The sequence below is a fragment of the Bacteroidales bacterium genome, assembly GCA_031276035.1.
Classification (GTDB): Bacteria; Bacteroidota; Bacteroidia; order Bacteroidales; family BM520; genus RGIG7150.
In genome coordinates this window covers 1-87,623 of sequence record JAISNV010000024.1, presented here as the reverse complement: position 1 = coordinate 87,623, position 87,623 = coordinate 1, and the positions used below count along the sequence as shown (strand labels likewise).

Below are 87,623 nucleotides of genomic sequence, written 5' to 3'. Positions count from 1 at the left end.
GCCGGCGGAGCTATTGATGTTACTAAATATAATTTGTATATAGAAAATAACGGCAATGTAGGATTAGGCACACTTTCACCTACCAAGAAATTAGATGTAAACGGAGATATTAAAGGAAGTCAACTTACATTAAGCGGATTAAGTTCGAATTCGGGTAGAATAATAAAAATAGGTACAGGAGGATTACTAACATCTTCGAGTATTTCCGAGACTTCGGAAGGTAATATTAAAATTGCTGGAGCAAACAATGAATCTAAAAATTTGGAAGTTACCGGAGATATTAGTAGTAATAATATAACAATCAGTTCTCTAAATTTAAATAAAAGCCAAGTATTAAAAGTAGGAAATGATAATAAAATAACTACAGCTGTTATTTATGAATATGGAGGCAATGTTGGTATAGGACAATATGCCACAGACCCTCAAGAGAAACTCCAGATTGGAGATGAATGGACATTCCATGATGGGACTGGTGATAAAACAATAGGTAGAAATGTTAGATATGCTCCCATGAACCCAAATTCTTGTTATAGAATTAAGGATGGCTTTGTATCAAGAATTAATTTTACAGTTATGGGTGGAATTTTACTTCAAGTTGGGGATAATAATAGTGCCGGCACATCTGTTAATCAGTGGCATGGGATTTCTTTGGTAAATAACGGCTATGTAGGTGTTGCTACCGCCGATCCGCAGGAACAGTTTCAGATTGGAGACGAATGGACATTTCATAATGGTGACACAAAATACATAGGCAGAAATATAAGAAACAACGGAACAGACGATGTAAAAATAAAACAAGGAGTATCAAATACACTAAATTTTTCCTCAACAGGCATAAGTTTATATACTTATGATGAAGGTGCAGCCGGTTCCATTGTAAACCGAACCGGAAATATTACACTTCTAAATAATGGTAATGTAGGCATAGGTTTTATAAGCCCGACAAAGAAATTGCAAGTAAATGGGGATATTTATTCATCCAGAGATATTTGGGGAGAAAAGATTTTTGCAAACGATGGAATAGGTATAAATACCTCAACATTACCTTCCGGTTATAAATTGGCAGTTAACGGCAAGATTATCTGCACCGAAATGAAGGTGAAACCTTTTGCTAACTGGTCTGATTATGTATTTGAAGATAATTATAAGTTGAAAACTCTTAAAGAAGTTGAAGCTTTTATAAGTGAGAACAAACATTTACCCGATGTGCCTTCTGCAAAAGAAGTAAAGGAAAATGGAATTGATATAGGCGAAATGCAGAAAATTCTTTTACAAAAAATAGAAGAGCTCACTCTATATACCATAGAACAGCAAAAACAAATAATGGAATTAAATGAACAGATAAAAATATTACAACAACTTAATAACAAAAAAGGAGGTGAATAATGAAAGGAAGAATTATATTTATAGTTTTGACCCTTATATTGAACGTGTCAAATGTGTTTGCACAGAAAATAGAAATAGACGGTATTTACTACTATTTGGATTATCAGGAAGAAACTGCGGAAGTAACTCATTACACTTTCCCCAATCATTATTCCGGCGTCATTGTTATTCCTAATTTAATAAATCATTATGAAAATGAATATATGGTTACAATTATAGGAGAGCAAGCTTTTGATGAGTGTCCTATAACTTCTATAATCATTCCTAATACTGTTACTTATATTAAGCAATCAGCTTTTTATGGGTGTGAAATACTAAATTCTATTTTGATACCTAACGGTGTGTTTTATATAGAAAGACGTGCTTTTGGCAATTGTGAAGCCCTAACTTCAATAATAATTCCAAATGGAGTTTCAAACATTGAAGAAAAAACTTTTTATGGTTGTACAGGTCTTAAATCAATTATTCTTCCAAGCAGTGTCAAGTATATTGGTCAAGAGGTATTTATGCTATGTCAAAAACTTAATGCCATTACCAATCTCAATCCTGTACCTGTTGATATTTCTTCTTCTACAGATATTTTCTTCGAGGTTAATATTACAGAATGTACTTTAACTGTTCCCACCAGCGCTGTAACTGTTTATCAAAATACTGCAGTCTGGCAGGATTTTAATATTGTCGGCGGCGGAATTTTAGTTAATCCTACCGTCAATAATAATTTATGGGGTTATACAGACGGAAATGCATTATACTCATCAGGCGAAACAGCAACAGTCACAGCTTATGCACGCAATAATTGCAGTTTTGTAAACTGGACAATAAACGGAGAGCTTGTTTCTACCGAAGAAACATACAGTTTTACTGTAGCGGAAGATATAGAGCTGGTTGCTAATTTTGAACAGCATACCACAACAATTAATGTTGCTATAAATAATGATGATTACGGTACAGTAACCGGAGTAGGTGTTTATCCTTTAAACTCAACGGCAACTCTTACAGCTGTTGCAAACCAAGATTATAAATTTGCAAACTGGATAAAAGACGGTTTGGAGATAACTTATAATCCCTATAGTTTTACAGTAACCAAAGATGAAGAATTACTGCTGAACTTCAGGGAAAAAAACAACTATACAGTTAACTTAACCGTAAATAATCCTGATTATGGCACGGTTCAAGGAGATGGAACTTATAAAGAGGATGATCATGTTTATGTATTAGCGACTGCAAATACGGGTTATTATTTTGTATGTTGGATGCAAGACGGTTTAATAGTATCCACCGAAAAGTATTATGGATTTCCAGTTACGGAAGATATGGAATTGCAGGCAGTCTTTATTGTCAACGACTGGGGAATAGACGATATTGAGAAAAGTGATATAATGGTTTATCCCAATCCGACAAGCGGAGAATTAATAGTTAATAATGAAGATTTAACAATTAAGCGAGTTGAGGTTTATAATTTGATTGGTAAGAAGCAGAATGCGGATATGAATTTTCGACAAGCAGAATGTATCTTAGATATTTCACATTTACCGGCTGGAATGTATATTGTAAGAATAACAACCGAAGAAGGATTTATTACAAGAAAGATTATGAAAATATAACTCAATCAAATTATGAAAACGAAAGCTTTATCTATAATATTTTATTTTATTATTTTCACTGCATTCGGACAGGGGAATGCTTTATATCATGATATACAGAAAGCAAAAGATTCTAAAATTCATTTTGAAAAAGTTAGTTTAAAGAAAACAAGTGCTGATATTCAGACTCTAAATAATTTTAAAAATAAAAATGAAGTTTTATTCTTCGAAGATTTTTCTATTGAATCTGAAAACGGCAATACAAAAGCATTGAATTTGACAATTCCTTTGAATAATAAAAATATGATTTTAGAATTAATAGAAGTTACGGAAGATTATTATGATTATGTAATAGAGACATCATCCGGGCAATTATTTTCTGCGGACAGAGATATTAAGCACTTTCGAGGAGTAATAAAAGATGATGATAATAGCATTGTTGCACTTACACTTTATAAAAATGAAATTATGGGGTTAATTTGTAACGATGAGGGAAATTTCAATTTGACAAAAGATAAAGACACAGGTAAACATGTTTTATATAATGATAGGAATTTGATTAATAAACCTAATATGACATGTGCGACAGTTGATGATTTTTCGTTTTCGTATGATCCGAAAATTTTAACACAAGATAAAAAAATTCTTATTAACGATAGAGGTTCGGCAGGTGATACTGTCAGATTTTATGTTGAGACTATGTATGATATATATGATGCTCACGGACATAGTCGTTCAGCAGTTGAAAAACATATAACGAGTATATTTAATCAAGTTTCTACACTTTATAAAAATGAATATATTCCTACTAAAATTTCACGTATCAAAGTATGGGATTATATAGACCCATATTATTTATGGACAGATATAAATAATTTATTAATTAGATTTCAGGATGAAAGAACCTCTTTTCCCGGTGATCTGGGGATATTATTAACTTATGAAAAGAATGAGAATAACACCCAAGAAGGATTAGCTGCAGGTTTTGAAGGTTTATGCAATCCTTCTGCAAAAGAAAAGCTGGCAGTTGCTATGATTAATAAAGGTTATGCTGCGTATGCGGATTATAGCTGGACTGTTAATGTAATAACTCACGAATTAGGTCATTTGTTAGGATCTCGTCATACACATGCTTGTGTATGGAATGACGGATTTACAGCTATAGACGGTTGTGCTGAAGTTGAGGGCAATTGCTCAAGACCCGGATACCCTGAAGGTGCCGGCACTATAATGAGTTATTGCCATCAAATAGATGGGGTAGGCATAAACTTTATTAATGGTTTCGGCATACAACCTAATACTGTAATATTTAACAATTACTTTTTTGCCGATTGTTTGAAAAATTGTGATGATGAATTTTCCGATCGAACAGTTGTTTCAAACATAACTGTAACCGGTTGTGAAACATTAATCGTTGAAAATGTTAGTATTTCAGATAGTGCTAAAGTTATTTTAAGCGCTACGAAAGAGATTGACGTTTATTCCGATTTTCATGCTGCTGAGGGTACGGATGTAACTATAAAGATTAATGCAAAATCAGACTCATTCTCTTCTTATTACATTTCCGACCTGCCTTCTATTAGTGAAGCAGAACAGTTAAATGATTTAAAGTTTCAGGAAATAAATATGGATAATGTGGAACTTACAAAAAATAATTCCGGTTTAACCGTCTTTCCAATTCCTGCAGATAAGATATTAAATATCTATTCAACCAAAAGTAACAACCAATTATATATCTATAATATACATGGAGTATTAATGTGCAATTCTTTGTTTTATCAAAACACTTCATTAGATATTTCAACCTGGCCTGCTGCTATTTATATACTTAGAATTATTCAAGAAGACAAAACAGTTTTTTCTCAAAAATTTATTAAGGAATAACAAATTCTTTTTCTCAAAAATTCTTTACTCTCAAATTTTCGTTCTCAATTATTCTATTATCTTTGCAGTTTATTGAAAATGTAATTATATAATGTACGAATATATAACCGGAAAATTGGTTTATTCTAATCCGAGTTACGCTATTATAGAATGCGGAGGCATCGGATATAATATACAAATATCTGTAAACACATATGCTTTAATCAAAGATCAAACTAATATTAAATTATTTTTACATCATATTTTACGGGAAGATAACGAATCATTATTCGGTTTTTTTGATGAAAAGGAAAGGATATTATTCCGTCATTTAATTACAGTTTCGGGAGTTGGAGCCAACACAGGACGAGTTATTCTTTCTTCAATGAATTCCGCCGAATTATATTCGGTAATAGTTAATAAAGATAGTCGCAGATTAAAATCTGTAAAAGGAATAGGAGAAAAAACCGCTCAAAGAATCGTTTTAGATTTGGCGGATAAATTATTAAAAGAAAATTTTGATGCCGCAAACATCGGTCCATTACACAATAATTATGCAAATGAAGCGTTATCAGCTTTAACGGTACTTGGTTTCCCAAGGTTATCTGTTGAGAAAGCTCTTAAAAAAGTTATAGAAACTAAAGGTGCCGACTTAGGCGTTGAAGAGCTGGTAAAAGAGACTTTAAAAATTTTATAGATTGAAAAAGCTTTATAAATACATTATAGTTTTTCTGATTTTCCCGCTTTCGGGAATGCTTTTTGCGTTTTCAGAAGTTAATGTTAAATATCCTGATTCAGAAATATCCTTCGAATACCAACAACCTGATACTACTCTTCGTTTCCCGATAAAAAAAGATACGGGACTTGATCCGTTAAGAGAAGATAACTCTTTATATCTTAATGATCCTTCCAATATAACAACCACAATTGAATACGATCCGATATCAAATCAATATGTTTTAAAAAGAAAAATCGGTAATATTGATTACAGAGATCCGTATTATTTCGATTTTGAAGAATACAGGGATTTTGAAATGAAGAGGGGAGTTAATGAATATTGGAAAGAAAGATCGGCAACAGCAGGAGGTGATGCCCGTGACGGTTTAATTCCTACTATAAATATACGCAGCGAAGCTTTCGACAGATTATTCGGTTCAAATACCATTGATATTCGTCCGCAAGGTGCTATCGAATTGAAATTCGGAGTACTCCATAATTTTAGAGATGATACTAATTTGGATATTAGACAGAGAAGAAATACAAGTTTCGACTTTGATATGAATATGCAGATCAGTTTAATGGCTCAAATCGGCGAAAAAATTAAACTTAATTTTAATATCGATACAAGAAATTCGGTAAATGTTACGGTAGATAATGACAATAAAATAGGTTATGAAGGTACTGAGGATGAAATTATTCGTTCGATTGAAGCCGGGAATGTTTCAATGCCTATTAACAGCAGATTAATTACTGGCAGCCAATCTCTTTTTGGTGTTAAAACCAAATTACAATTCGGTAGATTGTCTGTTACTGGTATTATTGCTCAGCAGAACTCCAGTACATCTTCCGTTACTGTAGAAGGTGGTTCGCAAAACACAGACTTTAAGATTAAAGCTTCTGACTATGATGAAAACAGACACTTTTTCTTATCTCAATACTTTCGTGATAATTATGAAAATGGTCTGTCAACTTTACCGATAATAAGCTCAAATGTTAATATTACAAGAGTTGAAGTTTGGGTTACAAATATCGGTTCGGCTGTTACGGAAAACAGAAATATTGTCGCATTTTCCGACTTAGGAGAGTATGAGCCGAGCAATCAATTTATTTATCCTGTAGCAGGCAAAAGGATGCCGGATAATTCCAGTAATACCCTAATGACAATGTTGGATACTGCTAAAGTACGCGATGTCAATTCCGTTTATAACTATTTGTCAACTTTACCGGGAGCTGATTTTTCTCAGGGTCGGGATTTTGAAAAAATCGAAAGTGCAAGAAAATTAACCGATACCGAATATACATTTAACCGTTCTTTAGGTTTTATTTCTTTAAGTACTGCTTTGACTGCAGGGCAAGTTCTTGCAGTTGCATTTCAATATACTGTCAATGACGAGATTTATCAAGTCGGCGAATTTTCGGATCAAGGTATAACAAATCCAAATGCTATTATTATTAAGTTATTGAGGAGTACATCTATTGATACGCGTCATCCTATGTGGAATTTGATGATGAAAAACGTTTACTCGCTCAATGCTTATCAAGTGGAGTCGGAAAACTTTATGCTTAACATTTTGTTTACGGGAAATGATAATGGTGTTGCAACAGGATATTTTAAAACCGGTCCCGATAATATAAGGGGTGTATCTTTATTGAAATTATTCGGATTGGATTCTTTAGATGCACAATTGAATCCTATAGAAGGCGGCGACGGCCTTTTCGACTTTATTGACGGTGCGGCAACAAGCGGAGGTACCATCAATTCATCTAACGGGCGAGTATATTTCCCTGTTCTAGAACCTTTCGGTTCATATCTCAGGACAATCCTTCCTACGGATATGGCTAATAAATATGCTTTCGATTCATTATATACTCAAACTAAAACAAATGCAAAACAGTTAACCGAGAAAGATAAATTTTTACTTTCAGGTTACTACAGTTCATCCGGCGGTGCGGAAATTAATCTTAACGCTTTCGATATTCCTCAAGGGTCTGTTGTTGTTACAGCAGGAGGAAGAACTTTGGTTGAAAATGTTGATTATACGGTTGATTATGTATTTGGTAGGGTAACAATATTAAATGAAGGAATATTAAACTCAGGGACAACAATTAATGTTTCAACCGAGAGCACTTCAAGTACCGGAATTCAAAAACAAAGTTTGTTGGGTTTAAGAGCGGATTATCTATTCAGTCAGCATCTTAATTTTGGTGCAACACTAATGCATCTGCGAGAAAAACCTTTAACACAAAAAGTATCCTATGGAGATGAACCAATTGCAAATACAATTTGGGGATTGGATATTGTGTATCAAAAAGAAGCTCCATTTATTACCAAACTTATTGATGCATTACCGTTGATAAGTACGCGTGCACCGTCTATGATTAGTGCGGATGCCGAATTTGCACAATTTATACCTGGACATCCTAATATTATTGGGGCTAATGGAAATTCATATATTGATGATTTTGAATCTAGTAAACAAACCATCAATTTAACTACACCCGGTTCTTGGTTCTTAGCATCAACACCTTATCATTTTCCTGAAGCCAATTCCGGTAATTTAAGTTATGGTTTTAGAAGATCTAAACTTGCATGGTACGTTATAGATCCTATACTCTATCAATCGAGTTACATGCCGCCGAATATTGATTTGCGCGAAGTATCCAATCATTATGTCAGAAGAGTAGATTATAATGAATTATTTCCGAAAGCCGAAATACCGAACAATCAAACATATTCAATATCAGTTTTAAATCTTGCATATTATCCGTCCGAAAGAGGTCCGTACAATTATAATGTTGACGAATTAAAAGAAGACGGAACTTTAGAAAATCCTAAAGATAAATGGGGCGGTATTATGCGTAGAATGGAAACTACCGATTTTGAGGCCAATAATATAGAATATATCGAATTTTGGCTTTTAGATCCGTTTATGGATCCTGATGATGACGGTCCTTTGGAACCATATAATACCAAAGGAGGTAAGTTGGTATTTAATCTCGGAGATATTTCCGAAGATATTTTAAAGGACGGCAGAAAAAGTTATGAGAACGGATTGCCGATTAATGATATAATAACAGGTGTTGATACTACAATCTGGGGTAGAGTACCTAATTTACAAGCTTTGGTTTATGCATTTGATAATGACCCGGCTTCAAGACCTTATCAGGATGTAGGATATGACGGATTGAACAGTACGCGTGAAGGAAATAATGATGAATACAGTTTCTTCTACGATTCGTATATATCTAAAATTGCCGAAAAATTCGGAGGAATAAATAATATTGCTTATCAAAATGCGGCTATAGACCCTTCGGCTGATGATTTTCAATATTTCAGGGGTACTAACCTTGATAATGACGATAATTATAAAAGTATTTTGATGAGATATAAAAACTATAATGGCCCCGAAGGAAATTCATGTGCGCAAGAACTTTCGCCGGAACCATATGATATCTCTGCTACTAATAACCCTAATATAGAGGATATTAATAATGATAATACGCTTAGTGAAAGTGAAAACTTTTATGAATATATTATTTCCTTAACTCCTGATCAAATGATCTTAGGAGAAAATTATATTACTGATGTCTATGAAGCAAAAAACATCCAATTACAAAACGGAACAAGAAGTAATGCTACATGGTATCAGTTCAAAATCCCTATTTCTCAGCCCGATATGGTTCATGGCGTAATTTCTGATTTTACATCAATACGTTTTATGCGCGTATATTTGACGGAATTTGAAGAGCAAGTTGTATTACGTTTCGGTTCATTAGAATTAGTAAAAGGCGACTGGAGAAGGTTCAGCGGAGATCTTTTAGCACCGGGTGAATATATTCCGCACAATTCTGTTAATCAAACAAATTTTGATGTTTTCACAGTAAGTCTTGAAGAAAACGGCGGCGCTACTGAAAGAGTTCCATACGTTATTCCAAGTGGAATCCAACGCGAAAGAGATTATTCTACCACAAATCAGGCACAGCAAAACGAGCAGTCGATGGCTATTACAGTTACTAACCTTTTTGATGGTGATGCGCGTGCTGCTTATAAAACATCAGGTTTCGATTTCAGAAATTATAAAAATCTTGAGATGTTTATTCATGCTCATGCAGAAACAGAAGCCGATAATTCCAAATATGCAAATACCGCAGGAGCAATTACTGCTTTTATAAGGTTTGGTAATGACCTTACAGAAAACTATTATGAATATGAAGTTCCGCTTACAATTACACCTTGGGGAACAACATCGACTAATGTGGATGCAATCTGGCTTGAAGAAAACACGATGAGCATTGAGTTCGAAAAACTTATTGAAGTCAAGGATCATCGTAAAGACGCTATGAAAAACGATCCGACAATTTCAACAATATATCCGTATTCGGAATATGACGGTAAAAATATTATAACAATACTCGGTACACCCAGCATGAGTACTGTTAACGCAATTATGATAGGTGTGAGAAATCCCAAGCAGACAACAGGATCTACAACCGACGATGGAGCGCCTATTTCAATGACGGTGTGGTTTAATGAATTGAGATTAACCAATTTTAATGAAAGAAGTGCTTGGGCTGTTACCGCAAGCTTATCAGCAAATCTTGCGGATTTAGGTAATGTCTCTGTTTCCGGATTATATTCTACTCCTGGATTCGGTAATATAGGCACAAGCATTAGTGAAAGGTCTAAAGAAACAGTCGCCAATATTTATACTTCGGTAAATCTTGAGTTAGGAAAATTCTTACCTGAATCATCAGGTGTAAAAATCCCTATGCACTTTGATTATTCACAGGAAGTCTCTACTCCCGAATACGATCCGTTGGATCCGGATGTATATTTGAAAAACCAATTACAAGACATGTCGAGAGAAGAAAAACAAGAATATAAGAATAAAACTCAAGATATTACTACAAAAACAAATGTCAATTTCATGAACGTGAGAAAAGACAGAACTTCGGGCAGCACTAAAAAACCTCACTTCTGGGACATTGAAAACTTTGATATATCATATTCGTATTCAAAAACAAAACAAAGTGATATAGATATAGAATATTATGATAAAACTATTCATACCGGTGGTTTAGGCTATACATTTAATGCTAACCCTAAAAATGTAAAACCATTTTCTAAGGTAAAATTCTTGAGAAATAAAAATCTTGCATTAATAAGAGATTTTAATTTTTACTATCAGCCTCGTTCATTCGTATTTAGAACGAATATGGATAAAACCTATATCGAAAGATTAATTAGAAATAAAACAGGCGATGATATAATAATTAATCCCACTGTTTCTAAACAATGGAATTGGACTAGAAATTATGTATTTAAACATGATTTTGCCACTTCTCTGAAGTTTGAATATGCAGCGAATGCAGTTGCATATATTGATGAGCCATCAGGCATAATTGTGGATAAAGAAGCTTATAGACAAGAAGTTTGGAATTCGGTTAAAAGTTTCGGTAGAATTAATTCTTTTAATCAAACTGCTGGACTGAATTGGACTGTACCGATTAATAAAATCCCATTCTTAAATTGGATTAACATTACTGCAAGGTATGATGCAACTCTCAGGTGGAATGCAAGTGCTTTGTCTGTACAGGAAATAATGGGTAATACTATAGAGAATTCGGCAAATTTCAATGCTACCTCAAGCCTTAGATTGTCAACATTATATGGCTATATCCCTTATGTCAAGAATGTCGTAAAAACAACTGCGAGAAGACCGCAAACAACAAAACCTAAACCCGCTTCAGCCACTGATACTATTCCGCAAACAAAACCTAAAGTTAATTATGGTAAAATCATTGGTGACGGAGTAATTAAAATTATCTTCGGTTTGAAAGACATAAATATTTCTTATCAACAAACAGGAGGTACAATCTTACCCGGCTATACGCCCGAACCAAATAATTTTGGTTATACATGGAATAAAAAAGCTCCCGGATTCGGGTTCATTTTAGGAAGTCAGAAAGATATTAGACAAAAGGCGGGCGCCAACGGTTGGCTTACTATTGATACGCTTATGAACAATAGGTATAGCCAGTCAAAAGCAACCAATATCAATGTACGTGCAAACTATGAGCCGTTTAGCGGATTTAAAATAGAATTAACAGCCTCTTATCGAACTACAGAATCATTCTCGGAGCTTTATAAAGCAGACGCTTGGGGTAACTTTGGAGAAAGTGGCTATGCACCATCTTACGGCGGTAGTTATCAGGTTTCTTATATTTTTATTAAATCGGCTTTTGCAAAGGCTACAACCACAAACCTTGGCGACGGTACTCAAAAGAACGAATCGGTTACCTTTGAAACGTTAAAAGAATATCGAAATATTATTGCATTTAGATATGCTAATGAGAATAAGAATTATAATGACAGAACATATTTCGATACTATTGCGGGAGGGGTGTATCCCGTGGGATATGGACCTACTCAACAAGAAGTCGTTATGACTGCACTACTTGCCGCATATGCCGGTATAGATCCTAATAAAATTGCTCTTACTACATTCCCTAATATTCCTTTGCCGAACTGGAATATCCAGTTTAACGGATTATCCAAACTGGAAATCTTTAAACCGTATTTTAAAAATATTTCATTAAAACATACATATAGAAGTACTTATAATGTCGGAAGCTATACAAATAATATTTATTATGAAGAAACCTCAGGCTTCCCGTCCGCATTTGATGACGCTTCTAACTATATTGCATTGAGGGAAATAACTTCAGTACAAATTACAGAACAATTCTCGCCTTTAATAGGTATCGAAGTAACAATGCAAAACAGCCTTATGATTAATGTTCAGATTAATAAAACAAGAACATTGGGAATGAGTTTCGCGAATAACCAGCTTACCGATAATTCTTCGGATGCTTATGTTTTCGGAGTAGGTTATAGATTTAAGGATGTTAAATTTACTGTTCGTTCTTTTGGCGGCAGGGGTAAAAAAACAAATATTAATAGCGATATAAATATTAAACTTGACTTTTCGATAAGAAATAATATAACAGTCTTAAGAAGAATTGATGAACAAGTTAATCAGATTTCTTCCGGACAAAAGATCTATTCTATTAACTTCTCGGCAGATTATATGGTAAGTAAAAATCTTACTATAGCACTTTACCATGAACAAACCATTAACAGGCCGCATCTGGTTACATCTATTGCCAATTCTACGTTTAGATCGGGTATTAGTTTAAGAATGTCTTTAGCGCAATAATTAATTAAAAAATTATTGTAATAAAAAAAATAAATATTATTTTTGCAAATTGATTAATTAAAATAAATTTTATATGAATATACCTAAAAACTTTAAATTTACTGAACATGATGAATGGGTTAGTATAGACGGTAATATTGCTACTATCGGCATTACCGATTTTGCTCAAAGTCAACTTGGAGATATTTCTTTTGTTGAAGTTGAAACCGTTGGCGAAAATCTTGATAGAGAAGAGCGTTTCGGAAATATTGAAGCAATAAAAACTTCAGCAGGCGTATTTATGCCGGTTAGCGGTGAAGTAATTGAGTTTAATGTTGAACTTGAATCGGATCCTGCTTTAATTAATAATGATCCTCACGGTAACGGTTGGATTATTAAGATTAAAATGTCTAACCCTGATGAAGCTAATGATTTAATGGATGCGGCTGCTTACGAGAAATTCCTCGAAGAAAGGCCTGCGGTATAATTTATTAAAAAAAAGGAGATTGTTATGGATAAAAGAAAAACCAGCAAATCGGATTTAGAAGGAAAACAAATAATTTTTCTTGAAATTGGTCTGATTTTCGCTTTGGCAGTGTGTCTTTTAGCTTTTGAATGGAAAAGATATGACATTCAAAAGGTTGAAATTGAAGCACGTGCAGATGTTGAGGTTTTGGAGGAAATTGTACTTCAGACTAAACAGGAAAAACCGCCACCACCACCAAAACAGATGGTGCCGACTACTACTCTTCTTAATATCGTTGAAAACGAAGTTGAAATTGAAACTGATATTATTGTTGATGTTGAAATGGATGAAAATTTCGAATTAGATGAATATGTTCCTATCGAAATAGATGACGAAGAAGTTCATGAAGAGGAAATCTTTCTTATTGTGGAGAAACAACCGGAATTTCCGGGCGGTGATGCTGCCAGATTGAGATATTTGCGTGACAATGTTAAATACCCGCAAATGGCTAAAGAATCGGGAATACAAGGTACTGTATGGCTTCAGTTCGTTATTGAACCGGACGGCTCTGTAAGTAATGTAAGAGTTGTGCGTGGTATCGGCGGCGGATGCGACGAGGAAGCAATTAGAGTTATTAAGAATATGCCGAAATGGTCTCCTGGTGAACAAAGAGGCCGTAAGGTTAGAGTACAATTCTCAATGCAAGTGAAATTTACTCTGCAAGGCTCGTAAAAACAAAATAAAAAACCCGTAAAAACCTTACGGGTTTTTTTATTTCGGATAATGATATATGAAAGTATGAAGTTTAATTTTAGAATCAATAAATCAGGAAATAAGTAATTTTAATTTGTTTATCGGCCTTCACTCTATTGATATTATACAATAATTACCGCATTATTATATCAATACATTATTACATCAGCTTTTGTCCTTTACCCTTGACCTTTTACCCTTTTTTATTATCTTTGCATAGTAAAAATTTGAAATTATGATAACAAAATTAGATCAAATATTTGAAGTACTTAAATCACGCCCACCTAAAAGATTAATAGGTGCTTACGCTTGCGATAGTCATACTCTGGATGCAATTTCCGAAGCTGTTAATCTCGGGATTATTAATGCAACTTTAGTTGGAGATACTAAACTTATAGAGCAAACTTGCAAGAGAGATAATATTGATATGTCGAAATTTACTATCGTTCATGAACCGGTTGATTCTATTGCAGCAGCAAAAGCCGTTGATATGATTAACAAAGGAGAAGGCGATTTATTGATGAAAGGCCTGTTAAGTACTGATAAATACATGCGCGCTATTTTGAACAAAGAAAACGGGTTGGTTCCGCCAAAAGGTGTTCTCAGTCATGTTACAGTTATTGAAAATCCTAATTATCACAAACTTCTTGTTGTCGGTGATGTTGCTATTATCCCTGCTCCCGATTTTGATCAAAAAGTAGCCATCACAAAATATTTGATTAATGCAGCCCACGGTTTGGGTATTGATAATCCGAAAGTGGCTATAATTGCAGCTACAGAACAAGTTCTTGCTAAGATGCCCGCCTGTGTTGATGCTTCTGTGATTTCCAAAATGGGTGAAAGAGGACAAATTGGTAATGCAACTATAGACGGTCCGCTTTCTTTAGACCTTGCAGTTGATAAGGAAAGTGTTGAGATTAAGAAATTGACCAGTAAAGTTGCAGGAGATGCGGATTGTCTGGTATTCCCGAATATTGAATCGGGAAACGTCTTTTACAAAACTAATACTAAACTTGCAGGTGCGGAATTAGGCGCCTTTGTTGCCGGAGCAAAATGTCCATGTGTTCTTTCTTCTCGTGGCGATTCAGTAAAAACTAAATTATATTCTATAGCAATCTCTGCATTACTAGCTTAAAATGAATAGAATAACTTCGTTAAATGAGATTACTGCAGTCCTAAAACAAAAATCACGTAAATTTAAAATAGCAGTAGCTTGCGGCCACGACAGCAATACTATCAATGCACTGGCCAAGGCAGCAGAACATTCTTTCGCTTTACCGATACTGGTTGGTAAAAAAAATCTTATCATAAATATTATTAAAGAAAATAATTTAAATGAAAATCTTTTTCAAATTATTGATGAACAGAATGATATTAAAGCACTGAATATTGCTCTCGAAATGGTTAAAACCGATAAAGCCGATATTTTTATGAAAGGCTTAATTGGAACGGATAAATTTCTTCAGGCGGTTTTACATAAAGAAAAAGGTTTAATGAAACCTAAAGCTGTTATGAGTTATGTTTGTGCTGTAGAAGTTCCTAAATATCATAAATTACTTTTTATTACGGATACTGCTGTTCTTCCTTATCCCGACCTGGATCAGAAAATATCAATGCTTAAATATAGTATTGAGATGACAAAGCAATTCGGTATTGAAAAACCGAAAGTAGCCCTTATCGGATCTTCGGAAAAAGCAAGTATAAAAGATACTTATTCAGCCGATTATTCTGTTATGTGCAAAATGGTTGATCGTAAACAATTACCCGACTGTGTAATTGATGGTCCGATTGATGTTTTTTTGGCTTGTGATAAAGAAAGTGTTGAAATAAAAGGCGTTCCGACTCCCGTAAACGGCGATGCCGATATTTTGTTGTTCCCGAGTTTAGAAGCTTGCAACAGTTTCTATAAAGGTTTGATGCTTTTCGCCGGCGGTGAACTTGCCGGATTGATACAAGGAACAACAAAGCCTGTAGTTGTTATGTCGCGTAGCGAAAGTGAAAAATCAAAATATTATTGCGTTGCTCTTGCTTGCCTCATGAGTAATTGAAAATGTTTACAGATAAAATAAAAGTCGAATAAGCATATACTATTGATTAAATGATTTTACAATTTCTCCTTAGAAATACAGGTCGGAAGATTGTAAAATTTAAAGTGAATTAATAATTAAAAATATAAAAAATGTATAAAATTTTAGCTATAAATCCGGGTTCTACTTCTACAAAGATTGCTGTGTATGAAGATACCAATGAAATATTTATTACTACAATAAGACATACGGCAGAGGAACTTCAAGATTTTGAAAAAATAACCGATCAATTCGGTTTTAGAAAAAATATTATTATCAACGAATTGAATAAGGCCGGTATTGATGTTTATTCATTAAATATTATTGTTGGCAGAGGCGGACTTGTGAAACCGATTCCTAGTGGTGTTTATGAAGTTAATGATACTTTAAAGACAGATTTAGTAGAATGTAAATTAGGTGAACATGCAAGCAATCTTGGTGGTTTAATTGCAGCAGATATAGCAGATGAAATAAATAAATTTCATCATAATGATAATGTTAAGGCTATAATTGTTGACCCTGTTGTTGTAGATGAATTACAAGATGTTGCAAGAATTTCCGGACATCCGCTTTTTCAAAGAATTTCTATATTCCATGCTTTAAATCAAAAAGCAATAGGAAGAGAACATGCCAAGAAACTCAATAAAAAATATGATGATCTGAATCTTATTATTGCTCATCTCGGCGGAGGTATTTCTGTAGGTGCCCATCAAAAAGGAAAGGTTATTGATGTTAATAATGCATTGGATGGCGAAGGTCCATTTTCTCCCGAACGTTCCGGAACTTTACCTACCGGACAACTTGCAAAATTATGTTTTGGCGGACAATATACTTATAAGGAAATTAAGGAAATAATAAAAGGAAAAGGCGGCCTCGTTGGCCATCTCGGTACGAACAACGCACAGGATGTCGGCAAATGGGCTCGCGAAGGAAATGAAAAAGCGCTGCTAATTCAAAATGCAATGGCTTATCAGATAGGAAAAGAAATAGGATCGATGGCTGCTGTTCTAAAAGGAAAAGTTGATGGAATCTTAATTACCGGAGGAATAGCACATAATAACGAAGTAATAAAATACATAAGTGATATGGTAGATTTTATTGCTCCGGTTAGCGTATATCCGGGAGAAGATGAAATGGCCGCATTAGCATTAAATGCTTATTTGGTGTATAAAAAAGAATTGTCGATTCAAACATATTAAGTTATACCTTTAAACAGCTGATAAATTAAGCTTTTTTTAGAGTTCAATTCAAAAAAAAATGTGATATTTGCAAATCAATACAGTATATCTTGAAAAATTATAAGTATATAATAATAGCATTATTAGTTTTATTAATGAGTTCGACGCTATTTGGTCAAACCGTTTATTCCCCTTATTCTAATTTCGGTTTCGGCAATATGTCGGATGTACGTAATCCTGTCTTAAAATCTATGGGCAAATCAGGATATGCTTATCGCGATCATACCGTTGTTAACTCATTAAATCCTGCTTCATATACGGCATTTGATACCCTTTCATTTCTTTTTGAAGCCTCGTTTGATATTAATACCCTTAATCTTGCAACTTCGAATTATAACGAAAGTAACACTTATGTAGGTTTGGGACAAATACAATTGGGTTTTCCAATCTGGAAATATATCAAGGCGAGCGTAGGTTTAATTCCTGTATCCAATGTCGGTTATTATGTTGAAAACAAACTCATTGATGATGTTACAGGGAGTCAGCTGTATCAATTTAAAGGAACAGGCGGCACCAATTCGTTCTATGGCGGACTCGGATTTCAGTTGTGGGATCTTTCTTTAGGTGTGAATGCTTCATATCTTTTCGGTAATATTGATAAGTCACAAGCCCTTCTTTATAGCGATTCGGCTTATTTCGTCAATATAAAAAGAATAGAACAAATAGCAGTTTCTTCCGTGATGTTTGATATTGGCGCACAATACTACACCAAAATCGGCAAAGATTTATTTTTATCTTTGGGTGTTGCATACCGTCCTCAGCAGAATTTATCTTCTGTAAGTTCTAAGGTTGCTTATACTTATATGTTAAATTCATCAGGCGATGAAACATTAAAAGATACCATTTTTGTTGTTAAAAATTCGGATGTACCTGTTTGTCTTCCTCAAAAGATAGGCGCGGGCGTTATGTTGAAAAAGCTGAACAGATATAAAGTACAAGCTAATTTTGATTGGACTGAGTGGAGTAAATATCAGGATATTTCTACTTCTAAAGGAGATCTGTTAAATTCTGTTTCAGCATCTGTCGGTTTTGAATATGCTCCACGCTCATCTACAGCTTCAACTTACTGGAAATGGATTAGATATAGATTGGGTGCTTACTATAATAAAGGAAATTTTTCAATTAATGACTCGAATATACATGAGTTTGGCATGACTTTTGGAGTTGGTTTTCCGATAGCTCGTTCTTTCTCAATGGTGAATTTAACTTTAGATATCGGAAATAGAGGTACAAAAGCTAATGATTTGATTCAAGAAACTTATTTTAACTTTACGGTAGGATTCTCTCTTTACGATACTTGGTTTTATAGAATAAAATATAAATAAAATAATATAATGAAAAATAAAATGATGAAAACAAGAATTTTAATATTATTATTAGCTGTATTTCCATTAGTCTCTGTAGCGCAAGATGTTAATGATTTGCCTAAATATGGAAATGATAGCGTTCAATGTATTACTAATTTATCATTATATAGAGAGCCTTTTAAACAATGGCGTGAAGCCAGATATCCTAAAGGCGGATTTGATGAATCTTACAAATTTTGGAAATGGGTATATGATAATTGTCCTAAATCTTCTTTAAATATTTATGTTGATGGTGTAAATATTTTATATGATAAAATTAATTATGCAGCTAATAGCGAAATTAGAGAAGCATATACGGATTCTTTAATGATGCTATATGATCAAAGAATTCTTTATTTTGGTGATAAAGGAAATGTTTTGTCGAGAAAAGGCTTGGATCTGCTGAGATTTAGATCTTCCGATGCTCAACAAATTTATAATATTCTCAACGAATCAATAGAAATTGAAGGAAATAAAACTAAAGACGGAATTATTGATGCCTACTTTAGAACAACAGTTCAATTATTTAATGACGGCGTATTTGCTAAAGATGTCATTTTTGAGAATTATGAAAAAGTGATGGCAATAATTGACTATAATATTGCGCATAATGCAAAGGAAAAAGATAAATATGAAAGCGTAAAGTCGAGTGTTGAATCCGTATTTGAACCATTTGCAAGTTGCGAAGATCTTATTCCTCTTTATACTAAGAAGTTTGGTGAAAGTCCTGATGATGTTAAGTTATTGGAAAAAATTTCCTATATGCTTGATCGCAAAGGTTGCACGGGTTCGCAATTATTTCACGATGTTTCAGTACAATATCACAAATTGAATCCTTCTCCCGAATCTGCTTTTATGCTTGCTAAAATGATGTATAAAAACGAAAATTATTCAGAAGCTATTAAATACTTAAATGAAGCCGTTAATATGGAAGACCGCATTAAAGCAAGTAACGCTTATTATGTAATGGCAGCATGCTATAGAATGTTAGATAACTTCCCGAAAGCAAGAGAAATGGCTAATAAGGCTTTTGAACTTGACAGAACAAATGGTGAACCTTTGATGTTCATAGGTGAATTATACGGACAAAGCGACAAATTATGCCCGGGTTCTAATCCTGTTGAAAAAGGTTGTATTTATTGGGCTGCTGTTGACATGTTTGAACAAGCAAAACGTATTGATTCTTCTTTAACCGAAAGAGCAAATAAAAATATTGCTCTGTATTCTCAGTATTTTCCGACAACAGAGCAGATTTTCTTCAGTGAACTTTTAGAAGGTGATGATTATGAAGTGGGTTGTTGGATAAATAAAACAACTAAGATAAGAGCAGCAAAAAAATAATAAAATAGTGGAAAGAAATAATTATAAGCGCAGGTATTTTACATATCTGCGCTTTTGTGTTATTATGATTTCAATTGTTATATGCCATGTAAGTTGCATTGACCAAACTGTTATTGATAAAGCACAAAAATACAATGAAACACTCGATACGCTTCCTGCTGAAATTATTTATAACTTTAAGATACACTATAGTGAGAACGGAATTATTAAGTTTGTCGTAGAAGGTGAAGAAGCAATCAATTGGTCGCATAAAAAAGAAATGGTTTTTCCTAAAGGCTTCTTTGCTACTTTTTATGAAGAAGATATGACTGTTAAAAGCACTCTACACGCAAACCACGGAATCAATTATGAGGAAAAAAGAATAATGATAGCTACGGATAGTGTAGTATTGATCAATTTTAATAAAGAGGAAACTTTAAATACTGATGAATTAATCTGGGATCAGAATAAAAAGTTGATATATTCGGATAAATTTGTAAAAATAACTACAAATGAAGATGTTATTTTTGGGAATGGCGGCTTTGAATCCGATGAAGCTTTTGATGAGTGGATAATTAAAAATCCTACCGGAGATTTTATTATTAATGAAGATGAAGAATAACAATAATTTTTTCTATCTTCGCAGAAATTATCATTTTTTTAGAAAAAATTGACGAAATATATGAAGATTAAAAATTATATTTACTTGATTATAACCATTCTTGTAGTTTTATCTGCTTGTAAAGAGAAAAGCCAAAATATACCGCAAAAACGGGAAGAAGTAAAAGCTAATTTTGTTTCAAATTTTAATGAAGACTCGGCTTATCAATTTGTGAAAGAACAAGTAGATTTTGGCCCTAGAGTTCCCGGAACAAAAGAACATGATGAAACGGCAGAATATTTATATGAAAAATTATTGCAATATGCAGATACGGCTCTAATACAATCTTTCAAAACACGGGTATATACCGGAGAAATTTTCGATTCTAAAAATATTATTGGCGTTTTTAATCCGACAAACAGAAAAAGAATTCTACTATGTGCTCATTGGGATTCTCGTCCTTTTGCAGATCATGACCCTAATCCTGAGAACAAATTTAAACCTATAGATGGCGCAAACGACGGAGCGAGCGGCGTAGGCGTACTCCTCGAAATATCACGCCAGTTAAGTATCTTAAAACCTGATATCGGTATTGATATTATATTTTTTGACATTGAAGATTACGGAACACACGAATCTAAACAAAATGAAACTACTACAGGAGAAGAATGGGGATTAGGCTCACAGTACTGGGCGAAAAATCCGCATACATACGGATACAAAGCTTTCTATGGAATTTTGCTTGATATGGTCGGTGCTTCGGAACCGGTATTTCTTAAAGAAGAATATTCTCAATATTTCGCGCCGCAAATTGTTGAGAAAATATGGAGAACAGCAAAAGATTTGGGTTATGGTAAGTATTTTCCCGATCAAAAAGGAATACCTATCAATGATGATCATTTCTATATAAATTATTATGCTAAAATACCGACAGTAAATATTATTCATCTGGATTTATCATCTTCAAACGGTTCCTTCTTCGAGTATTGGCACACAAAAGAAGATGACATGTCAAAAATAGATCCGAAATCCTTGAAAATGGTCGGAGATATTGTGCTTACAGTAATTATGAACGAATAAAAAATATCAAGATGAATAAAATCATACAAGTTTTTGATAAAAAATTCGAATTATATATTCCTCATAAAGAAATAATTGAAAGCATAAATAGAATTGCGGAAGCAATAAACAATGAATACAAAGATGATGATCCTTTGTTTCTGGGAGTTTTAAACGGCTCTTTTATTTTTGCTGCCGAACTTTACCAACGTATTAGTATTGCTTCAAATATTTCATTTGTAAAGGTTTCGAGTTATTCCGGAACAAAATCTACTGAACATATTAAGCAACTGATAGGTTTTGATATTCCGGTTGAAAATAGACGAATTATTATTCTTGAAGATATTATTGATTCGGGATTAACCATGAAACACGTTCTTAATCAGTTATCAGGAATGAGAGTGAAAGATGTAAAAATTGCAACTCTACTGTTTAAACCCGAATCCTTTAAGGAGAATTACAATATTGATTATATCGGGAAATCTATTCCTAATGATTTTATTCTGGGTTTCGGACTCGATTATGATGGATATGGAAGAAACTATGAAGACATTTATAAAATAATTTAATACCATGTTTGCTATTGCTATATCGGGACCTCCGGGTGCAGGAAAAGGAACACAATCTAAGTATATTATACAGGAATTTGATTTTGAATATATTTCTACAGGCGAAGCTCTACGTAAAGAAATGGAATTATCCACGGAAATAGGAAAGCAAATAACGGAGATTATGGATAAAGGTCATTTGGTAAGTGATGAAATTGTTACCGATATTGTGAGGAGAGTCGTTAAGGAAAGTAAGAAAGTCGAGGCTAAAGGAATTCTTTTTGACGGATATCCGAGAACTGTAAATCAAGCAATATCCTTTGATGAAATAATGAAAGAATACAATGTTGATTTTATCGGAATGATTGATTTGGAAGTGAGCGAAAAAACTTTGATAAAAAGGATTCTGGCAAGAGGAAAAACCTCCGGAAGACACGACGATAATGAGGAAAGTATTAAACATCGTTTGAATGAATATTATGTTAAAACAAAACCTGTTATAGATTATTACAAAAAAACGGGAAAATATTTTGCCGTGAACGGAGAAGGCAATATTACTGAAATTCATCTCCAAATGAAAAATTTTATTGATAAATATATTTATAGTTAATTTTATGCCACAATCGAATTTTGTTGATTACGTAAAAATATTTTGTAAATCGGGCAATGGAGGTAGCGGTTCTATGCATTTCCACAGATCGAAGAAGAATCCGCGAGGCGGCCCCGACGGCGGAAACGGCGGTAGAGGTGGAAATATTATTATTAAAGCAGACCCGCACAAATGGACTTTATTACATTTGAAATACACCAAACACATCCACGCGGAGAATGGAGGCTCAGGCTCATCAAATCTGAAAACAGGAAAAAACGGCGGAGATGTTTATCTTTACGTTCCGTTGGGAACAGTTGCGAAAGATGCCGAAACAGGCGAAATAATTGGTGAAGTTGTTGATGAAGGTAACGAACTGATTCTAAAACACGGCGGCAGAGGCGGTATGGGAAATGATCATTTCAAAAGTGCGACTTTCCAAGCTCCTAAATTTGCTCAACCCGGTGAAGAAGGTCAGGAAGGCTGGATAATCCTTGAATTAAAAATTCTTGCCGACGTTGGTCTGGTCGGATTTCCTAATGCGGGAAAATCTACTTTATTATCGGTTATGTCTGCCGCAAAACCCGAGATTGCCGATTATCCTTTTACAACAATAGTTCCAAACCTCGGAATGGTGCAGTATCACGGAGAAAACTCTTTTGTTATTGCGGATATACCGGGGATTATTGAAGGAGCACATAAAGGAAAGGGTTTGGGACACAGATTTTTAAGGCATATTGAACGAAATGCAGTATTATTATTTATGGTACCTGTTAGTGCCCAAAGCATTTCCAAAGAATATCAAATTCTACTGAAGGAATTGAAAAAATATAATCCTGAATTACTTGATAAACCGCGATTGCTTGCGGTAACTAAATCTGATATAGCTGATGATGAAATGATTAAATCGGCTAAAAGAACATTACCCAAAAATATTGACAATATTTTTATTTCTTCAGTAACAATGTATAATATTGATTCTTTGAAAGACAAGCTCTGGAAAATACTTAATGAATAATGTGGCAGTATTTAGATAAACTTGATAAACAGATTTTCCTGTTTTTAAACGGTATTCATAATAATTTCTTTGATGGGTTCTTTGATATTATTACTACAACCGTAACTTGGATACCTTTATTTATCTTGCTGGTTTATTTTATCATCAAAAAATACAAAAAAAAATCCGTAATTATTTTATTGGGAGTAGTTGTGCTGATTGCTTGTACAGACATGATTTCGGCACATATCATAAAACCTCTGGTCGGAAGATTACGTCCGTGCCATGATGAAAGTCTTGCCGGATTAGTTCATATTGTGAAAGATAAATGTGGCGGCAGATACGGTTTTGTTTCATCCCACGCAACAAATTTATTCGGTATAGCAACGTATGCTTTTTTTGTACTTAGAAAGTATTACAAGTATATTTGGTTGCTTTTTATTTGGGGAGCAGTAATAGGCTATAGCAGGATTTATCTTGGAGTTCATTATCCCGGCGATGTTTTATGCGGAACGATATTAGGAATTTTAATAGCGACTGCAATATGGTTGGGAGTCAAGGCGATTCTGATTAAGCGCGAAAGTTTGAAAACTAAAAATGCAAATCAAAGCACAGAATAGGAATAAAAATCAAAGATGAAGAACAAGCTGTCATTTTGAGTTAAAAGTAGTTCAAAATGTTGTTGTTAATATTATTTCAAATTATCTCTTAGTGAATCTCGTATCATTTGTTGTAAACGCAATGTTTGTGCTTGTACCACATTACGTTTTTTCGGATTATATAAATTAGCATATTGAGTAGGAACTAATTTGAATTTCAAATCACTAACCGGTCCCGAAACCTCTAATCCCAACCGTATCGGCAAAGGTGTATCGGTAATAGAGATATGATAATCACAAGAAAAGTCTTTATCTATATTATGTCTTCCCGCAACTACAGCCTGATATTTATCTATACTTATCAAGAAAGGATATAAATCAACCTCATCTTTGAAAACAGTTAATTCCACCGCAACACTGTCTACAAGATTTTCAGTTTTCTTACTGAACATTAATAATTTTGATATTTGTGAAAAAACATCACTGTCTAATAAAACTAAATTTTTACCTGTAATTGATGAAGAAGCCCTTAATGTTGACATTTTAGGTTTGTATGCAGATGTTAAATAAGTTTCCGCATCAAGATAAAACTCGGCATTTCCCTTGAACGATTTCAACATTGGTAAAATACTGTCAACATAGGGAATGATATCAATTAATTCTTCGATATCAATATCAAGAAGACGGAGATCGAAACCTACGAAAAGATGATTTTTCCTTTGCGAGCGGTACATCGCTGTTAGCTCCATTCGTGCGGCTCTTGTCGTAAACCCCATTTCTTCAAGCACGAGAACTCCGTCTTTAACAGTTACATGCCCGCCGAGAGATTCAAGGACTGTTTCTCCGATTGTAGCTTTCTTAATTAAAGTGTTTAACCTGAAATCAATTCCTTTCGGAACCATAAATGGATTATCCTCAGGAGATTCCAGTTCAACATCATTAATGTCCGTAGAATCGGCCCCGAAGCCGTTTACTAAGTCCATCAGTTGATTTACATCAGTATTATCCGAAGTAAAATCAAAAACGGCAGTTAATAATGTAGAATCCCTTAGATATCCGTCGACATTTTTTACATCACCTTTTAAATGGAAGGCGGAATTGCCGATTACAAAATTACCGTCGTGAATATTAAATACTTTGGAATCGTAATCCATTTTTAAATTCGGAACAAAAATAGGATATTCTATATCAGGAATTTCAATTTTACCTTCGCTAATATCAAAATCAAATTCGGGATTCCATTGCAGCAAAATATTTTTTTGTTTTTCATCATATTTTGCCGAAGCTTTAATGCCGACGGCAGCAGTTCTTATTTTATAAGTACTTCCCATGTTGGCATTAAGATCATTGCTGAAATATTCAACATTGTAATTTACAATCTCACGATTTTCTTTCGAAGGAATCATGCTGAAACTTCCGATAGCATCGGAAATATTAGCATTTATTGTATCCATTGAAGCAATTATTTTAGACATTTCAAAGCTTCCTTTTACGGAAACCGGTTGAATTGTATCTAAGATATTTGAAACGCCTACGGTTAAGTTTATGTCTTTTAGATCGGCATGGATATTATCGGAAATGTCCGCAATAATTCCGCTGCTTACAATATCAGCCCGGATAAGCTCTTTAAACGAAAGGTTTTTGGCTTGATTAGGTATTGCAAAAAGAATATCTAAATTTGGGGAGACAAGCTTAATGCTGTCTTCATAAAACACGTCCAAATCAGATAAAATTACTCTTCCGGAGATACTCGTCTTCATCAGATTCATATTTAAAACATCATCTAATTTGAATCTTGCATTAGCTGAAAGTTTTGCTTTGCCAGACATCTCGATTGTCATGTCTTCCGGAATCATTCTTTGTGCATCAGGAAGATTTAAGTTACTGTTTAATTTCAGATTACAAAAAATATTACCCGTTGTATCCGTTACTTTTCCTGAAATATCGAAGCTGCTGCTTAATGTTTTAGCACTCAGCTTTTCAATGTTTGCGTCGTATTTAAGATTATCGGATATATCAATATCGGCACTGAGTTTAGCGTAAACATCTCTGAAATTGTAGTCAAGCCCCGAATAAGAAAATTTTCCTTCATCGTATAAAGCGTTGATTTTGATTTTCGGCATTAAGTTTTCATTAAAGATTCCGTTAACGGAACCGTCAATAGTAATAGCGCCGCCGACATCAATTCCTTCGAGCAAGTTTAAAAAGGGTTTCGGAATTAAAGGTAAAATATTTTCAATAATTAATTTACTAGTGCCGAAATCAACATTTACAAGAATATCATCTGTATTATTATAATTTAAGTCGGTAGTACCTTTTAAAGTGATAATATTTTCTTCGAAATTTAATATAAGTTGCTTTATATCAAAATGCTTACGATTAAAATCAAGATAAAATGGAAAATTTAAACTCATTGTACTCGAGTTCAAATAATCCACATTATCCATTTTAAGTGAAGTTTCAGGAAAGTTAGCCTGCATTGAACCTTCTAAAATGTTGTCTTTGTAAACTCCATCGATAATGAACTTTGATTTACTTAATACGGCATTAATATTACTTGAATCCGATTCATTATAACTAAAATAAATATTATCGGTTGAAATATCAATTTTGCCGTCGATACGCGAATCATTTCCCTGAACATGACTGTTGGTTGAAAAATTATTTAATTCTGCAGAAAGATGGTTCGGACAATCTTCATATAAGACATTTAGATTTTTTATATATAGTTTCTCTAAAAGATATTCTACAAATGGCATTTTAAATTCACCAGAATCTTCCGTTTCCTCTGATGATGTGTTAAATATATCGAAATTAGATTGATTATCGCAATTAATAAAAATATTTGCGAAACCGTTTTCCAGATATATATTATCTACATTGAGTACATCATTTTTGAGAAATTCTTTTAAGTTGAAAGAGAGAATACAGGATTCAACATAAACGAGCGTATCAGACGGAGAACCTTCGACAGGATTGATAATGAAGAGATTATTTATTTTTATTCCGGCTTTAGGGAAAGTACGAAATAATGTCAAGTCTATTTCCCCCAATTTTGTTTCCGCATTAATAAATTTTTCTACTTGATTATTGACAATAGGAGTGATTCTTTTTGGTGTAAGAGCTAACCAGAAAACAATACAAATGACGATTAATAATACACCTATGATAGATAACAAGGTAATTCCGATTATTTTTAATGCTTTTTTCATATGAAAATAATTTTAACCATTTATTTTTATTTGAATCGTCATATGTTAACCACATGAATTATATTAATATCGTCATTATTATTTTAATAAGTGACGTGTGTTTGCATCCTTGGTTCATTTACTTAAGTTGCAAATTTACCTTGATGGGGTTTTATTGTAAATTTAATTGACTTTGCTAAAAGAATAGGATTTTGTAAAACTGTCTTTATACTTAAAAGTCGAATTGGTGAGTTCGGTTACTGTATAAGTTTTGGGAACTACACCGCCCATTTCCATTAAATGAATCTGGGTTAACGTACTTTTCTCTAAAGTCCATTCAAACGGTTGAGCTTCATCCTCATAAACATCATCGGCAGTATCCCAGGTATAGCCTGTGCCATCGCTGAAATATCTTTCAAATAATGTATTTGATTGCCATTTCCCTGTTAATAAAGAGCTGTCGAATTCTGTTTCTTCGGGCGGCCAACAAGAAGTTGCTCCAATAAGAATTATTATTGCAGCTAAAAATTTTATCAATATTTTTTTCATACTTAAATATCTTGAATTCATTGATGTTAAAATTAATCGTATGTATGTAAGCACATGATATTTTATTTGCTTATGTAACAAATTTGTTGTGATGGGTTATATCAGAATCTGTTATATATAGACATCCCATTTACCGTCGTCATCGCGGTAATTATTAACCCATTCTTGAGCTTCAACAAAGCCAAGCTCAGCCGAATTATACATATAGTCTTCCATTGCATCTCTAAGATCATCGCATAAATCGGAATCCGACTCGGAGTCGTCTTCGGCAATACATAACAGCTTTTCATAAATTAGACCGAGCCGGCACATCGCCTCCTCATCCTCGTTATCAGATCGTTCCATTAATTCGTCTAAATTTTCCAGTTCATTGACTTGTGACCTAACCGAGTCAATAAAATCGCTTATACTCATATTGTTTATAAATTTTCGTGCAAAGTAACAAATATTTAATTTAATTTGCAATAGGATAAAAAAATTAAAGACCAATGCTTTAATGATTTCTGGTTATGTAATGTTTGTATGGAATTATGAGGTAATTTATAGACAAGATAAAAAAATAATTTCCATAATTAACAAATTTAAAGCATTCCGCAATAGAAATACCTAATTGTTAATTTTCAATATTTCATTGTTTTACCCATTTGCCGGAAATTACTTTATCTTCTACAATAACTTTATAAATATAAACTCCTTGTTTTAAGAATGAAGTATTAATTGTGTTGGATCCTTTTTGAAGTTTGATTGAGATTTGTTTTGAGCCGTTTATATTAAATAACTCAAAATTATTATTCTCAATCTCGCAAATAACAATAATGTAATCTTTTCCTGGATTTGGGTAAACGTATACATCGTTATTATTATTTTTATTGTTGATTATCAATTGTTCATTGTCAATTACAAAAATGCTTTTCTCAAGAGGTTTCTCTTCCAAATTAATGCAAATATCATGGAAGAAACATAAAATACCTTGTGCCATCAAAGAAGAAACTCCGGTATTTAACATTGCTATCTCTGTAAGTTCCTTAATTTCATCTTCTCTCATTTCGAAATAGTTTCTACCAGATTTATGGAGTTTGTTCTTAAATTCAAAGAAATTTATGTAATTGGTATGCTCGTAAAGCTCTTGTTCGTTAAGATAAAAAATTTTCGGAATTGTTTCTAAAATTTTTAATGCGTCTTCATATTTACCCATTTGATAATATGTTTCCGCAAGGGAATATTTTGCATTTAAAGTGTTAATTACATTATACCATTCACTTAGTTTATTAAGATCATAAATTGTATCCGTTTTAATTGTCTGCAAAGCATTATTACTGATCTTTGCCATTTGCCAACTGATTTCCAATAATTCCTCATGCATATCCGTTGCAGCAAGTAAAAGTGTTTCATCTAAAATTATTCCGTTATCATAATATTCAATAACCTTATCATAATCTTTAGAGTAGAAGATATTTAGTTGTGAGGAATATTTTTCATTTAGCTGAGAATAGATTTCAATATCTTTTTTATAATTTTCATTGCTTTTATCAACGGCTGTATTACTACATAAAGTAGATTGACAATTGTTTATGACCGATACTACCTCAGTTACAAAAGTATTAGTATTGGTAGTAGGATAATGATAATTATCGAGCCCGTACTTATATATTAATTGTTTTGTATTATCTTTTTGAATATTATATATTGCATTTTCTGAAAAATCATTATCAGAACCTTTAGAATCACTGCCCTGTACCCTTTGTATTAATGATCCGAAAGATAAATGGATATCAATACTATTATTTGAAAAATAATTACAAGCGAATTGTAATCCTCTTTCAGGATATGGATTATTTGAAGTTATTCCTCCTCTAACATAAATACCTTCATTTAATTTTTTAAAATCATTTAAATATATTGAGCTTTCATTACCACTAACAGATTTTACATCAATACCAATATAATTTTTGCTTGTATTTACTGTTTGTGCATAAAAACTGTTTGCTTCAATTTTATAATTTACCCCCTGGTCAATTTTAATTCCTACGGGATTACTGAAAGGATTATTATCGAAATTAATGTTTAGTCTTGTGGCAGTAAAATTATTAATTGTATTTGATTTAATAGAATATTCATTTTTTGAAAAATTACTTTTATTTACTTTAAAAGTATAAGTAGTACCGTCAGTATGTGTATCAATAGCATTAGTAAAACCAGTAAATGTACTTGAGTTACTGTTGTTAATTCCGCATCCGCAATTACTTGATATCATATTATTAATACATGATTCGTCAACAATAAAATATGCTCCTTCTGTATATATGGCCTGTTTTCTTTCGTTTGTATTACTAATATTATTAACAAAATTGCATCCATTGAATTTTATTCCGTAAACACCCCATAATGAAATATGATTTTCGAAAAATTTATCACTTGATTCAAATAAGTTATTATCATCAACAATAAAAGTACAGTTTTTAAAAAAACTTTTGTTGCTTGATATTATCCGGCTGCTCGAATCTGTATATTCCCAGAAGGTTATTGATTTTCTATTGTTTCTAAAAGTAGTGTTTTTAGCCTGAATAATTCCGCCAGATGTATTTCCGTCGCTCCCAACCCCATGTGCTGTTACTGCAAAGTTTGCGTTTTCAATAACGGCATTGTTTTTTAAGATAATAGTACCCTGATATTGTTCTGTTTGAGCTTGATTTTTGTTACCTATGACTCTTATGCCTTCCCACATAAATTGGGAGCATGAGTTAGTGAGCTTGCCTCCGTCTATAATTAATTTAGCCCCGGGGTTAATAATGATTTTTGCGTTTTTCCCACAATGTATAGTAGAGTTAATAGTTAATGTAACTCCGTCTTTAATAATAACTTCTACTCCTAAAGTACTTTCTGTATTCCAGACTTGATTAGAAGTTATTTCAAAATTTGTGTTGGATAAATTAGGATAGCTGTTACCACCAGTAATATTTAATTGTTTTTGCAAAGAATATAAAACCTTATCTTGTGCTTTGAATTCTATTTTTATATAGGAAGACATAGAAGATGAAGCTGTTGATATGATTGTTACATTTTTTGTTCCTTGTCCTGAGACTATTTCTAAAGCAGGTCCCACACTCCATACTATTTGCATTGAAGAAGACGACGAACCGTTATAATAAAATGTAGCTGTATTACAAGAACCAATAGATGTACTACCTGAAATAGTCGCATTCAAAAAATAAGCTTTCTTGACCGCAGCTTCAGCATTTACTAAACCATAACCAACTTGTTGATTCCAAGTGCCGTTAGGACGATTAGAAGTATTGGTAAAAGTGTAATTTGGTAATTTAGTGGCTGTTGACTCAATAATATCTCTGACTTGTTGTCCGGTAAGGTTAGGATTTGCACTCAAAACTAATGCAGCTACACCAGCAATATGAGGGCAAGCAGCGGAGGTGCCACCAAAGCCTATCCTATGATTATTAACAGTAAATCCTAGTTCACCATGTCTATCAATTGTTGGTACAGTTGTCCCAGGAGCCACAATATCTAAAAGAGTACCATAATTACTTCCTGCATTATTACCGCCATCCCATGGATCGCAAGAGCTGGGAACTGATTGAAGACTCCCTGATCTGATACCACATTTATCAATTGCACCAACTACTAAAATTGAATCATTAACATTTTGAGGATAAGGAATTATTGTTTTGTTTTTATTTCCTGAAGAGAAAACAACGATACATCCATTTCCATTTCTTCCATTTTTAATTGCATTATTAATTGCAAAGTTTAAATTATCATTTTTATTTCCATCACCCCACGAATTGCTTAGTATATGGGCATCCAATTCTTGCCATGATTTGGTTATCGCATTAGCTATTTTATTTTGACTAAAAAAACTTCCATTGTTTTTCACAATTCGTATAGGTATTATTAATGTATTAGGTGCTATTCCTGCTACACATAACGTATTATGGCTTGCCGCAATGATTCCGGCACAGTTTTGCCCATGATATCCATTAGTTCTTGGCCTTCCGGTTCCATCACTATTTGCAGTATAACCATTAAGAACCCTACTATAACCTAAAGACGAATATAAATCCTCATGTTCTTCAACTCCATCATCTATTACGGCAATTTTTATATTTGTACCGATTGTCCCAAATACCTTATTTAAAAAATCCCATGCACCTTCTGCACGAATATCAATGCCGAAACTTCCACCTGTTTGGCCGGTGTTTTTCAAATTCCATTGATAATTATTAAATAGCGGATCATCAGCGTCTAAAGTATAATTATAGTAAAAATCTGGAGTAGAATATTCAACCGATTCAGTATTATATAATAAGTTTGCGATTTCTATTACGTCTTTATCCTTTTTACATATAATAGATAATTCATTATCTTGAACATAGGAAATAGAGATGGAATCATAAGTTGCCAATCTGTTTTGAAGCGATTCAATAGAGGTTAATGTATTTGAATTATATTTAACAATTACCTCATTACGTAACCATATCCGATTTTCATTTACAACTTTCGAATAAGTAAAAAAAACTATATCATCATGTTCAATACTTATTGCATTTATCAATGAGTCTTTTGTAATAATTGGTAAACGAAAACTATTTATGATAATATTGTCATCCTCGTCGTCCGCTAAAATTTCATCGCCCTCAGCATTGAAAATGTTTTCTAATTTATTAACAATAATATGGTAATTATCCATATTTTTTATAATAATATTTACAGATGTTGAATCTGTTGTCCAATAATGTGCCTTTCCACTTGCATAATAATAGCCATCTAGATTAGAAATGTTATTCTGTCCGAATAAATTAAATATAGGTAATAACAATAAATATAAAATTTGAATATTTTTTTTCATATTATTTTACTCTTTCTATACATTGTAAATTATAAACACTTGGCAAACCCGCATCATGATTTTGCATTTTGCCTTCGCAATAATCTTCATAACATATGCTAATATATGTAGGAGTTGTTGATTTAAAGGCGGCCGGAATGTTTCCAGAAAAAGTCCAATAATTGGTATCATTTTCTTTATTATCAATATCCGGATAGAAATGTGCAACTATTTTATGTTTTTTGTTTGAACAATTGGTTTTATTTATATAATACGGCTCTTCAAGATATTGCCATACACCGTTTATTCCGCAATCACAATTTTTCTTTTTCACGCATCCTGTAAACATTATTACCATGCATGTGAATAGTAAAATAACATTTTTCATAATTTAAATTTTTTAGTTTATAAAATAATTTATCTGTTTTTATAAATGGCATATATTTTTAGGTAAGATATTTAATATTAATAAATAATTCTACAAATGTATAAATATATAGTAATTATTCCAAGTAGGGTTTAATATATTTTCACAAAAAATTATTACAAAGCACATTGATAAATTCGCCTTTTTCATTACTAATAACCGTGTCTCGAAAGTAAAATGCAAAAACTCCAAAAGGGCCATTGAGGGCAGAAGTAATAGTAATTTCAACATTTTTCATTGGTATTATTGAATCCGCATCATAGATATAACCTATCCCAATAGCAGAATAATATTCGTCTTTTGGTAGTCTACAATTGTTAACAAGCGAAGCAACAGCAATTAGTAATGCTGCTAAAATAATGTGGTGTTTCATAATTATATACTTTATTTTCTTTTGAAAGTATATCTTATTGTACATCCAAAAACCCAATCGAAGAACGACCACTGTCTTTCAAATTCAGGAAGAAAGAATCCAACATTGTCATTATCATTAGACTTAATTAATATACCATAACCGGGTCGTAAATCTAATTGAAAAGCTATCGGTTTCCTCAGAGAAACAAATTCCAATCCGAAAATTGTATTTATGCCCAATTTTGTACACCCTGAATATCCTCCATTTATCCCACCTCCAACAAAATAGAATAATTCGGCATTATGCAAATATTTCAATCTTTTTTGATACATCAGATTAGCATCTGCCTCAACAACAGGTTGAATAGCAGGGTCCCAGTTGTCATTTGCTTTGTATGGAGAAACTATTACTTTCCAATATATATCGGACTGAAATGCTATATTATCTGAGAAAAAACATTTGAAAGTAGGCCCAATAACATTAACAAACATTGAGCCTCCGATACTTGATTTATATGGATATTGTGCAACCGTTTCTTGGGTAAATACGCAAAATAAAATACTTATAATTAGAAAAAACTTTACTGGCTTCATAGTTTATGGCTTTAATTAGGTATGCTTCTAAAAAATACCTTTTTACAACTTAACATTGAAAAAAATCGGAGTCTTGTTGAGATTTTTTGCAATTTAAATCATAATTGGTACAAATTTATTAAATAATCGTTGGTCTAAAATTCGTTCATTTTTACAAACTATTCTGTTATTTTCCTAAATTGAAAGTTAATAAAATACGCGTCAAAATTAAAAATAATTTTAATATTTGCAAATAATTTTGAAAAATAATTTAGCGGACACAAATCTTGTATTCCTGATTTTATCAATCAGAAAAATGAGAAATTATAAAATAATACAATTTATTATTTCGCAGGGAGTTGTATAAAAAAATATTTATACTTTTAGTTCTTATTCTTCTCCGATTATTTTTTTTGCTATCCCGCTATTTACAGCATGCCCCGGTTTATAGGCTGTAAAATGTCCTTTCACTGATTTCCCTATTAATGAGAGATCGCCTATCATATCTAAAAGTTTATGGCAAACGAGTTCTTTCGGACTTCTTAATGTTGTATTATTCAACATTCCGTAATCGGTAACTTTTATATTCGATTTGTTGAACATTTTGCAGAGATATTCGGATTGGTCATCGGTTAATATTTTATCTGCGAAAACAAGTGCATTGTCAAAGTTGCCGCCTTTTATAAGATTATTTTTCAGAAGAAATTCCAGCTCACTTAAAAAAACAAAGGTTCTGGCGGAAACAATATCTTTGACAAGCTCTGTGTCTTTTTCTTGATCGTAAGTCATTTCTTGAACCCCGATGGGATAGGGATATTCAACTCTTATATCGATTTTAAATCCGTTATAAGGAGAAACTTTTACATAGGAATCTCCGGAAAAATATTCAAAATCGTCTTTAATTGTCAGAAATTCTTTTTCTTTATTTTGTTCGATGAGATTATTATTAAGCAAATTGTAAATCGGTAAAGCGCTTCCGTCTAAGATGGGCATTTCTTCGGCATCAACCTGAACCAGAATATTGTCGATTCCTAAAATAGTAAAGCAAGCCATAAAGTGTTCAATGGTTGATATAGAGGCGTTTCCACTCTTTATGGAGGTGCTCCTATTAAATGCAAATGTATTTTTTTCGATGGCTTTTACAAGCGGACGGTTTTCTAAATCGGTTCTTTGGAAAAGTATTCCCGAGTCAATATCTGCGGGAAAAAGTTTAACAACGGATTTTTTGTTGGTATGAAGTCCGGTGCCTTCAATAGTTACCGGATTATTTATTGTTTTTTGCGTCATCTTCTAACTGTTTAAACTTTTCGGGAAGTTTGCGAAAATACGAATAACTTCTCTTATAGTCGAAAGAATTAAAGGCCGGAGTACCCATAAATGTCTCATTATCTTTAATCTTTGTAATAACGCCCGATTGAGCTATAATTTTCACATTATTGCCTATTACGATATGATCTATAATACCTACCTGCCCGCCGATCATACAATTGTCGCCAATTTTTGTTGATCCTGCAATTCCTGCCTGCGAGGCTATTACTGTATTTTTTCCGATTTCAACATTATGTGCAACATGAATCAGATTATCCATTTTAACACCTTGACGGATAATCGTTGAGCCGAGAGTTGCTTTGTCTATGGTACAGTTTGCACCTATTTCAACGTCGTTTTCTATTACTACATTTCCGAGGTGCGGAACTTTTATATTTTTGCCGTTTTCTTGAATGAAGCCGAAGCCGTCGGCACCTATGATAGTTCCGGCATTGATTATACAATTATTTCCGATACGACAATTCGCATAGATTTTAACACCCGGATAAATTTTTGTATTTGAACCTATTGTGACGTTCTTGCCCAGATAAACCTGAGCGTAAATTTTAGTGTTGCTTCCTATTTCGCAGCCGGAAGTTACTATAGTACAATCACCGATATAGCAATTTTCCGCAATTATAGTTCCCGGTTCAACATGTGCATTCTCCGAAATTCCCGCATATTCTTTTTCAATGTTTTGATTATAAATATTCATTAATTCGATAACTGATTTATAAGCGTCATCTACAACGATAAGAGTATTATTAACAGGTTTTTCAGGAACAAGGTTTTTACTAATAACAATAATACTTGCTTTTGCATTTTCCAAATATTGTGAATATTTATCCGAAGAAAGAAAACTTAAAGTTCCCGGAGTACTTTCTTCTATTTTTGAAAATCCATTTATTCTAACTTCCGGATCTCCAATTATTTTTCCGTTAATTATAGGAGCAATATCTAAAGCTTTAAACATGATGATAAATTAATTTTACAATAAAAAATAAAACGAAATAAGAATAAGTTTATTGTTAGAACACAAAGCCGATGTTTATATAAAATCCGCTTCTGCCGTCATTTTTGTCGGCAGCTCTTCCGTAATTGATGGCGACAACAAAATTATGATTCATCGAGAAATAAAATCCGGCGCCATAGCCAATATGCAATTTATCCGATTTTCTTGAAGTATCAAAAAAATCATTTACATCATATCCTTTAAACTCTTCTTTTTTTGTGGGATCATCATCAGACAGACTTAACTGTTCAATTGCGTAATTTATTTCATCTTTTTTCATTTGAACAATAGTACTTCCGAGATCCACGAAAGGGGCCAGGGTAAGATATATATTTTGTTTTCCGAGAGTAAAATTAACAAACCGCCATCTTAATTCGATATTCCCGTAAGCGAAATGAGATCCGTAAACTCTTGTTTTTAGAATTCCCCGTAACGATTTTGCACCTCCGAGCCCGTCGGATGTTGTGGCTGCGGAATAAGAACTTATCATAAAAGGTTGTACATAATAAGGAACTTCACCGAATAAAGTTCCTTGATAACCTAATCTGTACGCAAAAGTAAGTTTATTACGAACTAAAGTAATATATTGTCTGTGAGTTAGGGCAATTAATCCGTAACTCATTTGGTCGGCAGCTTTGAATATCGCAGGTGAAATATTAAAAAGAAGTTCGGTCCAAATTCCCTTGTTAGGATTAGCCTCAATATCACGTGTATCATAGATTGCACCGAATTTCACAAAAGTGCTTAAACCGCCGTCAGCTTCTTTTTCACTGATAATTCCCCATTTTACATAATTATCATAAAGCAAATCAACATCAGGCAACATTTTGTCTTCATCCTTATTTTTATTTAACTTATCGATATCAACAGTACCCATTCTAAAATTATAAACGCCGATGCCTGCGAGCCATTTGAAATCACTCTTTCCTATATTTTGTTGAAGATCAATAGTAAATCGTAACATATTTCTTTTTTGTCGATAATACATCCTCGAAATATAATTTTCCGACGAATCGTCTGAGAAATCTTCATTGAAAATTGCCATTGCCCCGTTGAAACCATAAAAATGATCGGCTCTGCTGGGCAGATAACTAATATCGGTTGTCATTCTGATACCTTTCGGGAGCAACGCTTTATCGTCGTAAAAAAATTGAAAAACACTACTTCCCTTAGTATAAGTAGATACTTCTACTTTGAAAGAACGGTTATAGTCCGGATATCTGCTGCCGTCGCCGTAATCAAAGGCGTTAACCAATGCCCCGTATTGAAATCCAAGGTCGGTATTAAAAGATACAACCGGTAGTCCGCCGAAGTTCCATCCTTTTTTAATTTTTTCTTTTTTTACTGATGTCGTATCCGGCTCTGCAGCAAAAGCAGTTGTTATAATTGCGAGGATTGCGAGTAATAATATTAATTTTTTCATAGTAAATATTTTATAGACAGAATGACAAAATTTTATGAATTAACATATTATTTGTTAATTGTTAACTCTTTCCTCCTTCATTTTATCCTCCACATTTCGAGTGTCCGCAATCTTTACATACTTCACAACCTTCAACAAGTACGAAATTAGGAGATTTACATTCCGGACAAGTTCTTCCGGCAGACATACCGTCCGGAATATAGCGTTTTAAAGCTCTTGCAACGCCATTTTTCCATGTGTTGATATGATCTTCTTCGAAATGCATGTTTTGAATTAATTTGATAGCTGATGGTAAAGGCATTCCATGACGAAGAATTCCGGAAATCAATTTCGCATAATTCCAGTATTGTTTATCGAAAGAGCGTGAGAGCCCGCTGATATGTCCGTCGAATCCGTCTTGATCTAAAAATTCGAAATCATATCTGCTGACTCCATTTTTCAAATCTTTATTCTTTACAACCCAACCTTTGCTTATTTTGGGATGAATCCAGAAATCTTCGGCTTTACCTGTAAAAATTTCATAAGGTTTGCCGTCCAGAAGTCCTACAACAGCTATCCATTGTTCATAATTATTCTGAAATCTTACAACATCGGCTTCAAGTCTTTGCGGGCGTGGCGGCGCTTTAGTTTCTTTAAAAGCCGTTTCTTCCATTTTCGTATCATGCGAAACAAGAACACCTTCCCTGCTGCCGTCGCGATAAATAGTCATTCCTTTGCAACCGCTTTCCCAGGCTGTTTGGTAAATAGTACTTACAACATCTTCGGTAACATCATTTGGAATATTTACAGTAACGGAAATCGAATGATCAACCCATTTCTGCATAGCTCCCTGCATTTTAACCTTTGCAACCCAATCGATATCTTTTGATGTAGCAAGATGATATGGTGATTTTTCAATCAATTTGTCGAGCTCATCGGCACTATAATTCATAACTTCATCAACATCATAATTATTGACTTTCAGCCACGTGATAAAATTATGGTGGAAGACATTAAATTCTTGGAAAGAATCGCCGGCATTATCAACAAAATCAATACGTTCCGCTTTATCATTCGGATTCACTTTTTTACGTCTTTTGTAGTAAATCATGAATGCCGGTTCAATTCCGGAAGTTGTTTGCGTACAAATACTAACGCTGCCGGTAGGAGCAATTGTAAGCAGGGCAATATTTCTTCTTCCTACTTTTGCCATTTTATCAATAATTTCGGGATATTCTTTTTCGATACGATTGATAAGAGGATTCTTTTTTTCGAGTTGATAGTTGAAAATTGGAAATGCTCCTCTTTCTTCGGCCAAATCAACAGAAGCACGATAAGATTCGCAAGCAACCAGCTTTTGGATTTCAGTAGCAAATTCAATTCCGAGGTCGGAACCGTAACGGTAACCCATTGCGGCGAGCATATCTCCTTCGGCTGTAATACCTATTCCCATACGTCTTCCTTTGACGCTTTTATCTTTAATTTTAAGCCACAAGTTCTGCTCAACACGTTTTGTCTCTTCCGATTCAGGATCATTTTCAATCTTTTTCAGAATCGTATTAACTTTTTCAATTTCCAGATCTACAATGTCATCCATAATTCTCTGGGTCAGATGAACATGTTTTTTGAATTTTTCAGTATTGAAATATGCTTTATCTGTAAACGGATTTTCTACGTAGCTGTAAAGATTTAATGCTATAAGTCTGCAACTGTCGTACGGGCAAAGCGGAATCTCTCCGCAAGGATTTGTAGAAACCGTTTCGAATCCGTAGTCTTTGTAACAATCAGGAACCGATTCGTTTTTTATTGTATCCCAAAAAAGCACACCCGGTTCGGCAGAAGCCCACGCATTGTGAATAATTTTATTCCATAATTCGGTTGCGTTTATAGATTTTGTGAACATAGGGTTTTCGGAATCTATAGGGAACCGTTGGATATATTCCTTTCCTTCTCTAACGCAATTCATGAATTCATCGTCTATTTTTACGGATATGTTAGCTCCGGTAATTTTACCTTGAGCTAGTTTTGCATCGATGAATTTTTCCGCATCGGGATGTTTTATGGATATTGAAAGCATTAGTGCTCCGCGACGGCCGTCTTGAGCAACTTCGCGAGTTGAGTTGGAATATCTTTCCATAAAAGGAACTACTCCTGTTGAGGTTAGGGCTGTATTGTTTACATGACTGCCTGTAGGACGAATATGGCTGAGATCATGGCCGACGCCTCCTCTGCGTTTCATTAATTGCACTTGTTCCTGATCTATTTTAAGAATTGCTCCGTAAGAATCCGAACCACCTTCCGTACCGATGACAAAACAGTTTGATAATGATGATATTTGCATATCATTTCCAATTCCTGCCATCGGACTGCCTGCCGGGATAACGTATTTGAAATCTCTCAGCAATTCATAAATTAAATCCTCGTTGAGAGGATTCGTATAGTTTCTCTCTATGCGTGCTATTTCCGATGCGATTCTTCGGTGCATTTCATCGGGACTTTTTTCGTAAATATTGCCGTTAGAATCTTTTAGAGCATATTTCTTTACCCACACATCTGCAGCAAGATCGTCTCCTTTAAAATACTTAGTTGCTTCTTTTTTAGCTTCTTCTATTGAATATTTCACTCGATTGTTTTTATTTTCAGACTTAATGCCTGTAGTTTCGGAAGGTTTATTTTCGTTGTTTTTTTGCACTAGAGAAGGTACCTCTCTTGTGTTTTCTAATTTTTGTAAATACGTCTCTTTTTCCGATTCATTTTTTGAATCGTTTTTTTGAATCGTAATATTGTCGTCTAAATTAAATAATAAACTATCCGAACCCATTTTGTTTAAATTTGATGTTTTGTAAAAAATTGTTTATTAGCTATATCCAAGTCAAAAAAAATCATGACCTACATTTTGCTAAAGTAATAATATAGGTTTAAATAAACGAAAGAAAAAAGTATACAGTTATTAACAATATTTTAACAGGGTGAAAGATGTAAGGATTAATTTCTTTGATAATGTGGCAATTAAAACATCAAATTGTTTAAAAATATTTTTTTTCTTACAAATATTTATACCCATTGTTACTGTAAATATGTTGTTAATAAATCAACAGCTAAATGATTTTGTTAATTTTGAAAATTTTATGGTTCTGTCTATTTTTGCAGAATGAAAATATTAGAAAAATACTTTCCTGAATTTTCCGAAGAGCAAATGAAAAAATTCAACTTTCTTAAAGAACAGATTATTCTTTGGAATTCATCTATAAATGTTATTTCACGTAAGGATATTGATAATTTTGATATAAATCATTTATTGCATTCATTGAGTATTGCCAAAGTAATTCAATTTGTTAGCGGAACGAAAGTTTTAGATATAGGCACCGGCGGTGGATTTCCCGGACTGCCTTTGGCAATTGCTTTTACCGAAGTAGAATTTCATCTTATTGATTCAATTGGGAAAAAAATCAAAGTTGTAGATGCAATATCTAAAGAGTTGAACATTACTAATGTAACTTGTCAACAAATTAGGGCGGAGGATTTAAGGAGTAAATACGATTTTATTGTTTCGCGAGCAGTAACCGCTCTCCCTAATTTTATGAATTTTACCTCAGGAAAGTTTTTGAAAGAGAATAAAAATTCCCTTTCAAATGGTATTTTATATCTTAAAGGAGGTGATTATAAGGAAGAATTAGAGACAATTAATAAGAATTACCGAATATTTCCGATTTCAAGTTATTTTGAAGAAGAATATTTTGAAGAGAAAGATATAGTATATATAGAGCATTGAGTTTTTTTAGACAGAATGATAAAATGTTTTTTATAAACAGCATTATGATTATTGCATGTCTCTTGTTTTCCCCTCACTTTATCACTTTTATTTTGATATTTTGTTTTTTTGAATTTTAATGCGTTGCAATTCTTGTATTATTTGTTTGGATGACGTGTTGATAAACTCAGGTGATTTATGGGGTGGCACCATAATATGTCTAATTTGAATATCCCGAGCATAACATGTTCATGCTTGTGGGTATTTATGTTGCATGCTTTCGGAATGATGTAAACAACAAATTCTCAATTCTCAACTCTCAATTTTCAATTATTTATCTATCTTTGCAGCAAATTATTACTTTAGTATGAAAACAATTAACGACTTTAATTTCAATGGGATGAAAGTTTTAATAAGAGTTGATTTCAATGTCCCTTTAAATGAAAAATTCGAAATCACGAGTACTAACCGTATTGATGCAGCTTTGCCAACTATCAATAAGATTTTAGACGACGGCGGTTCGGTCATTTTGATGTCTCATCTCGGTCGTCCGAAAAACGGTCCGGAAGAAAAATTTTCATTAAAACATTTGGTTAATTATCTCCAACAAAAATTAGACACCAAAGTTTTATTTGCAGATGATTGTATTGGAAAGTCTGCTGTTGAAGCAGCAAAAAATTTGCATAATGGCGAGGTTTTACTTTTGGAGAATTTACGTTTTCATAAAGAAGAAGAAAAAGGCGATGAAGTGTTTGCTGAGAAATTGGCTTCCTTGGGAGATTTTTATGTTAATGATGCATTCGGTACGGCTCACAGAGCTCATGCATCTACAACAATTATTGCAAATTATTTTGATAAAGACCATAAGGCTTTCGGATTATTAATGGCGAAAGAAGTTGAAGCTTTAGAAGAAGTTATGACTCATGCTAAACGTCCGTTTACTGCTATTCTCGGAGGAGCAAAGGTCTCGGATAAAATTTTACTTGTGGAAAATTTGATAAACAAAGCCGACAATATTATTATCGGTGGCGGAATGATGTTTACTTTTGTAAAAGCGGAAGGCGGAAAAATCGGAAACTCACTTGTTGAGGAAGATTTTTTGGAAATAGCAAAAAAAGTTCTTCAAAAAGCTAAGAAAGAATCCGTTAAAATATATATTCCGGTTGATGTTGTTGCTGCCGATAAATTTGCAGAAGATGCAAATACTGAAATTATGGATGCCGGTGATATAAAAGACGGTTGGATGGGATTAGATATCGGTCCGAAATCCCAGAAAGAAATCGAAGAAATTATTATAAATTCAAAAACAATCTTATGGAACGGTCCGATGGGAGTTTTTGAAATGGAAAAGTTTTCGGAAGGAACTCATAAAACAGCGGAAGCAGTTGCAAAAGCTACTGAAAAAGGTGCTTATTCGTTAATAGGAGGCGGTGATTCGGTTTCGGCAGTAAAGAAATATAAACTTACGGATAAAATTAGTTATATATCTACAGGCGGCGGAGCAATGCTTGAATATATAGAAGGGAAGAAATTACCCGGAGTAGAAGCCCTATTGTAATATTCCTGAAATGAAATTTAAAAAGATTAGAATTATTGCATACCTTAATTCTTTACCTGAAAGACAAAGGTTAATTGTGCTTGCAGTAATTGTCGGTTTTTGTAGCGGACTGGCTGCTGTTGCACTAAAATTATCAATAGAAGGCATTAAATATGTTCTAACTAATTGGATAGATACGGGAACAGCAAGTTTATGGTATTTATTATTTCCCGGATTCGGGATGTTGTTAGCAATGCTTTTTGTTAAATATGTGGCAAAAGAAGATATCAGTCATGGAATAACAAGAATACTATATTCAATTTCGCGTAAGGAATCTAAATTGAGTGCGAAAACAATTTGGACGCCTTTAGTTGCCAGTGCCGTAACAATCGGTTTCGGCGGTTCGGTTGGAGCGGAAGCGCCTATTGTTCATTCTGGCGCGGCAATCGGCTCAACAATAGCACAAAAATTAAATCTGAACTATAAGCATATAACTTTGCTTTTGGCTTGTGGCGCAGCCGGTAGTTTGGCAGGAATCTTTAAAGCTCCTTTAGCCGGAATTGTCTTTACAATTGAGATTCTAATGTTTGATCTTACTTTGGCATCTATTGTTCCGCTACTGGTTTCTACGGTAACGGCAATTTTAATTCCGTATTTTCTTTTAGGACAAACAGTTACATTTACAAATGCTACAACTCCATTCAATTTGGATAATATCCCGTATTACATTTTATTAGGATTAATCTGCGGGTTGATGTCTTTTTATTTTATTCGTTCAACATTAAGTATTGAGGGAAAAGTAAAAAGTATTAAGAATCCGTATATCAGATTAATTGTATGTGCTTTAGGAATAGGCTTGCTGGTCTTTTTATTTCCTCCTTTATACGGCGAAGGATATTCTTCATTATCAATGTTGTTAAATAATGAGGTTGAGAGTGTTTTCGACGGCTCAATTTACGGTTCGATAAGTCAGAATAATATATTTGTTCTTATTTTCTTTTTTGCCGTCATGTTTCTGAAAGTAGTTTCTATGTCTTTTACCAATGCGGGAGGAGGAATCGGAGGAACTTTCGGTCCGACATTATTTGTCGGCGGGATTTGCGGTTTCTTGGTTGCACGGGCGATAAATTTAACCAATATTATTGCTTTACCCGAAGCAAACTTCGCTTTGGTGGGAATGGGCGGATTGATGGCAGGAGTGATGCATGCTCCGCTTACGGCAATATTTCTCATCGCCGAAATTACCGGCGGCTACGATTTATTGATGCCGTTAATGATTACATCGGCAATATCTTATATGTTGATTTCAAGATTAGAGCCAAATTCTATTTATACAAAACGACTTGCTATTCAGGGCGATCTTATTACTCATGATAAGGATCAGGCTGTTCTTACTCTTCTTAAATTGGATCAACTTATTGAAACGGATTTCATTAAGGTTTATGAGGAACAAAGTTTAGGAGAGTTGGTGAAAATAATTTCCACTACGCATAGAAATTTATTTCCGGTTGTAACTCATGATAATAAATTTGTTGGGGTTGTATTGCTGGATGATGTTCGTAATATTATGTTCGACAATAGTAAATACGATACAATACATGTTAGCAATTTTATACGGTTTACACCGCATGCTATCAAAAAAGAAGATACAATGGAAATGGTGATGAAAAAATTCAAATTAAGTAATGCCTGGAATTTACCGGTGATTGATGAAAATAATGTTTATCTCGGATTTATCTCCAAATCGAAAATGTTCGGAGCGTACAGAGAACAATTGATAAACTTTTCACAATAATATTAATATTTGGACATTTCATCAACCGATTATGATAATTGTTAATTAAAATATCATAGCCGAAGAAATCACTAAATTTTATCTATTTCATCCATTTTATCAACTTTATCTATTTTATCAATTAATCTATTTCATCCATTTATCCATTGAAACCGGTTGTCCGTCTTTACCTTCTTCTTTCAATTTTCCGGTTCCCATTCTCAATTGATTTCCTATCTTTGCAAAATGACAGAATCAGAAAATATTCATATAGAAGGGGCGAGAGTCAATAACTTAAAGAACATAACTCTTGATATTCCTCGCAACGAGTTGGTTGTTATTACCGGTGTTTCGGGTTCAGGTAAATCTTCTTTAGCTTTTGATACTCTTTATGCCGAAGGCCAAAGACGATATGTAGAAAGTCTTAGCTCATACGCGCGCCAGTTTCTCGGAAGAATTACAAAACCGGAAGTGGATAATATCTCCGGAATCTCTCCGGCAATAGCTATAGAACAAAAGGTTAGTATTTCAAATATACGTTCTACCGTTGGAACTTCCACGGAAATCTATGAATATTTTAAATTACTCTTTGCACGGCTTGGTAAAACTTTTTCTCCGATTACCGGTAGGGAAGTTAAACAGTTTACTACTCATGATATCGTAGAGGAAATTCTTTCAAAAGAACCGAAAACCCGTTGTTATATATGCTTTAAAATCAATACGGATAAAGAAACTGTTGAAGCACAGTTAAATTTATTTCTAGGGCAAGCGTATTCACGACTGCTGAAAATCAATAAAAACGATGCTGAAAATCCTATCGAAATTTTAAATATTGAAAAAGTTCTTTTATCAAAAGAGGAAATTAAAAATATTTTAAAAAATAAAGAAATTACAGTCCTTGTCGATCGTCACGCTATTCAGGACTCTGCCCCTAATGAAGATCTTTTGCGCAGGTTAACGGATTCCGTCGAAACGGCTTTGTACGAAGGAAACGGCTATTGCACTGTGGTTTATCAACATTCCGAATCAGAAATTACTATTGAGTCATATTCGAATAATTATGAAATTGACGGTGTAACTTTTGAACAACCGAATCCTAATCTTTTCAGTTTCAATAATCCTTATGGTGCTTGTCCTGTTTGTGAAGGATTAGGAAAAGTTCAAGGTATAGACGAAGATTTGGTTATTCCCGATAAAACTCTTTCTGTTTTTCAGGATGCCGTTGTTTGCTGGCGCGGCGAGAAAATGCAGAAATGGAAAAATCATTTAATTGAAAATGCCGGGGAATGTAATTTCCCGATTCATAAACCTATAGAACAACTTTCCGATAAGGAGTATGATATACTTTGGAATGGTTGCGGAAAACATTTCGAAGGTATTAATGATTTTTTTAACTATGTAAACAGCAATTCGTATAAGATTCAGTATAAAGTTCTGGCGTCTCGTTTTAGAGGATTTACCGCTTGTCCGTCATGCAAAGGAAGCCGGTTGAGAAAAGAAGCCCTATATGTGAAGTATGATAATAAGACTATTAATGATTTTGTTAATATGTCGGTTAGGGATCTGAATAATTATTTTAAAAATATAAAATTATCCGAAGCTGAAGAAAAAATTGCCGGTAGAGTTATTCAAGAAATAAGGCAAAGAGTGAAATTTTTGTCCGATGTGGGATTAAATTACTTGACACTTAATCGATTATCTTCTACTCTTTCCGGAGGTGAATCCCAACGTATAAATCTTGCTACGGCTCTTGGCAGTAATCTTACGGGATCTATGTATATTTTGGATGAACCGAGTGTAGGTTTACATTCGCGAGATACACAGCGACTGATTAAGACTCTTCAACATCTGCGAGACCTTGGTAATTCCGTTATTGTTGTTGAACACGATGAGGAGATTATTTTAGCTGCCGATTTTGTTGTTGATATTGGCCCGTATGCCGGCCGCCTCGGCGGTGAAGTTGTTTTCGCAGGAACAGTTCCGCAATTGATGAAATCGGATACTCTTACGGCAAAATATATTAATGGCGAATTATCCGTTCCTGTTCCTAAACAGAAACGTAAAATAAAGAATTTCATTACAGTACATAATGCAAATCAATTTAATCTGAAAAACATCACGGTAAAATTTCCCTTAAATATGATTACCGTTGTCATCGGTGTAAGCGGTTCGGGAAAATCAACGCTTGTAGATAGTATTTTATATCCTGCTCTTACTCGGCATTTTGGTGAAGGTGGAAAACCCGGTAAATTCAGTTCTATTTCCGGTGATCTTCAGGCAATTTCCGGTGTGGAATTAGTCGATCAAAATCCTATCGGACGCTCTTCCCGTTCAAATCCCGTTACTTACATCGGTGCTTTTGATGATATCAGAAGTTTGTTCGCACAACAAAAATTGTCTGTAGTGCGCGGGTATAAATCGGGAGATTTTTCTTTTAATATTGCCGGCGGAAGATGTGAAAATTGTGAAGGCGACGGATTCATTATTGTTGAGATGCAGTTTCTTGCAGATGTTACTTTGGTTTGCGAAGAATGCGACGGAAAAAGATATAAGGAAGAAATTTTAGACGTAAAATATAAAGGATATTCTATTTTTGATATTCTTGAAATGACGATAAATCAAGCTGTTGAACTTTTTGAAAAAGGAACTGCTGCTATCGAGAAAAGAATTACTCAAAAGTTGAAATCTTTACAAGATGTCGGTTTGGGTTATTTAAAAATGGGACAATCGTCAAATACACTTTCCGGTGGTGAAGCGCAACGCGTAAAGTTGGCATATTTCTTAGCAAAAAGCGAAACCAACAATTCGAAATTGTTTATTTTCGACGAACCGACTACAGGTTTACATTTTCATGATATTAATAAGTTAATGAGTGCTTTCAATGCTTTAGTTGAGAAAGGCCATTCAATAATTATAATTGAGCATAATAAAGATGTCATAAAATGTGCTGATTATGTAATCGAACTTGGACCTGAAGGCGGTGAAGGCGGCGGTTATCTCTTAAGTGAACAATAATATGGAAGATATAAAACAAAAAATTCAGGAGTTAACTGATAAGCTGAATGAACATAATAGGAGATATTATGTTAATTCTGATCCGATTATTTCAGATTATCAGTATGATATGATGATGAAAGAGTTGGAAGCTCTGGAAAGAGAATATCCTCAACATAAACTTCCCGATTCTCCTACTCAACGTGTGGGCGGATTTATCACTTCAAAATTCAAACAGGTTAAACACGAATTTCCGATGATTTCACTGGCAAATACTTACAGTCAGGAGGAAGTAACGGATTTCGACAACCGACTTAAAAAATCTATTGATGGTGATTTTGAATATGTTTGTGAACTGAAATATGATGGACTGGCAATCAGTTTAATATATGAAAACGGTATTCTAACTCATGCCATTACTCGCGGAGACGGAATTGTCGGTGATGATGTTACTGCTAACATTAAAACAATTCGTACAATTCCTTTGAAACTTGTTGGAGATTATCCGAAAAATTTATGTATTAGGGGTGAGGTAATTATGCCACACAGCTCTTTTCTTAAATTAAATGCCGAGAAAGAAGATGCCGGCGATCAAACATTTGCAAATCCGAGAAACGCCGCATCGGGGACAATCAAACTTCAGAACTCAAAAGAAGTAGCCCGTAGAAATCTTGATTTTAAACCGTATTCCGTAATCTCGGAAGAATCAAATACTTCTAATCATTACGACAGCCTGAGAGAAGCGCGAAAATGGGGTTTCAAAGTTTCGGATTTTATGGCGAAATGTAAAAACATTAATGAGGTTTTCGAGTTTATTGATTATTGGAATGCTCATCGTAAAGAACTTGAGTTTGATACAGATGGAATTGTTGTTAAAGTTAATGATTTTGCTTTACAAGATGAATTGGGTTCTACGGCAAAAGTTCCCAGATGGGCAATTGCATACAAGTTTAAAGCCGAGGCTGCGCTTACTGAATTGTTAAGTGTTGCTTATCAGGTAGGACGTATCGGAACAATTACTCCTGTTGCAAATCTTGCTCCAGTTTTGTTGGCCGGAACTACCGTTAAGAGAGCTTCGCTGCATAATGCAGATATCATTGAAGAACTTGATTTACACGAACATGATTTTGTTTACGTTGAAAAAGGCGGTGAAATAATTCCGAAGATTACAGGCGTGGAAGTCAGTAAACGTAGAGAAGGAAGCAGAAAAATTGAATTTCCCGAATATTGTCCGGCTTGCTCAACAAAGCTTGTTAGAAATGAAGGCGAAGCCGCTCACTATTGTCCGAATATCAAAGGTTGTTTACCTCAGATAAAAGGTAGAATAGAGCATTTCATTTCCCGTAAAGCCATGAATATTTCAACGATGGGAGAGGAAACCGTCAGTTTGTTGGTAGATAAGGATTTGATTAAAAATATTGCTGATATTTACACTTTAGAATATGAAGATCTTTTCGGTTTGGAAAGAGAATTTGTTGATGAAGATAATAATGTTGTGAGAACTATTAGTTTGAGGGAAAAATCGACTGAAAATCTTTTGCATTCAATTGAGGAATCAAAAAGCAGAGCTTTCTATCATGTATTATATGCCCTGGGTATCAGACATATCGGAGAAACTGTTTCCAAAAAGCTGACAAGATATTTCAAAAATATTGATAATATTATTAATGCGGATTTTGAAAATCTTATTGCTTGTGATGAAATCGGGGATATTATTGCCGGCGGGATAATCGGATATTTTAGTGATGAGGATAATATTGAGATTGTTAACAGATTAAAATCTTACGGATTAATTTTCAGTGTTGAAGATTTTTCTTCAGGGAATAATATTGACACATCAAAATTAAAAATAGATTTAAAAGATAAAAATGTTGTGGTTTCGGGAGTTTTCAAAAACTTCAGTCGAGACGGAATTAAGGATTTTCTTGATGCTGCGGGAGCAAAAGTTGTTTCATCAATATCGAGCAAAACAGATTATGTAATTGCCGGTGAGAACATGGGACCTGCAAAATTGGAGAAGGCAAAGAAACTTGGAATAACGGTTTTATCGGAAGAAGAAGTTTTTTAATTAAAATCGAATAGAAATGTATAAAAAAGCCGGATATATTTTTATATATAACCGGCTTTCTTAATCAAGAAGTCTTGATAAAATTATCGTTCTATAATTTCAGATTTACTTGTGGTAGGTAATTCCGTCAAATCAATTTTTTCAATAATAATGGTTCTGGAAATATCCCCATGTAAGCCCGTAAATGTCATCTTATCATTATCTTTTTCAAAAACATAAGCTTCAAAAATATTAGGATCATTTACATTAGTTGAATTTTTATACAACCATCCTAAGAAATTTCCGTAGCAGTAATAACTTTCATGTTCATAAGCAGTCCATTCTCCATTGTACTTCTCGTAAGAAACAACTTTATTATTTTCTTGAAAATGATAATAAACCGCATCCAATTCATCAGATTCGCAGTTGCATTCAACCAAACTCCATGCACCGATAAGAGCTACTGAGTTTTCTTCGACATTTGTAACATTAAACGAATGTAATTCATCCGGCATTGATACCTCATTAAGAGTGTATGCCAAAGTTGTAAGAGATGCTTCATTTTTGTCTAACTTATCAATTCTTATTTCAGAGTAAAAATCAATTCCGCTTTCCGTTTTCCCACTGATAGTAATAATATCTTTTTCAATTGAATAATCGAAAGCATTGCTCGCATACCAGCTATAACCAGCACTTTCACTAACGTAGTAAGCGTTTTGAAAAACAGCTTTACTCTCATTAAAAGTGATAATAGAAGAACTGTTGTAATCGTTTTCGTTGAGATTTAACCAAGTGCCTACGATTAATTCCTTATATTTTTTTTCTTTATTACAGGATGAAAATAAAGTAGTAGCAAAAAGTATGATAATACTTGCAATAATTAAATTTCTTTTGTTCATGACGAGTTTGTTTTGATTGTTAAAATTATAATTATTAATTATTTATCATAAATATTGCAGTTTAATAATTAAGATGCAAAAATATAAAAATTTATGGATAAATAATAAGAGTTATTGTTAAATTGAAAATCTTGCTCTTAACTTAATCAGTAAATCTCATGCCTGCGAAATCAAAACAAACCTTTAATCGGAATTATTACATATCTTTGAAAAATTATTTATGTTTATGATGAAAGTTTTCTTTAAAGTAATATTATATATACTCCTGATTATATTTTTCGCTCTCAGCATCTATCAACTTGGTGAAACCTTTTATTACTATGTATTTAAGGATTATAAGGCTTATATGTGGTTTGGAATTGGAATGGGCGTTTATTTTATATTACGTTTGATTTTGAATAAAAACAAGAGATGGTTCCAGACTTTTACGCATGAATTGTCGCATACAGTTGTAGGTTTAATGTTTTTTCGAAAGATACATTCGTTTAGGGCGGGAGAGGGTGAAGGTGAAATTTATCATAGCGGTCGCTACCGTAAAAATATTTTTATTTCATTAGCTCCCTATTGTTTACCTATTTACACATATCTGTTTTGTATTATACGTATAATCTGTGCCGAAGAATATCTTTATATTTTTGATATTTTATTAGGGTTTACCTTGGCGTTTCATTTAACATGTTTCTTCAGTCAGATGGGAGCACATCAGACTGATATCCGCGAATTCGGATTATTTACGTCTTATGTATTTATATTTGCGTTTATGGCTTTCAATGTAACAATCGTTCTCCTTACAATTCAAATGGGATTAATAGATGCATTTGTTTGTCAGTTTAAAAACTTTTGGAGTGATATAATGGTTGTATGGGAACGGGTAAAGCTAACTATGAATTGATAAAAACAGAGTTAAAAATTATGAATTAAAAAAATCCTGTTGAATGAAAATATTAAAAGGATTTAAAAATATTTTGATTGAAAGAAAATTTTATTAGTGTTAAAATTACACAACAGGCTTTATTTATTTGAGGCTCTATCAGTCTCATCCAAAAAATTCTCAGTTCTCAATTGTCAATTGTCAATTATTATGTTATCTTTGCCGACCAATAATTTATGTTTAATATAATTTTATTTTTTATGCTCTAGCAATGAAGAATTCGTATTTTAACTTAATTGAACAGACTTATTACTTTCCTCAGGAAGGTTTTGATCTGAGAGGAGAATACCTCACTTTCCACGGAATTTCACTTCAATATCTAATCAATAAATACGGTACGCCTTTTCGGTTGATTTATCTTCCGAAAATAGGTGAACAAATAAAAAAGGCACGAAATCTATTTAACCGTGCTATCAATGCAAATAATTATTCCGGGAAATATCATTTTTGTTATTGCACGAAATGTTGTCACTTCTATCATGTTATTAGTGCTGCACTTAAGCATGATGTACATTTGGAAACATCTTCTTCTTTCGATATTGATCTTATTGTAAAACTTCACAAAAACGGTGAGCTGAGCAAAGATCGTATTATTGTGCATAATGGTTATAAATCGGAAGAATATCTTCAAAAAATATTAAATCTTCAAAAACTCGGATTTAAAAATTCGATAATAGTACTCGATAGTGAAAATGAGTTAGACAGACTGCTTCCTCTTGTGGGAAATCAGAAAATAAAACTCGGTATGAGAATGGCTATCGAAGAAGAACCGCAATCCGCATACTATACCTCTCGTCTGGGATTACCGCCAAGCGCTATTCTAAATGTTTATCGCAATAAAATCAAATCACAATCGAATATTGAACTTAAAATGCTTCATTTCTTTGTTGATTCGGGAATTAAAGACAGTATGTATTATTGGGGCGTTTTCAATAAGGCTCTTTCAATTTATGCCGAATTAAAAAAAGAATGCCCGCAACTTAATTCGTTTAATCTTGGCGGCGGATTTCCGATTAGGAATCATCTCGGTTTTGAGTATGATTATGAATACATGATTAAGGAAATCGTTAAAAATATTAAAGAAGTTTGTGCTAACGAACATATTGAAGAACCGAATATTTTTACCGAATTCGGAAAATTTACAGTTGGAGAAAGCGGCGCTACGATTTTTAAAGTTGTTGATACTAAACAACAAAACGATAAAGAAAAATGGTATATGGTTGATAATAGTTTGATGAATACCATTCCCGATGCTTGGTCATTAAATGAAAAGTTTATTCTGTTACCGATAAATAAATGGTATAATCCTTATACTAAGATAAATATCGGAGGAATTAGTTGCGACCATTCCGATTATTATAATTCGGAAGACTTTAATCAGCAATTATTACTTCCTGATATAGAATCTCACGATCCGGAAGCGCTTTATCTCGGTTTTTTTCATACCGGAGCTTACCAGGACTCGATTAGTGGTTACGGAGGTATTAAACATTGCCTGATTCCGGCGCCGAAACATGTTATTATTGATCGTGACGAAAAAGGAAATTTCTTCGATTATGTTTTCCGTCACGAACAAACCGTAGATGACATGTTGAGTATTTTAGGCTATAATGAGGAAGAATAAAAATCATATAACGATATTGTTCCCGGAAATAAATGTTTACAATGTGATTATGTTTGATGATTTAAATTAGAAACACGGATAAATTTATTATAATGAAACCTTTAATTGCACCATCTTTATTATCTGCCGATTTTTCTAATCTGATTAAGGATATTGAAATGATTAACAACAGCGAAGCCGATTGGTTTCATGTTGATGTGATGGACGGTGTTTTTGTGCCGAATATTTCTTTTGGGCAACCGGTAATAAAACATATTAAAAGGTTCGCAAAGAAACCTCTTGATGTACATTTAATGATAGTTCAACCGGAAAGATATCTTGCTTCTTTCAAGGAAGCAGGCGCTGATATTTTATCGGTTCAATACGAAGCTTGTACACATCTACATCGTACGGTTTATGCAATTAAGGATTTGGGTATGAAAGCCGGAGTGGTTTTAAATCCGTCAACACCGGTTAATGTTCTGGAAGATATTATTATAGATGTTGATATGGTTTTACTGATGTCTGTAAATCCTGGCTTCGGAGGACAGAAATTTATTGAAAATACATATCATAAACTTGATCAATTGAGAGATTTGATGACAAGAAGAAATGCCGATTGTTATGTTGAGGTGGATGGCGGTGTAACTCTTGATAATAAAAATAAATTAATTAAACACGGAGCAAACGTACTTGTTGCCGGAAATACTGTTTTTGCATCTGAAGATCCTATAGGAACGATAGCTAAATTGAAAGAAAATTTTTAGTTTTGAATTCAGAACTTCTGACATAATTTTTTTAGTTTAGATATAAGAAATTATCGTTAAATATTCTTTTTTACAAAGTTGAAAAATTTTCGTGAGTTACAATTTGTATCACACAATTGATAATAAAGGTTATTATCCTTCAATAATTTCAGCTAATTCCAGCCAACGATTTTCCATCAAAGTTAATTCTTCTTCAATTTCAGCATAACGCTTGCTTAATGAATCCAATTTCACAGGATCTTGTATTTCGTTTAGCTTATTTATTATATCCTTTTTCTCTGCTTCTAATAATTCTATTTTATTTGTTAACTCATCATATTCTTTTTTCTCCTTAAATGTGGCTTTTCTGACAGCATTGTTTTCTTTAGGTTCATTTACAATCTCGGCTTGTTTGATTTCCTTTTTTACTTGTTTCTCCTTAAGTGTTTTTTTGACTTTCCATTCGACGTATTGTGAATAATTACCGGGAAAATCTTTTATAATGCCGTCTCCTTCGAAAGCGAAAATATGATTTGAGAGTTTGTCTAAGAAGAGTCGATCATGAGATGCTATTAACAAAACACCCTCATAAGTTTCCAGAAATTCTTCAAGAAGATTTAATGTTTGAATATCCAAGTCATTAGTCGGTTCATCAAGAATCAGAAAATTCGGTTGCTGGAGTAGTATGAGTAATAAGTAGAATCTGCGTTTTTCGCCGCCGCTGAGTTTTCCGTATTTATTATGCTGTACGGCCGGCGGGAAATTAAACCATGTTAGAAATTGTGATGCACCGATTTCTTTACTGTCAATATTCACAACTTCGGTAAACTCCTTGACAATATCAATAATCTTCTTTTCATTATTGAACAGTAATCCTTCTTGTCCGAAATAACCTATACGTAAAGTATCTCCGGTAATAATCCTTCCGGAATCCGGTTTTATCTGTTTGGTAAGTAATTTAAAGAAAGTAGATTTTCCTGCTCCGTTTTTTCCGATAATACCAATCTTATCATCTTTCATAAAAGTATATGAAAAATTACTGATTAATTTCTTTTGTCCGTAAGACTTAGAAAGATTATAAATCTCCATTATTTTCTTTCCGAGTCGAGTTGCTTCAACATTAAAATTATATTTGTCATTACGAATTGTTTGCTTTGCAACTTTTTCTATTTCGTAAAATGTTTCGATTCTTTTTTTCGATTTATGTTGCCTTGCTTGTGGTTGCCTTCTCATCCAATCAAGTTCAACCTTATATCTATTTCTTGCTTTTTCAATACTTTTCACTTCCATTTCTTCCCGTTCGGCTTTCTTTACGAGAAAATTACTGTAGGCGCCTTTGGGTTTATGAAGTTTTTCTACTTCATATTCGACATTACGATTACTCATTTCCGAGCCGGCGGCGCTGCTCTTGTATCTGTAAAGTTTATGATCATCAAGCTCGAAAATAACATCGCAGATGTTATCAATAAAATATCTGTCGTGAGAAATCAAAAATAAAGTTATTTTCTCCTTAATAAGATAACTCTCGAGCCATTCAATCATACCGATATCAAGATGATTTGTCGGTTCATCTAAAAACAACAAATCGCATTTGTCTATAAGAACTTTAGCTAAAGCAAGCCGTTTCTGTTGTCCGCCAGACAGATTACCAACCATTTCATCGAAATCAGGAATCTCAAAAATATGAAGGATTTCTTTTATTTTATTCTCGTAATTCCAGGCATCGTGAGAATCCATCATAGCAATTGCGTTTTCAAGTTCTTCAGTTTTGCTGTTATCTTCTTCATAATCAGATAAACTCTTTTGGTAATTTTTAATACATTTTACAAAACTGTTCTCAGATTCAAAGATGGTCTCAAAAATCGTAAGTGCCGGATTTAAGTTAGTGTCTTGATTTAGAAAGTTGATATGAATATCATCTCTAAGTAAAATTTTTCCGTTATCAGGCAGTTCGTTACCTAAGATGATATTAATTAGCGTAGTTTTTCCCGTGCCGTTTTTGGCAATCAAAGCAATCTTCTCTCCTTTTTCAATCTTAAAAGAAATATCTTCGAAAAGAACTTTTTCGGCAAAAGATTTATAAAGGTTATCTACTTCAACATAATTCATTATTGATGATGATAAGGTTCATTATTTAAAATTGTGAATGCTCTGTATAATTGTTCGAGAAAAATTACTCTTATGATTTGATGTGAGAAAGTCATTTCCGATAATGATATTTTCATGTTTGCTCGTTTAAAAACTTCAGGAGAAAACCCATAAGGGCCACCAACTAAGAATACAAATCTTTTTCTTCCCGTATTCATAAGTTTTTGAAGTTCATTTGCGAAAGAAATTGATGAAAAAGTATTTCCGTTTTCATCCAGAAGGATTAAAAAATCCGAAACATCTAATTCATTTAAAATTTGTTCCCCTTCTTTACTTTTTATTTCAATAACAGATAGTTTTGAACTGTTTTTTAAATCCGGAAGAATTTTTTCTTCAAAAGAAATATAATTTTTAATTCGTTTCGAATATAAATTTATTCCTTCCGAAATCCATTTCTCCGAAGTTTTTCCGCATAGCAAAAAAGTAATTTTCATGCTGCAAAGATAGGGAAATCAATTGACAATTGATAATGGGAACAATGAGAGAATTAATGCATGTATTTAAAAGATCTATTCATAATAAATAGAGTAATTATAACTTTTAATTTCAGTTGTTTTATTGATTTATTCTGTTTTGTAATAGTCAATTATACATTATAATTATTTTCCTATCTTTGCGTTTCATAAAAACTAAATTAATGCGAGAAAAGACAGATTTGTGGTTGTCGCTTGAGAACAGCAAATTCCTTAAGAGATACATTGAACGGGCAAAACATAGATACCCGAAATGGTGTCAGGGAGCGAGATATTACGATGTACTGAAAAATTTTGTTAACGGCATGCATTACGGGTTTCTGGACTCACGTGCTTCGGCAATTGCATTCCAGTTTTTTATTGCATTATTCCCGTTTGTTTTGGCATTGGCAACTTTAATTCCGTATTTCCCTATAGATATGGAAATTATTGTGGAAACATTTTCAAGTATCTTTACTTTTGAAGCTACATCTTATCTAATATCAATGTTTGAGGAATCTTTTTCCCGACCGAAAATCGGGTTGACTTCAATTTCATTTTTGATCTTGCTTTTCTTTGCTTCAAAGGGATTGAGTACTATGATGAAATCGCTGAACAATTCTTATCAGGCAGTACTTGATAGACCTTGGTGGGTTATGAGAATTATTTCTTTGATTTTCGCTGTGATAATATTTATTTTACTAATAATCATAGTATTGATTCTTTCGTATCAAACGGCTTATGTAAAATTTATTAATGAAGCTACTTTAGGCGGACAATTGTTAGTATGGTTATTTAGATTAATTAAGTTGAGTTTGCTGATGTTTTTCTCAATAGCTATAATTTCCTTTATCTATTATTATTCGCCCGGAGGAGAGAAAAAAGTATTTAAGTTATGGTCGCCCGGAGCTTTTATTGCGGTTGTGATTATAGGACTTGGCGCTTATATTTTTAGAATATATATTGTTAATTTTAATAATTATAATTATTTATATGGCTCCTTGGGAGCTATGATAATATTTTTAGTTTTGCTGAAAACATGTGCAATAGCTCTGATTATCGGATTTGAATTTAATGCGGCAATTTGGACTGCAAAAAAGAGTCTGAAATCGTCAGTAGAGCAAATACCCGACACCGCCGGCGAGAAGAATTAACACAATAGGATGTAATTTGGCGAAATATACTAATAAAAAGGAAACGCCGAAAATTATCCAACTTTTATAATCAATAAAGTTTTGTGGTGTAATAAGAAGCAATACTGCCGCTGCAATTAATCCGACCGCTGCAGGACGTAATCCGGATAATGCCGCATTGAAAATTTTATTATTTCTAAATTTATTGTAATAATAAGATATAGTAAGAACTATTATTAAGGAAGGAATACATACCGCAAGAGTTGCAATAACAGAGCCCCAAACATTTCCTGTAACAGTGTAACCGATATAAGTAGCCGAATTAATTCCGATAGGGCCGGGAGTCATTTGTGAGATTGCAACAATATCTGTAAACTCCTCCATGCTTATCCACTGATGCTTTTCAACAACTTCTGTTTGAATAAACGAAAGCATGGCATATCCGCCACCAAAACTCAAAAGTCCGATTTTAAAATATGTCCAGAAAAGTTGTAGATATAACATGTTTAAGTTTTGAGTTATAAGTTCTATTTGGAGATAGATAATTTGTTGATAATATAATGTATCATAGAAAGATACAAAGTCACGAAATATTTAGATGATTATTGTTAAGGTTAAATATTTTTTATTAATAATTTCAATTTGTCCTTTTTATGTTTTCGTTCCTTTTTCCTTTTTATGCTTTAATATTTTTTGTTGAAAGATAAAATACCACACAATTCCGCCAATTCCTGCAACAAGAATTATCCACACAGGAGAAACACCGCACAACCAAATAAGTAAAGCGGCACAAACAGGAATGAAAATATTTTTGATATTTATTTTAGCGCTTTTAGCAGTCGTAAAAACAGGTGCTAAAATTAATGCTACGACAGCTGGTCTGATTCCTTTAAAAATACTGACAACAGTAGGATTATTTTGAAACTGCCGGAAAAATATTGCAATAAAAAGAATTATCAAAAATGAAGGTAAAATTGTTGCCAGCAAACAAACAATACTACCTGCGACTTTCTTTACTTTATAACCTATGAAAATTGCTGTATTTACTGCGAGAATTCCCGGAAGCGATTGTGAAATAGCAAGAATATCGATAAACTCTTCTTTTTCAATCCATTTTTTCTTCTCAACGACATCTTTTTCGATTAAGGGAATCATTGCCCAACCGCCTCCAATAGTGAAGGTCCCTATTTTGGCAAATGTGAAAAACATGTCGAAGAGTTGTTTCATACTTATACTAATTAAAAGCGCGGAAAAGAGAACAAGTCATCAATTCCGCGCTAAATTTATTTGTATTGAGCCCTATTAAATAACTCCAAGATCTAACATTGCATTAGCAACTTTTAAGAAACCTGCGATGTTTGCACCTTTTACATAATTGATGTAGCCATCAGCTTGTTTTCCGTATTTCACACATGCTGTATGGATATTTTCCATTATTTGTTTTAAACGAGCATCAACTTCTTCTCTTGTCCAGCTTAATTTTAAGCTATTTTGGCTCATTTCAAGACCAGAAGTCGCAACACCACCGGCATTTACAGCTTTACCAGGAGCAAAAAGTACTTTTGCTTTTTGGAAAGCTTCAATAGCTTCAGGAGTACAACCCATGTTAGAAATTTCACCAACACAAATTACACCGTTTTTAATAAGAGTTGCTGCATCTTCTCCGTTAAGTTCGTTTTGAGTTGCACATGGAAGAGCGATATCAACTTTTACTTCCCAAGGTTTTTTACCTGCTACGAATTTAGATCCAGAAAATTTCTGTGCGTAAGGAGCAACTATATCTTGGTTTGAATTACGTAAGTCAAGCATATAGTTAATTTTTTCTCCACTAATACCTGCTTCATCATAAATATATCCGTCAGGACCTGAAATAGCAACAACTTTAGCACCTAATTCAGTAGCTTTAAGAGCAGCACCCCAAGCAACATTACCAAAACCGGAGCAAGAAACTGTTTTACCTTTTATGTCAATATTTTGAGTTTTTAACATATGGTCTACGAAATAAACTCCACCAAAACCTGTAGCTTCCGGACGAATTAATGATCCACCCCAATTAAGACCTTTACCCGTTAAAACGCCGGTATGATCTTGAGCTAATTTTTTGTACATTCCGTACATATAGCCAATTTCGCGAGCTCCAACACCAATATCGCCTGCAGGAACGTCTGTTTCAGGACCGATATGATGCCATAATTCAAGCATGAAAGCTTGGCAGAAGCGCATGATTTCACCGTCTGATTTACCTTTAGGATTAAAATCAGATCCGCCTTTACCACCACCCATAGGTAATGATGTTAAGCTGTTTTTGAAAGTTTGTTCGAATCCTAAAAATTTAAGAATACTTAAATTTACGCTTGGGTGAAAACGAAGACCACCCTTGTAAGGACCAATAGCGCCGTTGAATTGAACACGGTATCCAAGATTAACTTGAGCTTCACCTTTGTCATCAACCCAACTTACTTTGAAAGTAAAGATACGATCAGGTTCAACCATTCTTTCAATGATTTTTGCTTTTTCAAATTGAGGATTAGCATTGTAAACGTCAACAATAGATTCTAATACCTCGTGAACAGCTTGTAAGTATTCAGGTTCATGTGAATGCTTTGCTGTCAAATCTTGCATGATTTTTTCTACGTTCATACTTAATTATTTTTATGTAATTTATTGGTTTTTAATAGTATATAGAATGAAGTCTAAATACTATTGAATTTATTAAATTTTTTGCAAAGTTTAGTTTTATTTTTCGATTTTCAAAGGTTTAATTGCTTTTTTTTCTCAAAATTATGTTTTTTTGTTTTTATTCCTCGTCAATTTTTATTCCGCCTTCATAATGAATAACTTTGCTAATTGTTCCATTAGGATTTAAACTTATTTGTGTGCCGTTTCCATTTTCAAATTCAGCATAACCGACATGAATTCCGTTACTGTCATAAAATACCCAATTACCGTGCGGCATCCCATCTAAATAATATGCATCTATCTTAATTTGGCCGTTAGAATACCATGTTCTTGAAATACCATTAAGTTCTCCATGGGTATATTCTTCTTCTAAAATTAAATTTCCATTTTTATCCCAAGCTTTTCTTGTGCCGTGTAATTGGTCATTTGTATAAAATTCTTCATATTCCTTAAGTCCGTTATAATACCAACGTGTTGTTCCTCCTTCAAGTTTACCGTTTTTGTAATTACTTATCGCATTTATATTTTTCCCGTCTTGAAAATAAAACTTTGCAACACCGTCGGGAACTCCATTTTTCATTTGAATTTCGCTAGTAATTTTACCGAAATAATCGTAATATTTTTCAGTTTTTCTGCAAGAAGTAAATATCAAAACCAGTAAACAACAAAAGATTATTATGTTTTTCTTCATATTATATAATATATTTAGTATCAAATATTTTTAATATCATTAATAGAAATATAAACGAAATGTCATTCTCCCATTGAGCGTTGGCGGACAATTTCATAAAGAATTATTGCTGTAGCACAGGAAACATTTAGAGATTCGGTTTTACCGAACAAGGGAATTGCTGCTTCCTGTTGTGCCAATCTTCTTAATTCGAAAGAAATACCCTCACCTTCGGAACCCATAATAACAGCAGTAGGTTCCGTGTAATTTAAATGATAATAAGTTTTGTCGGTTTTTTCCGTGCAGGCAATAATGTTTAATCCGCATTCGGTAAGAAATTTTACTGTTTTAGTAAGATTTTTAACCTTACATATCGGAATATTTAGAATTGCACCCGCTGAGGTTTTAACCGTATCTTCATTGATTATTGCGCTTCCTTTTTCAGCATATATAATAGCATTTACACCCGCACATTCGGCGGTACGGCAGATTGCTCCGAAATTCCTTACATCGGTAATACCGTCGAGGATTAATACTAAAGGTATTGATCCTTCTTCAAATAAAGTCGGAATTATTTGTTCTATATTATCATATGCAATTGGAGAAATGTATGCAATAACTCCCTGATGATTCTTTCGTGTTATTCTATTTAATTTTTCAATAGGAACATATTGATACGGTAAATTGTTTTCCCTGATAAGTTTTAATAATTGCGAATACTGTTGGGAATTCGTATCTTTTTTAATAAAAATCTTTTCTATTTCTTTTCCGGCCTCAATTGCTTCAATAAGCGGATGAATGCCATAAATAAAACCTTTTGAATTATTCTGATTCATAAATTATTAGTTTAAATTCCAATTAATAGGTTTTAGCCCTTTACTTATTAAGAAAGAATTTGTTTTTGAAAAATGTTTACAGCCGAAGAAACCTCCACGATTTGCGGATAGAGGTGAAGGATGAGCCGCCGTTAGTATATAATGTTTTGATGAGTCAATCAAAGAGATTTTCTCTTTTGCATAATTTCCCCATAAAATAAATACTATATTTTCTTTTTTATCTGAAATGGCTTTAATTGTTGCATTGGTAAAATTTTCCCAACCATGATCTCTATGAGAACCGGCTTGGTTTTCTCTGACGGTTAAAACCGCGTTTAATAGTAGTACTCCTTCATTTGCCCATTTCGTAAGATCACCGTATTTAGGAATTTCATACCCTAAATCATCTTTCAATTCTTTAAAAATATTAATTAATGATGGTGGCATTTCAACAGGTGGGTTTACAGAGAAGCATAACCCATTAGCCTGATTATAACCGTGATAAGGATCTTGACCTATTATTACTGCTTTAATGTTATCGAAAGGAGTTGTATCATAGGCGGCAAATATTTTATTTCCGGGAGGAAAAATACGGTATTTCTTTCTTTCTGTATGAAGGAATTCTTTAAGATTAATGAAATACTCCTTGTTAAATTCTTCGTTTAACACATTAAGCCACGACTCGTGTATTTTAGGTTTTATGGTTTCCATAGCATTAAAAATACAAAAATAGCATTTTAGAACGTTATATGATAAAAAAAATATTACTTTTGCTAAAAAATTGAATATAATGAAGAAATTATTAATAATTGTGAGTGCGGTTATTTTAGTGTTTGCGTTAAGTTCTTGTAAGTCGCAGCAAAGTTGTGCTGCTTATGGTGAAGTTTCTAAATTTCAGGTAGATAAATAATGAAATACAGCCGATTTATTGCGGCTTGTTTATTGCTGATTTGCTTTATTCCTTTTGTTAATGCACAGGAAAATAATGAATCGGAAGCTAATATATTATACAATCGTGATAGGATAGGCATAGTAAATATTAATAGTAATGGATTTGGAGCTGCATATAGACAATCTAAGATTAAAGATGCATTTAAAGCTACATTTTTTGAAATAAATTTTTCTGTTTATTGGGATATTAAGGAAGAAAGAGTGTATTCTCTGTTATTTCCCGGTTACAGACCATTTAAATATGCCAAATTAAATGAAATTTTTTTTCTGCGCGGAGGATATGGTAATGTTTATAAAATTACACGTAAACCTTCATGGGGAGGAGTAGAAATTCAATTGGCGTATTCTTTTGGGCCAAGTATTTGTTTTGCAGTACCTGTTTACTTGTATGTGTCAGAAGATGAAAATGACATATATAGTGATGCTGTGTTAGAAAAATATGATCCCGAGATACATAGTTCGAATAATATAAGAGGAAGAGGTCCATACCTTAAAGGAATAACCGAATTAAAAATATATCCCGGATTTTATGGTAATATAGGTTTTTATTTTGAGTACGGACAATATAATAGTGTTGTAAAAGGAATAGAGGTAGGAGGTATGGTTAATATTTTCCCAATAGGTGTTCCTGTAATGGCAGACAATGACTCTAAAAATGTTTTCTTCTCATTTTATCTTAATATTATTTTTGGAAAGAGATATAACAAATAATATGATTGTGAAAATATGGGATTAAAGGAAAAAACAAATTGAAAAGATTTTTTGCTTGATCAATAAAAAAAGCTGCTAAAATTTAGCAGCTTTTTTTATTGTGATTTTTGAAAGCTTATTATTGTACTGTGAACTTTTTATTTGTTCTTATACCATTATTATTAATCTCAAGTATATATAAACCTTTTGAAAGATTAACATTAATGTTATGAGCATTACCTTCAATAAGGTTAACAGTTTCATTATAACGAATTCTTCCCGTAAGGTCATATACACGAATAACAGCATTATTTATTGAAGAATTTACTTCTAATTTAAAGTTACCGCTATTTGGATTAGGATAAATAGTTGTTTCAAGTGTTAGATAATCATCAATACCTGCCACATTTATATAAGAGAATCTTCTTGCAGCACACCATTCGGTTTCATTATAAATGTTAAATGCCTTCGCTCTCCAATAATAAGTTGTATTTTCCTGAGGATCAAAATCAACATAATTATTAATATAGATTGTAGGTCTTGTGCCTACGATATGATCAAAAGTTGCAATATATGTTTCTTCATCGGGGAAACTTGATGATGCAGACACTTGAAATATATAATGACTGCTACCGCCAATATTATCAATAGTGAAGTTAGAAGCATTTGTTATAGATGCATTATCTAAAGGTTCCCTTTGCCTTGGATAATTAAGAGTGGTAAATCCCCAAGTATCTGTCCATTCAGAAACAGAGTTTCCATAAGTCATTTTAACGCGCCAGAAATATTCGGTATTAAATAATAAAGTATCATAATTAGTTAATTTTATTGAAGTAGACGTATATTCATTTGGTGATGAAAAGTTTTCATCAGTATCAATTTGAAATATATATACGCAAGGAGGGGTAAAATTGGTAGTTAGTTCTAAGTCAACCATAGGGTCAATGCCAGTGCCGTTATTAGACGGACTTTTTGGAGTATTTTTTTGAACTGTAGTAAATGATTTTGTTTCCGACCAGCTAGAAATATCGGCCATTTCACCGTTAGTATCATTATATAGACGAACTCTCCAATAATATACCGTGTTGAAGTTTAAGTTATGTACTGTAGCTACTCTGGCACTAAAAGCACTGGAATCTTTATGAATAAAATTTTCTTGATAGCTAGGATTATCTTCATCGAAATCATCTGAATCACAAATAACTATTTCTATTTGCGAAATTCCTTCAAAATCAATATTACCATAAGAGATCCATCTATACGTGGGTCTTGGATTTACTTGAAGCGCATTAGCAATGGGCGCTGTTACATTTATTTCATTTAAAGTAACAAAACTCCTTACTTCAGACCATTCGGATTCATCTTTATCATCAATAGCTCTTACTCTCCAAAAATATTCACTGTTGAATTTTAGAACAGGTGATTTAATTGCCGAACTTTCAGTTTCAAGTTCAAATAAAATATTACTAAAATCAGCTTGGTCGCTAATATGAATCTCATATTTAAGATTTGGATATCCGGCAATTGATTCCCAATCCATAAGAGTAATCGGCATTGTATTAATTGTGCCGGATTCCGGAGATGTTAATGTTGGTGTATATGATTTAATTTGTGCAGAAAGAGATAATGCAAATAATGATATACATATAGTTATAAATATTTTTTTCATTTTCATTTGTTTTTAATTATTTTACAACGATAAATTTTGAAGTTTTAGATTTGCAATTAGGTACATCAATTTTAGCAATATAAGTACCATTTTGCATGTTAGAAGTATTTAAAGTAAATGTTACTTTGTCGGAAAATGAACGTTTAGTCATAACATTTACGAGTTTCCCAGATACATTATATATATATAAAGTTGCATCAACGTTAGAATCTGTTTCAATAGAAATATTTACATAATCTTTTGCCGGATTAGGATAAATATTAATATCGTTATCATTATTAGCGATTACGGGATCATCAATACCTGTTACACCTGTTTTAACTAAATTTGTACATTTGAAGACACCTCCACCGAAAGTTGCGGCATAAATACCTCTGTAATTGCTAATATACAATTCTTGTCCGTCATAGTATACAGGTTTACCGTTATCAGTTTGAACATTTTGTTGTTTTAACATAAATACAGGTAGTTCACCAATACCGGCTTCTTCTTCAATCCATTCTACTTGATTTCCTGTGATATCAGAAGTGCTCCAAATTCCGAAGTCCGTACCTATCATAAACATGTTATCATTATTTTCTACACCTTCAACAAATATTGAAGTATAAATCGGTGCATGAGCAAGATGCAAACTATTAACTTTATTAAAAGTCGGCTCTTTTTCCAAAGCATCTTTTGTAATGTAAACATAATCATCAAAACCATAATTACCTAAAGTAACAACAACAATTTGAGAGTTATTCGGATGAACTGAAACCGAAGTAATAACTCTATCACCGAAATCAGCAATTAAGGAGGTATTTACAACGCAGTATGGATTTGCCGTAACAGTGCCGCTGGTAGCATAGAGGTTAGATCCTACATTTGCTGTTTCAGTATTATATGCAGCAGCAATATTAGATAATTTATATAATTTACCGTCTTTTGTACCTACATATAAATAATTGGCATCTTTTGATAAACCTAAACATTGCGGAGTTCCTTGAATACCACCGAGCTTACTGCTTGATATAGTCCACCATGGGTTATCATTTCTAAAATCTCTATTAAAATTAGAGGCTTCGGTTGTCATAAAAATTGAACTGTTTACTCCTACAAAGAATTTTGAAGCAACTATATCTTGAACTCTAATTGTTTGACCTTCGCTTAAATTTTCTTCTAATATTACTTCAATAGGATAATAAGCATTTTTACTTGCGGCATAGACTTTATCACCTATAACATAATCTTTATCTGCGGTAAAATCAACACTATCTCTGCTTTGTGTATAATTAAAGTTTTCCCATAAAATAGATGGAGTAATATATGAAGCACTGTCTTCTATAGGTTTTATAGGATCACTACCATCGAGCCAATATGAGATATTTTGCGGCATTTGATCGTCATAACGATAAATTGTCAAACGTTGTTTTCCGCCAAAATAAGCATAAATAGAAATACTTTCATCCTTTATATCATCATTACCGTTTATTGATACAATAACACCTATTGGATTTATCATACTATTATGAACATAGCCTCCGATATTGAAAGCATTAAAGTCTTCGCCTGTGCTTAAACTAATACTTGGAACTACGTTCTCTCCGCCTTTACCGCTTATACTTGTATTAGGATCAATTAATACTGTACCGTTACCTTGCGTACCACCGTAAACATTACCTTTGTAGTTAGCAGAGACAGTATAAAATTGAGATGTAGTTAAGTTAATATTACGAGATGAGGCTCTAAGTGTCGAATTATTGAAAACATAAATACCATTTTCACATGCAATGGCAATGTTGCCGCTGCTATCTATTAAATAAGAAAAATGATTGCTTGGAACGTATGCACTGGAGTATAAAGATTTGTAAGTAGTTAGTTGAGTCCATTGATATAACTCACCGCCTTCTACGTAGTCACCTCTCCATAAATCGTTGCCGCCGATAAATATTCTATTTTCATTATCCGGATCAATAGCAATAGCTGACGAATATAATCCGTTAGATTCAAAAACATAGAACATATGTGTACTTCCACCCGGTCCGATAGCAGTCCAATTTGTCCAGCCGTTATTACCCTTTACAGAACGATAAATATTTTCAAGTTTACCCCTGTTACTTGCATCGGAACTAATTGCAATCGCATATAAGTAATCAGGATTTGACGGAGCAAATGCAAAACATACTCTACCTATGTTATTTTTCGGTAACATAGTTGAATTATATATTGTACCGCTTTCTTCATATTTTGTTGAGATACATACGAAATTATTAGGATCTCCATTAACAGATATATATGCTAATCCGTCAACAAATGCAGCAATAGCATTATTCATGGAAACTAATTCGTTACATTCACCGGTTAATTCTTGTCCGTCGGAGGTTTTAGCAATTGTCCAAGAACTTCCTTGAAGGTCAGAAACATTTAATCCGGTATTTGTACCGACAAATAATCTGTTGTTAATAGTTGTAATTTTGTTGATATAAAACCAATCTTCTCCGTATACGGCATTTTCAGTAGGAACTGTAGATGCAATAACAGTGAAATCAACTCCGTTTGAAGATTTATAAATTCCTCTTCCTTTAAAACCAGGTAATAAGTTAAAATCTTCACTATAGAAACTTTCTCCTGTCCCAATATATAATGTTCCATCGGTAGATTGATGCATACTGCTGACATTTAAACTGTTTACGCTTTCTGAAACGATGCTCCATACTTGAGATCCTTCTTCCAATCGCCATAAACCACCACTAACACTGCCTGCATACCAATATGCTTTATCACCGGATTCAACACGAAGTGTACTACGCATTCTTCCTGCTAAATTATCAGGACCTTCATTTTCCCAAATTAATTCACTACTTTTATTAGCATTGTTAGCGCGGTATTTTTGTACTTCTTTCAACGCTTTAGCATAATCGGTAGGAGAAACGGTACCAGTCTTCGGATTCATACGCAATGAATTCAGATATTCATGTTCCGACTGATAATAATTTACTTGTTTATCAGATTTACTGCTAATAAAGTTATTCGCTATAAAAGCAGTAGTTAACAAAAATAATGCAGCACCCAAAGATATTGCAAAAAATTTGAATCGTAAATGTTTGATTTTCATAAGCTATTATTTTTTTCTATTTATTTCTTTATTAAAAAATTGCAAATCAATACCACATAGAATATTTCTATAATATTTCAATCTACAAATTTATAACATTTTTTGTAAAAAATAATTTAAAAAGAGAATTTTTTTGAAAAATTAATTATCCTTTCGATAAATATTTTGAAAATCAAACACTTAACATAATTTAACAGTGATTAATTTGTTATTCAAGTAATGAAATAATATTTTTGCAAAAAATTATCGAAACATGAACGCGAATATCAGAGAACTTAATGAGTTGATAATTGAACGTAGCTCAATTATCGATTCAATTTTACTCGAAATGAATAAAGTGATTATCGGTCAAAAGTATATGACTGAAAGACTTTTGATCGGTTTGTTGATGGAAGGTCATATTCTCCTTGAAGGTGTACCAGGACTTGCTAAAACATTGGCTATAAAATCACTATCAGATACTATCAATGCTTCTTTTAGTAGAATCCAATTTACTCCGGACCTACTTCCTGCCGACTTAATAGGCACAATGATATATAGTCCGAAAAGCGAATCTTTTGAAGTTAAAAAAGGTCCGATTTTCGCTAATTTTATTCTTGCCGATGAGATTAACAGGTCTCCGGCCAAAGTACAAAGTGCATTGCTGGAAGCTATGCAGGAGAGACAAGTTACTATAGGTGATAAAACTTTTAAATTGGATAATCCCTTCTTAGTTATGGCAACACAAAATCCGATCGAACAAGAAGGTACTTATCCTTTGCCGGAAGCCCAAGTGGATAGATTTATGTTGAAAGTAGTAGTAGGTTATCCGAGTAAAGAAGAAGAAAAACTTATCCTGCGCCAAAATATTCTCAGCGGGTATCCAAAGTGTAATAAAATTGTTAAACTTGAGGATATTATTGAGTTGAAAGAAATTGCAAGATCTATTTATCTTGACGAAAAGATAGAAACTTATATCACGGATATAGTCTTCGCTTCGCGTTATCCCGAGAAGTATAAAATGGAAGATTATGCATCAATGATAAGTTACGGTGCATCTCCGCGTGCCTCTATCGGTCTTGCGCTTGCTGCTAAGGGCTACGCATTCATCAAAAGAAGAGGCTATGTTATTCCCGAAGATGTCAGAGCTGTTGCATACGACGTTCTCAGACATCGCATAGGTTTATCTTATGAAGCCGAAGCCGAAAATATTACTTCGGATAATATTATCAATGAAATATTAAATAGAGTTGAGGTACCTTAATAGTATTTATTTAATTCTATTCTTTTAGTAACACTTAATATTTATTTTGAAGTGAATACCAAAGAAATTCTCAAAAAGGTCAAAAAAATCGAAATAAAAAGTCGCGGATTATCCCAGCAAATATTTGCCGGACAATATCATAGTGCTTTTAAAGGTAGAGGTATGGCTTTTAGTGAAGTGAGGGAATATGAATATGGTGACGACACGAGAAATATTGATTGGAATGTTACTGCGCGCTATAATAGACCTTTTGTGAAAATTTTTGAGGAAGAACGTGAACTTACGGTTATGCTTCTGGTTGATGTCAGCGGATCCAATGAATTCGGTTCCAAAAATTGTCTTAAAGAAGATGTCATTACTGAAGTGGCTGCTGTTCTTTCTTTTTCGGCTATTAGTAATAATGATAAGGTCGGAGTTATCTTTTTTTCAGATAAAATCGAAAAATTTATTCCGCCGAAAAAGGGTTCTACCCATATTCTTAGAATTATTAGAGAACTAATTGATTTCAAACCTGAAAGTCAAAAAACGGATATTGCCGAAGCATTACGTTTTCTTACAAATTCAATGAAAAAGAAAACAACCTGCTTTGTTCTGTCGGATTTTATTTCTCCTGATTTTGAGAATGCTCTTAGAATTGCAAAGTATAAGCATGATATTGTTGCGCTTAGAATTACGGATCCACGCGAATATGATATTCCTAATGTAGGAATGGTAAGGGTTTTTGATAAGGAAGAAGGGAAAACAACTTGGATGGATACATCTTCTAAAACTGTTAGAAATGAATATTCGCAATGGTGGAGAGATAAAAATACGGAGATCTCAAAATTATTTTTGAGATGCGGAGTTGATCATGCTTTTCTGAGAACAGACAGGGATTATGTTAAGGAACTTATGAAACTTTTTAAGGTAAGAGAAAGCAGGTATTAAGATTATGAGAAAAGCAGTTCTTTTATTATATACGTTATTTCTCTGTCTGATTGTTTTTGCACAACAGGATATCAATGTTTCAGCAACACTTGACAAAAACAACGTGTTAATAGGTGAACACAGCAATTTGCAACTATCGGTAATTTCAAACGGAAAAATCGATTCAATCGAATGGCCGCAAATAGGCGATACTATTGTAACTGAAATAGAAATTGTTGAAAGAACGTATGTTGATACTATTGTTTCCAAAAGTCAGTATCAATATATTCAGAATCTTACACTTATTTCATTCGATTCGGGTTATTACGTAATTCCTCCTTTCGAATTTAAAATTAAAAATCAAAACGGAATAGAGGAATTTTTTGAAACTAATGCCTTACTTTTTGAAGTTCAAACGGTAGAAGTAGATTCAACCGGAAATATTCTTCCTATTTCTCCGATATTGAATCTTCCCGTTACTTTTGCCGAAGTTGCAAGAAAATCGGGATTTGTATTATTAATATTGATTGTAATTGGATTGATTGTATTTCTGATTTACTATATTAAAAAACATAGGAAGTTGCCAATTGTAACGCGTTCGAAACCTATTATACCGCCAAACAGACTGGCAATTGATTCTTTATATGCTCTGGAAAATAAAAAGCTCTGGCAATCGGGGCAGATTAAGGAGTATTATAGTGAAATTACTGATATTTTGCGTGAATATATAGCGGGAACCTTCGATATTCCTGCTGTTGAAATGATCACCGATGATATTTTCGATTTGATGAAGAAAAACGATAAATATCAAGAGGATTTATACAAATTAGCTTATAATATTTTTATTACTTCTGATATGGTGAAGTTTGCCAAAGGCACTACTGAAGCGGATGAGAATATGAAAATATTAAAAGATGCGTACGATTTTGTTAACGGCTCTTGGAAATATATTTCCGAGTTAAAATCTAAGGAAGAAAATGTGGAATAACATTGAATTTGCAAATCCTGAATGCTTCTACTTGCTGCTTTTAATACCTTTGATAATTGTATTATATGTATTAAAGCTGAGAAAGTCATATCCTGCTTTGCAAATATCCGATGTACATTCAACAGGTAGAAAACGAGTAACTTATAAAGAAATTCTCATTCACGTTCTGTTCGGAATAGAAATGATAATCATTGCTTTGCTGGTCATTGCTTTAGCTCGACCGCAATCCAGTGAAAAGAACAAAACCATGAATGTCGAAGGTATAGACATTATTATGACTATGGATATTTCGAGTAGTATGCTTGCTGAGGATTTTAAACCTAATAGGTTGGATGCTGCAAAGAAAGTTGCTATTGATTTTATTGATCAGAGACCGAACGATAGAATCGGTTTGGTTGTTTTTGCCGGCGAATCGTTTACTCAATGCCCGTTAACTACCGACCACACTGTTCTTAAAAGTCTCTTTAAAGAAATCAGAATCGGAATGATTGAAGACGGAACCGCAATCGGTAGCGGACTGGCAACTTCCGTACTGCGTTTAAAAGAAAGTGATGCTATTAGTAAAGTTATTATCTTACTTACCGATGGTGTGAATAATGCGGGCTCTATCGATCCGGCTTCGGCAGCTGAAATAGCTAAAACCTTCGGTATCAGAGTTTATACGGTAGGAGTTGGTACAAACGGAATGGCTCCATACCCGGCTCAAGATATTTTCGGTAATAAAAGATATCAACAAATGGAAGTAAACATAGACGAAGATCTTATGAGACAGATATCTACAATTACCGGCGGTAAATACTTCAGAGCTACGGATAATAATTCTTTGAGTAGAATTTATGAAGAAATTGATAAATTAGAAAAATCTAAAATAGAAGTATATGAGTATGAGAAGAAGCATGAAGAATTTTTCAACTATGTATTAGCTGCATTATTATTACTTTGTTTGGATTTTGTTATTAGAAAATTTGTATTAAAAATATTCCTATAAAAACCAATTATGTCGTTGTTTAGATTTGAAAATCCTAAAATATTATATTGGTTGCTCGCTTTGGCAGCAATAATTGTCGTAATTATTGTTGTTGAGGTAAGGAGGAAGAAATTTGCCGATAAAATTGGCGATAAAGATGTTATTTCGAAACTTATATTCGGTTCGTCTACAACTATCCGTGTGATAAAATATATTTTATTTGTTTTGGTTTTTGTTTTCTTAATCATTGGTTTGGCAAATCCGCAAGTAGGTTCAAAAATAGAGACCGTAGAAAGAAAAGGTATAGATGTTGTTATTGCTCTGGATATTTCGAACAGCATGCTTGCCGAAGATATTAAACCTTCGCGACTTGACAGGGCGAAGCAAGCAATCTCGAATCTCATGGATAATATGAAAAACGACAGAATCGGAATGGTTGTTTTTGCGGGTAAAGCTTATATGCAAATGCCGCTTACAACTGATTACGGTTCGGTGAGAATGCTTTTGAATACCGTTACTCCGTCGTTTATTCCGGTGCAGGGAACCGCTTTGGCCGAAGCTATAAAGATTTCTATGGAAGCTTTCAATGATTCCGATCACAGTAAAGTGATAATCATTATTACCGACGGTGAAAATCATATCGGCGATGCTGTTGCCGAAGCAAAGAAAGCAGCTGAAAAAGGAATTTCGGTTCATACAATCGGTATCGGGATGCTTGAAGGAACGCCTATTCCGATTATTCAGAACGGCAGAAATATCGGCTATAAAAAAGATAATAAAGGCATGACCGTTGTTACCAAATTGGATGAAACTTCATTGATTAAAATTGCCGATGCGGGTAAAGGTTCATATACTCGTGCAAATAGCGCCCGTGTGGGTTTGCAAAAGATTCTTGATGATATTAATAATAAAGATAAAACTGTTTTCGAAACTCAAAAAGTAACAGATTACAAAGATCAATTCCAGTATTTTATTGCTGCGGCTTTGATTTTACTTGTGTTATTAATATGTATTCCCGATAAATCAAGTAATAGATTTAAAATTGATAAATATTTTACTAAGGTGAAATGATACATAAAACAAACATATTAAATATTTCATTTATAACGATAATGACTTTAGTCTTTTCGCAGTCTGCATATTGTCAAAAAGAAAAATCAGAGGTCAGAAGCGGAAACAGGGATTTTAATAAAGATAATTATCATGATGCTGAGATTAAGTACAGAAAGGCTTTAGAGGAGAAACCTCTTATGATTGAAGCCGAATTTAATCTCGGGAACTCATTATATATGCAAGAAAATTATTCTGAGGCTGCCTTATCATATTTGGCAACTGCGGAGAGAGCTGAGAATAATAAATTAAAATCTTCATCGTTTTATAATCTCGGTAATTCGTTTTACAAGGAAGGAAAATATGCCGAAGCTGTTGCTGCGTACAAAGAATCTTTGAGAAAACTTCCTACCGATGAAGCTCGATATAACCTTGAAATGGCTAAGAAAATGTTACAGCAAAACGGCCAAGATCAGCAGCAAAGTGATGAAAACAAAGAGTCTGATCAAAGTCAAGAGCAAGAAGGACAAAATAGCCAGAATCAGGAAGAGCAAGGCAAAAACGAACAATCCGAACAACAACAGGCTCAGCAGGATGAATCGAAAGGCGGTGAAGAGAAAGAGCAGCAACAAGCTCAACAAGTAGAAATTTCCGAGGAAGATGCGGAGAGAATTTTGGAAGCTTTGAAAAATGAAGAGCAACAGACGATGAGCAGAATTCTCGAACAAAAACATAAAGATCAGAAGGTTAAGATTGATAAAGATTGGTAAAAACAATATAATATATGAGACTGAAGCGATTAATATTACTTATTGCACTTTTGATACCTATGGTAATTTATTGCCAGGATATTCAGTTTACTGCGGAAGCACCTGCGATTGTGCGTTTGGGCGAGCAATTTGCGATAAAATATACTATTAATCAAAGAAGTTCTAATCGGGTGAATTTTCCTGAAATGCCCGGAATGGTAAAACTATCCGGCCCGAATACTTCTACTAGCTCAAATTTTCAAATTATCAACGGACAACAATCTCATACTTATACAACAAGTTATACTTTTTATGTTCAAGCTAATGAAGTAGGGAAGTATACAATTAACCCGGCAACTGTAACAGTTAACAATTCACAATATGAGTCTAATACGCTTGTTATTGAAGTTGTTCAGGGGCAACAGGGGAGCGCCGGCGGACAACAGCAGCCGGGGCAATCGAATTCTCAATCCGGTTCGGAGCAATCGAATTCTTCAGGGTCTAATGTTTTTGTCGTCTCAGAATTAAACAAAAAAGATGTTTATGTCGGAGAACAAGTAATTCTTTCCTATAAAGTATATACTAAAGTTGATTTGGCAGGCTTCGGTGAAGTAAAATTTCCACAGTACACAGGTTTCTGGAAAGAAGATTTTGAGTTGGGAAATATCGGTTTACAATCCACCGTTTACAATAATCAATCATATAGATATGCTGAAATTCAGCGAAATATTTTATTTCCTCAAAGAGGCGGGGAAATTACAATTCCGTCTGCGGATATTGAAATTATTTCAAGAGTAAAAACTCGTGCTCAAGGATATAACGATCCGTTCTTTAATGAGTTTTTCGGCGGTTATCAAAATGTTCCTATAAAATGTACGACAAAACCTTTGACTCTAAATGTTAAACCTTTGCCGGCTCAAGGTAAGCCGATTTCATTCTCAGGTGCGGTAGGAAATTTTTCTATAGCTGCAACTATTGACAAAACAGAGTTAAAAGCAAATGAAGCAATTACATTGAAGTTTACGATAAACGGTTCGGGAAATATCAAACTGATTGATAAAATCAATGTTAAATTTCCATCCGATTTTGAGACTTATGCACCAAAGGTTACACAAAATATTAAAGTTGATAGAAATTCCGTATCCGGTTCGAAAATATTCGAATATGTTATTATTCCCAGAAACCCCGGTACATTTAAAATAAAATCTTTCGAATTTTCTTATTTTGATCCCAATAAAAAAGAATATGTAATTCTAAATTCTCCGGAATTTACAATTGAAGTTGCAAATTCGGACATTGCATTTCAATCCGTTCCCGGCGTATCCAGAGAAGATGTCATCGCAATCGGAGAAGATATAAAACATATCAAACCCTTATCCTCGGAATTAAGTAAAGCAAAACTGGTAGTTTTCGGATCATCATCATACCTAGTTGTCTTGGCCGGAATACTTTTGTTTTTGGTTATTGTTGCAATTCTTATAAAAATATTTATTGATAAGAGAAGTGATGTGGATAATTTAAAACGTAAGCGTGCCGAATCTGTGGCAATGAAACGTTTGAAGAAGGCTAAGCAATACATGGACGAAAATGCCGACACTGCTTTTTATAATGAATTGTCAAATGCTATGTGGCAATATATTGGCGATAGATTTAACATTCCGATTTCGGAACTCAATAGAGATTTTCTGATAAATCTTCCCAATGAATACAATATTTCATCCGAATGTGTAAATAAATATATTTCCGTGTTAGATGAAGCCGAGTTTGCACGATTTGCGCCGTCAAGAGATAATGAATCAATGCACACGTTGTATAATAGTGCTTTGGAAGCAATTCAAAGTTTTTATTCAACATTGAAAAAAGTAAAAAAATAATATCCTGAGAGTTATGAAGATATTGAAAAACATAGGATTAACAATGATGTTGATATTTACGATATCATTGAATATGATGTCGCAAACTCCAGAAGAAAAATTTTCCGAAGCCGTAAATGAATACAATGCGGAAAATTTTGCAACAGCAGTTGTTTTATTTCAAGAATTATATGATGAAGGATATAGTAATTTCGAATTATTATACAATCTGGGAAACAGTTATTTCAGAACTAATGACATGCCTTCGGCAATTCTGTATTATGAACGTGCGTTAAGACTTTCTCCTAATAATGATGATGTTAAATATAATCTTTCTATTGCCAATAAACTTATTGTAGATAAGATAGATGCGGTGCCCGAAATGTTTTATGTAAAATGGTGGCGCTCATTTATAAATGTATTTTCTCTGAAAAATTGGATGAGAATAAATTTAATATTATTTTCAATCACTGTTTTATGTATAATAGTCATGTCTTTAGGGAGAAATATTTCCGTAAAGAAAGTTGCATTCAGATTATCAATATTCGGATTAATATTGTTTATTATATCTTTGATTGTTAATATTTCGCTGAAAAAACAAGTTACACGGGACGATTATGCCGTAGTATTTACTCCTACTGTTACTGCAAAAGGTTCACCTATTGATAACGGAGTTGATATTTTTGTTGTGCATAAAGGAACAAAAGTAAATATTAACGACGAAGTGGGAGAATGGATTGAAATTGTGCTGGCTAACGGTAAAACCGGATGGATTAGAAAGACTGATATAAAAATCATTTAAAAAATATTTTTATCCTTCCTAAAACTTTAAGAAATTTATTCCTATCTTTGTAAGCCTTAAGGCTAAATAATAAAATATTACTCATATAAGGCTACATGCAACTTATTACCTTGAGGAAAAGATATTCATATCGTTCTGATGACGATTAAATTAAGATAAACTAAAAAAATATATTTGTATGAAATTTATTGTATCAAGCACCCTGTTATTAAAAAATCTTCAAGCAGTAGGTGGTATTTTGAATTCTCGTAATACTATGCCGATATTAGATGATTTTTTGTTTGAACTCAATGGAGAAAATTTGAAAATTACTGCTTCCGATCTGGAAACGACAATGATTACGGAGTTTAAAGTTGATATGGCCGAAGGTTCCGGAATTATTGCAATACCGGCTAAAACTTTGTTGGATCTTTTAAAAACATTTTCGGATATTCCAATATCCATCAATATTGATCTTTCAAACCAAGCTGTTGATATTTCCGCAGCATCAGGTCATTATAAAATGGCGGGTCATGACGGCAAAGAATTTCCTAAAGTTCCGGATTTTGAAGATACGGAAAGTATTGTTCTTCCTTCGGAAACTCTTCAGAATGCAATTTCAAAAACCATCTTTGCTACAAGTAATGAGGAATTCCGTCCCGGTATTACAGGTGTTTTGTTTGATATATATCCCGAAGAAGTAATCTTTGTTGCTACAGATGCACATAAGCTTGTAAAATACACTAAAGTTGCTGCTATTGCAAAAGAAGCAACAAGTTTTATTGTTCCTAAAAAACCTTTAAATCAACTTAAAACCGTTTTAGGTAACGATGAATATGAAGTTAAAATTGAGTACAATAAAACGAATGTTACTTTCTCCTTTGGTAATTATCAACTTTTCAGCAGACTAATTAATGGTGCTTTCCCGAATTATAATGCAATTATTCCGCAAGATAATCCTAATAGAATGATTATAGACAGGTCATTACTTATTGGAAGTTTGCGCAGAATCGGATATTTCGCGAACCAATCTACAAATCAGGTTAGATTGAGTATTTCCGGACAGGAACTTATGATTTCCGGTGAGGATGCGGAATATTCAAGCGAGGGTAAAGAACGTTTGGCTTGCGAATATAAGGGGCAGGATTTAGTGATAGGTTTTAATTCAAGATTCCTTTTGGATTTACTTTCACATATTGACTCTGACCAAATTACAATGGAATTTTCCGCTCCAAACAGAGCTGCCGTTGTTCTTCCTATTGAAGAGGAAAGTGATGAAAAACTATTTATGCTAATTTCACCTGTAATGTTAAATAATTAAAAATAAGATATAATGGCAGAATCAATCAAAAATCTCGAACCCAAAATTGTTTGGAAAAATTTTTATGAATTAACTCAAATTCCTCGTCCTTCATTTCATGAAGAAAGAGCGGTTGCTTATCTAAAGGCTTTTGGAGAGAAATTAAATTTAGAAACTATTGTTGACGAAGTTGGTAATGTAATTATCAGAAAACCCGCAACTCCGGGAATGGAAGACAGAAAAGGGTTGATACTTCAAGCTCATATTGACATGGTACCGCAAAAGAATAGTAATGTAAATCATGATTTTGAAAAAGATCCGATAAATGCTTATGACGACGGTACAGGTTGGGTTAGAGCAAAAGATACAACATTAGGTGCCGATAACGGAATGGGTTTGGCAGCAATTATGTCTATCCTTGAGTCTAAAGATATTAAGCACGGCCCTATTGAAGGGCTTTTTACAGCTACGGAAGAAACAGGAATGGATGGCGCTAACGGATTAAAAAGCGGTCTTTTAAAAGGTGATATACTTTTGAATCTTGATTCGGAAGATGAAGGAGAACTTTATATCGGTTGTGCCGGAGGAATTGATGCAAATATTGAGTTTGAATTCAAAAAAGAAGCGGTTCCTGCAGATTATATTACTTTCCAAATTTATGTAAAAGGCTTTAATGGCGGCCATTCAGGTATGGATATAAATACAGGAAGAGGTAATGCCAACAAAATATTATTCAGATATTTAAATATTATTAAAGACAGATGGCATGCCGAATTATCTGAAGTTACGGCAGGAAGTTTAAGAAATGCTATTCCGCGAGAAGCTTTTGCAACTGTTTTAATTCCTAATAAACATAAGGAAGATATTAAAGGTTGTGTTAAAAATTATGAGGCAGTAATTAAAAGTGAATTGGGTGACGTTGAGCCGAAGCTTGAAATCGGAATCAAAGAGATTGAGAAAGCTCAATTTATTATGGATAAAAAATCCCAATTAAACTTAATCTTAAGCATTAATGCTTGTCAAAACGGAGTTATTCGCATGAGTACAAGTATGGAAGGATTGGTTGAAACATCAAGCAATCTTGCAATTGTAAAAACCGAAGGTAATAAAGTTGTTGTCAGTTGTTTATTGCGTAGTTCCGTTGATTCTGCGAAAGATGCTTTAGCTGCAAGTATTAAAGCTTGTTTTGATTTAGCCGGAGCAAAAGTTGTTCTTGACGGTGCTTATCCAGGCTGGAAACCGAATGTAAATTCTGAGATTTTACGACTTGCGCAAGATATTTATAAGAAACATTTTCACAAGGATGCTAAGATAATGGCGGTTCACGCAGGACTTGAGTGCGGAATTTTAGGAGCGAAATATCCTAATTGGGATATGATTTCTATCGGTCCGACTATCCGTCATCCTCATAGTCCGGATGAAAAAGTTAATATTGAATCTGTAGGTAAATTCTATGATTTCTTGAAACTTATCGTTGAAAACGCTCCGAAAAAATAATTGATCGAAAAAATAAATAAAAATAAAATTAAAAAAACGGCTTTGTTTTTAAAAAAAATTCTATCTTTGCAGTCCAAAATTGAGTAGTTATGAAGAGAACCTTTCAACCATCGAGACGTAAAAGAGTCAATAAACATGGCTTCAGAGAAAGAATGTCTACTGCTAACGGTAGAAAAGTTTTAGCCGCCAGACGAGTTAGAGGCAGGAAAAAACTTACCGTATCATCGGAAAGACTAGGCAAATAATTGCCGAAATAAAATAATAACAAAGCCAAGGAGACCACTGTTATAGGTAGTCTCCTTGTTTTGTTTGCAAATATTCAAAATATTATCTATGGATTGGTTATATAATTTTCTGATAGTAATATTAGTAATAGGAATTATCTATTATTTGGTAAGCGGACTTATTATTCCGCTTATGATTAGAAGATTTGTCAATAAGAAAAATCGACATTATAATAATAATGTCGAAGATATTAATGATGAAGATGAGCATGATAGTAATGCCAATAGAATAAATAAAGAAAAATCTATTCAAGACGATTTTGGAGATTATACCGATTATGAAGAACTTGACTAATATTAGTAAAATCAAATGTTTTATATTTGATTATGATGGTGTGCTTTCGGATGGGAAAATTTATATGCTTCCCTCAGGAGAAGGAATCCGCAAATCTGATGCGAAAGACGGATACGCATTGCATCATGCAATAAAAAACGGATATAAAGTAGCTATTATCTCAGGCGGTAGGGGTGAAAATATGAAAAACAGACTTAGTGAATTAGGTATTACTGATGTTTTTCTCGGTATTTCATATAAAAAAGAAGTCTTTGAAGAGTTTCTGGAGATAAATAATTTGCAGCCTGAAGAAGTTATGTATATGGGCGATGATATTCCCGATTATGAAGTTATGCAATTGGCCGGAATTGCTGCTTGCCCTGCAAATTCCTCTCAAGAAATTAAATCCATTTCACATTATATTTCACCGTTTACCGGCGGAAACGGCTGTGTGCGCGATGTTATTGAACAAGTGATGAAATCACATGGAAAGTGGATGACAGGCACAGCTTTTATTTGGTAAGTATGCTATATCTTAAAAATAAAAAAATAATTTTGGGCTCGTCATCTCCAAGGCGAAAAGAATTATTGGCATTGATGGATATTCCTTTCGAATGCAGAGTTGCGGATTATGATGAAAAATTCGAAGCCTATGATATTCCCGAAGATACCGCTCTTGCCATGGCAAGAGGAAAAAGTGAAGCGTTGATACAAAATTGCGATGATAACGATATTATTATTACTGCAGATACAATAGTTTCTATCAATGGAATTATTCTTGGAAAACCTTCGGATTTACAAAATGCAAAATCGATGTTGCAGAAATTAAGCGGAAATTGTCATGTTGTTACAACCGGCGTTTGCATTGCAAATAAACATCGAAGAGATTATTTTTTTGCGTGTACAAAAGTCTGGATCAAAAATCTGGACGAGCAGGAAATAGATTATTATTTATCAAAATATAGTCCTTTGGATAAAGCTGGTGCTTATGGTATTCAAGAATGGATTGGTGTTATTGGTATTGAGAAAATTGACGGTCCGTATTTCAATGTTATGGGACTTCCTACGCAAATGTTATATGAACATCTTGTAAACTTTATCGAATATGAATCATAAACCATTTATAGTTATTTCTAATGATGACGGAATAGATGCGCCCGGGATTCATCATTTGGTTGAAATCGCAAAAAAATTCGGTGATATACTGGTTATTGCTCCCGAAACCGAACATTCCGGACAAAGTCATTCTGTAACTGTAAAACGACCGCTTTTTGCCAAATATCTTAAGACGGAGGAAAATGTAAAATATTATTCCTGTTCCGGAACCCCGGTTGATTGCTTAAAACTCGGATTGAAAATGTTTTCCGATAGAACCCCCGATTTAGTAATTTCAGGAATTAACCACGGCTCCAATGCCGGAACAAATGTTTTTTATTCCGGCACAATGGCAATTGCAATTGAAGCTGTTTTTGAAAAAATTCCTTCTGTAGGATTTTCATATTGCACTCATTTGAGAGATGCGGATTTTACTGAAATTTTACCTTATGTAGAAAGTATTATTTCAATTGTTTTAGAAAAAAAACCTATTCCTGTAGGATGTTGCTGGAATGTAAATTTCCCGTATCAATATAAAGACGGAATACAAGGAGTAAAAATCTGCAGTATGTCCGAAGGATTATGGTCTAATTTATTTGAAGAGAGAATCATTCCCGGTGCGGGAAAACCTTATTATTGGCTCTTTGGAGATTATTCCGATGAAAATCCAAGAATCGGCACCGATGAATATGCTTTACAGCATGGATATGTTTCTGTTGTACCTATTACTATAGATATTACGGATTATAAAGAATTAGATAAAATTTCAAAGCTTTTTTAAGTGAGATATTACATAATTGCCGGCGAAGCTTCGGGCGATATCCACGGAGCAAACTTAGTAAATCAGATTAAGGTATTTGATAAAAATGCTTCATTCAGAGGCTTCGGTGGCGCAAATCTTAGAAAAGAAGGAGTTGAAACCGTGAAAGACATTAGTGAGATGTCGTTTATGGGTTTTATCGAAGTTCTTCTCAGCCTGTTTAAGGTTCTCAAATTGTTGGTTTTATGTAAAAAAGACCTCATGGAATATAATCCGGATGTTGTTATTCTTATTGATTATCCAGGATTTAATTTAAGAATTGCCAAGTTTGCCAAGAAAAATGGATTCAGAGTTATCTATTACATTTCACCTCAGATATGGGCGTGGCATCGCTCGCGAGTGCGCCAGGTAAAGAAATATGTAGATATTATGATTCCCATTCTTCCTTTTGAAAAAGATTTTTACAAAAAATATGGTGTTAATGTTGAATACTTCGGCCATCCTCTAATAGATGAATTGATTAAGTATAAAGATGTTAAGTTTGAAACAGATAAGAATCACATTGCACTTTTACCCGGTTCCAGAAAATCGGAAATAAAGAAAATGTTACCGGTATTTTGCGAAACGGCACGAATTAATCCACATGAAAAATTTGTAGTTGCAGCAATGTCAATTCATCCGTACTCCTTTTATGAAAATCTGTTAAATGACAAACCCGATAATTTGAGCATTGAGGTTGATAATACTATTCAAATATTAGTATCTGCCAAAGCAGCTTTAGTAACTTCCGGTACTGCAACATTAGAAACTGCGATTTTACAAGTTCCGCAAGTTGTGTGTTACAAAACAACCAAGATTTCTTATTTTCTGGCGCGACAATTATCTAAAGTAAAATATATTTGTTTGGTTAATTTAATTTTAAATAGAGAATTGATAAAGGAATTGATTCAGAATAAATGTAACGCGGCGAGTATTTCATTAGAACTTCATAAGTTGTTGGATGACAAAGAATATATAGATGCAATCGAAGATGGGTATATGGAATTAAGGAATATTTTGAATGAGCCCGGAGCATCTATGAGGGCGGCAAAAGCTATTGTAGAATGGTTGGAGATATGAAATCAGAAATGATATTATATAATATGGTATATGCAGATTAGTTTAATTCAACAATAAAAATTTAATTATTTAATTGTTAATTATTATTTATTTCTTATCTTTGCAACCTCAAAATCGGCGGGGTAGCTCAGTTGGTTAGAGCGTCGGATTCATAACCCGGAGGTCACGAGTTCAATTCTCGTCCCCGCTACAAAAAGCGCATAAGTTGATGGCACAAAAGCGCGAAAGGTGAATGATTTGAAGATGGGATAATTTGAAAATTATTTTTATCGACTTATTTAAATTCATCTGCATATTATTCATAGCCAATTAATTCCTACAGTCCTGATTTTTTTTATTTCTGAATTTTTTTATGAAACGCGGACTCGTTTATTTCCTTGTTGTTTTATCAATGATACTTTGGGGTATAACTTTTGTTTGGACAAAAGATACACTAAACGTTTACAATCCGATTACAATTATTACAATCCGTTTGTTGATTTCATCATTATTACTTTTTGCCTACATGAAAATATCCGGCAAATGGGAAAAAATAATGAAGTCGGACGTAAAATATTTCTTAGCCTTAGCTTTTTTTAGTCCCTTCTTATATTTCATCGGAGAAACTTACGGCATCAAAAATGCTTCATCCACGATATCTTCAGTAATGATTGCAACAATTCCAATCTTTGCTGCAATATCATCGGTGATTGTTTATAAAGAGCAACTTTCTAAATTGAATTTTTTGGGGATGACGATTTCTTTTATTGGGCTGTTATTAGTAATTATAAATTCTGATTATAATATTGCTTTATCGTTAAAAGGATTTTTATGGTTGATGTTAGCAGTTTCTTCATCTGTATTCTATGCTTTGATACTCAGAAAAATATCAACAAAATATAATCCTATTTCGTTAGTAGCATATCAAAACTTTATAGGATTTATATACTTTCTGCCCCTATTCTTTATTTTTGATTATTCTTCATTTATTACAATTATTCCTTCATTAAGAATTTGTTTAAATATTTTACAATTAGCGGTTTTCGGATCTTCTTTAGCCTTTATCTTTTATACTATCGGAAACAGAGAATTAGGTGTTGGTAAGACTTCTTTCTTCGCAAATCTTATTCCTATTTTTACTGCTATTGCTGCGTATTTTGTGATAGATGAGAAAATAACAGTTATTAATATAATAGGTATATTTATTGTTGTGTTGGGATTAACAATATCACAGATTAAGGGGAGAGTTGGAAGATTGTAATTTCAGACTTAGAATCTTAAAATCCGTGAACCAAAAAGGTTGCGATAAACAAGTCACCGCAACCTTCTAAAATAATATTATAATTAAGTTTCTTACTCTACAATCAGTTTTGCATTATTATTTCCTGCGGATATAAAATATACGCCTGTTTTTAAATTACTTATATTAACAGTATTACTTCCTGCACTTAAAACTTGTTTAACAACAGCTTGTCCTGCCATATTGTAGATAATACAATTGACAGTTTCTTCAACCGAAATATTAACCATGTTAGTAGCTGGATTCGGATAAACTTTAAGATTTTTATTTTCTGATCTATATTTATCGACGCCATCGGGTTTTATTTCCGGAAATTTTGCGCCACTAAAATCCATAGCTTCGGCCCACATGACAATAGTATTTTCAGTATAAATACCGTATTGAGGATTTCTTGCATGTTCTATAATAGCTTCGCCTGGAGTTTGGTCAATACTATAAAAAACATAGAAATTTCCTCCTAATTCACCTGCAGGTACTTTTTGAGCTAAAATTTGTGGATATACACATTCATCAAAATTGTGTACAAATCCTTTAATCATTCCGTACCATCCGGCATTATCAATTTCAACAACTGTTTCCGACCATAAATCAAAACTAACCATATCGGGATCAGTTACCCAACTAGAGTCGAATCTCCATTCTTCATAAATCTCGTCGAAATTATATGAACATAAATAAATTCTTTTTGCCATATACGGAGCCGGAGTTAATATAACAGATTCATCCGTTGCGCAAACAGCAAAAACAAGTCTGTCTAAACTTACCTGTGCCATGCTAATATTATTGATTACACCTTGAGTACGATAATAAGTTATTCCTTCGTTGCCATTTGTTCCGTACCATGAGCCGTCACCATCAAAATCAAAACCGTATGCTAATATACACCTGCCGTCATCCATGTATTCAGTGTGTCTGTCAACATAAAGAACATCATATTGATTATTTACATCGGTAAAATTGGGCATATCTTCATTCCAGTATAGAGCACAAGTGCTGGCAGGCCAATAAGTATATGAGCCGCCTGTTTCTGTGTAGATATATCTACATACTACAAATGCGATATGACACTTACCGTCATCATCAATCATTATACTGGCTGCACCAGTAGGGGCACATATTGTATCATCAAATATTTGAGTATTGTAATCGAAGAATGGTATAGGATGTTCCCATGGAATGATTTTTTCCCATGTATCACCATTATTTTCAGATTTCATGATTATTATATCGCTTTTATTGGAAAATATACCGAATGCAATAACTCCATTATTTGGTTCAGCCCAAATGTATCTATCGGAAGAAAAAGCCAGATAATGGTAATAATCGGAGCCGATGAGGTGAGGAGTCTCAACATGGGGAGACCAAGTTTGTCCATTATCGGCAGATCTAGAATAATATATATCACCATGATCGGTTAATTCTTCATAATGAAGAACATGTATAACATCATTATTAACACAAACGCGGGGCCAAGTCGATTTTGTGGAAACATATTCAGAAAATTTGTCCCATTCACCGGTACCGGCTTGATCTCGTTTATATAAGTTATAACCGGCACCATTATGAGATACAATAAGTTCTCCGTTATTACCATAAGGAGCATAACTCGGCCAGCCTGCACGTTCATTTTCAATTCTACCAACATCGTTAGGATTAATTTCCCATCCCCAACTACCATCATTTAGTTCTGTCCAAAAATTATAAAAAGAACCTCTGTCAGGAAAAGCGGTTGCTTCCATTCCGCCGGTCCACGTGGCACCGATACTACCGTCAGCATATCGGTAAAATCTGTTTCCTAATGTTGAGTTGGATTGCAGATCGTAATATGTATAACCAACTTCTGTCTCTTGTGGGGCTAAAGCAACGGTTTTGGTTGATTGCGTTACATTATAAGGCATATTGATGTTAGGATGATTATTAATGCCAGCATCAACTTTTACAGGAATGTCATATTGACTTGGATCTAATCTTAATTGTTTGTTCTGTGCCAAACTTACAAAGGCAATTAAAATTGCCAAACACATAGTAAATAATTTTCTCATATATATAAATTTTAATTTAACGTTTCAAAGTTGGCAATTTTTTAGATATTTTCAAAATAATATAAAAAAAATAAATATTAGAAGATCAGACTAATAAATTTAATATATTTGTTATATAAGATAAATTTTTATATAAATTTTAATATTGAGTTTTATAAGATATAAGGGAAGTAAGGTTATATACATAAAAAAGGTTGACTATTTTTAGTCAACCTTTTTTATTAAAGAATAATATTTATTTTTTTATTCTACGATTAATTTAGCATTGTTGTTACCAGCTGAAATAAAGTACACACCTGATTTTAATGTTTGAATATTAATAATGTTGTTTCCCGGTGTTAAAACTTGTTTTGCAACAGTTTGTCCTGCCATATTGTAGATAACACAATTTACAGTTTCTTCAACTGTAATATTAACCATATTGGAGGCGGGATTCGGATAAACATCTAATAATTGTTTTGTTGTACCGTGTTGTTCAATGCCTAATTTTATTTCTGGGAAATTAGGATCTCCGAAATCCATAGAGGATGCCCACATAATGATAGTATTGTCTTCATAAGTACCATATTGAGGGTTGTTGTCATGTTGAGTCAAAGCATCACCGGGCATTTGATCTAAATTATAGAAAACATAAAAATTACCCCTTAATTCGCCTGCAGGTACATTTTGAGCTAATACCTGCGGATATATACATTCATCAAAACTATGTGCAAATCCCTTAATCATTCTATACCAACCTTCATTGTTAATTTGAGTTGGGGTTTCTGAGAATAAGTCATAACTAACCATATCAGGATCAGTTACCCAATTGGTATCAAATCTCCACTCTTCATAAATTTCATTAAATACATAAGAGCATAAGAA

General features: G+C 33.3%; 69 protein-coding genes and 1 tRNA gene. 46 read left to right on the top strand and 24 right to left on the bottom strand.

Translation table 11 applies throughout. The features are described 5' to 3' along the window. Window positions 1–33 precede the first annotated feature (33 nt). From LBP67_06200 to LBP67_06115, 18 genes are all read left to right on the top strand, one after another. Window positions 34–1,386, top strand: a complete 1,353-nt coding sequence (locus tag LBP67_06200; GenBank protein MDR2084568.1) for a hypothetical protein — start codon at window positions 34–36, stop codon at window positions 1,384–1,386. Then, window positions 1,386–2,990 (top strand): leucine-rich repeat protein, encoded by a 1,605-nt coding sequence (locus LBP67_06195; protein MDR2084567.1) that lies wholly within the window; start codon window positions 1,386–1,388, stop codon window positions 2,988–2,990. The genes LBP67_06200 and LBP67_06195 overlap by 1 nt, the downstream gene beginning before the upstream one ends. 12 nt (window positions 2,991–3,002) lie before the next feature. Continuing rightward, window positions 3,003–4,853, top strand: coding sequence for a M12 family metallo-peptidase (locus tag LBP67_06190; GenBank protein MDR2084566.1), 1,851 nt, complete (start codon window positions 3,003–3,005; stop codon window positions 4,851–4,853). A gap of 91 nt (window positions 4,854–4,944) precedes the next feature. After that, window positions 4,945–5,529, top strand: coding sequence for a Holliday junction branch migration protein RuvA (gene ruvA, locus LBP67_06185; protein MDR2084565.1), 585 nt, complete (start codon window positions 4,945–4,947; stop codon window positions 5,527–5,529). 1 nt (window position 5,530) lies between these two features. Continuing rightward, window positions 5,531–12,772, top strand: a complete 7,242-nt coding sequence (gene sprA, locus LBP67_06180; protein ID MDR2084564.1) for a cell surface protein SprA — start codon at window positions 5,531–5,533, stop codon at window positions 12,770–12,772. A 73-nt stretch (window positions 12,773–12,845) separates the two neighbouring features. Then, complete coding sequence (gene gcvH / locus LBP67_06175; protein ID MDR2084563.1) at window positions 12,846–13,238, top strand: glycine cleavage system protein GcvH; 393 nt, start codon at window positions 12,846–12,848, stop codon at window positions 13,236–13,238. A gap of 24 nt (window positions 13,239–13,262) precedes the next feature. Continuing rightward, window positions 13,263–13,949, top strand: coding sequence for an energy transducer TonB (locus tag LBP67_06170; GenBank protein ID MDR2084562.1), 687 nt, complete (start codon window positions 13,263–13,265; stop codon window positions 13,947–13,949). A gap of 256 nt (window positions 13,950–14,205) precedes the next feature. Further along, complete coding sequence (locus tag LBP67_06165; GenBank protein ID MDR2084561.1) at window positions 14,206–15,105, top strand: phosphate butyryltransferase; 900 nt, start codon at window positions 14,206–14,208, stop codon at window positions 15,103–15,105. Window position 15,106: 1 nt separating this feature from the next. Next, entirely contained in the window at window positions 15,107–16,018 is a 912-nt protein-coding gene (locus LBP67_06160; protein ID MDR2084560.1) for a phosphate butyryltransferase, read from the top strand. Window positions 16,019–16,149: 131 nt separating this feature from the next. Then, on the top strand, window positions 16,150–17,235 hold the full coding sequence (gene buk, locus LBP67_06155) for a butyrate kinase (protein ID MDR2084559.1): 1,086 nt from the start codon (window positions 16,150–16,152) through the stop codon (window positions 17,233–17,235). Window positions 17,236–17,369: 134 nt separating this feature from the next. Further along, window positions 17,370–18,599, top strand: coding sequence for a hypothetical protein (locus tag LBP67_06150; protein ID MDR2084558.1), 1,230 nt, complete (start codon window positions 17,370–17,372; stop codon window positions 18,597–18,599). A gap of 21 nt (window positions 18,600–18,620) precedes the next feature. Next, window positions 18,621–19,961 carry a tetratricopeptide repeat protein gene (locus tag LBP67_06145; GenBank protein MDR2084557.1) on the top strand — a complete coding sequence of 447 codons (1,341 nt, stop codon included), beginning with the start codon at window positions 18,621–18,623 and terminating at the stop codon, window positions 19,959–19,961. Between the two features lie 7 nt (window positions 19,962–19,968). After that, complete coding sequence (gene lptC / locus LBP67_06140) at window positions 19,969–20,562, top strand: LPS export ABC transporter periplasmic protein LptC (GenBank protein MDR2084556.1); 594 nt, start codon at window positions 19,969–19,971, stop codon at window positions 20,560–20,562. Window positions 20,563–20,622: 60 nt separating this feature from the next. Next, window positions 20,623–21,621 carry a M28 family peptidase gene (locus LBP67_06135; protein ID MDR2084555.1) on the top strand — a complete coding sequence of 333 codons (999 nt, stop codon included), beginning with the start codon at window positions 20,623–20,625 and terminating at the stop codon, window positions 21,619–21,621. Window positions 21,622–21,632: 11 nt separating this feature from the next. Beyond that, a complete protein-coding gene (locus LBP67_06130) occupies window positions 21,633–22,169 on the top strand; it encodes a hypoxanthine phosphoribosyltransferase (protein MDR2084554.1) in 537 nt (178 codons plus the stop codon). Window positions 22,170–22,173: 4 nt separating this feature from the next. Further along, window positions 22,174–22,758: an adenylate kinase gene (locus LBP67_06125; protein ID MDR2084553.1), complete on the top strand. Its 585-nt coding sequence runs from the start codon at window positions 22,174–22,176 to the stop codon at window positions 22,756–22,758. A gap of 4 nt (window positions 22,759–22,762) precedes the next feature. Next, window positions 22,763–23,755, top strand: a complete 993-nt coding sequence (gene obgE / locus LBP67_06120) for a GTPase ObgE (GenBank protein MDR2084552.1) — start codon at window positions 22,763–22,765, stop codon at window positions 23,753–23,755. After that, window positions 23,755–24,354, top strand: coding sequence for a phosphatase PAP2 family protein (locus tag LBP67_06115; GenBank protein ID MDR2084551.1), 600 nt, complete (start codon window positions 23,755–23,757; stop codon window positions 24,352–24,354). Before obgE ends, LBP67_06115 begins: the two co-directional genes overlap by 1 nt. A gap of 71 nt (window positions 24,355–24,425) precedes the next feature. Here LBP67_06115 and LBP67_06110 read toward each other — a convergent pair whose 3' ends face one another. The 11 genes from LBP67_06110 to LBP67_06060 all read right to left on the bottom strand — a co-directional run bounded on the left by LBP67_06110 (window position 24,426) and on the right by LBP67_06060 (window position 40,810). Then, window positions 24,426–27,545, bottom strand: a complete 3,120-nt coding sequence (locus tag LBP67_06110; GenBank protein ID MDR2084550.1) for an AsmA family protein — start codon at window positions 27,543–27,545, stop codon at window positions 24,426–24,428. 162 nt (window positions 27,546–27,707) lie between these two features. Next, window positions 27,708–28,073, bottom strand: a complete 366-nt coding sequence (locus LBP67_06105; protein ID MDR2084549.1) for a hypothetical protein — start codon at window positions 28,071–28,073, stop codon at window positions 27,708–27,710. 111 nt (window positions 28,074–28,184) lie between these two features. Continuing rightward, window positions 28,185–28,487 carry a hypothetical protein gene (locus LBP67_06100; protein ID MDR2084548.1) on the bottom strand — a complete coding sequence of 101 codons (303 nt, stop codon included), beginning with the start codon at window positions 28,485–28,487 and terminating at the stop codon, window positions 28,185–28,187. A gap of 214 nt (window positions 28,488–28,701) precedes the next feature. Next, window positions 28,702–32,934 (bottom strand): S8 family serine peptidase, encoded by a 4,233-nt coding sequence (locus LBP67_06095; protein ID MDR2084547.1) that lies wholly within the window; start codon window positions 32,932–32,934, stop codon window positions 28,702–28,704. A 1-nt stretch (window position 32,935) separates the two neighbouring features. Next, on the bottom strand, window positions 32,936–33,301 hold the full coding sequence (locus LBP67_06090; protein MDR2084546.1) for a hypothetical protein: 366 nt from the start codon (window positions 33,299–33,301) through the stop codon (window positions 32,936–32,938). A gap of 142 nt (window positions 33,302–33,443) precedes the next feature. Then, window positions 33,444–33,713 carry a hypothetical protein gene (locus LBP67_06085; protein MDR2084545.1) on the bottom strand — a complete coding sequence of 90 codons (270 nt, stop codon included), beginning with the start codon at window positions 33,711–33,713 and terminating at the stop codon, window positions 33,444–33,446. An 11-nt stretch (window positions 33,714–33,724) separates the two neighbouring features. Further along, window positions 33,725–34,288, bottom strand: coding sequence for a hypothetical protein (locus tag LBP67_06080; protein MDR2084544.1), 564 nt, complete (start codon window positions 34,286–34,288; stop codon window positions 33,725–33,727). Window positions 34,289–34,657: 369 nt separating this feature from the next. After that, a complete protein-coding gene (locus tag LBP67_06075) occupies window positions 34,658–35,554 on the bottom strand; it encodes a UDP-3-O-acyl-N-acetylglucosamine deacetylase (GenBank protein ID MDR2084543.1) in 897 nt (298 codons plus the stop codon). Continuing rightward, complete coding sequence (gene lpxD / locus LBP67_06070; GenBank protein MDR2084542.1) at window positions 35,532–36,548, bottom strand: UDP-3-O-(3-hydroxymyristoyl)glucosamine N-acyltransferase; 1,017 nt, start codon at window positions 36,546–36,548, stop codon at window positions 35,532–35,534. Before lpxD ends, LBP67_06075 begins: the two co-directional genes overlap by 23 nt. Window positions 36,549–36,603: 55 nt before the next feature. After that, window positions 36,604–38,010 carry a hypothetical protein gene (locus LBP67_06065; protein MDR2084541.1) on the bottom strand — a complete coding sequence of 469 codons (1,407 nt, stop codon included), beginning with the start codon at window positions 38,008–38,010 and terminating at the stop codon, window positions 36,604–36,606. Between the two features lie 82 nt (window positions 38,011–38,092). Continuing rightward, the gene (locus tag LBP67_06060; GenBank protein ID MDR2084540.1) at window positions 38,093–40,810 is read right to left on the bottom strand and encodes an adenosylcobalamin-dependent ribonucleoside-diphosphate reductase; all 2,718 of its coding nucleotides are present in this window, start codon (window positions 40,808–40,810) and stop codon (window positions 38,093–38,095) included. A 330-nt stretch (window positions 40,811–41,140) separates the two neighbouring features. Here LBP67_06060 and rsmG point away from each other — a divergent pair, with 330 nt between their 5' ends. From rsmG to ligA, 5 genes are all read left to right on the top strand, one after another. Continuing rightward, window positions 41,141–41,761 (top strand): 16S rRNA (guanine(527)-N(7))-methyltransferase RsmG, encoded by a 621-nt coding sequence (rsmG, locus tag LBP67_06055; GenBank protein MDR2084539.1) that lies wholly within the window; start codon window positions 41,141–41,143, stop codon window positions 41,759–41,761. A 346-nt stretch (window positions 41,762–42,107) separates the two neighbouring features. Continuing rightward, window positions 42,108–43,298 carry a phosphoglycerate kinase gene (locus tag LBP67_06050; GenBank protein MDR2084538.1) on the top strand — a complete coding sequence of 397 codons (1,191 nt, stop codon included), beginning with the start codon at window positions 42,108–42,110 and terminating at the stop codon, window positions 43,296–43,298. Between the two features lie 10 nt (window positions 43,299–43,308). Continuing rightward, a complete protein-coding gene (locus LBP67_06045) occupies window positions 43,309–45,072 on the top strand; it encodes a chloride channel protein (GenBank protein ID MDR2084537.1) in 1,764 nt (587 codons plus the stop codon). 225 nt (window positions 45,073–45,297) lie between these two features. Continuing rightward, the gene (gene uvrA, locus LBP67_06040) at window positions 45,298–48,066 is read left to right on the top strand and encodes an excinuclease ABC subunit UvrA (protein MDR2084536.1); all 2,769 of its coding nucleotides are present in this window, start codon (window positions 45,298–45,300) and stop codon (window positions 48,064–48,066) included. Window position 48,067: 1 nt separating this feature from the next. Further along, on the top strand, window positions 48,068–50,113 hold the full coding sequence (ligA, locus tag LBP67_06035) for an NAD-dependent DNA ligase LigA (GenBank protein ID MDR2084535.1): 2,046 nt from the start codon (window positions 48,068–48,070) through the stop codon (window positions 50,111–50,113). 83 nt (window positions 50,114–50,196) lie between these two features. On the opposite strand, the gene LBP67_06030 is transcribed toward ligA, so the two are convergent. After that, window positions 50,197–50,991: a hypothetical protein gene (locus tag LBP67_06030; GenBank protein MDR2084534.1), complete on the bottom strand. Its 795-nt coding sequence runs from the start codon at window positions 50,989–50,991 to the stop codon at window positions 50,197–50,199. A 226-nt stretch (window positions 50,992–51,217) separates the two neighbouring features. Between LBP67_06030 and LBP67_06025 the strand changes: the two genes are divergently transcribed. From LBP67_06025 to rpe, 3 genes are all read left to right on the top strand, one after another. Then, complete coding sequence (locus LBP67_06025) at window positions 51,218–51,883, top strand: hypothetical protein (GenBank protein ID MDR2084533.1); 666 nt, start codon at window positions 51,218–51,220, stop codon at window positions 51,881–51,883. 250 nt (window positions 51,884–52,133) lie between these two features. Next, window positions 52,134–53,546, top strand: a complete 1,413-nt coding sequence (locus LBP67_06020; protein MDR2084532.1) for an arginine decarboxylase — start codon at window positions 52,134–52,136, stop codon at window positions 53,544–53,546. 92 nt (window positions 53,547–53,638) lie between these two features. After that, window positions 53,639–54,292 (top strand): ribulose-phosphate 3-epimerase, encoded by a 654-nt coding sequence (gene rpe, locus LBP67_06015; GenBank protein ID MDR2084531.1) that lies wholly within the window; start codon window positions 53,639–53,641, stop codon window positions 54,290–54,292. Between the two features lie 132 nt (window positions 54,293–54,424). On the opposite strand, the gene LBP67_06010 is transcribed toward rpe, so the two are convergent. Further along, the gene (locus tag LBP67_06010) at window positions 54,425–56,380 is read right to left on the bottom strand and encodes an ABC-F family ATP-binding cassette domain-containing protein (protein ID MDR2084530.1); all 1,956 of its coding nucleotides are present in this window, start codon (window positions 56,378–56,380) and stop codon (window positions 54,425–54,427) included. Beyond that, window positions 56,380–56,853 carry a 23S rRNA (pseudouridine(1915)-N(3))-methyltransferase RlmH gene (gene rlmH / locus LBP67_06005; GenBank protein MDR2084529.1) on the bottom strand — a complete coding sequence of 158 codons (474 nt, stop codon included), beginning with the start codon at window positions 56,851–56,853 and terminating at the stop codon, window positions 56,380–56,382. The genes LBP67_06010 and rlmH overlap by 1 nt, the downstream gene beginning before the upstream one ends. Before the next feature lie 203 nt (window positions 56,854–57,056). Between rlmH and LBP67_06000 the strand changes: the two genes are divergently transcribed. After that, window positions 57,057–58,025, top strand: a complete 969-nt coding sequence (locus LBP67_06000; protein ID MDR2084528.1) for a YihY/virulence factor BrkB family protein — start codon at window positions 57,057–57,059, stop codon at window positions 58,023–58,025. Here the strand turns inward: LBP67_06000 and LBP67_05995 are convergent. From LBP67_05995 to ung, 6 genes are all read right to left on the bottom strand, one after another. After that, window positions 57,984–58,508 carry a chromate transporter gene (locus tag LBP67_05995; GenBank protein ID MDR2084527.1) on the bottom strand — a complete coding sequence of 175 codons (525 nt, stop codon included), beginning with the start codon at window positions 58,506–58,508 and terminating at the stop codon, window positions 57,984–57,986. The two genes, LBP67_06000 and LBP67_05995, sit on opposite strands and share 42 nt — an antisense overlap. A 147-nt stretch (window positions 58,509–58,655) precedes the next feature. Continuing rightward, window positions 58,656–59,231 (bottom strand): chromate transporter, encoded by a 576-nt coding sequence (locus LBP67_05990; GenBank protein ID MDR2084526.1) that lies wholly within the window; start codon window positions 59,229–59,231, stop codon window positions 58,656–58,658. 75 nt (window positions 59,232–59,306) lie between these two features. Beyond that, window positions 59,307–60,644, bottom strand: coding sequence for an NADP-specific glutamate dehydrogenase (gene gdhA, locus LBP67_05985; protein ID MDR2084525.1), 1,338 nt, complete (start codon window positions 60,642–60,644; stop codon window positions 59,307–59,309). Between the two features lie 157 nt (window positions 60,645–60,801). Further along, window positions 60,802–61,374 carry a toxin-antitoxin system YwqK family antitoxin gene (locus LBP67_05980; GenBank protein ID MDR2084524.1) on the bottom strand — a complete coding sequence of 191 codons (573 nt, stop codon included), beginning with the start codon at window positions 61,372–61,374 and terminating at the stop codon, window positions 60,802–60,804. Window positions 61,375–61,436: 62 nt separating this feature from the next. After that, window positions 61,437–62,189 (bottom strand): 23S rRNA (guanosine(2251)-2'-O)-methyltransferase RlmB, encoded by a 753-nt coding sequence (rlmB, locus tag LBP67_05975; GenBank protein ID MDR2084523.1) that lies wholly within the window; start codon window positions 62,187–62,189, stop codon window positions 61,437–61,439. A gap of 6 nt (window positions 62,190–62,195) precedes the next feature. Beyond that, window positions 62,196–62,870 (bottom strand): uracil-DNA glycosylase, encoded by a 675-nt coding sequence (gene ung / locus LBP67_05970; GenBank protein ID MDR2084522.1) that lies wholly within the window; start codon window positions 62,868–62,870, stop codon window positions 62,196–62,198. Between the two features lie 207 nt (window positions 62,871–63,077). Here ung and LBP67_05965 point away from each other — a divergent pair, with 207 nt between their 5' ends. Next, window positions 63,078–63,830, top strand: coding sequence for a hypothetical protein (locus LBP67_05965; GenBank protein ID MDR2084521.1), 753 nt, complete (start codon window positions 63,078–63,080; stop codon window positions 63,828–63,830). Between the two features lie 118 nt (window positions 63,831–63,948). Here the strand turns inward: LBP67_05965 and LBP67_05960 are convergent, their stop codons facing one another. Further along, window positions 63,949–65,478 carry a T9SS type A sorting domain-containing protein gene (locus LBP67_05960; GenBank protein MDR2084520.1) on the bottom strand — a complete coding sequence of 510 codons (1,530 nt, stop codon included), beginning with the start codon at window positions 65,476–65,478 and terminating at the stop codon, window positions 63,949–63,951. A 16-nt stretch (window positions 65,479–65,494) separates the two neighbouring features. Further along, window positions 65,495–68,572 (bottom strand): T9SS type A sorting domain-containing protein, encoded by a 3,078-nt coding sequence (locus tag LBP67_05955; GenBank protein MDR2084519.1) that lies wholly within the window; start codon window positions 68,570–68,572, stop codon window positions 65,495–65,497. A gap of 253 nt (window positions 68,573–68,825) precedes the next feature. Here LBP67_05955 and LBP67_05950 point away from each other — a divergent pair, with 253 nt between their 5' ends. The 18 genes from LBP67_05950 to LBP67_05865 all read left to right on the top strand — a co-directional run bounded on the left by LBP67_05950 (window position 68,826) and on the right by LBP67_05865 (window position 84,678). After that, window positions 68,826–69,815, top strand: a complete 990-nt coding sequence (locus LBP67_05950; protein ID MDR2084518.1) for an AAA family ATPase — start codon at window positions 68,826–68,828, stop codon at window positions 69,813–69,815. Window positions 69,816–69,866: 51 nt separating this feature from the next. Beyond that, the gene (locus LBP67_05945; GenBank protein ID MDR2084517.1) at window positions 69,867–70,742 is read left to right on the top strand and encodes a DUF58 domain-containing protein; all 876 of its coding nucleotides are present in this window, start codon (window positions 69,867–69,869) and stop codon (window positions 70,740–70,742) included. Between the two features lie 4 nt (window positions 70,743–70,746). Next, on the top strand, window positions 70,747–71,709 hold the full coding sequence (locus tag LBP67_05940; protein ID MDR2084516.1) for a BatD family protein: 963 nt from the start codon (window positions 70,747–70,749) through the stop codon (window positions 71,707–71,709). Window position 71,710: 1 nt separating this feature from the next. Next, the gene (locus tag LBP67_05935; protein ID MDR2084515.1) at window positions 71,711–72,697 is read left to right on the top strand and encodes a VWA domain-containing protein; all 987 of its coding nucleotides are present in this window, start codon (window positions 71,711–71,713) and stop codon (window positions 72,695–72,697) included. A 9-nt stretch (window positions 72,698–72,706) separates the two neighbouring features. Then, window positions 72,707–73,747 carry a VWA domain-containing protein gene (locus tag LBP67_05930; GenBank protein MDR2084514.1) on the top strand — a complete coding sequence of 347 codons (1,041 nt, stop codon included), beginning with the start codon at window positions 72,707–72,709 and terminating at the stop codon, window positions 73,745–73,747. Beyond that, window positions 73,744–74,496 carry a tetratricopeptide repeat protein gene (locus LBP67_05925; GenBank protein MDR2084513.1) on the top strand — a complete coding sequence of 251 codons (753 nt, stop codon included), beginning with the start codon at window positions 73,744–73,746 and terminating at the stop codon, window positions 74,494–74,496. The genes LBP67_05930 and LBP67_05925 overlap by 4 nt, the downstream gene beginning before the upstream one ends. A gap of 14 nt (window positions 74,497–74,510) precedes the next feature. Beyond that, complete coding sequence (locus tag LBP67_05920; protein ID MDR2084512.1) at window positions 74,511–76,349, top strand: BatD family protein; 1,839 nt, start codon at window positions 74,511–74,513, stop codon at window positions 76,347–76,349. Window positions 76,350–76,362: 13 nt separating this feature from the next. Further along, window positions 76,363–77,130, top strand: a complete 768-nt coding sequence (locus LBP67_05915; GenBank protein ID MDR2084511.1) for a tetratricopeptide repeat protein — start codon at window positions 76,363–76,365, stop codon at window positions 77,128–77,130. A 178-nt stretch (window positions 77,131–77,308) separates the two neighbouring features. Beyond that, entirely contained in the window at window positions 77,309–78,430 is a 1,122-nt protein-coding gene (dnaN, locus tag LBP67_05910) for a DNA polymerase III subunit beta (GenBank protein MDR2084510.1), read from the top strand. A 12-nt stretch (window positions 78,431–78,442) separates the two neighbouring features. Next, window positions 78,443–79,906, top strand: coding sequence for an aminoacyl-histidine dipeptidase (locus tag LBP67_05905; GenBank protein ID MDR2084509.1), 1,464 nt, complete (start codon window positions 78,443–78,445; stop codon window positions 79,904–79,906). Between the two features lie 89 nt (window positions 79,907–79,995). Beyond that, the gene (gene rpmH / locus LBP67_05900; GenBank protein ID MDR2084508.1) at window positions 79,996–80,151 is read left to right on the top strand and encodes a 50S ribosomal protein L34; all 156 of its coding nucleotides are present in this window, start codon (window positions 79,996–79,998) and stop codon (window positions 80,149–80,151) included. A gap of 88 nt (window positions 80,152–80,239) precedes the next feature. Next, window positions 80,240–80,485: a hypothetical protein gene (locus LBP67_05895; GenBank protein ID MDR2084507.1), complete on the top strand. Its 246-nt coding sequence runs from the start codon at window positions 80,240–80,242 to the stop codon at window positions 80,483–80,485. After that, on the top strand, window positions 80,469–80,987 hold the full coding sequence (locus LBP67_05890) for an HAD hydrolase-like protein (GenBank protein ID MDR2084506.1): 519 nt from the start codon (window positions 80,469–80,471) through the stop codon (window positions 80,985–80,987). Before LBP67_05895 ends, LBP67_05890 begins: the two co-directional genes overlap by 17 nt. Window positions 80,988–80,989: 2 nt before the next feature. Continuing rightward, on the top strand, window positions 80,990–81,580 hold the full coding sequence (locus LBP67_05885) for a Maf family protein (protein ID MDR2084505.1): 591 nt from the start codon (window positions 80,990–80,992) through the stop codon (window positions 81,578–81,580). Then, the gene (surE, locus tag LBP67_05880) at window positions 81,570–82,340 is read left to right on the top strand and encodes a 5'/3'-nucleotidase SurE (protein MDR2084504.1); all 771 of its coding nucleotides are present in this window, start codon (window positions 81,570–81,572) and stop codon (window positions 82,338–82,340) included. The genes LBP67_05885 and surE overlap by 11 nt, the downstream gene beginning before the upstream one ends. Then, entirely contained in the window at window positions 82,341–83,438 is a 1,098-nt protein-coding gene (lpxB, locus tag LBP67_05875; protein ID MDR2084503.1) for a lipid-A-disaccharide synthase, read from the top strand. A 116-nt stretch (window positions 83,439–83,554) separates the two neighbouring features. Beyond that, window positions 83,555–83,628, top strand: a tRNA-Met gene (locus LBP67_05870). A 162-nt stretch (window positions 83,629–83,790) separates the two neighbouring features. Beyond that, a complete protein-coding gene (locus LBP67_05865; GenBank protein MDR2084502.1) occupies window positions 83,791–84,678 on the top strand; it encodes a DMT family transporter in 888 nt (295 codons plus the stop codon). Between the two features lie 92 nt (window positions 84,679–84,770). On the opposite strand, the gene LBP67_05860 is transcribed toward LBP67_05865, so the two are convergent. Continuing rightward, window positions 84,771–86,759 (bottom strand): T9SS type A sorting domain-containing protein, encoded by a 1,989-nt coding sequence (locus LBP67_05860; protein MDR2084501.1) that lies wholly within the window; start codon window positions 86,757–86,759, stop codon window positions 84,771–84,773. Window positions 86,760–87,002: 243 nt separating this feature from the next. Then, window positions 87,003–87,623: T9SS type A sorting domain-containing protein (locus LBP67_05855; GenBank protein MDR2084500.1), on the bottom strand; the 621-nt coding region annotated here is incomplete at its 5' end.

Coding starts and splice junctions, on each gene's coding strand:
- LBP67_06195 (MDR2084567.1), top strand. CDS start 1,386: ATGAAAGGAAGAATTATATTTATAGTTTTGACCCTTATATTGAACGTG.
- LBP67_06190 (MDR2084566.1), top strand. CDS start 3,003: ATGAAAACGAAAGCTTTATCTATAATATTTTATTTTATTATTTTCACT.
- ruvA (MDR2084565.1), top strand. CDS start 4,945: ATGTACGAATATATAACCGGAAAATTGGTTTATTCTAATCCGAGTTAC.
- gcvH (MDR2084563.1), top strand. CDS start 12,846: ATGAATATACCTAAAAACTTTAAATTTACTGAACATGATGAATGGGTT.
- LBP67_06170 (MDR2084562.1), top strand. CDS start 13,263: ATGGATAAAAGAAAAACCAGCAAATCGGATTTAGAAGGAAAACAAATA.
- LBP67_06165 (MDR2084561.1), top strand. CDS start 14,206: ATGATAACAAAATTAGATCAAATATTTGAAGTACTTAAATCACGCCCA.
- LBP67_06160 (MDR2084560.1), top strand. CDS start 15,107: ATGAATAGAATAACTTCGTTAAATGAGATTACTGCAGTCCTAAAACAA.
- buk (MDR2084559.1), top strand. CDS start 16,150: ATGTATAAAATTTTAGCTATAAATCCGGGTTCTACTTCTACAAAGATT.
- LBP67_06150 (MDR2084558.1), top strand. CDS start 17,370: ATGAGTTCGACGCTATTTGGTCAAACCGTTTATTCCCCTTATTCTAAT.
- LBP67_06145 (MDR2084557.1), top strand. CDS start 18,621: ATGATGAAAACAAGAATTTTAATATTATTATTAGCTGTATTTCCATTA.
- LBP67_06135 (MDR2084555.1), top strand. CDS start 20,623: ATGAAGATTAAAAATTATATTTACTTGATTATAACCATTCTTGTAGTT.
- LBP67_06130 (MDR2084554.1), top strand. CDS start 21,633: ATGAATAAAATCATACAAGTTTTTGATAAAAAATTCGAATTATATATT.
- LBP67_06125 (MDR2084553.1), top strand. CDS start 22,174: ATGTTTGCTATTGCTATATCGGGACCTCCGGGTGCAGGAAAAGGAACA.
- obgE (MDR2084552.1), top strand. CDS start 22,763: ATGCCACAATCGAATTTTGTTGATTACGTAAAAATATTTTGTAAATCG.
- LBP67_06115 (MDR2084551.1), top strand. CDS start 23,755: ATGTGGCAGTATTTAGATAAACTTGATAAACAGATTTTCCTGTTTTTA.
- LBP67_06110 (MDR2084550.1), bottom strand. CDS start 27,545: ATGAAAAAAGCATTAAAAATAATCGGAATTACCTTGTTATCTATCATA.
- LBP67_06105 (MDR2084549.1), bottom strand. CDS start 28,073: ATGAAAAAAATATTGATAAAATTTTTAGCTGCAATAATAATTCTTATT.
- LBP67_06100 (MDR2084548.1), bottom strand. CDS start 28,487: ATGAGTATAAGCGATTTTATTGACTCGGTTAGGTCACAAGTCAATGAA.
- LBP67_06095 (MDR2084547.1), bottom strand. CDS start 32,934: ATGAAAAAAAATATTCAAATTTTATATTTATTGTTATTACCTATATTT.
- LBP67_06090 (MDR2084546.1), bottom strand. CDS start 33,301: ATGAAAAATGTTATTTTACTATTCACATGCATGGTAATAATGTTTACA.
- LBP67_06085 (MDR2084545.1), bottom strand. CDS start 33,713: ATGAAACACCACATTATTTTAGCAGCATTACTAATTGCTGTTGCTTCG.
- LBP67_06080 (MDR2084544.1), bottom strand. CDS start 34,288: ATGAAGCCAGTAAAGTTTTTTCTAATTATAAGTATTTTATTTTGCGTA.
- LBP67_06075 (MDR2084543.1), bottom strand. CDS start 35,554: ATGACGCAAAAAACAATAAATAATCCGGTAACTATTGAAGGCACCGGA.
- lpxD (MDR2084542.1), bottom strand. CDS start 36,548: ATGTTTAAAGCTTTAGATATTGCTCCTATAATTAACGGAAAAATAATT.
- LBP67_06065 (MDR2084541.1), bottom strand. CDS start 38,010: ATGAAAAAATTAATATTATTACTCGCAATCCTCGCAATTATAACAACT.
- LBP67_06060 (MDR2084540.1), bottom strand. CDS start 40,810: ATGGGTTCGGATAGTTTATTATTTAATTTAGACGACAATATTACGATT.
- rsmG (MDR2084539.1), top strand. CDS start 41,141: ATGAAAATATTAGAAAAATACTTTCCTGAATTTTCCGAAGAGCAAATG.
- LBP67_06050 (MDR2084538.1), top strand. CDS start 42,108: ATGAAAACAATTAACGACTTTAATTTCAATGGGATGAAAGTTTTAATA.
- LBP67_06045 (MDR2084537.1), top strand. CDS start 43,309: ATGAAATTTAAAAAGATTAGAATTATTGCATACCTTAATTCTTTACCT.
- uvrA (MDR2084536.1), top strand. CDS start 45,298: ATGACAGAATCAGAAAATATTCATATAGAAGGGGCGAGAGTCAATAAC.
- ligA (MDR2084535.1), top strand. CDS start 48,068: ATGGAAGATATAAAACAAAAAATTCAGGAGTTAACTGATAAGCTGAAT.
- LBP67_06030 (MDR2084534.1), bottom strand. CDS start 50,991: ATGAACAAAAGAAATTTAATTATTGCAAGTATTATCATACTTTTTGCT.
- LBP67_06025 (MDR2084533.1), top strand. CDS start 51,218: ATGATGAAAGTTTTCTTTAAAGTAATATTATATATACTCCTGATTATA.
- LBP67_06020 (MDR2084532.1), top strand. CDS start 52,134: ATGAAGAATTCGTATTTTAACTTAATTGAACAGACTTATTACTTTCCT.
- rpe (MDR2084531.1), top strand. CDS start 53,639: ATGAAACCTTTAATTGCACCATCTTTATTATCTGCCGATTTTTCTAAT.
- LBP67_06010 (MDR2084530.1), bottom strand. CDS start 56,380: ATGAATTATGTTGAAGTAGATAACCTTTATAAATCTTTTGCCGAAAAA.
- rlmH (MDR2084529.1), bottom strand. CDS start 56,853: ATGAAAATTACTTTTTTGCTATGCGGAAAAACTTCGGAGAAATGGATT.
- LBP67_06000 (MDR2084528.1), top strand. CDS start 57,057: ATGCGAGAAAAGACAGATTTGTGGTTGTCGCTTGAGAACAGCAAATTC.
- LBP67_05995 (MDR2084527.1), bottom strand. CDS start 58,508: ATGTTATATCTACAACTTTTCTGGACATATTTTAAAATCGGACTTTTG.
- LBP67_05990 (MDR2084526.1), bottom strand. CDS start 59,231: ATGAAACAACTCTTCGACATGTTTTTCACATTTGCCAAAATAGGGACC.
- gdhA (MDR2084525.1), bottom strand. CDS start 60,644: ATGAACGTAGAAAAAATCATGCAAGATTTGACAGCAAAGCATTCACAT.
- LBP67_05980 (MDR2084524.1), bottom strand. CDS start 61,374: ATGAAGAAAAACATAATAATCTTTTGTTGTTTACTGGTTTTGATATTT.
- rlmB (MDR2084523.1), bottom strand. CDS start 62,189: ATGAATCAGAATAATTCAAAAGGTTTTATTTATGGCATTCATCCGCTT.
- LBP67_05965 (MDR2084521.1), top strand. CDS start 63,078: ATGAAATACAGCCGATTTATTGCGGCTTGTTTATTGCTGATTTGCTTT.
- LBP67_05960 (MDR2084520.1), bottom strand. CDS start 65,478: ATGAAAAAAATATTTATAACTATATGTATATCATTATTTGCATTATCT.
- LBP67_05955 (MDR2084519.1), bottom strand. CDS start 68,572: ATGAAAATCAAACATTTACGATTCAAATTTTTTGCAATATCTTTGGGT.
- LBP67_05950 (MDR2084518.1), top strand. CDS start 68,826: ATGAACGCGAATATCAGAGAACTTAATGAGTTGATAATTGAACGTAGC.
- LBP67_05940 (MDR2084516.1), top strand. CDS start 70,747: ATGAGAAAAGCAGTTCTTTTATTATATACGTTATTTCTCTGTCTGATT.
- LBP67_05930 (MDR2084514.1), top strand. CDS start 72,707: ATGTCGTTGTTTAGATTTGAAAATCCTAAAATATTATATTGGTTGCTC.
- LBP67_05925 (MDR2084513.1), top strand. CDS start 73,744: ATGATACATAAAACAAACATATTAAATATTTCATTTATAACGATAATG.
- LBP67_05920 (MDR2084512.1), top strand. CDS start 74,511: ATGAGACTGAAGCGATTAATATTACTTATTGCACTTTTGATACCTATG.
- LBP67_05915 (MDR2084511.1), top strand. CDS start 76,363: ATGAAGATATTGAAAAACATAGGATTAACAATGATGTTGATATTTACG.
- dnaN (MDR2084510.1), top strand. CDS start 77,309: ATGAAATTTATTGTATCAAGCACCCTGTTATTAAAAAATCTTCAAGCA.
- LBP67_05905 (MDR2084509.1), top strand. CDS start 78,443: ATGGCAGAATCAATCAAAAATCTCGAACCCAAAATTGTTTGGAAAAAT.
- rpmH (MDR2084508.1), top strand. CDS start 79,996: ATGAAGAGAACCTTTCAACCATCGAGACGTAAAAGAGTCAATAAACAT.
- LBP67_05895 (MDR2084507.1), top strand. CDS start 80,240: ATGGATTGGTTATATAATTTTCTGATAGTAATATTAGTAATAGGAATT.
- LBP67_05890 (MDR2084506.1), top strand. CDS start 80,469: ATGAAGAACTTGACTAATATTAGTAAAATCAAATGTTTTATATTTGAT.
- LBP67_05885 (MDR2084505.1), top strand. CDS start 80,990: ATGCTATATCTTAAAAATAAAAAAATAATTTTGGGCTCGTCATCTCCA.
- surE (MDR2084504.1), top strand. CDS start 81,570: ATGAATCATAAACCATTTATAGTTATTTCTAATGATGACGGAATAGAT.
- LBP67_05865 (MDR2084502.1), top strand. CDS start 83,791: ATGAAACGCGGACTCGTTTATTTCCTTGTTGTTTTATCAATGATACTT.
- LBP67_05860 (MDR2084501.1), bottom strand. CDS start 86,759: ATGAGAAAATTATTTACTATGTGTTTGGCAATTTTAATTGCCTTTGTA.